This window comes from Bartonella vinsonii subsp. vinsonii (assembly GCF_902825235.1).
GTDB classification, from domain to species: Bacteria; Pseudomonadota; Alphaproteobacteria; order Rhizobiales; family Rhizobiaceae; genus Bartonella; species Bartonella vinsonii.
The window spans coordinates 1-104888 of record NZ_CADEAJ010000008.1 but is presented as its reverse complement, the minus strand read 5'-3'; the positions used below and the strand labels follow the sequence as shown (position 1 = coordinate 104888).

General features: G+C 36.8%; 86 protein-coding genes and 5 tRNA genes. 60 read left to right on the top strand and 31 right to left on the bottom strand.

Annotation, left to right across the window (positions count from 1 at the left end; all coding sequences use genetic code 11):
- Positions 1-437: 437 nt before the first annotated feature.
- A tRNA-Pro gene (locus J7R12_RS06925) sits at positions 438-514 on the bottom strand.
- A gap of 673 nt (positions 515-1187) precedes the next feature.
- On the opposite strand from J7R12_RS06925, the gene J7R12_RS06920 reads away from it, so the two are divergent.
- Positions 1188-1565: an iron-sulfur cluster assembly accessory protein gene (locus J7R12_RS06920; RefSeq protein WP_126603431.1), complete on the top strand. Its 378-nt coding sequence runs from the start codon at positions 1188-1190 to the stop codon at positions 1563-1565.
- A gap of 71 nt (positions 1566-1636) precedes the next feature.
- Here the strand turns inward: J7R12_RS06920 and mazG are convergent, their stop codons facing one another.
- The 8 genes from mazG to J7R12_RS06880 all read right to left on the bottom strand — a co-directional run bounded on the left by mazG (position 1637) and on the right by J7R12_RS06880 (position 15129).
- Complete coding sequence (gene mazG, locus J7R12_RS06915; RefSeq protein ID WP_126603430.1) at positions 1637-2458, bottom strand: nucleoside triphosphate pyrophosphohydrolase; 822 nt, start codon at positions 2456-2458, stop codon at positions 1637-1639.
- A gap of 31 nt (positions 2459-2489) precedes the next feature.
- Positions 2490-3419 carry a lipid A biosynthesis lauroyl acyltransferase gene (locus J7R12_RS06910; RefSeq protein ID WP_126604040.1) on the bottom strand — a complete coding sequence of 310 codons (930 nt, stop codon included), beginning with the start codon at positions 3417-3419 and terminating at the stop codon, positions 2490-2492.
- 6 nt (positions 3420-3425) lie between these two features.
- Complete coding sequence (locus J7R12_RS06905) at positions 3426-4454, bottom strand: zinc-binding dehydrogenase (RefSeq protein ID WP_126603429.1); 1029 nt, start codon at positions 4452-4454, stop codon at positions 3426-3428.
- A 67-nt stretch (positions 4455-4521) separates the two neighbouring features.
- Complete coding sequence (locus J7R12_RS06900; RefSeq protein ID WP_126603428.1) at positions 4522-5796, bottom strand: beta-ketoacyl-ACP synthase; 1275 nt, start codon at positions 5794-5796, stop codon at positions 4522-4524.
- Between the two features lie 14 nt (positions 5797-5810).
- Positions 5811-6986 carry a beta-ketoacyl-ACP synthase gene (locus J7R12_RS06895; protein ID WP_126604039.1) on the bottom strand — a complete coding sequence of 392 codons (1176 nt, stop codon included), beginning with the start codon at positions 6984-6986 and terminating at the stop codon, positions 5811-5813.
- 10 nt (positions 6987-6996) lie between these two features.
- The gene (locus J7R12_RS06890) at positions 6997-7281 is read right to left on the bottom strand and encodes an acyl carrier protein (RefSeq protein ID WP_126603427.1); all 285 of its coding nucleotides are present in this window, start codon (positions 7279-7281) and stop codon (positions 6997-6999) included.
- 193 nt (positions 7282-7474) lie between these two features.
- Entirely contained in the window at positions 7475-9793 is a 2319-nt protein-coding gene (locus J7R12_RS06885) for an NADP-dependent malic enzyme (protein ID WP_126603426.1), read from the bottom strand.
- A gap of 758 nt (positions 9794-10551) precedes the next feature.
- Positions 10552-15129 carry a hypothetical protein gene (locus J7R12_RS06880; RefSeq protein ID WP_126603425.1) on the bottom strand — a complete coding sequence of 1526 codons (4578 nt, stop codon included), beginning with the start codon at positions 15127-15129 and terminating at the stop codon, positions 10552-10554.
- A gap of 566 nt (positions 15130-15695) precedes the next feature.
- On the opposite strand from J7R12_RS06880, the gene hfq reads away from it, so the two are divergent.
- From hfq to J7R12_RS06860, 4 genes are all read left to right on the top strand, one after another.
- Positions 15696-15935: an RNA chaperone Hfq gene (gene hfq / locus J7R12_RS06875; protein ID WP_010705211.1), complete on the top strand. Its 240-nt coding sequence runs from the start codon at positions 15696-15698 to the stop codon at positions 15933-15935.
- Between the two features lie 56 nt (positions 15936-15991).
- The gene (gene hflX / locus J7R12_RS06870; protein ID WP_126603424.1) at positions 15992-17335 is read left to right on the top strand and encodes a GTPase HflX; all 1344 of its coding nucleotides are present in this window, start codon (positions 15992-15994) and stop codon (positions 17333-17335) included.
- A gap of 142 nt (positions 17336-17477) precedes the next feature.
- Positions 17478-19241, top strand: a complete 1764-nt coding sequence (locus J7R12_RS06865) for a hypothetical protein (RefSeq protein ID WP_126603423.1) — start codon at positions 17478-17480, stop codon at positions 19239-19241.
- Positions 19242-19367: 126 nt separating this feature from the next.
- On the top strand, positions 19368-20459 hold the full coding sequence (locus J7R12_RS06860; protein ID WP_126603422.1) for a COX15/CtaA family protein: 1092 nt from the start codon (positions 19368-19370) through the stop codon (positions 20457-20459).
- Between the two features lie 16 nt (positions 20460-20475).
- Here the strand turns inward: J7R12_RS06860 and argC are convergent, their stop codons facing one another.
- Positions 20476-21411, bottom strand: a complete 936-nt coding sequence (argC, locus tag J7R12_RS06855) for an N-acetyl-gamma-glutamyl-phosphate reductase (RefSeq protein WP_126603421.1) — start codon at positions 21409-21411, stop codon at positions 20476-20478.
- Between the two features lie 343 nt (positions 21412-21754).
- On the opposite strand from argC, the gene glyA reads away from it, so the two are divergent.
- The 6 genes from glyA to nusB all read left to right on the top strand — a co-directional run bounded on the left by glyA (position 21755) and on the right by nusB (position 26287).
- Positions 21755-23068: a serine hydroxymethyltransferase gene (gene glyA / locus J7R12_RS06850; protein WP_126603420.1), complete on the top strand. Its 1314-nt coding sequence runs from the start codon at positions 21755-21757 to the stop codon at positions 23066-23068.
- A 13-nt stretch (positions 23069-23081) separates the two neighbouring features.
- Entirely contained in the window at positions 23082-23564 is a 483-nt protein-coding gene (gene nrdR / locus J7R12_RS06845) for a transcriptional regulator NrdR (RefSeq protein ID WP_126603419.1), read from the top strand.
- Positions 23557-24684, top strand: a complete 1128-nt coding sequence (gene ribD, locus J7R12_RS06840; protein ID WP_126603418.1) for a bifunctional diaminohydroxyphosphoribosylaminopyrimidine deaminase/5-amino-6-(5-phosphoribosylamino)uracil reductase RibD — start codon at positions 23557-23559, stop codon at positions 24682-24684. Before nrdR ends, ribD begins: the two co-directional genes overlap by 8 nt.
- Positions 24666-25283, top strand: coding sequence for a riboflavin synthase (locus J7R12_RS06835; RefSeq protein ID WP_126603417.1), 618 nt, complete (start codon positions 24666-24668; stop codon positions 25281-25283). The genes ribD and J7R12_RS06835 overlap by 19 nt, the downstream gene beginning before the upstream one ends.
- Before the next feature lie 78 nt (positions 25284-25361).
- The gene (locus tag J7R12_RS06830) at positions 25362-25814 is read left to right on the top strand and encodes a 6,7-dimethyl-8-ribityllumazine synthase (RefSeq protein WP_126603416.1); all 453 of its coding nucleotides are present in this window, start codon (positions 25362-25364) and stop codon (positions 25812-25814) included.
- 2 nt (positions 25815-25816) lie between these two features.
- Complete coding sequence (gene nusB, locus J7R12_RS06825; protein ID WP_126603415.1) at positions 25817-26287, top strand: transcription antitermination factor NusB; 471 nt, start codon at positions 25817-25819, stop codon at positions 26285-26287.
- An 81-nt stretch (positions 26288-26368) separates the two neighbouring features.
- On the opposite strand, the gene J7R12_RS06820 is transcribed toward nusB, so the two are convergent.
- Positions 26369-26848 (bottom strand): outer membrane protein assembly factor BamE, encoded by a 480-nt coding sequence (locus J7R12_RS06820; RefSeq protein WP_126604038.1) that lies wholly within the window; start codon positions 26846-26848, stop codon positions 26369-26371.
- Between the two features lie 221 nt (positions 26849-27069).
- Between J7R12_RS06820 and J7R12_RS06815 the strand changes: the two genes are divergently transcribed.
- The 5 genes from J7R12_RS06815 to J7R12_RS06795 all read left to right on the top strand — a co-directional run bounded on the left by J7R12_RS06815 (position 27070) and on the right by J7R12_RS06795 (position 30977).
- Positions 27070-27633 carry a YceD family protein gene (locus J7R12_RS06815; RefSeq protein ID WP_126603414.1) on the top strand — a complete coding sequence of 188 codons (564 nt, stop codon included), beginning with the start codon at positions 27070-27072 and terminating at the stop codon, positions 27631-27633.
- A 149-nt stretch (positions 27634-27782) separates the two neighbouring features.
- Positions 27783-28853 carry a phosphate acyltransferase PlsX gene (gene plsX / locus J7R12_RS06810; RefSeq protein ID WP_126603413.1) on the top strand — a complete coding sequence of 357 codons (1071 nt, stop codon included), beginning with the start codon at positions 27783-27785 and terminating at the stop codon, positions 28851-28853.
- Between the two features lie 49 nt (positions 28854-28902).
- Positions 28903-29877 carry a beta-ketoacyl-ACP synthase III gene (locus J7R12_RS06805; RefSeq protein WP_126603412.1) on the top strand — a complete coding sequence of 325 codons (975 nt, stop codon included), beginning with the start codon at positions 28903-28905 and terminating at the stop codon, positions 29875-29877.
- A gap of 78 nt (positions 29878-29955) precedes the next feature.
- Positions 29956-30279 (top strand): integration host factor subunit alpha, encoded by a 324-nt coding sequence (locus tag J7R12_RS06800; protein ID WP_126603411.1) that lies wholly within the window; start codon positions 29956-29958, stop codon positions 30277-30279.
- A 194-nt stretch (positions 30280-30473) separates the two neighbouring features.
- The gene (locus tag J7R12_RS06795) at positions 30474-30977 is read left to right on the top strand and encodes a MerR family transcriptional regulator (protein ID WP_126603410.1); all 504 of its coding nucleotides are present in this window, start codon (positions 30474-30476) and stop codon (positions 30975-30977) included.
- Positions 30978-31009: 32 nt separating this feature from the next.
- Here the strand turns inward: J7R12_RS06795 and thrS are convergent, their stop codons facing one another.
- From thrS to J7R12_RS06780, 3 genes are all read right to left on the bottom strand, one after another.
- Positions 31010-32986, bottom strand: a complete 1977-nt coding sequence (gene thrS / locus J7R12_RS06790) for a threonine--tRNA ligase (protein WP_126603409.1) — start codon at positions 32984-32986, stop codon at positions 31010-31012.
- A 123-nt stretch (positions 32987-33109) separates the two neighbouring features.
- Positions 33110-33463, bottom strand: a complete 354-nt coding sequence (yidD, locus tag J7R12_RS06785) for a membrane protein insertion efficiency factor YidD (RefSeq protein ID WP_126603408.1) — start codon at positions 33461-33463, stop codon at positions 33110-33112.
- Complete coding sequence (locus J7R12_RS06780) at positions 33464-33892, bottom strand: iron-sulfur cluster assembly scaffold protein (RefSeq protein ID WP_126603407.1); 429 nt, start codon at positions 33890-33892, stop codon at positions 33464-33466. It lies immediately after the preceding gene.
- Positions 33893-34018: 126 nt separating this feature from the next.
- On the opposite strand from J7R12_RS06780, the gene folE reads away from it, so the two are divergent.
- The 4 genes from folE (at position 34019) to J7R12_RS06760 (ending at position 36861) form a co-directional block, all read left to right on the top strand.
- Positions 34019-34636, top strand: coding sequence for a GTP cyclohydrolase I FolE (gene folE, locus J7R12_RS06775; RefSeq protein ID WP_126603406.1), 618 nt, complete (start codon positions 34019-34021; stop codon positions 34634-34636).
- Positions 34637-34774: 138 nt separating this feature from the next.
- Positions 34775-34859, top strand: a tRNA-Leu gene (locus J7R12_RS06770).
- Between the two features lie 190 nt (positions 34860-35049).
- Positions 35050-36234 (top strand): alpha/beta hydrolase, encoded by a 1185-nt coding sequence (locus J7R12_RS06765; protein WP_126603405.1) that lies wholly within the window; start codon positions 35050-35052, stop codon positions 36232-36234.
- A 132-nt stretch (positions 36235-36366) separates the two neighbouring features.
- Complete coding sequence (locus J7R12_RS06760; protein ID WP_126603404.1) at positions 36367-36861, top strand: hypothetical protein; 495 nt, start codon at positions 36367-36369, stop codon at positions 36859-36861.
- Positions 36862-37207: 346 nt separating this feature from the next.
- Here the strand turns inward: J7R12_RS06760 and J7R12_RS06755 are convergent.
- A tRNA-Val gene (locus J7R12_RS06755) sits at positions 37208-37283 on the bottom strand.
- Positions 37284-37457: 174 nt separating this feature from the next.
- Here J7R12_RS06755 and J7R12_RS06750 point away from each other — a divergent pair.
- The 24 genes from J7R12_RS06750 to J7R12_RS06635 all read left to right on the top strand — a co-directional run bounded on the left by J7R12_RS06750 (position 37458) and on the right by J7R12_RS06635 (position 65424).
- A tRNA-Asp gene (locus J7R12_RS06750) sits at positions 37458-37534 on the top strand.
- A 259-nt stretch (positions 37535-37793) separates the two neighbouring features.
- A complete protein-coding gene (locus tag J7R12_RS06745; RefSeq protein WP_126603403.1) occupies positions 37794-38159 on the top strand; it encodes an NADH-quinone oxidoreductase subunit A in 366 nt (121 codons plus the stop codon).
- The gene (locus J7R12_RS06740; RefSeq protein ID WP_126603402.1) at positions 38150-38731 is read left to right on the top strand and encodes a NuoB/complex I 20 kDa subunit family protein; all 582 of its coding nucleotides are present in this window, start codon (positions 38150-38152) and stop codon (positions 38729-38731) included. The genes J7R12_RS06745 and J7R12_RS06740 overlap by 10 nt, the downstream gene beginning before the upstream one ends.
- Before the next feature lie 16 nt (positions 38732-38747).
- Entirely contained in the window at positions 38748-39356 is a 609-nt protein-coding gene (locus tag J7R12_RS06735; protein WP_197721531.1) for an NADH-quinone oxidoreductase subunit C, read from the top strand.
- A 115-nt stretch (positions 39357-39471) separates the two neighbouring features.
- A complete protein-coding gene (locus J7R12_RS06730) occupies positions 39472-40662 on the top strand; it encodes an NADH-quinone oxidoreductase subunit D (protein ID WP_126603400.1) in 1191 nt (396 codons plus the stop codon).
- Complete coding sequence (nuoE, locus tag J7R12_RS06725) at positions 40662-41321, top strand: NADH-quinone oxidoreductase subunit NuoE (protein WP_126603399.1); 660 nt, start codon at positions 40662-40664, stop codon at positions 41319-41321. Before J7R12_RS06730 ends, nuoE begins: the two co-directional genes overlap by 1 nt.
- 144 nt (positions 41322-41465) lie before the next feature.
- Complete coding sequence (gene nuoF, locus J7R12_RS06720) at positions 41466-42773, top strand: NADH-quinone oxidoreductase subunit NuoF (protein WP_126603398.1); 1308 nt, start codon at positions 41466-41468, stop codon at positions 42771-42773.
- Between the two features lie 64 nt (positions 42774-42837).
- Entirely contained in the window at positions 42838-44907 is a 2070-nt protein-coding gene (gene nuoG / locus J7R12_RS06715; RefSeq protein ID WP_126603397.1) for an NADH-quinone oxidoreductase subunit NuoG, read from the top strand.
- Between the two features lie 22 nt (positions 44908-44929).
- Entirely contained in the window at positions 44930-45976 is a 1047-nt protein-coding gene (nuoH, locus tag J7R12_RS06710; protein WP_126604037.1) for an NADH-quinone oxidoreductase subunit NuoH, read from the top strand.
- 15 nt (positions 45977-45991) lie between these two features.
- A complete protein-coding gene (nuoI, locus tag J7R12_RS06705; RefSeq protein ID WP_126603396.1) occupies positions 45992-46483 on the top strand; it encodes an NADH-quinone oxidoreductase subunit NuoI in 492 nt (163 codons plus the stop codon).
- A 99-nt stretch (positions 46484-46582) separates the two neighbouring features.
- Entirely contained in the window at positions 46583-47203 is a 621-nt protein-coding gene (locus J7R12_RS06700) for an NADH-quinone oxidoreductase subunit J (RefSeq protein WP_126603395.1), read from the top strand.
- A 9-nt stretch (positions 47204-47212) separates the two neighbouring features.
- On the top strand, positions 47213-47521 hold the full coding sequence (gene nuoK / locus J7R12_RS06695; RefSeq protein ID WP_004860043.1) for an NADH-quinone oxidoreductase subunit NuoK: 309 nt from the start codon (positions 47213-47215) through the stop codon (positions 47519-47521).
- A gap of 6 nt (positions 47522-47527) precedes the next feature.
- Positions 47528-49492, top strand: coding sequence for an NADH-quinone oxidoreductase subunit L (gene nuoL, locus J7R12_RS06690; RefSeq protein ID WP_126603394.1), 1965 nt, complete (start codon positions 47528-47530; stop codon positions 49490-49492).
- The gene (locus J7R12_RS06685; RefSeq protein ID WP_126604036.1) at positions 49492-50961 is read left to right on the top strand and encodes an NADH-quinone oxidoreductase subunit M; all 1470 of its coding nucleotides are present in this window, start codon (positions 49492-49494) and stop codon (positions 50959-50961) included. The genes nuoL and J7R12_RS06685 overlap by 1 nt, the downstream gene beginning before the upstream one ends.
- Positions 50962-50978: 17 nt before the next feature.
- On the top strand, positions 50979-52433 hold the full coding sequence (gene nuoN / locus J7R12_RS06680; RefSeq protein WP_126603393.1) for an NADH-quinone oxidoreductase subunit NuoN: 1455 nt from the start codon (positions 50979-50981) through the stop codon (positions 52431-52433).
- Positions 52433-53242 carry a biotin--[acetyl-CoA-carboxylase] ligase gene (locus tag J7R12_RS06675; protein WP_197721501.1) on the top strand — a complete coding sequence of 270 codons (810 nt, stop codon included), beginning with the start codon at positions 52433-52435 and terminating at the stop codon, positions 53240-53242. Before nuoN ends, J7R12_RS06675 begins: the two co-directional genes overlap by 1 nt.
- Positions 53243-53296: 54 nt before the next feature.
- A complete protein-coding gene (locus J7R12_RS06670; protein ID WP_126603392.1) occupies positions 53297-54973 on the top strand; it encodes a ribonuclease J in 1677 nt (558 codons plus the stop codon).
- A 226-nt stretch (positions 54974-55199) separates the two neighbouring features.
- Positions 55200-56528, top strand: a complete 1329-nt coding sequence (gene proS / locus J7R12_RS06665; protein ID WP_126603391.1) for a proline--tRNA ligase — start codon at positions 55200-55202, stop codon at positions 56526-56528.
- An 8-nt stretch (positions 56529-56536) separates the two neighbouring features.
- A complete protein-coding gene (locus tag J7R12_RS06660; protein ID WP_126603390.1) occupies positions 56537-57805 on the top strand; it encodes a lipoprotein-releasing ABC transporter permease subunit in 1269 nt (422 codons plus the stop codon).
- A complete protein-coding gene (locus tag J7R12_RS06655) occupies positions 57805-58485 on the top strand; it encodes an ABC transporter ATP-binding protein (RefSeq protein ID WP_126603389.1) in 681 nt (226 codons plus the stop codon). Before J7R12_RS06660 ends, J7R12_RS06655 begins: the two co-directional genes overlap by 1 nt.
- Positions 58486-58560: 75 nt before the next feature.
- Positions 58561-58851 (top strand): FAD assembly factor SdhE, encoded by a 291-nt coding sequence (locus J7R12_RS06650; RefSeq protein WP_126603388.1) that lies wholly within the window; start codon positions 58561-58563, stop codon positions 58849-58851.
- 5 nt (positions 58852-58856) lie between these two features.
- The gene (gene mfd / locus J7R12_RS06645) at positions 58857-62357 is read left to right on the top strand and encodes a transcription-repair coupling factor (protein ID WP_126603387.1); all 3501 of its coding nucleotides are present in this window, start codon (positions 58857-58859) and stop codon (positions 62355-62357) included.
- Between the two features lie 196 nt (positions 62358-62553).
- A complete protein-coding gene (locus J7R12_RS06640; protein WP_126603386.1) occupies positions 62554-63435 on the top strand; it encodes a hypothetical protein in 882 nt (293 codons plus the stop codon).
- Between the two features lie 1377 nt (positions 63436-64812).
- Positions 64813-65424 carry an invasion associated locus B family protein gene (locus J7R12_RS06635; RefSeq protein WP_126603385.1) on the top strand — a complete coding sequence of 204 codons (612 nt, stop codon included), beginning with the start codon at positions 64813-64815 and terminating at the stop codon, positions 65422-65424.
- A gap of 69 nt (positions 65425-65493) precedes the next feature.
- Here the strand turns inward: J7R12_RS06635 and J7R12_RS06630 are convergent, their stop codons facing one another.
- Complete coding sequence (locus J7R12_RS06630) at positions 65494-68124, bottom strand: Rne/Rng family ribonuclease (RefSeq protein WP_126603384.1); 2631 nt, start codon at positions 68122-68124, stop codon at positions 65494-65496.
- Between the two features lie 594 nt (positions 68125-68718).
- On the opposite strand from J7R12_RS06630, the gene J7R12_RS06625 reads away from it, so the two are divergent.
- The 3 genes from J7R12_RS06625 (at position 68719) to prfB (ending at position 73879) form a co-directional block, all read left to right on the top strand.
- Positions 68719-69948, top strand: a complete 1230-nt coding sequence (locus J7R12_RS06625) for an N-acetylmuramoyl-L-alanine amidase (protein ID WP_126603383.1) — start codon at positions 68719-68721, stop codon at positions 69946-69948.
- A 156-nt stretch (positions 69949-70104) separates the two neighbouring features.
- Positions 70105-72567: a penicillin-binding protein 1A gene (locus tag J7R12_RS06620; RefSeq protein ID WP_126603382.1), complete on the top strand. Its 2463-nt coding sequence runs from the start codon at positions 70105-70107 to the stop codon at positions 72565-72567.
- A gap of 183 nt (positions 72568-72750) precedes the next feature.
- Positions 72751-73879, top strand: a protein-coding gene (gene prfB, locus J7R12_RS06615) for a peptide chain release factor 2 (protein ID WP_126603380.1) whose coding sequence is annotated in 2 segments (ribosomal slippage) — positions 72751-72819 and positions 72821-73879 — 1128 coding nt in all. Because the reading frame shifts where the segments join, the coding sequence is not laid out codon by codon here.
- A gap of 133 nt (positions 73880-74012) precedes the next feature.
- Here the strand turns inward: prfB and J7R12_RS06610 are convergent.
- From J7R12_RS06610 to J7R12_RS06600, 3 genes are all read right to left on the bottom strand, one after another.
- A complete protein-coding gene (locus tag J7R12_RS06610; protein WP_126603378.1) occupies positions 74013-74492 on the bottom strand; it encodes a peroxiredoxin in 480 nt (159 codons plus the stop codon).
- Positions 74493-74602: 110 nt separating this feature from the next.
- Complete coding sequence (gene tyrS / locus J7R12_RS06605; protein ID WP_126603376.1) at positions 74603-75856, bottom strand: tyrosine--tRNA ligase; 1254 nt, start codon at positions 75854-75856, stop codon at positions 74603-74605.
- A gap of 271 nt (positions 75857-76127) precedes the next feature.
- Positions 76128-76808 carry an alpha/beta hydrolase gene (locus J7R12_RS06600; protein WP_126603374.1) on the bottom strand — a complete coding sequence of 227 codons (681 nt, stop codon included), beginning with the start codon at positions 76806-76808 and terminating at the stop codon, positions 76128-76130.
- 166 nt (positions 76809-76974) lie between these two features.
- On the opposite strand from J7R12_RS06600, the gene J7R12_RS06595 reads away from it, so the two are divergent.
- The 9 genes from J7R12_RS06595 (at position 76975) to J7R12_RS06555 (ending at position 89163) form a co-directional block, all read left to right on the top strand.
- Positions 76975-78120 carry a cysteine desulfurase family protein gene (locus J7R12_RS06595; RefSeq protein ID WP_126603372.1) on the top strand — a complete coding sequence of 382 codons (1146 nt, stop codon included), beginning with the start codon at positions 76975-76977 and terminating at the stop codon, positions 78118-78120.
- 168 nt (positions 78121-78288) lie between these two features.
- Entirely contained in the window at positions 78289-79800 is a 1512-nt protein-coding gene (gene sufB, locus J7R12_RS06590; protein ID WP_126603370.1) for a Fe-S cluster assembly protein SufB, read from the top strand.
- Between the two features lie 54 nt (positions 79801-79854).
- Positions 79855-80610, top strand: a complete 756-nt coding sequence (sufC, locus tag J7R12_RS06585) for a Fe-S cluster assembly ATPase SufC (protein WP_126603368.1) — start codon at positions 79855-79857, stop codon at positions 80608-80610.
- Positions 80611-80621: 11 nt separating this feature from the next.
- A complete protein-coding gene (sufD, locus tag J7R12_RS06580) occupies positions 80622-81884 on the top strand; it encodes a Fe-S cluster assembly protein SufD (protein WP_197721499.1) in 1263 nt (420 codons plus the stop codon).
- A 9-nt stretch (positions 81885-81893) separates the two neighbouring features.
- Complete coding sequence (locus J7R12_RS06575; RefSeq protein ID WP_126603364.1) at positions 81894-83138, top strand: aminotransferase class V-fold PLP-dependent enzyme; 1245 nt, start codon at positions 81894-81896, stop codon at positions 83136-83138.
- The gene (locus J7R12_RS06570) at positions 83131-83532 is read left to right on the top strand and encodes an SUF system Fe-S cluster assembly protein (protein WP_126603362.1); all 402 of its coding nucleotides are present in this window, start codon (positions 83131-83133) and stop codon (positions 83530-83532) included. The genes J7R12_RS06575 and J7R12_RS06570 overlap by 8 nt, the downstream gene beginning before the upstream one ends.
- Positions 83533-83611: 79 nt before the next feature.
- Positions 83612-85231 carry a site-specific DNA-methyltransferase gene (locus J7R12_RS06565; protein WP_126603360.1) on the top strand — a complete coding sequence of 540 codons (1620 nt, stop codon included), beginning with the start codon at positions 83612-83614 and terminating at the stop codon, positions 85229-85231.
- A 22-nt stretch (positions 85232-85253) separates the two neighbouring features.
- Entirely contained in the window at positions 85254-88013 is a 2760-nt protein-coding gene (locus J7R12_RS06560) for a DEAD/DEAH box helicase (protein WP_126603358.1), read from the top strand.
- A gap of 202 nt (positions 88014-88215) precedes the next feature.
- Positions 88216-89163, top strand: coding sequence for a COG2958 family protein (locus tag J7R12_RS06555; RefSeq protein WP_126603356.1), 948 nt, complete (start codon positions 88216-88218; stop codon positions 89161-89163).
- 463 nt (positions 89164-89626) lie between these two features.
- On the opposite strand, the gene sodC is transcribed toward J7R12_RS06555, so the two are convergent.
- The 4 genes from sodC to J7R12_RS06535 form a co-directional block, all read right to left on the bottom strand.
- Entirely contained in the window at positions 89627-90151 is a 525-nt protein-coding gene (sodC, locus tag J7R12_RS06550; RefSeq protein ID WP_126603355.1) for a superoxide dismutase family protein, read from the bottom strand.
- A gap of 298 nt (positions 90152-90449) precedes the next feature.
- A complete protein-coding gene (locus tag J7R12_RS06545; RefSeq protein ID WP_126603353.1) occupies positions 90450-90758 on the bottom strand; it encodes a hypothetical protein in 309 nt (102 codons plus the stop codon).
- Positions 90745-91095 carry a hypothetical protein gene (locus J7R12_RS06540; protein ID WP_126603352.1) on the bottom strand — a complete coding sequence of 117 codons (351 nt, stop codon included), beginning with the start codon at positions 91093-91095 and terminating at the stop codon, positions 90745-90747. Before J7R12_RS06540 ends, J7R12_RS06545 begins: the two co-directional genes overlap by 14 nt.
- A gap of 584 nt (positions 91096-91679) precedes the next feature.
- A complete protein-coding gene (locus J7R12_RS06535) occupies positions 91680-92894 on the bottom strand; it encodes a UbiH/UbiF family hydroxylase (protein WP_126603351.1) in 1215 nt (404 codons plus the stop codon).
- 177 nt (positions 92895-93071) lie between these two features.
- Here J7R12_RS06535 and pcsA point away from each other — a divergent pair, with 177 nt between their 5' ends.
- From pcsA to J7R12_RS06520, 3 genes are read left to right on the top strand one after another with little or no spacing between them, the layout of a single operon-like run.
- A complete protein-coding gene (pcsA, locus tag J7R12_RS06530) occupies positions 93072-93884 on the top strand; it encodes a phosphatidylcholine synthase (RefSeq protein ID WP_208439039.1) in 813 nt (270 codons plus the stop codon).
- A 26-nt stretch (positions 93885-93910) separates the two neighbouring features.
- Positions 93911-94957, top strand: a complete 1047-nt coding sequence (locus J7R12_RS06525) for an enoyl-CoA hydratase/isomerase family protein (protein WP_126603349.1) — start codon at positions 93911-93913, stop codon at positions 94955-94957.
- The gene (locus J7R12_RS06520; protein WP_126603347.1) at positions 94954-95358 is read left to right on the top strand and encodes a DUF6163 family protein; all 405 of its coding nucleotides are present in this window, start codon (positions 94954-94956) and stop codon (positions 95356-95358) included. The genes J7R12_RS06525 and J7R12_RS06520 overlap by 4 nt, the downstream gene beginning before the upstream one ends.
- Before the next feature lie 454 nt (positions 95359-95812).
- Here J7R12_RS06520 and J7R12_RS06515 read toward each other — a convergent pair whose 3' ends face one another.
- From J7R12_RS06515 to J7R12_RS06480, 8 genes are all read right to left on the bottom strand, one after another.
- Positions 95813-96175 carry a hypothetical protein gene (locus tag J7R12_RS06515; RefSeq protein WP_126603345.1) on the bottom strand — a complete coding sequence of 121 codons (363 nt, stop codon included), beginning with the start codon at positions 96173-96175 and terminating at the stop codon, positions 95813-95815.
- Positions 96176-96271: 96 nt separating this feature from the next.
- On the bottom strand, positions 96272-97093 hold the full coding sequence (locus J7R12_RS06510) for an MBL fold metallo-hydrolase (protein ID WP_126603343.1): 822 nt from the start codon (positions 97091-97093) through the stop codon (positions 96272-96274).
- Between the two features lie 11 nt (positions 97094-97104).
- Positions 97105-97878, bottom strand: coding sequence for a TatD family hydrolase (locus J7R12_RS06505; protein WP_126603341.1), 774 nt, complete (start codon positions 97876-97878; stop codon positions 97105-97107).
- Entirely contained in the window at positions 97868-99427 is a 1560-nt protein-coding gene (gene metG, locus J7R12_RS06500; RefSeq protein ID WP_126603339.1) for a methionine--tRNA ligase, read from the bottom strand. The genes J7R12_RS06505 and metG overlap by 11 nt, the downstream gene beginning before the upstream one ends.
- A 61-nt stretch (positions 99428-99488) precedes the next feature.
- The gene (locus J7R12_RS06495) at positions 99489-100544 is read right to left on the bottom strand and encodes a DNA polymerase III subunit delta' (RefSeq protein WP_126603337.1); all 1056 of its coding nucleotides are present in this window, start codon (positions 100542-100544) and stop codon (positions 99489-99491) included.
- A complete protein-coding gene (gene tmk / locus J7R12_RS06490; RefSeq protein WP_126603335.1) occupies positions 100541-101212 on the bottom strand; it encodes a dTMP kinase in 672 nt (223 codons plus the stop codon). The genes J7R12_RS06495 and tmk overlap by 4 nt, the downstream gene beginning before the upstream one ends.
- A 30-nt stretch (positions 101213-101242) precedes the next feature.
- Positions 101243-102406: a D-alanyl-D-alanine carboxypeptidase family protein gene (locus tag J7R12_RS06485; RefSeq protein WP_126603333.1), complete on the bottom strand. Its 1164-nt coding sequence runs from the start codon at positions 102404-102406 to the stop codon at positions 101243-101245.
- A gap of 334 nt (positions 102407-102740) precedes the next feature.
- Positions 102741-103622: a septal ring lytic transglycosylase RlpA family protein gene (locus tag J7R12_RS06480; RefSeq protein ID WP_126603331.1), complete on the bottom strand. Its 882-nt coding sequence runs from the start codon at positions 103620-103622 to the stop codon at positions 102741-102743.
- A gap of 915 nt (positions 103623-104537) precedes the next feature.
- Between J7R12_RS06480 and J7R12_RS06475 the strand changes: the two genes are divergently transcribed.
- Positions 104538-104627, top strand: a tRNA-Ser gene (locus J7R12_RS06475).
- Positions 104628-104888 lie beyond the last annotated feature (261 nt).

The window sequence follows — 104888 nt, the reverse complement described above, 5'->3', positions numbered from 1 at the left end:
CCAATAATGTGATTCCCAGTAAGGAACTGATCATCTCAAATTGCTATCTTTAAGAAAAGAAAAAAAGATTCATGAAAGGGGGCTTTAAATACCCTTTGAAAGGTCTTTGAAGACCCTGTGAGAACCCTTTGAAAAAATGAAAATTCTTTGAAAAGGGGGTATTTTTTACAAAATATGATATAAATTATACAAAATTTTGTGGTGTTCTGCACTCATGTTTTACACATTTTAGGTATCAAATTATGCGCTTACAGCAAAAAACTGACCATTGTAAATTGTGATGTTTAGCAAAGGAAAATAAACCGCACGAAAGCGGCACTCAATAAACCTTAAATCCCTTTTAAAAAAATAAATTGGTACAAAACCTACTGTCAAAATATACAAAACTTGGTGGCAAGCTACAATTGTGTTTACTGATATTTTTTCTAGAAAAGAAGTGGTCGGAGCGGCGGGATTCGAACCCACGACCCCTTGACCCCCAGTCAAGTGCGCTACCAAGCTGCGCTACGCTCCGAACTGTGTAGAACGACTAAACGACTGTTTCTTTAAAGGCAAGAGAAAAATAAAGAGAATAAAATTTAAAATGCTTTTGCATTTTTAAAGAAAACTTATGGAATAAAGAACTTTTCACTCCAATGGTTTTTTATTTAGTGAGAGATAATTAAGATTGTTGAGCTCTTGGTTTTGTTGATTTTATAGTTAGTTCTGTACATATGTTTATTTAATTATTTTATATAGATTGTAAAGTACGAGGTAAGAGCTTTGTGTTGCTAAGTCTGTTTATGTTTTCTTGAAAAATGAGACAAGCCTTTTAAAGCTTTCTATTTGTCTATCGGCAATTGTCCAAAAAGGCGAATATTTTTATCAGCATATGAAGAGATATATGACATTGGAAAATGTTTTTTTAACAGAAATAAGAATGCCACGTATATTTTTTGCATTCGTAGTTGCTTTATTTATGATTTTTGTAAAAATACTTTCTTGCATAATGTCACAAGGACAATGAAAGAGAAATTTTAAGACTGACAGTCATAAATAAAAGTCATTGGATATGAGGATTTGATCTCTATAAGAAAAGATCAAAACATTTTAATCTATATCTTATTATTTTATTTTTAAGCTATCAGATAAAATATCATAAATAGAACACATTTCGAAATGTTTATTGAGCAAGAAAAGAGTAAGTGATGAGCCGTTTTTCGGTAATAAATTTGACGGAATCTGCAGTAGATCGTGTTAAGGCGATTATGGATGCGAAGGGGGCATATGGCATTCTTATTGGTATTAAAAAAGGCGGGTGTGCGGGGATGGAATATACAATTACTCTTGTAAAGGAAGAGGAGTTGGATGCAGATGTTGTGGAAGTTAATGGCGCGCGTGTTTTTATAGCACATGATGCAGTATTATTTTTATTAGGGACACAGGTGGATTACGAAGTAACGACACTTCGTTCCGGTTTTGTCTTTAAAAATCCTAATCAAGTTTCAGCATGTGGATGTGGTGAATCGGTAGAACTCCGTCCTGCCTCACAAAATCAGTCAAATAAAACAGATAAAGCCAATTGAGTTTAATAGGATTCTATTGAATAATTTGATGATTTCTTGATTTTGGAGGTTGGTGAAATCTGATGTTTGTCCTATTTCTTACTTTCTGCTTTATTCCAAAGAGCTTCCATTTCCTCTAAAGATACATCAGCTAGTGTTTTAGATTGAGTGGAAATACTTTCTTCAATATAGGTAAAACGATTTCGAAATTTTGTGTTTGTTTTTTTTAATGCTTTTTGTGCATCGATATTCAAGTGGCGTGCAAGATTAAGCAAGGTAAAATAAAGGTCACCGAACTCTGCTTCTATATCTGACGTTTTATGATCTTTAATGGCTTCTTTGAGTTCATTGAATTCTTCTTCAATTTTTGTAAAAAATTCATGATTTTCATGCCAATCAAACCCCACTTTAGCTGCTGCTTTTTGTAAAGCGAGTGCTTCTTGTTCTGCTGGCTGGATTTTTTTTACTTTTGCAAGAATGGTTGTTGTGGGATCATCTGGTAAGTTTGCTTCTTTGCAGCATTTTCTCTGTTCAGCCTGTTCTCTTTTTTTGATATTTTCCCATTCTTCCGCTACAAAACCACGTTTTTTTTGCTCTGTATTTCCAAAAACATGAGGATGACGGCGAATCATTTTTGCAGTAATTGCGTAAACAACATCCTCAAAAGAAAAACGACCTTCTTCTTGCGCAATTGTGGCATGATAGACGATTTGTAAAAGAAGATCACCGAGTTCGTCGCAAATATCTGTCCAGTTTTTGCGTTCAATGGCATCGATAACTTCGTAAACTTCTTCAAGCATATAGGGTATGAGAGATTCAAATGTTTGTTTTATATTCCAAACACATCCGCTCTCATGGTTTCGTAATGCTGAAACGATTGCGATAAGATCATTGATCTCTTTTGACGGGTTCATTGATGCCTTTCCTATAAATGTTATGAATATGTCAATTATCCCAACGTCTATGTAACCACGTCCATTGTCCGGGATATTCACGTACCCAACTTTCGACAATATCATTTAATTTTTGTGTGGAAGCAGCTATATCAATCTCATTTTTTTCATCAAGTGGAAGCTTTATAGATTCATACAACTCTAAACGATGACGCCCTCCAGCTAGCCGGATACAGCGTGCTGGATAGATATCACAATTATATTGTCGTGCGAGTTTTATAATTAAAGGATTTGTTTTAAGTGGCCTATTGAAAAATGTTCCTAAAACACCTCGACGAAACTTTTGATCAACGAGCATACCAACATTTTCACCTTCTGCTAACTTGGCTGCTAGTGACCAAGCGGCCCCAGCTTTAGATGGTATGAGATGCCCCATAGAAGTTTGTCTGGCTTTAAGGACTCGTTTTGCTATATAGGGATTATTGGGAGGCCGAAAAAGCACTGTAACATTCAGGCCAAAACTTTGTGCACATATAGGAAGAAGTTCGAAATTTCCAGTATGCGCTGTGAAAAAAATATGTGGTTTCTTTTCATTTTTTAGTCGCTGAAATATCTCAGCACCTTTAACTTCAATAAGACCTTCTTGGTCCGCATGAGGATCAAAATCAAAAATTTTATCAAGAAAAATATATTCGGCTAGGAACAGCCCTATATTCTCCCACATTTCTATTGCAATTGCATGCAGCTCTTCTTCTGTTTTTTCTGGATATGCAGCTTTAAGGTTTGCAAGCGCGATTTGATGACGATGGACAAGAGGACCAAATGTCTTTGCTAACCAAGAAAAGAAAGAAAATCCAATGTTGGTAGGAAAATATTTTAAAATGAATAAAGAACCAATGAGAAAATATCCCCATAACAAATAAAATAATTTTTTTGCTATAATTTTAATACGATACATAAAAATTTTAATATAAAACTTCATCATAAATTAATCGATTTTAAGAATAATTTTACCGAAAATATCTCGGCTTTCCATGCGTTTTAAAGCTGTATCAATTTCATCAAATCCAACAATTGTATCAATGATAGGATGAACAAAACCTTTTGCCATTTTCCACATGGCGTTTTGCATATTTTCTATACGACAGCCAAATGAACCAAATATCTTAAGTTGTTGTTGGAATAACTGCATAAGATTTAATGGTGCTGTCACTCCAGAAGTTGAACCACAAGTTACTAAGCGTGCCCCTCGTTTCATACACAACAAAGAACCGCTCCATGTGTCGGCTCCTACGTGCTCAAAGACAACATCAACACCTTTTTTTTGCGTTAATTTGCGGACAACGCCTTCAAACCGGTCTTTGCGGTAATTAATAACATGATCTGCCCCAAGAGATTGTGCTTTTGCAATTTTTTCATCTGAGCCTACAGTTGTAATAACTGTGCATCCCATGTGTTTGGCGAGTTGAATGGCTGCTGAACCGATACCAGAACCACCTGCCTGTATCAGTATTGTTTCTCCTGCTTGTAGTTTTGCATTATCAAAAAGCATATGTTCTACAGTGCCGAAAGTAATGGGAGCAACAGCTGCTTGCAGTTCATCACATTCTGGTGGAGCAGGGACCAAGAGGCGTGCTGGTAAATTGACAAGTTCACAGGCAAATCCATCAAGGTGAAAACCGTAGACGCCTTTTACTTGACTGCAGAGATTATCACGCCCTTCACGACAAGCTTGGCATATTCCACAGGTTTGCGCACCGTAAATGGAAACAATTTGTCCGAGGTATAAATTTTTAACATGATTCCCTAATTGTATAACTTCACCGGAAGCTTCTGCGCCAATGATGAGTGGCATTTTTCTTTTAGCAAAGGCCATACCACGCCAGCCCCATACATCAATATGATTGAGAGCGACGGCTTTTATACGTACCGTTACTTCATCGGGATTAGGTGGTGGTGGTGTGGCAATATCAGTGATTTTAAGTTGGCGGTCATTTAATAGTTGCAGAGCACGCATTATTATCCCCCTTGATGTATATGGCCGTTAAGTTAAATGTTACAAAGTTTGATCAATATAAAAAGGATTATCTTTTATATGCAGTGATAACAAGACTTGTATTTTGACCTCCAAATCCAAATGAGTTTGACAAAACCGCATTGACATGTGCTTTACGGCTATGGTTAGGAACAACGTCTAAAGGGATAGCAGGATCAGGATCATCATAATTGATGGTAGGGGGAAGTATCCCCGATTGGATAGTTAAAAGCGAAAAAACAGCCTCAATGGCGCCAGCAGCAGTTAATGTGTGTCCAATCATTGATTTATTAGAAGAAACAGGAATATGTTCTAAAATATTACCGAAGACTGTTGATAATGCGAGATATTCCATCTTTTCATTTTCAGGTGTTGAGGTTCCATGGGCATTAATGTAGTCAATTTCATTGATGGTTATTTTTGCGTCATCTAGGGCTTTGCGGACTGATCCAATTGCTGGGGATGCATCGGGCTTTGAACGTGTACGATGAAAATCATCGGCTGTCTCTCCACAGCCAGCCAAAATTCCTAAAACTATGGCATTACGATCTAATGCGCTTTTAAGAGATTCAAGAACAAGAGCACCTGATCCTTCTGCCATAACAAAACCATCTCTATCACGGCTAAAGGGTTTGGCTGCTTTTTCTGCAGGATCATTATGGGTTGAAAGAGCAGATAATAACGAAAAGCGGATGAGAGATTCTGCCGAAACAGAACCATCTGTAGCAACTGTGAGTGCACGATTTGTTTCTCCCCGTCGGATAGCTTCAACACCTAATTGAATTGCTGTTGCACCAGATGCGCAAGCGGTTGAAAGTGTAATTGGAAGTCCCTTTGTCCCAATTTTTCTTTGAAGATTTGCTGCGATTGCACCAAATTGTGTGCTTTCAAAGAATGTTTCGTGAAGATTATGGCTGCAGATTTCAAGAAGACGCGCATAGGAAGGCTCACTAATACATGTCTCCTTTTGATCAAGAGTAAAACGTGCTGCCCACTCTAGCTCAACAGGAGGAGCTGCTAAAAAGAGTGGTCCATTAAAATTCGTTTTATCAAGAGCTGCTTGCGCTAAAGCTTCTTCTGCCGCGAGATCTGCAAGTTTTTCAGAAAGAGCTGAAGCACCAAGCGTGCTTTCTTTTAGAAAATCAACGGTTCCAGCGATACGTGTATTTAATCCTTCAACAGGAAAGCGTGTGATTTTATGAATGCCGCTCACACCACTTGTTAATTTTTGCCAATTTTCATTTTTCCCTTTTCCCAGTGATGTCACAATTCCTGCTCCAGTTATTGCGACAAGTGGACGCCCAAGATGATCATGATATTTCACTATGGCAATCTCCCTTAAACAGCAGTTAGGCGGACCACACCTTCAGCTCTTTTTATACCAATGGTTGTAACAAATGCTTCACGTATTTCTTTTAGAAAAGGCTTTTCAGGAGCACTTAATGCTGGGAAACAGTGTTTTTTTTCAATAGCAAGAGCAGCAAGTGCAAGTGCTAAAGGAAGTTGGGCTTCTCGCATATAACCAAATAATGTTGTAATTCCACGGTAAAAAATATCAGAATCTTCAAGAGCGTTTTGTTCTGCTTTTGTCACCTCATGAAACCCTGAAGCAGCTGAAATAGCTAAAGCAGATTTTGCTTTGATTGTTTTCAACATTGATACAATTGATTCTTGAAGTGAAATTTTTGTTCTGTCTGTTTGATCTGTGATAATCTGCTTAATTTCAGCATAAGCACGTGCATTACGTTTTTTTGCATGTGCTTCACTTTCAAGAACTAGAAAGACACCACCAGAGCCAGTTATAACACCGCCACCAGGATAATTTTTACGTTCCCACACTGGCGCCCACCCACCTCGTGTTAAGAGGTTTCCAAGTTCATGGGCTAACAACATATCATAGCCCTGTGCATTATAAGAGCCTCCTATCAATACATGTGTACTTTGCCCTGATCGAATACGCGCTGCAGCAATTTGCAGTGCAGAAAGTCCACTGCCTTCTTCGCCCATAAAGGTGCGAGAAGAGCCGGTAACTTTATGAACAATTGAAATATTGCCAGCTAAAAGATTTGACAGTTGTGCTAAAAACAAAGTGGGACGAAGTTCAGTCGAAAGGACCGAATTTAACATGGAAGCAGGATCAGCTGCTGTACGTGCTTTAGAAAGAATTTGTGTATCAACGACAATATCGCGCTCTCCGCCACTTGCTGCGACAATCATATCCATTGTTGATGTTAATTGTTCATTGTTTTTCATGCCTGCATCATCAAGAGCAAGGCCTGCTGCATAGGTACCAAGGCGTTGCCACGTGCCCATTTGCCGTTGATCACTTTTTTTGGGAATTTGTAAACTCCAATCAACTTCAGGCAATTTATGGACAGTGTAGGGTAGAAAAGTTGTACTATCAAGATTTGGTGTAACTGTGGAATTATTCAAAAGATCCCAATGATGACCTGCGCCTTCACCAAGAGAGCTTATGAGTCCTATACCAGTAATGAAGACAGCGTGATCATGCATGGTCAAAAAATTATTCCGCCTGTTTTATGGCGACAAGTTCATCAATTTTTGCACAAAGATTTTTTAGAACAAAATATTCTTCAGTAGCAATTGCACCTTCGTTGACTTCTTGTGTCCACTGCTCTAGTGGAACTTTAATCCCAAAAGCTTTATCAATAGCGAAAACAATATCAAGAAAATCAAGGCTATCGATTCCCAAATCATCAATTGTATGGCTTTCAGGTGTGATTGTGCTGCGGTCAATTTCACTGATTTCTGCGATAATATCAGCAACTTTATCAAACGTAGAGGACAATGTACGATTCCTTATTATAGAGTTGATAAATTCAAATATATTTATTGTTCTTTTTTAGTCTTTTTTCCGTTTGAAAAAAAGACTTAGAATATAATTATCTTTCTATAGAGTAAACAAATTTACAGTTCATGAAATGATATGTTTAAAGGCTGTAAAAAAATTAAAATTTTATTTTGAGTTTACTTGTTTTTATTTATCTTATTATGGATTTTTTCCTATTGGCTGCGAGGACTGCAAGAGCTGTCATATTCACGACTCCTCGTGAAGTGACTGAAGGTGTCAGGATATGTACAGGACGTGAGGCGCCGATTAAAATAGGTCCAACATGAAGTGCATTGGTAAGATTTTTTACGAGATTGAGTGTTATATTCGCCGCATCAAGTGTTGGAAAGACAAGCAAATTAGCTTCGCCTGTGAGGCGTGAATCAGGAAAAACACGATCACGAAAAACTTTAGAAAGTGCTGCATCACCGTGCATTTCTCCATCAGCTTCTAAATTTGGATATAGTTTAGCAAGAATTTCGGTTGCGCGGCGCATTTTACGCGCACTTTCTGTATTTTTTGAGCCAAAGTTTGAGTGTGATAATAATGCTGCTTTTGGAGTTATACCAAACGCTTCAATTTCTTGTGCTGCCAGTACCGTCATTTCTACTATTTCTTCTGCAGAAGGATCTTCATTAACGTAAGTATCTGTTAGAAAAAGAGTACGACGTGAAGAAATAAGCAAACTCACAGCAGAAAAATGACGAACATTTGAATCAAGTCCAATAATTTGGTCAATCAATTCAAGATGACGTTCAAAACGTCCTTCTAAGCCGCAAATCATTGCATCAGCTTCTTCACGCATTACGGCGAGGGCTGCAATTGCTGTTGTTGATGTTCTTACAATTGTTTTTGCAACATCGGGTGAAACACCACGTCTTCCTGTGTAACGAAGAAATAAGTTAACATAATCACGAAAACGTGGATCATCTTCTGGATTTGTAAGTTCAAAATCTATGCCGGGGCGAATTCTTAAACCAAAGCGCTTTAGTCTTGCTTCCACGACATGGGGACGGCCAATGAGGATAGGTATTGCAGTTTGTTCTTCAAGAACAATTTGTGCTGCACGAAGTACGCGTTCATCTTCACCATTCGCATAAATCACACGTTTACGTTTTGCTGTTTTTGCAGCAGCAAAAACGGGTTTCATCATTAAACCAGAACGGAACACAAATCGGTTAAGAATATCATGATAGGCTTCCATATCTTCAATGGGACGAACTGCAACACCAGTCTCCATTGCTGCTTTCGCAACAGCAGGAGCAATGCGCAGTATTAAACGTGGATCAAAGGGAGATGGAATCAGATAGTCTGGACCAAAACTGGGTGGTTTTTTGGAGTATGCACGTGCTGCAATATCTGAAGTTTCTTCGCGGGCGAGAGCTGCAATCGCATGAACTGCAGCCATTTTCATTTCTTCATTAATTGCGGTAGCACCAACATCTAATGCACCACGAAAGATATAGGGAAAACAAAGAACATTATTGACCTGATTGGGATAATCAGAGCGTCCTGTGCAAATCATTGCATCTGGCCGCACGGAATGTGCTTCTTCTGGCATAATTTCTGGTGTTGGATTAGCGAGTGCTAAAATTAATGGATTTGAAGCCATTTTTTTCAGATATTCAGGTTTTAAAACACCCCCTGCTGAAACGCCTAAAAAAACATCTGCATTATCAATAATTTCGGATAAAGTGCGTGCTTCAGTTTCTTGTGCGTAATTGATTTTCCAACGATCCATAAGGGTTGTGCGACCTTTATAAACCACTCCCTCTAAGTCGCTAAGCCAAATATTTTCAACTTTTGCTCCAAGGCGAACTAAAAGGTTAATACAAGCTAAAGCTGCGGCACCCGCACCTGAGGTAACTATTTTTGCATTTTCAATTTTTTTCCCAGCAAGATTTAAAGCATTTAGTACGGCTGCAGAAACAATAATAGCAGTTCCATGTTGGTCATCATGGAAAACTGGAATATTCATTCGAGAGCGAAGTCTTTCTTCGATTTCGAAACATTCAGGAGCCTTAATATCTTCAAGATTAATACCACCAAATGTAGGTTCTAAGGCAGATACAGTTTCTACCATTTGCTCAATATTGGGGGCATCAATTTCAATATCAAAAACATCAATATTCGCAAATTTTTTAAATAAAACGGCTTTTCCTTCCATAACGGGCTTTGAGGCGAGGGGACCAATATTTCCTAGTCCAAGAACAGCAGTTCCATTTGATATAACAGCGACTAAATTAGAACGAGAAGTATATTGCGCAGCAAGATTTGGATCTTTATGAATTGCAAGACATGGTGCAGCGACACCTGGAGAATAAGCAAGAGCTAGGTCACGCTGATTATCAAGAGGTGTTGTCGCTTGTATTTCCAACTTTCCGGGTTTTGGATGTTGGTGATAAAAAAGTGCGGCACTGTCAAGTTCAACTTTTTGTGAACTGAAATTACTCTTTCGTTCTATAGACATTTTTATGATATCCAAGTTAGTATATGTTTATGTGAGATTTTCCATCTATGACAAATTTCATCCACTGGTAGCTCTCTTTTCTCTGAATAAAAAATGCACGAGAAAACTTTTCTGGAGCATTAAATCAGTTTGATATTTCTTTTTATTTGCGCCCCTTAACAATTGCATTGATAACAGCACGATTAATTTTTTTTCTTAACAGAAATTTGCGGAAGTGCGTTATTTAAAAAGACAAGTATAATATTATTGATGCTTACATTACCAAGCAGTTATTTTTTTTGCAATGCTGGCAAAAAAAGCAGAAGAGAAAATTTATTCATTTAACCTAGTTTTTATAAACTCCAGCTTTATACATACTTATAGTCAGTGTGTGTTTCATAAACCATTATTTTAAAATTCTAAACTGCTTGTATCATTTTAATAAGCACTGATGGAATGAATCTATGCATGTAGATAGATATGTGTATTTTAATGAATAAAGTTTTGGCTAGAAAATCCATAAATTGAGCGTTTTATAGAGAGTTTGTTTCTACAATAGGTTTAAATTTGTATAAGAGGCGTAAAGCAGGGGAAATACTTATCCTTATTTCGAGGGTACGTTAGTGGTAATTAATATTGTTTAGAATATCAAAGAAAACAGAATGCCAATCATCTATCAAACTTCTACACAATGCTACATTTGCAAGCAGTGCATTCCATGATGATAAGTTTATAAATACAAAAAGTGGAAAAAATATTTTCTCCACTTTTATTGTTGTCTATTGAATGCGACCACTCGCATGAGCAAGCATAGTGTAAACTTTTCCAGTATCCGATATCAGATATTTTCGAACTGAGTTGGAAGAACCAGAGCCGTGGGATACATCATGTAGTAGTTTTTCAAAATCTGCAACATATTGATTCACTGAGCGTTTAAAATCAACATCGTTCATATATTTTTTCTTAATCATTTCAAATATGGTTTTTCCATTTAAAGTATAAAGGCGTTCCGTCACGATGTTTTTTTGTCCACGTCGAAAATGATCCCATAGCTCAACAACAGCATTGTGATTAATAGCCCGCACTATACCTGCTGCTAATGTGTTAAGAGACTCATTTGCAGGACGCGATTTTGTTTGTACTGGGGCAAACACCGCATTATCAGGGCTTTCATCATACCAAGTTTCTTCACGCGAAGCTCGTTCTAAAAGGTTTGATACCCATTTATTTTGCCTTTTTTTGCTTTGGTCTTGTTGTAAAATAGGCTTAGGGGGTATTATCTTCTTAATGAATTCAGGGGAATTCCTATCCCTTCTTGGAAGTGTTGAAGATGTAGGAATTGTCGATATTAGCTGCTCATTTGCATTACTTTGTGCATTATTTTGATCCGTTTTTTGTATAACACTTGCTAAGTCCTTTAAGGCTGTAATTTGTTCATTGAGAGCGGTGCGAATTGTTTGCGTTGTTTCTTTTGTCGTTGCAGGTAGTTTTTGAACACTCTCATGAATATCATGATTAATTTTTGAAAGTTCTAAACGAACTTCATCAGCTGAGCGACGTATATCTTCTGTTGCTCCTGAAAAACGCGTTGAAGCTTCATTAATGAGTTGATTAAGTGATTGTTGGAGTGAATGTGTGGAATTCCGCGCATTTTTGTCAGTGCGTTCAAGCGCTGAGCTGAGAACATTTTCATAATGTTCAATCAATTGATTGATTTCATTAGATTTTGAAACAAGAGCATTGCTTAATGCAGAGAGCGTGTTGTGTTTTTCTTCAAGTGTTGCATTAAGCGAATTTTCGGACTGTTCTAAAACTTGAATAGCTTCAGAAAGTGTTTCAGCATGTTTACTGAAACTACTTGTTATGTGACCAATTTGTTCAAATGTGTTTTGTGAAAGTCCTTGCAAAATCTCAATATTGCTATTGAGCGCTTGATTTGAGGCTGATAAATGCTCTGCTACTTGGTTAGTGTTGCGGAAAAAGTTATTTGCAGTCTCGCTAAATTGACCGTCAATATTTTGAACTGCTGATAATAAAACATTGCTATTTTCATGAAAGCTGTAAATCGACTGATTCAATTGCGCAATGATAGATGAGACATTATTGACAAGGTCTTCCTTCATAGCAGTTACTGTTTGAAGTGTTTCAGAGTTGGTTTGTGCCAAACTATTTACGAGAGATTCACTGTGTGCATAAATCCTTTGTTCGGCATCTTGTGTTGAGAGGGAGAGTTGTTCACCAATATGCTGCGTTAAAGAACCAATTGACTCCGTTGTACTTTGCGCAGCTTGGTTTAAATGGTTTGTTAACTCTGTGATTTTTCCAACATGTTCTGAAATTTGAGTAGCTGTTTGATTCTTTGCTTCTTCCAGACGGCTGCTTACATCAGAAAGCTGATATCCTAAATTATTTTTAAGATTCTGCATGGAGTGATGAAGAACATTGCACCGTTCGTTAAGGACTTGTTCAATTGTGATTGTTGAAGTGTGAATTGTTTCATTCAATAATGCTTGTGCATTATGACTGGCTGTTGCGAAGGCTTCGACAGTATGGGCTGTTTGCTCAGAAAAAACAGACAAAACTTTTTCACTGGTATCATAAACTGTTTGTTTAACGTTTGATACAATGCGATCTCCAGATTCCGAGAGAATATTTTCTGCTTGTACAGCGACATTTGTAACAGATGAAAGAATTTGTTCACCTGTAGAAGAAAGAATATCAGAGGCCTTTATAATCTTGTTATGCAAGTTATCTGTGACTGTATTTACGGAATCTTCTAATGTGATGCGCATATTATCAATGTTTGTTTCCAGCGCTTGTTGAATGATCTGACTTTGTTCATTATTAAGCATGATAGATGTTTTTAATGTGTCAGAGCGTTCTTCAAAAGCGGATGTTTGCATCTCAATAGTTTCACATACTTGACCAAGCTTTTCGGACAATGTTTCTTCTAATGTTGTTGCACGTTCAAAAATTTTATGTGCACGAACTTCCAGTTTTGTATCAAACGATTCCATGCTTGTTTCAAGGGTTTCAAAGAATGTACCACTCGATTGAGAGAGGGTATTCTTTAAAATTTCGGCATGGTTTTCGAGGTTTTTAATATGACCTTGAACAGTTTCTGTAATGTTCTTGTTATTGGCAGCAATCGCATTCTCAACTAAATCTATCTGTTGTTTTAATGCAATATCCACATGTATATCACTTTTTGTAATGAGATTATGGATTGTTTCCATCCGCTGCTCGAGTGCACGTGCTTGATCTGCAAGAACTTCATTAAGAGAAAAACTATTAATCGCTAAAGAGTCACGCAGAGCGTCAGCACGGATGTCAATATTTCTGGCTTGTGCTTCTAAGGCCTCTTTTGTTGTATGGCTACTTTGTACAATGACTTCTTGTAGTTTTTCTGTGCATTGAACTATATTTGCAACGTGATTTTCAGCATACTGATCAACGATTTGAACATTATCAACCAAAATCTGTTCAAGATTTGAGGTGTTTTGAGCTAAAACATCAATTTGATTTTTTAGTGTCTCAGCGATTTTATTCTTTTCGTTATCGAGCATATCTGCCATAAGAGCTCTTTGATCAGAAAGTTGTAATTTGAAGTCCTGCGAACGCTCTTGTATGATATCAATAATAGCATTATCAATATGCTGAACTTCTTCTCTTAGCTTTTCTTTGCTTTTGTCGATTGCAGAAAGGATAGATTCGTGTCCATTTGTAAACGCTTCGGTAATACCAGCTGTTTTTTCTTGGAGATTTACATTAATTTGTGAAACGTGGGCTTCTAAGAAATTACCAAGCTTTTCAGCATTATCTTCTAGAGTTTGACTGCGAGCAATGAAGGATTCAATTATGGAATTGCTGTGTTCTTTAAGAGAAAGATCAACCGTTGCTAAACGGTTTTCAAAAGCTTCAATCGCTTCTGAAGTCACGTTATCAAACTTGGAAGAGAGTTTATACGCTTTTTCATCGAGTTGAATGATTTTCTCATCAAAGCTCTGTAGAAATTGATGATTGCGATCAATAATGGATTCATCCAGCGTTCTAAACTTTTCATCAACATTTTGTAAAGTCTGGTCTGTTGCTGTTTGTATATGGGTTGCAATTTTAGCGATATGCATTTCAGCTTTAGCTGCTGTTTCATTAAAGGCTTTTTCTATTTGTTTTTCATTATTATCAAAACGTTCTGAAAAACCATCAAAGTTTTTCCCTAATTCATGAAAGAATGCTGTGTTTTTTTGCTGAATCTGGGTTGTGGTTTCATTAAATTTTTTAACAAGCTGATTTGTTACACCATCACCTGCATAGGAAAGTTTTGCAACAAGATCTTCCCCTTGTTTTTGTAAGGTCTGTGAAAGAGTTTGTGCAAGCTTTTCAACATTGGTAACAATTTTGGAAGTCACTAAGCCAAATTCATCACTCAGTTGTTCCTGTGTTCCTTTAATTGTTGACTGTACGCGATCAGCATGATTCAAAATGGCTATGCGTTCATTGCTTAATTCTTTGATTAATGTGTGTATGCGTGATTCGTTTTCAGCATAGGCTTGTTCCAGATTATGGACTTCCCCTTGTATGATTGCTTCAAGTTCAACAGCACGCCCAAGAGTGCGTTCAATTCCCTCGTTCATAGCTGCAACTTCTTCACGAATGGTTTGCCCTATAGCGATAGCTTGCTTTTCAGATATATGTTGTGGCTCACTGAGGCGCTGTGCGGCATTTGTCATAAGAAGAGCAATATTATGCAATTCGTTTGAACGCTTTGTTAATTGAGCAAATCCCCAAGAGAGAAGAATAGGGATTGCTGTTCCAGCTGCTACCGCCAATCCCGCTGGAGTTGTAACAAAGGTAGTGATATTTGATAAGGAATTGAGACCAGCAGGAGCAAGCTTATGCGCAATAAAAGCACCCCCTGTTGCCCATAGAGCACTAAGCGCTGTTGTACACCAATAGATTCGTGAAGTAGAACGCTGCTTTAATAAGCCAAAATTTAAAGGGGTTGTTATATCATCATTGGCGGGAAGAAGTTGTGTAGACAACAATGTATTATGAACAGTTCCACCTGAAAGGTCAGAACTAGGTTTTGAAGCGAAAAGCTGTTCAACAACCGATTCATCAATAACAGCATTATCATGAATATTTGAGACAAGCGTTGAAGTATCATTTTCAGCAAAAATTTCTTCTTCTGCCATTGCAATCTTTTGAATTAATTCGTCCACATTAATGACGTTTTCAGAATTATTAGATGATACTGTTTCCATTGCCGCATCATTATTAAAATCAAAGTTCATAGCTTCTGAAAGAGCTTCTTCAACTTCAATTTCAAATGTTTGTAACTTAGTTCTGCGTGCCATACTCGCCTCGTACTCTTACAGATGGAAAAGGGATACGTCCTCCTCCAGATATTCCGATATACTAGCTGTTAATTATTTAGAAAGGAATATGCTTTGGAAAAAAAATTAAAAACTTATCAAGATAAAGTTAACGCGGTTCTTTTAACCTGTTCATAAATGATATAAAATATAATAAAAACAATATAGTATATGATTGCAATGAAGATAAAAATACTGTTTACAATTTTCATTTATAGGTAGAATGATGTGCCTACTACATTCATTTTTATTGATTCTAAATGAGAGAAATTAGCCATATGCCTCTAAAATGTTATAATTTTTAAAGGTATCCACATTATAAAAGGGTATTTTTCATAGCAGCTCGTAAAAAATGAAGGTGCTGAGTTTTTTTACATTTGATGATGGTTTTTTAAGCGTTATGATATTCATCATTGTAGAGGGCCTTTTTCTTGATATAAAGCTGTCTTTTGCTAATTTTTGAAGCTCCTACGTTGACAATTGGATATTTTTCAGTCGATATGCGTGCACGAGTATTTTATGCAATTTGAGATAAAGGTGTAAGAATAATGGCAGAACGATCACAGCACCTGCAAGATGTATTTCTGAATACAGTGCGCAAGCAAAAAATTTCTCTTACAATTTTTCTTGTAAATGGCGTTAAACTAACGGGTATTGTAACCTCATTTGACAGTTTTTGTGTCCTTTTGCGTCGTGATGGACATGCACAATTGGTTTATAAACATGCTATTTCTACAATTATGCCTGGGCAACCTGTACAGATGTTTGAAGGTGAAAGTTCTGAATAAACAAGATATTTTACTGTAGATCTCTTATCCCATTTTATAAAGTGTTTTAGATTACCATGTTAAATGAAAATGAGAGATTTGGGGAACTTCCTTCACAAGTTGTACAACAGGTGCCCACTGTTGTTTTGGTACCAATTTGTCAAGAAAAAAAAAGTGAAAATGCCTCAGGTAGTTGTTCAGTATCTTCTCGAATTCAAGAGGCGTTAGGGTTAGCGCGTGCTATAAGGTTGGATGTTGTTTATTATGAAGCAATTAGTATGGCCACTCTCCGTCCTGCAACTTTGTTTGGAAAAGGGAAAGTAGATGCACTTGCTCATTATATAAGTGAATATTACGTTGAGCTTGTCATTGTAGATTATTTTTTAACCCCAGTGCAGCAGCGTAATTTAGAGAAATTATGGAAGTGTAAAGTTATCGATAGAACGGCTTTAATTCTTGAAATTTTTGGGGATCGTGCGCGTACAAAAGAAGGGGTTTTGCAAGTCGAATTAGCGCATCTATCTTATCAAAAAAGCAGACTTGTGCGTAGTTGGACACATTTGGAAAGACAACGTGGAGGCTATGGTTTTTTAGGAGGGCCTGGTGAAACTCAGGTTGAAGCGGACAGGCGTCTTTTGCAAGAGAAAATCACTCGTATCCGACGCGAATTGGAAACAGTTATAAAAACACGTGCTCTTCATAGAGCTAAAAGAAAAAAAACATCCCATCCTGTTGTTGCTTTAGTAGGATATACCAATACAGGAAAGTCAACTCTTTTTAACCGTTTAAGTGGTGCGGATGTTTTTGCTAAAGATATGTTGTTTGCAACGCTTGATCCGACTTTACGCAAAGTTATTCTGCCCCATGGGAAAACTATTTTTTTATCTGATACTGTAGGTTTTATCTCTAACTTACCAACGCATTTGATTGCAGCTTTTAGAGCAACTCTTGAAGAAGTGGTTGAAGCTGATCTCATTCTCCATGTGAGAGATATGTCAGATTTTGATCATCGTGCGCATGCCAAAGATGTTTTAGAAGTTCTTTCAAGTCTTGGTATTGATATTGATGATACAGAACATATCATAGAAGTTTGGAATAAGATTGATCTCTTAGATGAGCATGCATTGAATGTTTTACAAACAAGTGCCAAAACACGGTTAAATCCTGCGGTTATGGTATCAGCACTCATGAATGATGGACTTGATCAATTATTAACAGCTATTGAAAAGAGAATTTTTGGAGAAATGCAAAACGTTGAATGTCTTTTAAGACCTCATGAAATGCCACTTATTGATTGGTTTTATAAAAATTCTGGTGAAATAATGCAGGAAGGGCATGAGGATGGTTCTGTTACCATTAAAGCCGTACTTACCTCTGAAGCAAAAAAACAACTCGATTATATCAAGAAAAATATGAATTAAAGTTTTTTAAGATATTTCTGTACTTTATTTCTTGCATTTTTACATTTTTCTTCTCTCAAAATAATATGACTTCAAGTTAAGAGGATAGTTACTACTTTCTCTTAATAAAAAAATATGAAGTATTTTACTGGTTGAAATAAAGATGAGTCTTAAATGTAACAAAAGGCTGTTTGTACGCACGGTCCCGCGAAATATTTTGATTGTTTTGCTGCTCGCAGTTCTGTGTGCATTTTCGATTTGGTTATTATATGACTTTAGTCAGCCGCGGATATATAGAGCAACTTTGACATTTTCCTTGTCTGACTCTGCAGGAAAGCCATTACCAATTCATAAACAAAATAATATTCTTGCATCTTTATTTTTACAGCCTGTACCTCTGAATGATCCACTCTTACAGAGTTTTTCTTCAAATGCTTCTCAGAAAAAAGATTTTCATGAAAATATTCGTTTGTCTCGTAATGGTGATTTCATTGATCTTACTTTTGAAGCAGGAAGCTTTGAAGCTGCTCGACGTGGATTAGAAACTTGGTTTTCCGCATTTTCACAAGCAATCATAAAACAGAAAAAAAAATTATTGTTAACAGAGCAGCAGGTTGGTCAACAATATGATAAGACTGAGATACTCAATATCGTGCAAGGATTTCGTTCATCTGTTAATTCTTTCATTTATCACAATGTAAAACAATCAGAACTTAATGACCTTTCTGTGCAATTAACACAAGCAACTTTAAAGCGCATTCATTTAGCGAGTTTGAATTCCACGATTAACATGATACGGGAAAATGGGCAGTCTTTATTGTCTCTGTCCTTTATTGCAAACAATCCAATGATTTCTGCACTAGAATCTAAACGTGATCTTTTAGAGACACAAAGAGCGCATATGGTTGCACAATTGGGATGGACACATCCTCAAATTAAAGCAATGACTGCCGAATTAGAGGTGATTTCTCATCAATTAGAGAAGAAAATTTTGCAAATGATTGATCAAGTTCATTCAGATGAGGCTCTTGCAACGGAATTTGAACAACAACTCAAAAAAAGGATTAGCTTTTTTGTAAAAGAACAGTCCCAGTCTTTGAAACAAATGTTTAACGAGCTTGAGAATAAAATAAGAACAGTGGTGGATACACAAAATAAAGAGATGAGTAAGGATTCTCTTCTGTTGCAAAATACAAAAATTCATGTGGTTGTGCCAACAACATTAGTGCCTCTTATGGCCCTTTACGGAAAAAATGTTATTATCAGTGTGTTTGCAGGCTTAATTGCTCTTTTGGTAGCACTGTTCTTATTTTACCAATGCTCTGAAATAAAAAAAGATCAACGGAAAGAAGATGACTTTAAAAATGATGAGAGCACTTTAGACTCTAGCGGAATAAAAAGTCATGAATCTTTTATGACAATAGGGGAATTATCCGATTTTTTGAAATGTCGTGCTTCAACGATTGTTTCAATAATTGGGCCAGAGGCTGCAAGAACGGCCGCAAAACTCTCTTTGCTTCTTATAAAAGAGCATAAAACAATTCTTTTGGTGGATATTTCTGGTCAACAAATAGAGAAAGTCATTGGTCCACATAGAGGGATGAGTGATATTTTGACGGGTAATGCTCAGTTTCAAGATGTTATTTATCGTGATTATGATACGGGAGTTGATATTCTTCCTCAAGGGTTAACAAGTGCTGTTTGTGCGCAAGATTTTTCAAATGATATCCCGAATCTCTTACAAGAATTTAAAAAGGATTATGATTTTATCATTTTAGAAATGGCGAGCGAACCCAAATATGGATTTGACCAATTTGCAAAGCTCACAGACTATTATATTTGTAGTACTGCTTTTCATGAACAAAACTGGATGATGAAAATGGTGAATAGGTTTCCGAAGACTATTTACCGTGTGGTTGCATCATAAATATCGTAGAAAGCTCATGACATATGATAGTACGCTGCTTGTCTTCTAATAAAATTGTAGTACATATTTAAAAGAGCTAAGATTTATAAGTTTAGGTTTTAAAATAAATTGTGGTTGGAAAATGACGTGGGGCAATTAGAAATGACAGTAAAGAGATTGAATTATACCGTTTTAACACCATTGCAAAAGAAAAATCGAAAACAAATTCAAGTGTGGCTTTATTCTATTTTATTGCTTTGTTTGGCAATAGTTTTGGTGGGGGGAGCTACCCGCTTGACGGGATCAGGATTGTCGATAACTGAATGGAAGCCAATTCATGGTGTTATTCCACCGATTGGTGTGGATCAATGGCAGGAAGAATTTTTAAAATATCAACAGATAGCGCAATATAAGCTGCTTAATCGTGATATGACGTTAAGCGCGTTTAAGGTTATTTTCTGGTGGGAATGGGCGCACCGTATTCTCGGTCGTCTTGTCGGTCTTGTCGCCTTAATAGGTCTCATTTGGTTTTGGGCGACAAAACGTATTGAAAAAAGTATTTTGCTTCAGCTTACCGTTGTACCAATCCTTATTGCCTTTCAAGGGTTTATTGGTTGGTGGATGGTGGCTTCTGGTATTGGTCAAAGTGATTTGACAAGTGTGAGCCAATATCGTTTAGCTTTTCATCTTGTCACAGCATGTTTTGTTATTATTTTTGTTACTTATTTATCTCGAGGGCTCACAGAATATTCAGAAAAACCAGCGAATCGCAAGATTCAGTATTTTGCAGGATGGTTTGTCGTTTTTATTTTGATTGAGATTTATTTGGGCGCTTTGGTTGCAGGTCTTCATGCTGGAAAAGTTTATAATACATGGCCACTTATGGATGGTCAGATCATACCCGATGGATTATTGCAGCATAATCCTGTTTGGCTTAATTTGTTTGAGAATCCTTTAACTGTTCAATTTATCCATCGTTTTTTTGCTTACTTTTTATTTATTGCAGCAGTTGTTCATGCTTTATATGTACGAAGTAATATTCCACACTCAACGCATTCTCGTCGTGCATTTTTTATGTGTATTATGATCATTCTTCAAGCAATCTTAGGTATTCTCACATTGTTACATGAGGTCCCTATCAGTTTGGGGCTTATTCATCAAATTGTTGCATTAGTCACATTGTGCTTTTCGGTTGCGCATTGGCGAGCAACAAAGGGGGCATATCATGTCGTTAAATAATATTTATACAGAGAAGTTAATTTCCTGAAAGCATTAAGTCGAGATTTTGAATAACAGCTGCGGATGCCCCTTTTCCTAAATTATCTAATAGAGCACAGAGATTGAAAATCCCTTCGCGCTCGTTGCCAAAGACGAATAGCTTTATTCCATCTTTGTGTGCGAAGCATTCTGGATTGAGTTTAGTAAGAGCATCTGTTTCGTCTTGTGATGCAACTGATATGATATTCTGTCCTTTATAATGGTTTTCAAGAATTTCACGTAGATCAGAACAGTTCGCTGATTTTGTAAATAAGTAGCGATGGAGTGGAATATTTACAATCATTCCTTGAGGGAAACGACCAACACTTGGTACAAAAACAGGTGTTTGGTTGATTTGCCCATAGATTTTAATTTCTGGCACATGTTTATGTTCAAGATTAAGACCATAGATAAAATAATTTTCCCGCACGTCATTCTCTTGAAATTGGTTTTCCATTTGTGCAATCAATTGTTTTCCCCCTCCCGTATAGCCAGATATTGCATTAATTGATATTGGATAATGAGCGTCAAGCAGACCTGCTTCACGGAGTGGACGAATCAAGCTAACTGCACCGGTAGGATAACATCCAGGATTGGATACGTAATGAGCTGCTTGGATACGTTTTTTTTGTCCTGCTGTCATTTCAGGAAAACCGTAGACCCAGTCTGGTGCCACACGGTGGGCTGTTGAGCTATCAATAATTCTAATTTTTTTATTATTTTTAAGCCAGTTAACTGTTTTGCGTGCAGCATCATCTGGAAGACATAAAATAGCAATGTCAGTTTGGCTAAGACAGTCTCGTCGCATATCAATATTATGTCTCTCTGTATGAGAAAGAGAGAGTAATTGAAAATCCGAACGTTCGGCTAGTCGTTTTTGTATTTGTAATCCGGTTGTTCCGTGTTCACCATCAATAAAAACTTTCGTTGTCATTCTCTTGGCCTTGAATTAATTTTTTCTACCGTATTGAGCTTGTCATGTTAAAATTATTTTAAGTTATTAGCAATTTTAATGGTAGTTATTAAATGATTGAATTTCTTAAGGTTATAGATCTTTCTATTTGCAGAAAGTGTGACAAATAGAAGTGCGGAAAGAGAAACTTCATACTTATTTTACTTCATTTTTATGAGGGAAGAGTTTCCTATTTTATATGGTAAAGAAATAAGATAAATGTTTGTACCATTTTTGAGTGAAAGTGGTTTAAAATGTTTGGTTTGCACAGTTTGCTGTGTTATCGTCCCATTACTTTATTTTTTATATGTTAGGAATGTGTTTTATGACTCAGCAAGATAATGACATACAAAAGCGCTTTTTTAATGATAGTTTACAAACCGTTGATAGGGAAATTTTTGATGCAATTAAGGGAGAGTTTGAGCGTCAACAACAAGAAATTGAGCTGATTGCGTCAGAGAATATTGTTTCAAGAGCAGTTCTTGAAGCACAGGGATCGGTTTTAACCAATAAATATGCAGAAGGTTATCCAAGAAAGCGTTATTATGGGGGATGTCAGTTTGTTGATGTTGTTGAGGATTTAGCAATTGAACGCGCAAAACAGCTTTTTGGTGCTGCTTTTGCAAATGTTCAGTCTCATTCTGGTAGCCAAATGAATCAAGCTGTCTTTTTAGCTTTACTGCAGCCTGGTGATACATTTATGGGACTGGATTTAAATGCTGGTGGTCATCTTACACACGGTTCATCTGTCAACATGTCTGGAAAATGGTTTGATGTTGTTAGCTATGGTGTGCGTCAAGAAGATCAGATTCTTGATATGGAGGAAGTTGAACGGCTTGCAAAAGAACATAAGCCAAAGCTTATTATAGCAGGTGGCTCGTCTTATCCTCGCCTATGGGATTGGAAAAAGTTCCGTGAAATTGCAGATGAGATTGGTGCTTATTTTCTCGTTGATATGTCTCATATTGCTGGCTTGGTTGCTGGCGGCGTTCATCCTTCACCGGTTCCACATGCGCATATTGTGACAACGACAACGCATAAATCGTTGCGCGGTCCTCGTGGTGGATTGATATTGACAAATGATGAAGTTTTAGCCAAAAAAATTAACTCAGCAATTTTCCCTGGTCTTCAAGGTGGTCCTTTAATGCATGTGATTGCGGCTAAGGCTGTTGCATTTGAGGAGGCTTTACAGCCTTCTTTCAAGAGCTACAGCGCTCATGTTGTTGCTCATGCAAAAATTTTGGCAAAAACATTACAGAGTAATGGTTTTGATATTGTTTCTGGTGGTACAGATAACCACTTGTTGTTGGTTGATTTGCGTTCCAAAAATGTGACAGGAAAACGCGCTGAGTTGGCTTTGGGACGAGCAAATATTACCTGTAATAAAAATGGTATTCCTTTTGATCCTGAAACACCATCTATAACATCGGGAATTCGTTTGGGATCACCTGCTGCAACAACGCGTGGTTTTACAGAAAAAGAATTTATTCAAATTGGGGAGCTGATTTCAGAAGTTCTTGATGGTCTTAAAGCAGCAAAAAGCAATGAGGACAATAATGCCGTTGAAATGGCTGTTAAGAAAAAGGTAAAAGATATAACGGATAAGTTTCCTCTTTACTCTTATCTTAGCACTTGTTAGAGGTGCAAAAGAGATGCGTTGTCCTTACTGCCAGTATGAGGATACACAGGTTAAAGATTCGCGTCCTGCAGAGGAGGGGGCGGTTATTCGCCGCCGCCGTGTCTGTGCTGTTTGTGGTGGTCGTTTTACAACTTTTGAACGTGTTCAGCTGCGTGAGCTATTGGTCTCTAAAAAAAGTGGTCGAAGTGAACTCTTTGATCGTGATAAGTTAATGCGATCAGTTGATATAGCTGTGCGTAAACGCAATATTGATCCAGACTATATTGAACGGGCAATTTCTGGCATTGTACGACAACTCGAAAGTTTAGGAGAACCAGAGATTTCTTCGGAAAAAATTGGTTGTCTTGTGATGGAAGCATTGAAAAGTATTGATGATATTGCCTATATCCGTTTTGCTTCTGTTTATCGGGATTTTCGTAATGCAAGCGATTTTCATGACGTTATCGACGAGTTGTCAAAAGGTATAGCGGATACAGAATCTCATTTTGATGAATAAAAAAATGCAAGATAAGCGGTTTATGGCTGCAGCTATCCGTTTAGCAGAACGTCATGTTGGTCTTACTGGTGAGAATCCTTCAGTTGGTGCGTTAATTGTGCAAAACGATGAGGGTGCAGGGACATCTATTGTGGGGTATGGTGTAACAGCCATTCACGGTAGACCTCATGCTGAAGTGCAAGCGTTACAAATGGCTGGAACTCTAGCTCATGGTGCGACAGCTTATGTGACTTTAGAGCCTTGTTCACATTATGGAAAAACTTCGCCATGTGTGAATGCTCTTATTGATTCAGGTGTTTCGCGGGTTGTTATTGCTCTTACTGATTTAGATAAACGGGTTGATGGCCGAGGTATTTCTCTTTTACGTGCTGCTGGTATTGAAGTGGTTGAGGGCATTCTTGCTGAAGAAGCTTTTGAAGCATTGTGTACACATTGGTGCATAAGGAAATTGCAACGTTGTGCGGTTACTTTAAAAATGGCAATTTCTGCTGATAATGGTGTGGGAAAAAAAGGGCAGGGGGGAATAAAAATTAGTGGAATGACTTCTCATACCTATACGCATATTTTACGCGCTCAAAATAATGCTATTCTCGTTGGTATTGGCACTATATTAGCGGATGATCCACAATTGGATTGTCGTTTGCCAGGGATGGAAATGCGTTCGCCAATACGTGTCATTTTGGATGCAGATTTATGCATCCCACTTGATGCAAAAGTTGTTCAGACAGCAACAAGAATTCCTACATGGATTATTTGTAATGGGAATCCTTCAAAGAAAAGCAAAAAAAGTGCGTTGGAAAAGTGTGGTGTGTCTGTGTATTCAGTAAAAATAAAGAATGGCTGCATGCAGCCCCTTGCTATTTTACAGCTGCTTTATCAATGTGGAATCAATAGTGTTTTACTTGAGGGAGGAGTGAAGACAGGAGAAAAGTTTTTAAATTCTGGTTGTGTAGATCATTTGATATGCTTTTATGCTCCCATTATTTTAGGCAAAAACCGTATTGAAGCTCCTAATTTTGAAAATTATCTCTCACAATTTCATAAAGTTGAAGCAAGAATGTTTGGAAATGACCGTTTTTATAAATGGAGGCGTAAGACGTTATGTTCACAGGGATTATAACGGATATCGGTTGTATTGAAGATATTCAATCTTTAAAAAAAGGGGTGCGTTTCAATGTCTCTACGCGTTATGCTGTTGAAAGCTTAGAGATTGGTTCGTCTATTGCGTGTTCAGGAATTTGTTTGACAATCGTTGGACGAGGATCAAAACAGGCAAATATGAGTTGGTTTGCTGTAGAGGCGTGGGAAGAGGCATTACGTTTGACTAATCTTGCCCAATGGACAAAAGGAACGTGTATTAACTTAGAGCGTTCTCTCCGATTGGGTGATGAAATGGGGGGGCATTTGGTTTCTGGTCATATTGATGGTTTAGCTGAGATCATTGATCAAAAAAATGAAGGTGATGCAGTTCGTTTTTTTCTACAGGTTCCAACACAATTTACGCCCTTTATTGTAAATAAAGGTTCTATTGCACTTAATGGGACGTCTTTGACCGTGAATTGTGTTGAGGGCTGTATTTTTGATATTCTTATTATTCGTCATACACTTGAAATGACAACTTGGGGACAAGCTAAAATTGGAGACCAAGTCAATTTAGAGATCGATCCGTTGGCTCGTTATGTTGCAAAGTTTTCTGGTTTTAAAATGACAGATGTGTGAGTTGAAAGTTATTGTAATTTTCAAAATTTTGTACTCTATAAGCCTAATTTTTTTGGTTAATTTTTATGGGATCTTGTTATGATAAAAGAGGAGCATAAAAAGTTGCATCTATTGATCGTTGAAGCACGTTTTTATGAGGGGATTTCTGATGCTCTTCTTGCAGGCGCAGTAAATGCTTTGCAGAAAGCTGAAGTAAGCTATGATATCGTGACAGTTCCAGGGGCATTAGAAATACCAGCTGCAATAGCTTTTGCTGAAAAAAAGAGTAAGTATGATGGTTATGTCGCACTTGGCTGTGTTATTCGAGGTGAAACATATCATTTTGAAATTGTTGCGAATGATTCTTGTCGTGCATTGATGGATTTAACTGTTCATAAACACTTGGCTATCGGAAATGGTATTTTGACTGTTGAAGATGAAAAACAAGCATGGGAGCGTGCAAAACAGGATCAAAAAAATAAAGGTGGTTTTGCTGCTAAAGCTGCTTTATGTATGATCGCTCTAAAAAAGAGATTTGGAGATAATCATTAAATATGGCTGATATAAAAGGAAAACATTCTCCGCGTTCAGCCAATAAACGTGGAGCAGCAAGACTTGCTGCAGTTCAAGCCCTCTATCAAATGGATATAGTTGGTTCTGGTGTAATGGAAACGGCAGCTGAATATGAGGCTTACCGTTTAGGAAAAAATATTGATGGAGATCAGTATCTTGATGCTGATTTTCAATGGTTTTTAGCTATTATCACGGGTGTTGTAAAGAATCAAAAACAGCTTGATCCTATGCTTCATCAACAACTTTCTACAGAGTGGTCACTTTCACGTCTTGATTCCATATTACGAGCAATTTTGCGTGCAGGTTTATGGGAATTGATGAACCGCCAAGATGTACCTGTTGCTGTTGTCATGAATGAATATGTGGATATAGCAAAAGCATTTTTTGATGGTGATGAACCAAAGCTCGTTAATGCCATTCTTGACAGTATGGCAAAAAAAATCCGCCTCTAAGAATATTTCCTTAATCTCAACATTGTCGGGACTGACAGTTATCAGTCCCGAGATTATCAGGCTTATACAGATTGTTATAATCTAGTTATGTGTTGGCAAATTCGCAGGACCTTTAATAATCTGGATTAAGAAAGGCTGTTCTTTTGTAGCGGTTGGAGTTGTTTGTGTGATGAAATCGAATACTTGTCCATTTTGTAGACCATAATGCGCTACTTTAGCAACTTGGTTGTTTTTATTGAAATAAATAGCCAAAACTTTACGATCAATAATTTTTGTTTTCATAAATTGCATCGCACGATAGCGCGTTTGTGAGATATAATAGAAGACCTCATTATCATATTTTGTTTTAAGTGAGGGGGTTCCTAAACTTAAAATAACTTGCTCCTGACTTGATCCAACAGAAACAGAACTAAGAGCATTTTTATCAAGAACATAACCTTCTTGATATATTTGGCTTGAACCTGAAGAATCAAGAATACTACAACCAGAAACTGCTACCATGCTTGCTATTGACAGACCAATCAATGACTTACGTTTGATTAAGGCTGTTATGTGAGGCATTTGAAACAATGATATCTCCCTTTATATACTTAAATACACGACAAGAAGGTAACCTCAAGTTTTTTATCATTTTAGCTTAATCTACCATAGCTTACATTGAGCTTCCCTGTTATAAAGTAGTTATGCCATATAGAATTTCTTTAGAAAAGAAAAAAATGAGTGAAATGTACTTTGGCTAAACAAAAGTGCAATACATTACATCCTATATTCGGGAGTCGTTAATGAATCTTCAAAATGTTTCTCAAATGACATTTGCTTTGGCTTATCCCATATCAGTACGTTCTCTACCAGCTAAGGGCATAAAGGTTTCTATTTATGCAAACCATAAAGAGTGCGCTCACTTGGCTCAGAATCATGATTTGGTTGAAGTAAAATCTTGTGAAGGAAAATTCCATATTTTCCCGTGGAAAAAACGCGGAGTACGTGTAAAAGGTCTATTGCGGGCACGTATAATACAGTTATGTGTTGTTACACTAGAACCGATAGAAAATATTCTCCGTGAAAATATTGAGGTTGTTTTGGTCTCTGAAGACTCAAATTTAATAAAGCCCAAAACAGTGGAAGATACAGGAGAATTATTTTTAGATGTGGAGGGACTAGATACACCAGAAGTATTTTATGGCGATAAAATTGATATTGGTGCAATTATGGAAGAATTCTTTGAGTTGTCCATTAATCATTATCCGCGCAAAGAGGGGGTAAAGGCGTGTGTGATTGAAAATTTAGAAGAAACCGAGCAAAAATCATCGCCATTTTCTGTTTTGGAAAGTTGGAAGCGGCTGTAAAAACATAAAAAATTATCTATTGTGCTGCATTATAAAAACAGTATTTTCTGCGGAGCTATTTTCGCTGAAGGTGTTTTGTGGTTATTCAGTAGCAAAAAATCGTAATATGCTTTTAAAAGAGTAAATGAAAAGATGTGGGATATGCAAACGTGATTAGAATTTCTGTGGATGTCATGGGCGGTGATTATGGTCCAGAAGCAACTATTGCAGGAGCAGCAATTGTACAAAAATATTTGTCAAATATTTATTTTCTGTTTTATGGGATAGAGGAAGCTGTTACGCCGGTTTTAAAAAAATATCCTTGTTTGGCTTCTGTATCGCGCTTTTATCCTACAGAAAGCTACACGCGTATGGATGAAAAGCCAAGCCAAGCCCTTCGCAATGGGCGTGGTAAATCATCTATGTGGTATGCAATTGAAGCGGTAAAAAATGGAGAAGCTGATGCTTGCATTTCTGCGGGCAATACGGGTGCACTCATGGCGATGTCTTATTTTTGTTTAAAAATGATGGCAGAGGCTGAACGCCCTGGAATTGCAGGTATTTGGCCAACGCTTCGCAGTGAAAGCATTGTTTTGGATATTGGAGCAACGATTGGTGCATCTGCGAGCCAATTGGTTGATTTGGCTGTTATGGGGGCGGGCATGTTTCGCGCTTTATATCACACTGAAAAACCAAGTGTTGGGCTTTTAAATGTGGGGGTTGAAGAGGTTAAAGGCCTTTATGAAATTAAAAAGGCGGGAATGATATTGCGTGAAGTGCAATTAGAAGGATTAGAATATAAGGGATTTGTTGAAGGCAATGACATTGGAAAGGGAACCGTAGATGTTGTTGTAACGGAGGGTTTTTCTGGTAATATTGCTTTAAAAACCGCAGAGGGTACTGCGCGGCAGATGGCGGAGATTCTAAACTCCGCTATGCGCAGTTCTTTTTTAACATCTCTTGGTTATTTTTTATCACGGAGCGCTTTTCGTGCACTGAAACACAAAATGGATCCTGATAGGGTGAATGGGGGGGTGCTTTTAGGTTTAAACGGTGTTGTCATAAAAAGCCATGGAAGTGCTAATGCTAATGGCTTTGCTTCTGCTATCCGCGTTGGTTATGAGATGGTTAACAATGGACTTTTGAAAAAAATAACTGCTGATTTGCGGTGGTTTCATGAAAATAAAGAAACACTTTTTAATCAAGAAGATGAAGCGATAATAAATGAGAAGAACTTATGATAAGTTTTTGTAATATAATTAAAAAATCTGAAGAAAAGGTTAGGGCTTAATGATTCGATCCGTTATACGTGGTGTAGGAAGTGCTCTGCCTCAAAAAAGCTTATCGAATGATGAGATTGCAGCATTTGTTGAAACATCGGATTCATGGATTGTTCAACGTACAGGAATACGTCAGCGTTATATTGCCAATAAAAATGAAACAACGGTTTCTTTAGGAGTTGAAGCTGCACAAAAAGCACTTATAAATGCTGGTTTAACAATAAAAGATATTGATTGTATTATTTTAGCAACTTCAACACCAAACCGTACTTTTCCTGCTTCTGCTGTTGAAATTCAGCATGCTTTGGGAATGGCTCATGGCTTTGCTTTTGATATTCAAGCTGTTTGCTCTGGTTTTATTTTTGCTTTAGCAACAGGAGATGCCTATTTACGCTGTGGAACAGCTAAAAGAATTTTAGTTATTGGGTCTGACACATTTTCTCGAATTTTGGATTGGAAAGATCGCACGACATGTGTTTTATTTGGCGATGGTGCGGGTGCTGCTGTTTTGGAAGCACAGGAGTGTGAAAGCAATCTTGCTTTCGATCGTGGTATATTGGCTACAAAATTGCGCTCCAATGGCGCATATATGGATAAGCTGTATGTTGATGGCGGTCCTTCGACAACGCAAACAACGGGCTATTTACGCATGGAAGGACGAGAAGTTTTTAAATATGCTGTCGGTATGATAACGGATGTCGTCGATGATTGTTTTGCGGCTGCTGGTATGAATTCTTCTCAGTTAGATTGGTTTGTGCCTCATCAGGCCAATAAACGTATTATTGAAGCATCAGCTAAAAAATTGGGAATTGCCATAGACAAAGTTGTCATTACTGTTGATCAGCATGGTAATACGTCTGCAGCATCGGTGCCATTGGCTTTAACAACAGCTGTTTGCCAAGAGAAAATTAAAAAAGGAGATCTCATTATGTTAGAAGCTATGGGAGGTGGGTTTACGTGGGGAGCAATTCTTATTCGTTGGTAAATTATAGTCCCTTGACCATATTTGAATAAAACGTATAAGTCATTTTATAATTTTTAATGTTTTAAATAGGTGGTTATAATGACAAGTAAAACAGTGACGCGTGCAGATTTAGCGAGCGTAGTTTGTAGAAGGGTAGGCTTGTCACACACTGAATCAGCAGCTTTGGTTGAATTGGTTTTGGATGAAATTTGCAATTCACTTGTGAGAGGTGAAGCAGTTAAGTTATCTTCTTTTGCAACTTTTCAAGTTCGTAGTAAAAATGAACGCGTTGGACGGAATCCAAAAACCGGCATTGAAGCGCCTATTCCGCCGCGACGTGTCGTGACATTTAAGGCTGCAAATATCCTTAAACAAAGAATCTTAGATTCGCATCGTGCAAGACAAAAAAATAATATCACATAAATAAATACTGTTACGATATTTGGTATTTGTTAAAAAATTGTATTATAGATTGGATTTTGCATTTTGTTTCAAAAAAAAGGTTTTTGGGGTTAATTATAGTCAAGTATGGTCCTATTTTTGACTAATCTTATTGAGAAATTGAAACTTTATGAGTCGTTGTGTAACCAAAAGTGTTTTAAATAAGGTGTTACAAAATGGATAAGAGCTCTGATGCTTTTCGCACAATTAGCGAAGTAGCCGAGTTATTGGAGCTTCCGCAGCATGTGTTAAGATTCTGGGAAACACGTTTTAGGCAAATTAAGCCAATGAAGCGTGGGGGGGGAAGGCGCTACTATCGCCCAGCCGATATTGAGTTGCTCAATGGCATTAAGCAGTTGCTGTATGATCAGGGGTATACAATAAAGGGTGTGCAACGCCTTTTGAAAGAGAATGGTATTGCTTTTGTTACTGCATTTGGCAATGGTGATCTTGAAGCTATGAATGTCGTAATAGAAAAGAAACATGCAGGACAAACTTTTGAAACTTCCAGCAGTAAACCTAAAAAGTCTTCTTTTGGGCTTTTGAGTTTCATGAGGAGCGAAGGGGAGGTGTCTATTGGTTCTGTTAATATTCACAAAGATAAAACCGATAAAGCATTGTTACAAGAAACGCTTTTTGAACTCATTGAATGTAAACGTGTACTTGATAGAGCACGATAATTTTATCGCTCCTTTTATCTTTTAGTATGTTTTTAAGCATTTATTAAACGGCGTAAATCTGGTGGTGTTGCTTCATCGATAAGTTGTTTAATAGCTTCTTCTATAGACAAGGAGAGCTGATCTGTGCTTCCTAAGCGGCGCATGCTCACGCTATTCGTTTCAGATTCACGTTTGCCACATACCAAAATTACCGGAACTTTTTGTAAAGAATGTTCACGTATTTTATAATTAATTTTTTCATTACGAAGATCTGATGTTGCAGAAAGTCCAGCAGCTTTAAATTTTGCCGTTATTTTTTTTGCATATTCATTTGCTTCAGATGTAATGGTTGCTACAACGATTTGTTCAGGTGCAAGCCAAAGGGGCATATGTCCAGCAAAATTTTCGATTAAAATGCCAAGAAAACGTTCCATTGATCCAAAAATGGCGCGATGTATCATGACTGGTTGACGTTTTTCTGAATCTTTATCAATATAAAATGCACCAAAACGCTCAGGGAGATTAAAGTCTATTTGTGTTGTTCCACATTGCCATTCACGACCGATAGCATCTTTCAATGTATATTCAAATTTGGGACCATAAAATGCACCTTCACCTGGGAGGATACTTGTTTTGATTTGTCCTGAAAATTTTGTCTCAATAATTTTAAGAACGGATTCCATGATATTTTCCGCGTGATCCCATAATGCATCAGTTCCGACACGTTTTTCTGGACGTGTTGAAAGCTTAAGGCTGATTTCTTTAAAACCAAAGTCAGCATAAGTTGATAAGATTAAATCATTAATCTTGAGGCATTCATCAGCTAACTGCTCATCTGTACAAAAAATATGCGCATCATCTTGTGTAAAGCTTCGCACACGCATAAGACCATGGAGAGAGCCTGAAGGTTCATAACGATGGACAAGACCAAATTCAGCAAGTCTTATAGGCAAATCGCGGTAAGATTTTAAACCATGTTTAAAAATTTGCACGTGACCAGGACAATTCATTGGTTTAAGGGCAAAAACATTTTCATGATCCCAATCCTCCGCCGCAGGAATTGCTTTGAACATGTTTTCTTTATACCATCCCCAATGGCCAGATATTTCCCAAAGTGATCTATCGAGAACTTGCGGTGCATTCACTTCCGCATATTGATGATCATCGAGACGTCTACGCATATAGTTGATCAAATTTTGGAACATTTTCCAGCCTTTTTTGTGCCAAAAAATCATTCCTGGTCCTTCTTCTTGAAAATGAAATAAATCCATTTCACGTCCCAAGCGGCGATGATCACGTTTTTCAGCTTCTTCTAGCGTGTTTAGATAAGTTTTTAAGTCATTTTCGTTCGCAAATGCTGTGCCATAAATTCTCGTTAGCATTGGATTATTGGAGTCGCCACGCCAATAAGCTCCTGCGACTTTCATCAGTTTAAAGGCACTTCCAATTTGTCCAGTAGATTGCATGTGTGGTCCGCGACAAAGATCAAACCAATCACCTTGATAATAGATTTTTAAATCTTGATTTTCGGGAATGCTCTCAATAAGCTCAACCTTATAAAGTTCGCCTTTTTCAGAAAAAATCTCTTTCGCTTTTTCACGAGACCAAATCTCTTTTTTGAAGGGGTTATTGCGTTGAATAATTTCACGCATTTTCCTTTCAATAATAGTGAGATCATCTAATGTAAAAGGCTGTTGGCGCGCAAAATCATAATAGAAACCATTTTCGATCACAGGGCCAATTGTTACTTGCGTTTCAGGAAAGAGCTCTTGTACTGCTTCAGCTAGGACATGTGCACAATCATGGCGTATGAGCTCAAGAGCACGTGGATCTTCTCGAGTAATAATTTCTATTTGACCCGATTCTTCTAATGGATCTGACAGGTCTCGAATGCTTCCATTAAGGCTGTAGGCAACAGCTTTTTTTGCAAGTGATTTAGAAATGGATGCTGCCAATTCTAAACCAGTCATTTCAGTGGGATAATCACGTTTTGAACCATCAGGAAATGAAAGAGAAACAGAGCAAGACATAAAACACCCCTTTAATCCAATTCCGCCAACGATTGCGGATGGGTTTCTTAAAAAACTGAGTTATAATTAATTTAAAGTCTAGAAACTCATTTTTCTATCAATACGCATAAAAAAAAGAAAGAACTATTTATTGTGTTTCGTAGAAATTTTCCAATAACGCCAAGGTTTATAAAAACAACAACTCTTTTCGAGAGAGGGAGGTACTGGATCAAATCCATATGTTCCAAATGGACCACAACGTATGATACGAAAAAGTCCCATCCATGCACCAGCCCATAATCCATGGCGTGCGATTGCTTCATAAGTATATTCTGAACAGGTTGGTGCATGACGACACTGATTTCCTATCAAGCTAGAAAGCGTTATTTGATAAAAACGTATCAAGAAAATGCCAAGTAATCGTCCAGGTGTTTTTCGCCAAGGTCCCACATAATTTCGGGTTTGTCTGTTTTTTTGAGAGGGTGGTAATTTGAGCATTTATTTGTTTTCAATTTGCTTGATACACTCTATGATTGCATCAAAAGGAAGTATTGTTGATGCATGACGCGTTTTATAGTCTTTAATGGGCTGCAAACAAGAAAACGCTTCAAACGGAGCTTGGGGAGGCGGACCATCTTTTGTGAGCATGTAATAGATAGTTTCACGTAACATTTTAAGATTTTGTGTTGTTTGTCCTATAATATGAGATGCTAAAAGCGAAGCTGCAGCCTGTCCTAGCACACATGCTTGCACTTCATGAGCGAAATCTATAACGATGTTATTTTTTACTTTGAGATCTACAGTGATTGTTGAACCACAAAGACGTGCATGTTTTTTTGACGTTGCATCTGGATTATTAAGACGTCCGATTCTACTTATATGTGAAGCATATTCAAGTATTTTATCACTATAGATATTATCAACCATGAGCGCTTGCCTGAAATTTCGAGAATCGCGATTGTTTAAGCTTTTAATTCGCTTATATAGAGATTATACAAAACAAAATATGTATGTAGCAAATGCTTTATAGAGCGTGAAACTGGAGTTTTTTTAATGCGTGATGTTATTAAAGGAGGTTCAAGAGATCCATTTTTATCTGAGAAACGTCCTAGTGTTGAAGAAGTAGAGGCGGCGATTCGTACATTGCTCTTATGGGTGGGAGAAAATCCGAATCGAGAGGGGCTTGTAGATACTCCTAAACGTGTAGCGAAAGCATATCGCGATCTTTTTACTGGTTATAGCAAATCGGTTGAAGAGATTTTAGATACGGTTTTTGAAGAAGCTTCAGGGTATCATGAAGCGATAATAGTAAAAAATATTCCTTTTTATTCACATTGTGAACATCATATGATTCCGATTGTTGGTAAAGCGCATATCGGGTATTTTCCTGATACTAAGATTGTTGGACTTTCAAAAATTGCGCGTGTTGTGGATGTTTTTGCTCGTCGTTTACAAACACAAGAGGCAATGACAGCTCAAATAGCTCACGCTTTGGGAGTGCATCTGAAACCTCGTGGTGTTGCGGTGTTGATTGAGGCTGAGCACATGTGCATGGCTATGAGAGGAGTTCAAAAGCAGGGAGCTACAACAATTACAACAAGTTTTCAGGGGTGTTATGAAAAAGATCAAGGTTTACAGGCTAACTTTATGAGGATGGTTCAAAGATCATAGTAGAGCTTATATTCTGGTGACTTCGTATTGGGCTATAAGTTCTTCAGGTAAAATAAATCGTAGGAAAGCGAAAATAGGCTTGTACCTTGCTTTACGATTTGTTAAAGCCAGAAATTAATGTATTTCACTTCACCATGTGCGGTCGTGGCGGAATTGGTAGACGCGCAGCGTTGAGGTCGCTGTGGGGCAACCCGTGGAAGTTCGAGTCTTCTCGACCGCACCATTTGATTTCTCTTGTGGGTTGTATTATATTCAACAGGGATGCTGTTTTATGCATTGTAGCGGGGTTTTTCTTTGTGTATTATTTGATTTAGTGCATTCCCAGTAATGCTTGCATTTTAGGTCAGTAGAAGTTTTGTTCTTTTATCTGTAGATCTGAGGTGTTAAATCTTTTTAGAGGGTTGGGTGTTGTTGTGAAAAATACAATATTTCTAAAGTCTTTAACATTCTTTATTTGTATTTCTTTATTGATGGCCTGTAGCAGATCGCGTGCTGTGCTTTGGCACGGGGTCCATGCAACACCGTCTATGATTGCAGTGCAAAGGGAAGTTGAAGGTAGCCCCATTCTTCCGAAAACTGTTGTTCCAGTATATGTTGCAACAAGCCGAATGATGCAAGACAACTATTCTCAGCCTTATGGAGCAGAGCGGTCAAATAAAGTACATTATAATCGCGTTGATGTGGGAATTCCTCAACAACATGTGAAGGGGGTTGTTGAAATAAACGCTTATAAACCTACCCATGATAAATATTTTGCCGCGGTGGCCTTGCAAAAATATGATAATAAAGAACAATTTAAGCAGCAACTAAATGCCGCTTTAGCAAAAAAGCCAAAAGGAAAGAGAGAGATTTTTCTTTTTATTCATGGCTATAACAATAATTTTGCAGATGGCACATTTCGTACAGCTCAGTTTACACACGATTATTCTTTAGATGTTGTCGCTGTACACTATTCATGGCCTTCTGCTGGATCAGTACCTCTTTATATTTATGACCGTGATAGTGCAAATTTTGCGCGTGACGGACTCATAGAGCTTTTGAAACTTGTTAGTGAAACCCATGCTGATCAGATTTCAGTTATTGCGCATTCTATGGGTAATTTTGTTATAATGGAGGCCTTTAGAACTTTAGCATTACAGGGGAACTATAAACCTATTCGTCGTATTACAAGTTTCTTAATGGCGGCGCCGGACATTGATGTCGATGTTTTTGAACGTCAGCTTAATGATATTAAAAAATTGCCTCAACCAACAGCTATTTTAGTATCTCGTGCGGATAAAGCACTTGCTGTTTCGGGGCGCCTTACGGGTGGACATCATCGTGTGGGGGATGGTTCAGATATTGCAATGTTGCGTAGAAATGGAATAACGGTTCTTGATTTCTCTACTGTTGATGGTGGAGCACATAATGTCTTTGCATCTTCACCAACGTTAATGGCTCTTTCTCGAGAAGGTTCTTTGGCTTCTACAATTATGCAGGGTACAGAATTATCACCTAGTCAGGCGCTTCTTGCTGATAGTAGTACTGTGTTGGAAAAAACAACGCATCTTATTCTTTATACACCTGTGCGTTTTTTAACCCCATTGGCTTCGCATTAATGTAAAAAATCCGGAATTTTCTATCAAATATAAATGAATTACAACGCATGTTTTTTAGCACTTTCTTTAGAATAGCTTTGTAAAATAAAAAAATAGCGGAATGAATGTAAACAATTATGAGGTGCGTTCATAATGGTTGCACGAAAGCGCTCTGTCGATACACCTACATTAGTTGATTATTTATCTCATTCTGCAGTTAAATTATTAGATATTCATACTATGCTTTTGAGGGCGAGAGAAGTTAATATGGGGGAAAAAGCAAATTTATTGCGTCAAATTGATTCTACAAAAAAACAGCTGGATGAAATAAGTCATGCTCTTGTTTTAGAATATCGTAAACGTCAAGAAAATGAACGTTTCTTAAAACAAGTTCTGCTATCAATTTCCGATCAACTGTTTTCTCTTAATAATGGTTTTAAAGAAACGGGACGCCTTTTCTTTCAAGAGATGAGAATACTGCAGTCTCAGATGCAATGTTTTTATGAGGGAATGGAAAGACAACATTTATTAGAGAGCCAAGAATCTTGTTATACTCCGTCAAAAATTGATGAAGTGATTAAACAATTACAAAAAGCACGAGAAAAGCTTATTGTTGAAAGCCCACATCTCTTTGAAAAAGAATATTAGTGAAAGATAAAAGATTTCAACTTTTTAGAAAATAGAGTGATTCAAAGGCTATAGCCATTTTAAGAAAAGAAGCTGATGTTTGTCGTCATAGTTTTACGATCAAGCTTTCTGATCAGTTGAGTCGCAAAATCGTCAGCATGTCTGTGAGAACGTTGAATAGCTTAACACCACTTGAATTAGAATCCGTCAAAGAATTTTTAGCACAATTAGAAAAAGAAAAAGCGAAAAAAATGCCCCCGTTGTAGAGGCGTGATTTGAAATCCTATTTCCTAACCTTTATTTACACCCCCCCCGCACCTAAAAAACATGTGAAGTATCAACAAGTTACATGAAACTTAAAAGCGTATGGTGGGCGATGAGAGACTCGAACTCCCGACATCCTCGGTGTAAACGAGGCGCTCTACCAGCTGAGCTAATCGCCCAATGCAATGACCAGCAATTGGATAGGCATTCTTTACGGAAAAAAAAATCTAAACGCAAGAATAAAGATAGTGTTTTACAATTTTTTTAAAAAAATGCATAAGCCCGCTTGACATGAACGCATGAACCCCTTACACGACCGCTTATACCAATGTGAATTGGTTTGAAAAAAGTGCGCGGGTGTAGCTCAGTTGGTTAGAGTGCTGGCCTGTCACGCCGGAGGTCGCGGGTTCGAGCCCCGTCACTCGCGCCATTTTCGTCATTTCTTTATAAGTTTTTATTTTTTTGAGTATAAATATCCTTAATTTAGATTTTCTTCCTTTTTACGTAGTTTATGAGAATAGGGCTTGCGTCTTGCTTTTCTCTGCGTTACCTATGCCGATAAGAAAAGCACGCTCAATACGTCCTTGAAGCAGTACGAGCGGAAATGAACAGAGATAATTTACCTGTTTGATTTAACAATATGGAATGATTGCTTTAATCCGGTCATTTCATTAAGGTGGAAGAGGATTATGACTCATTTATTGGGCTCTTATTTGCCGGTGTTAATCTTTATCATTGTTTCGGCAGTTATTGCTGGGGTTCTTTTGATTATGCCTTATATCGTGGCTTATCGTTCTCCTGATCCTGAGAAATTATCGGCTTATGAATGTGGGTTTAATTCATTTGATGATGCACGTATGAAGTTCGATATTCGTTTTTATTTAGTGTCGATTTTGTTTATTATTTTTGATCTTGAAGTTGCTTTCCTGTTTCCTTGGGCAGTTTCATTTAACTCGATCGGTATGTTTGGTTTTTGGTCGATGATTGTGTTTTTAACACTTTTGACCATCGGGTTTATATATGAATGGAAAAAAGGAGCTCTTGAATGGGATTGATGTCTAACAATTCAACAATGATTGCTCCAAAGCCAAAAGGAATTATTGATCCGAATACAGGCGAATTGATAGGTTCTGATGATAATTTCTTTCGTGATATTCATGCTGAATTATCTGATAAAGGTTTTTTAGTTACTTCGGCGGATGCTTTGATTACTTGGGCGCGTACCGGCTCTTTAATGTGGATGAGTTTTGGTTTGGCTTGTTGTGCTATTGAAATGATGCAATGTTCAATGCCTCATTATGATAACGAGCGTTTTGGATATGCGCCACGCGCTTCACCCCGTCAGTCAGATGTGATGGTGGTCGCGGGTACTCTAACAAATAAGATGGCACCTGCTTTAAGAAAAGTGTACGATCAAATGCCGGAACCACGTTATGTGATTTCTATGGGATCGTGTGCCAATGGTGGTGGGTATTACCATTATTCTTATTCAGTTGTTCGTGGTTGCGATCGTATTGTGCCTGTGGATATTTATGTTCCAGGGTGTCCTCCTACGGCAGAGGCATTACTGTACGGTATATTATTGCTACAGAAAAAAATTCGTCGTACTGGGTCTATAGAGCGATAGGGGCTTTATTGTTATGGTGAATGAATCATTGGTTGAACTTGCTGCCTATTTGAAAAACAAATTGGGAGATAAACTTGAAGAAACCATTCTTGCATTTGGTGAACTGACTGTAATATCACGGCTCTCTGCAATTACGGACGTATTAATGTTTGTTCGCGATGATTCTCGTTGTCAATTTATTAATCTTACAGACATTAGTGGTGTTGATTATCCATCTCGCGATAAACGTTTTGATGTTTCTTACCAACTCTTATCCCCTCGTGAGAATTTACGCTTACGTGTTAAGGTGCATACTGATGAAAATACGCCTGTTGCTTCTGCTTGCTCGGTTTATCCTGGGGCAGAGTGGTATGAGCGGGAGGCGTACGATATGTATGGAATTTTATTTTCAGGGCATCCAGATTTAAGGCGGATTTTAACCGATTATGGATTTGAAGGGCACCCTTTACGTAAAGATTTTCCTGTGACAGGGTTTGTTGAATGTCGTTATGATAATGAAGCAAAAAGGGTGGTTTATGAGCCTGTTGTTCTGCGGCAAGAAATGCGCAATTTTGATTTCCTTTCTCCTTGGGAAGGGGGGCAATATGTTTTGCCATGTGATGAAAAAACAGATGTCAAAAAATAATATTCGAGCGAATAAAATTAGAATTTAAAGTTCAAAATAATTAAATGTTTTTCGTATGATAAAAGGTTTTATTAATATTTAATATGAAGTTTTTAGATGAAGCAAGGGGTTGAGTGTGGCTGAAGTTAATGTTCGGAACTTTAATATCAATTTTGGACCGCAGCATCCTGCAGCGCATGGGGTTTTGCGCATGGTTCTGGAATTGGACGGTGAAGTTGTTGAGCGTGTAGATCCACATATTGGATTATTGCATCGTGGTACCGAAAAATTAATGGAAACCAAAACTTATCTGCAAGCTGGCCCTTACTTAGATCGTTTGGATTATGTTGCTCCTATGAATCAGGAGCATGCTTTTGTGCTTGCTGTTGAAAAATTATTGGGTGTTGAGGTTCCCAAACGAGGGCAGTTAATACGTGTTTTGTTTTCTGAAATTGGACGTATTCTTAATCATTTGCTTAATGTAACAACGCAAGCAATGGATGTTGGTGCTTTGACACCACCGCTTTGGGGATTTGAACAACGTGAAAGATTGATGATTTTTTATGAGCGTGCGTGTGGAGCACGTCTTCATGCAAATTATTTTCGTCCTGGTGGTGTGCATCAGGACTTACCGGAATCTTTAATTGAGGATATTGGTAATTTTATTGATCCCTTTCTTATTGCTCTTGGTAAACTTGATGCGCTTGTAACGCCAAATCGGATTTTTAAGCAGCGTAATGTTGATATTGGCGTAGTAAATATTGATGAAGCTTGGGCTCGTGGTTTTTCTGGTGTCATGATTCGTGGAGCTGGTGTGCCATGGGATTTGCGTAAAAGCCAACCTTATGAATGTTATGATGAAATGGAATTTGATATTCCTGTAGGTAAGAATAGCGATTGTTACGATCGTTACCTGATTCGTATGGAAGAGATGCGTCAATCAGCGAAAATTATGCGCCAATGTGTGGAGCGTTTACTGAGTACTGAAAAAAGCGGACCTGTTTCGAGTTTAGATCGCAAAATCGTTCCTCCAAAGCGGAGCGAAATGAAAAGTTCAATGGAAGCGCTTATTCACCATTTTAAGCTTTATACGGAAGGTTTTCATACTCCTCCTGGTGAAGTATATGTTGCTGTGGAAGCTCCGAAGGGTGAGTTTGGAGTTTATCTTATTTCTGATGGAACGAATAAGCCTTATCGTGTTAAATTACGTGCTCCTGGTTTTGCTCATCTTCAAGCTATGGATTTTTTAACACGAGGTCATATGTTGGCGGATGCTACAGCTATTTTGGGTTCGATTGATATTGTTTTTGGGGAGGTTGATCGCTAATGTCCGTGCGCCGTCTTGCAGATGATATTTACCAACCCGCAGAGTTTTCTTTTACAAAGGAAAATCAGATATGGGTAAAAAATACTATAGAAAAATATCCTGTAGGGCGTGAGCAGTCTGCTGTAATTCCATTATTAATGCGTGCTCAAGAGCAAGATGGTTGGGTAACGCGCGCTGCGATTGAGCATATCGCACAGCTTCTTTCCATGGCGTATATTCGTGTTCTAGAGGTTGCAACCTTTTATACTCAGTTTCAGCTTCGTCCAGTTGGAACAAAGGCACATATTCAGGTTTGTGGTACAACCCCTTGTATGTTACGTGGATCCGGTGAATTAATCAAAGTTTGTAAGAAAAAAATTCATCATGAACCTTTTGTTACCAATCAAGAGGGAACATTATCATGGGAAGAGGTAGAATGTCTTGGAGCCTGTGTGAATGCTCCCATGATTATGATTTTTAAAGATACTTATGAAGATCTTACAGTTGAACGTCTTGAAGAAATTATTGATGCATTTGAAGCAGGTAAAGGTTCTGAGATAGCAGTTGGTCCGCAAAATAGTCGTAAATCATCGGAGCCGGTTAGTGGTTTAACTTCACTTATTGAGCAAGAAGAAAAGAAGTCACTTAAATCGTTAAAGAAAAAAGGTAAAGGGGAATGAGGGACATAGTATTTTTCTGGAAAAGATATTTTATTATTCCATCCGTTGTGGCAGTATTTGACTAAAAGTTAATTGAAAAGATGTTTAAGAATTGCATTTGAGGAAAAACTAAGAATGCTACGGGCAATAGAAAAGAGGGGGGGAATGCTGGCTGATAAGGATCGCATTTTCACCAATATTTATGGTTTAAAAGAGAGATCATTAAAAGCTGCAATATCACGTGGTCATTGGGATGGTACCAAGGCGATTATCGAAAAAGGTCGTGACTGGATCATTGAAGAGGTAAAAGCATCAGGTTTGCGTGGGCGAGGAGGGGCTGGTTTCCCTACTGGGATGAAGTGGTCTTTTATGCCAAAGCAAAGTGATGGTCGTCCTCATTATTTGGTTGTGAATGCAGATGAATCAGAACCGGGAACATGTAAAGATCGCGATGTCTTACGGCATGATCCTCATACTTTAATTGAAGGATGTGTATTTGCAACTTTTGCTATGGGGGCGAATGTTGCTTTTATCTATATTCGTGGTGAATATATTCGTGAGCGTGAAGCGCTTCAGGCGGCTGTTGATGAGTGTTACGATGCGGGTTTACTTGGCAAAAAAACAAAATATGGACATGCTTGCGATATTATTCTTCATCATGGTGCTGGTGCTTATATTTGTGGAGAAGAAACAGCCCTTCTCGAAAGTCTTGAAGGAAAAAAGGGGCAACCTCGGCTTAAACCACCATTCCCTGCAAATATGGGAATTTATGGCTGTCCAACGACAGTAAACAATGTCGAATCTATAGCCGTTGTTCCAACGATTTTGCGTCGAGGAGCTTCGTGGTTTTCATCGATTGGGCGTGCCAATAATGTTGGAACAAAATTATTTATGGTTTCTGGACATGTAAATGCCCCTTGTACATTTGAAGATGCTCTTGGTGTTTCTTTTCGTGAGTTAATTGAAAAACATGCGGGCGGTATTCGTGGCGGATGGAATAATCTTTTAGCAGTCATTCCAGGTGGAGCTTCTTGTCCAGTCGTTCGTGGTGAGGATATGGTTGATGCAATCATGGACTTTGATGGGATGCGAGATGTCGGATCTTCTTTCGGCACTGGTGGTATGATCGTGATGGATAAATCAACGGATATTATCAAGGCAATTTGGCGTATAGCAGCTTTTTTTAAACATGAAAGTTGTGGTCAATGTACACCGTGTCGTGAAGGAACGGGATGGATGATGCGCCTTTTAGGACGCATGGTTGAGGGGCGAGCACAAAAACGCGAGATTGACCTTTTGTTTGAAGTGTCTAAACAGGTTGAAGGGCACACTATTTGTGCACTTGGTGATGCCGCGGCATGGCCTATACAAGGGTTGATACGTAATTTTCGTCCAGAAATCGAGCGTAGAATTGATGAATATACGCGAAATGTCGTTCAAAGAAAAAATATTGCTTTGGAAGCAGTTGGATAGAGAATTTTTTTAAAAAGCAATAAATTGCGAGTTTTAAGTGGGTTATCCGCAGGCTGGATGAGTGATGATAAATATTAAAGTTGATGGTAAAGAGATTGAAGTCCCTGATTACTATACGTTACTTCAGGCAGCAGAAGCAGCTGGTGCTGAGGTGCCACGTTTTTGTTTTCATGAATCTTTATCAATTGCTGGAAATTGTCGCATGTGCTTGGTTGAGGTCAAGGGAGCAGCTCCGAAACCTCAGGCTTCTTGTGCGATGGGGGTTCGCGATTTACGGTTAGGACCTAATGGAGAAGTGCCAGAAATCTTTACCAATACAGAGATGGTTAAAAAAGCACGTGAAGGTGTTATGGAGTTTCTCCTCATCAACCATCCTTTAGATTGTCCTGTCTGTGATCAAGGAGGAGAATGTGATCTTCAAGATCAAGCAATGCTCTATGGACGTGATTGTTCTCGGTATACAGAAAATAAGCGAGCTGTAGAAGATAAATATATTGGGCCACTTGTAAAAACTGTTATGACACGGTGCATCCATTGCACGCGGTGTGTTCGTTTTACGACGGAAGTTGCAGGTATTTCTGAACTTGGTTTAATCGGTCGTGGTGAAGATGCTGAAATTACAACATATCTTGAAAAAGCAATGACATCTGAATTGCAGGGAAATGTTATTGATCTTTGTCCAGTAGGGGCTTTAACTTCAAAACCTTATGCATTTCATGCCCGTCCATGGGAATTAGTTAAGACGGAGTCGATTGATGTAATGGATGCGCTTGGTAGTGCTATTCGCATTGATAGCCGTGGTCGTGAAGTTATGCGGATTATGCCGCGTACAAACGAAGATGTAAATGAGGAGTGGATTTCTGATAAGACGCGTTTTATTTGGGATGGATTACGCACGCAACGGCTTGATAAACCATATGTACGCAAAGATGGGAAGCTTCAACCTGTAAGTTGGACGGAAGCTTTTGCAAAGATTAAAATGGTGATTTCTAAAACCTTACCAGAAAAAATTGGGGCGATTGCTGGAGATCTTACTTCTGTTGAGGAAATGTATGCACTTAAAACATTGCTGCTTTCATTGAATTCAAAATTATTTGATTGCCGTCAAAGAGGCATGGCTTTATCTCCTGAATTGGGACGTTCAAGTTATATTTTTAATCCGACAATTGCAGGTATTGAGCAGGCTGATGCATTGCTTATCGTGGGTTCTAATCCGCGCTATGAAGCAGCTGTTTTGAATGCACGTATTCTAAAACGCCAACGGATGGGGCGTTTCCCCATTGCTCTCATTGGAGAGAAGGTGGATTTACGTTATCCGTATTCATATCTTGGAGCCGGTACGGATATATTGAGTGCACTTGTTCGTGGAGAGGATGCCTTTTTTAATGTGTTGAAAGAAGCCAAGAGTCCACTTATTCTTATCGGAGAAGGTGCTGTTTCAGGTGAAGAAGGTTTATCTGTTTTAAAAAGTCTTGCAAAATTAGCTGATAGTGTTGGAGCTCTTAGTGAGGAATGGAATGGGTTTGGTATTCTTCACAATGCAGCGTCGGCTGTTGGAGGATTGGACATTGGTTTTACTTCTAAACTTGGGGTTGCAAATATCATTAAAACTTGTGAGGTTTTATTTTTGCTTGGTGCTGATGAAGTAAAATTAGCCAATACAAAAGCTTTTATAATTTATATTGGTAGCCATGGTGATAATGGTGCACATGCTGCTGATGTTATTTTGCCTGCGTCGGCTTACACTGAAAAATCAGGACTTTATGTGAATACAGAAGGACGTGTTCAAATGACAAATCGGGCGGGGTTTGCCCCAGGTGAAGCAAAGGAGGATTGGGCTATTTTACGTGCTTTATCGGATGTTTTGGGGCGTAAGCTTCCTTTTGATTCGCTTTCTCAATTAAGACAGCGCCTGTTTAAGGATTATCCACATCTTTGTGCCATTGATGATATAGTACCTTCCTGTATAGATAATCTTAAGGCTCTTGGTTCACAAATGATTGCTCTGGAGAGGCAAACATTTACTTCTATGGTTAAAGACTTTTATTTGACAAATCCAATAGCACGTGCTTCTGCAGTTATGGCAGAATGTTCATGTCTTGCAAAAGGCCGTGCTATACAAGCTGTAGAGTAAAGGCAGAGGAAAAGGAATAATGATGTATGATTTCTTTATGACTTGGCTATTGCCATTACTCATTATAGTTGGGAAAACTCTTCTGCTTTTAGTTGTTCTCCTTGTCTTGGTTGCTTATCTTCTTTACGCAGATAGAAAAATTTGGGCAGCAGTACAATTGCGGCGTGGTCCAAATGTCGTTGGTCCGTGGGGATTGTTACAGTCTTTTGCAGATTTAATTAAATTTGTTGTTAAGGAGCCTATTATCCCCGCTGGTGCTAATAAGGGTGTTTTTCTTTTAGCACCTTTTATTTCCGCTACACTTGCCCTATCAACTTGGGCTGTTATCCCCGTTAATGAAGGCTGGGAAGTCGCAAAGATTAATGTTGGTTTGCTTTATATTTTAGCTATTTCATCTTTGGAAGTTTATGGCGTTATTATGGGAGGGTGGGCATCGAATTCAAAATATCCTTTTTTAGGAGCTCTTCGTTCAGCGGCACAGATGGTCTCTTATGAAGTGTCCATTGGGTTTGTGCTTGTAACTGTCATTTTAATAAGTGGTTCATTGGATCTCACAACAATTGTACAGAAACAAAGTCATGGGTTTGGAACGACTCTTGGTCTTCCTTTTAGCAGCTTTCTTGATTGGAATTGGTTCGTTCTTTTTCCAATGTTTATTATATTTTTTATTTCTGCACTTGCAGAGACAAATCGGCCACCCTTTGACTTAGTGGAAGCAGAATCTGAACTTGTTGCTGGTCATATGGTTGAATACTCTTCAACGCCTTATATGCTTTTCTTCCTTGGTGAGTATGTTGCTATTGTTTTAATGTGTGCTTTGACAACTATTTTGTTTTTAGGTGGTTGGTTACCTCCCTTGGATGTTTCGTGGCTCAATTGGGTTCCCGGAGTCATTTGGTTTGTTCTAAAAGTTTGCTTTGTATTTTTTTGGTTTGCTATGGTTAAAGCATTTGTTCCACGTTATCGCTATGATCAGCTTATGCGGCTTGGTTGGAAAGTCTTTCTTCCACTTTCATTAGCAATGGTTGTCATAACCGCTGCGTTTTTAAAGTATACTGGTTTTGTTTAAGAGGAGGTTTTACTGATGTCAGGTCTTATTCAGGCAGCAAAGTCACTCCTTCTCTTGGAATTTGTGAGCGCTTTTTTCTTAGCAATGCGTCAATTTTTTGCACCAAAGCCTACGATTAATTACCCTTATGAGAAAGGCTTTGTTTCTCAACGTTTCCGCGGTGAACATGCGCTACGTCGCTATCCAAATGGTGAAGAGCGCTGTATTGCCTGTAAATTATGTGAAGCGATTTGTCCTGCACAAGCTATTACAATTGAAGCAGGGCCAAGGCGTAATGATGGTACACGGAGAACTGTCCGTTATGATATAGATATGGTTAAGTGTATTTATTGTGGTTTTTGTCAAGAAGCTTGTCCGGTTGAAGCTATTGTAGAAGGACCAAATTTTGAGTTTGCAACAGAAACACGTGAAGAACTTTATTATGATAAAGAAAAACTTTTAATGAATGGAGATCGTTGGGAGCGAGAAATTGCTCGAAATATATTGATGGACGCACCTTATCGTTAAGTGTATCCTCGAGTGAGGTATCGGATAATTTTTTCCGATAAATTTTAATCTGGTATGAAGTTTTGTACCAATTGTTTGATTATAATTGAGGAGAAGCCTGTGCTAACAGATCTAGCGGCGGCATTTTTCTATTTATTCGCTTTTATTATGCTTTTAAGTGCATTGATTGTTATTACAGCACGCAATCCTGTGCATTCAGTTTTGTTTTTAATATTGGCATTTTTTAATGCTGCGGCTTTATTTTTGCTTGCAGGGGCAGAATTTTTGGGGCTTATTCTGCTTGTTGTTTATGTTGGTGCTGTGGCAGTTTTATTTTTGTTTGTGGTTATGATGCTTGATGTTGATTTTGCTGAGTTAAAAAGTGGTGCACTTCGATATGCTCCTATTGGAGCTCTTGTTGGGGGCATTGTTGCTGTGGAATTGATTGTTGTTTTTGTGAGTGGTCGTTTTTCTCCAGTTCTTAGAACACATATTACGCAACCAATGCCAGATTTAGTGCAGCGAACAAATACACAAGCATTAGGCGATATTCTTTATACGGATTATGTTTTCTATTTTCAAATTGCTGGAATAATTTTATTGGTTGCAATGATTGGCGCGATTGTTTTGACACTTCGTCATAAGTCAGATGTTAAGAGACAATCTATTGCCGCGCAAGTTTCTCGATCGGTAGAAAATGCAATTGAAATCAAACACGTTGAATCAGGCAAGGGCATTTAAGGGGGGGCTATGCATATTGACATTACACATTATCTCATTGTTTCTGCTTTGATGTTTACGATTGGTATTGCTGGCATTTTTCTCAATAGAAAGAATGTAATTATTATCTTGATGTCCATTGAGCTTATATTGCTTTCAGTTAATCTCAATTTTGTTGCGTTTTCAGCATTTCTTCATGATCTTGTTGGTCAGATATTTGCTTTATTTATCTTAACGGTAGCAGCTGCTGAAGCTGCCATTGGTCTAGCAATTCTTGTCGTTTTTTTCCGTAATCGTGGTTCTATTGCGGTTGAAGATGTTAATGTAATGAAAGGCTAACCGATAATGTATTACACGATTGTCTTTCTTCCACTTTTGGGCTTTTTAATTGCTGCACTAGGTGGGAAAACTATAGGAGATCGCGTTAATGAGTTGGTAACATGTAGTTTTATGGTGATTGTTGCCATATTATCGTGGGTAGCCTTTTTTAAGGTTGCACTTGGTCATGTTCCAGTAAGTGATGTCTTGGTATTACATTGGCTGTCTGTTGGTGGTTTAACTTTTGATTGGGCTTTACATATTGATACATTAACAGCTGTCATGCTTGTTGTTGTGAATAGTGTTTCGGCATTAGTGCATATTTATTCAATTGGTTATATGCATCATGATCCTTCAAGATCTCGTTTTTTTTCTTATCTTTCTCTCTTTACATTTATGATGCTTATGTTGGTGACATCCAATAACTTGATACAGATGTTTTTTGGATGGGAAGGTGTGGGGCTCGCTTCTTATTTGCTCATTGGTTTTTGGTTTCAGCGAGATTCTGCCAATAAGGCTGCAATAAAAGCTTTTGTGGTTAATCGTGTTGGAGACTTTGGTTTTCTTTTAGGAATCTTTAGCATTTTTGTTTTGTTTCAATCGGTTGATTTTGCCTCTATTTTTGCAAAAGCTGCAGACAAAAGCTTTATACAAAATATAACATTTTTAGGTTGGCAACTTAATGGACAAACGGCAATTACTGTTACGTGTCTTTTGTTGTTTATTGGTGCGATGGGAAAATCGGCACAATTTCTTTTACATACATGGCTTCCTGATGCCATGGAGGGGCCAACTCCTGTATCTGCGCTTATTCATGCAGCAACAATGGTAACTGCTGGCGTTTTTATGGTTGCGCGTATGTCGCCAATTTTTGAACTTTCTTCGACTGCTTTGACTGTGATTATTATTGTTGGAGCAACAACAGCATTTTTTGCAGCAACTGTGGGGTTAGTGCAGAATGATATTAAGCGTGTTATTGCTTATTCTACATGCTCTCAACTTGGTTATATGTTTGTGGCATTAGGTGTTGGAGCTTATGGCGCCGCTGTCTTTCATCTTTTTACGCATGCTTTTTTTAAAGCCTTATTGTTTCTTGGTGCAGGTTCTGTCATTCATGCTGTATCTGATGAACAAGATATGCGAAAAATGGGGGGGTTACGCAAACATATACAAGCAACTTATTGGATGATGATTATAGGAACTGTTGCCTTGACCGGTGTTGGAATTCCAGGAACACTTTTCGGGACTGCAGGTTTTTTCTCAAAAGATGCAATTATAGAGTCTGCTTTTGCATCTCATAATATTGCTTCAGGATATGCTTCCTATCTTCTTGTTTTTGCTGCCTTATTGACAAGTTTTTATTCATGGCGACTTATATTTATGACATTTCACGGCAAACCACGAGCGACGGTCGATGTGATGCACCATGTTCATGAATCGCCCCCAGTTATGTTGATTCCACTCTTTATTTTATCTATTGGAGCAATATTTGCTGGCATTGTTTTTCAACCTTATTTTTTTGGTGACCTGTATGATGCTTTTTGGAAGGGAGCATTGTTTACAAACCACCATAATCACATTCTTCATGAGGCCCATAATGTGTCCAATTTGGTAAAATGGTCGCCATTTATAGCGATGGTTCTTGGATTTATAGTCGCCTATTTATTCTATATTTCTTTTCCTTCTCTTCCTAAAAAATTGGCTGGAGTTATGCCAAGAATGTATAATTTTCTTTACCAAAAATGGTATTTTGATCAATTATATCACTTTTTATTTGTTCGTTCTGCTTTCAAAGTGAGTTTCTTTCTTTGGAAAGTGGGAGACGGTAAGATTATTGATGGTCTAGGTCCGAATGGTATTGCAGCGCGTGTTGTTGATATTACAAATAGAGTTGTTCGGATGCAGACAGGCTATCTTTATCACTATGCATTTGCGATGCTTATAGGTATTGCATTGCTGATCACATGGATGATGATCGGGGGCGTAAGCTGATGACCGATTGGCCTATTCTTTCTACGGTTACATTTTTGCCGCTTGTTGGTGTGCTTCTGATTTTGTTTATCAAAGACGATAGCGAGGCAGCACGACGTAATATACGCAATGTCGCATTTTTTACGACTCTATTTGTTTTTATTATTTCTTTAATTATTTGGATAGGATTTGATTCTAGCAACCCAAATTTTCAAATGGTTGAAAAATCCAGTTGGTTAGGGAATGGCATTAGCTATCATATGGGGGTTGATGGTATCTCTATCCTTTTTGTCGTTCTCTCAGCATTTCTTTTGCCTTTCTGTATTTTAGCAAGTTGGGAGAATGTTAAAGATATATTAAAAGCCTATATGATTGCTTTTCTTCTTCTTGAAGTCGCAATTATTGGAGTTTTTTGCGCTCTTGATGCAATGTTGTTTTATGTTTTTTTTGAGGGCAGCCTTATTCCAATGTTTATTATTATAGGTGTTTGGGGAGGAGCACGTCGTGTTTACGCAAGTATAAAGTTTTTCCTTTACACTTTACTTGGTTCAGTACTTATGCTGGTTGCCCTTATGGCTATGTATTGGAAAGCTGGAACACTTGATATACCAACTTTACTCAATTACCAGTTTCCTGCTCATATGCAAATATGGTTGTGGTTTGCTTTTTTTGCTTCTTTTGCGGTTAAAATGCCAATGTGGCCGGTCCATACATGGCTCCCTGATGCTCACGTAGAAGCGCCCACAGCTGGTTCGGTTATTTTAGCTGGTGTCTTACTCAAATTAGGTGGATATGGTTTTCTTCGTTTTTCTTTACCGATGTTTCCTATTGCCTCAGCTGATCTTGCTCCGCTGGTGTTCATATTATCGCTTATCGCTATTATTTATACATCATTGGTTGCGCTTGTTCAAAATGACATAAAAAAACTGATTGCCTATTCCTCAATAGCACATATGGGATATGTAACGATGGGTATTTTTGCAGCCAATGAACAGGGTATTCAAGGTGCTATTTATCAGATGCTCTCGCATGGAATTGTTTCAGCAGCTCTATTTCTTTGTGTTGGGGTTATCTACGACCGTCTACATACACGCGAAATTTCAGCTTTTGGCGGTTTAGTGAATAACATGCCTAAATATGCTGTTGTTTTCTTAATTTTCACTATGGCAAATGTTGGCTTACCGGGGAGTTCAGGATTTTTGGGGGAATTTTTAACCTTAATAGGCGTTTTTCAAGTCAATAAATTGATTGTTGTTTTTGCTACAACTGGCGTTATTTTATCAGCTGCCTATGCACTCTACCTTTATCGGCGCGTAGTTTTTGGTTCCTTGGATAAAGAGAATTTAAAGGTTCTTATGGATCTTTCTGTAAGAGAAAAATTTATTCTTTACCCGATGGTTGTTCTTACAATATTTTTTGGTATCTATCCAACGCCTATACTTAAAGCAACGGCGTTTTCCGTAGAAGCCCTCATCAATAAACTGCACTAGATAAGGGAAGAATGCTCATGCAAACTGAAATCATAGCTCAATTGGTATTAATTCTTCCCGAGATTTTAATAGCATTAGGGGCGGTAATCTTACTTTTGATTGGTGTTTATTCTAATGCACGTTCCTTTTTAACTGTAACGGGGCTAACCATTGCACTCCTTGTTGCAACCATTGTGATTATCGCCGTTTTTCCGAAAAGTGGCTTATTTCAAACGAATGCGCTCATTATTGATTCTTTTGGTCGTTATATGAAAATTTTAACGCTTATTGGTGCACTTTTTGCTCTTATTATGTCTGTTAGTTTTACCAGTTCACAAAAGTTCGATATATTTGAATTTCCAGTGCTCGTTCTTTTAGCAACTCTTGGCATGATGCTGATGATTTCAGCTGGTAATATGTTATCGCTTTATATGGGATTAGAATTACAATCTTTAGCTTTATATGTTTTAGCTGCAATCAATCGTGATAATGTAAAATCTTCTGAAGCCGGTATAAAGTACTTTGTTTTAGGGGCATTGTCTTCAGGATTATTGCTCTATGGTATTTCTTTGCTTTATGGTTTTACTGGTCAAATTGGTTTTCACGAGATCGCTCTTGCTTTAAAAGGTGAAAGTTTACAATTAGGAGTTATTTTTGGAATTGTTTTTATTTTAGCCGGTTTGGCTTTCAAAATTTCCGCAGTTCCTTTTCATATGTGGACACCTGATGTTTATGAAGGAGCACCAACACCTATTACAGCATTTTTTGCTGGTGCTCCTAAAGTTGCTGCGATGGCATTAATTATTCGTGTTATTGTTATGACTTTTATGCCACTCAGTAATTCTGATGGTTCTATGCCTGCATGGCAGCAAATTTTGGTATTTATGGCGATTGCATCGATGATACTTGGTGCGTTCGCTGCAATTGGCCAGAATAATATTAAACGTTTAATGGCTTATTCATCAATCGGTCATATGGGATATGCACTTGTGGGTTTAGCTGCTGGAGATATGCTGGGGATAAAAAGTGTTATTCTTTATATGACTATTTATCTTGGCATGACGCTTGGCTCATTTGCTTTTATTCTTGGGATGCGCTCTAGTGGTGGAAATGTCGAAAATATTTATGACCTTTCAGGATTAGTCAAAACTCATCCGTTTATGGCGGTTGTCATGACTATACAACTTTTTTCGTTAGCTAGTATTCCGCCTATGGCCGGTTTTTTTGGAAAATGGTATACATTTTCTGCTGCTGTTCATGCTGGACTTACCCCACTTGCGGTTGTTGGGATGATAGCCTCTGTTGTTGGAGCTTTTTACTATTTGCGAGTCATTAAAATTATGTGGTTCGATGAAGCAAAAGCGCGTTTTGTTGTTTTATCGAATGAACTTCAATTTTGTCTCGGTCTTTCTGCATTATTCATTTTATTTTATACGCTTTTTGGAGTCTGGTTTGTTGAGTTAGCTGAAAAAGCAGCGGTCGCATTGTTTTAATGAATATGGTTTATATTTTATCAGATTTTGCACAAAAACAAGGATACACTGTTGAATCATACGGAAGTGTTGATTCAACAAATCTTATTGCACAACAAAAAGCGCAAGCTGGTCATCGGGGTTATCTCTGGGTTGTTGCGCAAGAACAATCACAGGGAAGAGCGAGAAGAGCTAGGACATGGTCTAGTCCAAGAGGGAACCTTTATTCTAGTCTTTTGTTAATTGATGATATTGTTCATCAAACAGCTGCTCAACTTGGTTTTGTTGCTGGAGTAAGTGTGGTAGAAGCAGTAAAACAATTTGTAAAAGAGGGAAATCACATAAACAGTATCGTTAGCTTAAAATGGCCAAATGATATTTTGCTAGGAGGAGCTAAAAGCTCTGGAGTCTTGCTCGAGATTTTTAAATTGCCATCACAACAATATGCATTGGTTATTGGTATTGGAATAAATGTGAAATATCATTATGAAGATGCGCCATATCCTACTTCAAGTTTAAATAATATTGGTTTGTCTGTTAAATCAGAGCAGTTATTTACGGTTTTGACGGAGTGTTTTTCTAAAAATTACCTTCTTTGGAAACAACCAAGAGGAGGTGACATCATCCGCGAAAAATGGCTTTCTTATTCTGCTCATCTTGGACAGCATGTAAAAATAGTCAATGATGAAAAAATCATTGAAGGTATTTTTGATGGTCTTGATAGTGATTTTAACTGTGTCATAAAACAAACAAATGGTCAGCAAGCCATTATAACAGCTGGAGATATTCATTTTGGTTTAGCTGCTTGTGTTCATGCAGGTCGTTATTAATTTATGAAAATTTTATTTCACCATCAGATTGTCTTAATGATTTAGGAGATGTTTATGGTTGCGGCCAATGAGAATGAGTTGGTTTTTTTACCTTTGGGAGGGGTAGGTGAGATAGGGATGAATCTGGCTGCTTATGGATTTGGACCGCAGAATTCTCGTGAATGGCTCATTGTTGATATGGGAGTGAGTTTTGCAGGTCCTGAATTACCGGGGGCAGATCTTGTCTTACCGGATATTCGTTTTTTGGAAAGTGAAAAACATAATGTGCGTGGTCTTATTTTGACACATGCTCACGAAGATCATTATGGCGCTGTTCTTGATTTATGGCCAAAGCTTAAAGTTCCACTTTACTGCACTCCTTTTACGGCAGGCCTATTGGAAAGCAAAAAGCAGTCAGATTTTGAATCTTATAAAATACCACTCAATATTTTTCAATCTGGTGATTGTTTTCAGGTGGGAGCTTTTGCTATCGAAGCTGTTGCTGTTAACCATTCAATTCCAGAATCTGTATCTTTGGCAATTACAACGTCTTTAGGCACTATAATCCATACTGGTGATTGGAAAATTGATCATACGCCTTCGCTTGGAGCTATAACGGATGAAAAACGGTTTCGCACTTTAGGCAATAAAGGCGTATTAGCATTGCTTTGTGATTCCACGAATGCATGTCGGGAAGGTATAACACCATCGGAACAGCAAGTTCAGACAACTCTTTCTGAAATTTTTTCGAAAGCAGAGGGGCGGGTTGCGATAGTGACCTTTTCTTCTAATGTTGGTCGGATACGTTCAATCGCTCTTGCTGCCGAATCTGTTGGGCGCAAAGTTCTTATCGTTGGGCGTTCTCTTAAGCGGAGTATTCTGGTTGCGCAAGAGCTTGGTTATATGAATGGTTTAGCCCCTTTTGTTACAGAAGATGATTATGGATATATTTCACGAAAAGATATTGTTTTAATTGTGACAGGTAGCCAAGGAGAACCATGTGCTGCCTTAGCAAAATTATCACGCAATGAAATGAGGAATATGGCACTTTCTGCTGGTGATACTGTTGTATATTCGTCTCGTAGTATACTAGGAAATGAGAAAGCTATTATTGAGATACAAAATCGTTTTATCGATATGGGAATTAAAGTTATTACGAATGAGCATGCTCTTGTTCATGTTTCAGGTCATCCCCGTCGTTCAGAACTTTTACAGATGTATGATTGGTTAAAGCCACAGATACTTGTTCCTGTACATGGAGAGGCAATCCATCTTACCGCTCAGGCGACTTTAGCGCGTCAAGCAGGTATTAAAATTGTTGCTGAGATTAGAAATGGTAATGTGTTACGTCTTGCACCAGAGCCAGTAGAAATCATTGATCAAGCCCCTGTTGGTCGCATCTATAAAGATGGTTGTCTTATTGGGGATGAGGACGAATTAGGGATTCGTGAACGTCGCAAATTAAGTTATGCTGGTTATGTTGCTGTTTCTCTTCATATGAATAGCAAACATGAATTGCTTGATGATATAGGTTTAAGCACACTTGGGCTCCCTGAAAGTAATGGAAAAGGGGAAAGTTTTAAAAATATGCTTTTAGATGTTGTGGAAAATACGATTTATAGTATTCCACGTATTAAACGAAAAAATAATGAACTTATTCGGGAAGCAACGCGGCGTGCAGTTAGAGCGGCTGTTAATGAGGTTTGGCAAAAAAAGCCTGTCTGTACAGTTTTTTTACATCGGTCAAAATAAAGCATTTTAGTGTCACGTTATTTTCATTTTTAATGAAAGAAAGAGAGAAAAGAATTATACAATTATTTTATTGTAAAAAAATAAGCCCAATAAGGAATAGAATATATAAATTTTTCAACAATATGATTGTTATGATTGCAAGCATTCGGAATAGAGCTATAGATGAGCATATACACTATTTAAATTTTTTTAATATGATGGGTCTGGTTAGGAGTTAATTGTTTCAATGCGTCTTTCTCAATATTTTCTTCCACTTTTAAAAGAGAATCCTAAGGAAGCAGAGATTGTTTCTCATCGATTTATGTTGCGTGCAGGTATGATTCGTCAACAAACATCAGGAATTTATTCTTGGCTGCCTTTAGGTAAAAAAGTACTTGATAAAGTTTGTAAAATTATTCGAGAAGAGCAAGAACGTGCTGGTGCTGTAGAAATATTAATGCCTACAATTCAATCTGCAGATCTTTGGCGTGAGAGTGGTCGTTATGATGATTATGGTTTGGAAATGCTCCGTATTAAAGATCGTCAAAAGCGTGATTTACTTTATGGTCCGACAAATGAAGAGATGGTAACAGATATTTTTCGTTCCTATATTCGTTCTTACAAAGATCTTCCGCTCAACTTATACCATATTCAATGGAAATTTCGTGATGAAATCCGTCCTCGTTTTGGGGTGATGCGTTCGCGAGAGTTTTTAATGAAAGATGCTTATTCTTTTGATCTTGATTATGAAGGTTCTCAAACATCTTATAATCGTATGTTTATTGCTTATTTACGTACTTTTTCTCGTCTTGGCTTAAGAGCAATTCCCATGCGTGCAGATACAGGCCCGATTGGTGGTGAACTCAGTCATGAATTTATTATTTTGGCGGAAACAGGGGAGAGTGCTATATTCTGTGATAAACAATTTCTTGAACTTTCAGTTCCACACAGTTCAATCGATTTTAATGATAAAGCTGTTTTAACTGATATTGTTAAACAGTGGACATCTTTTTATGCAGCGACAGAGGAAATGCATAATGAAGAGGAGTGGGCTAAAATTCCTGAACAGAATCGTCTTTCAGCACGTGGTATTGAAGTAGGGCATATTTTCCACTTTGGCACTAAATATTCTGCTCCAATGGGAGCAAAAGTTATGGGACAAGATGGAAAAGAGCATGTTGTCTCTATGGGATCTTATGGCATTGGGCCTTCGCGTCTTGTTGCAGCTGCTATTGAAGCTTCTCATGATGAAAATGGTATTATTTGGCCAAAGTCTATGGCACCATTCGATTTTGGCATTATCAACATGAAACCAGATGATGAAAAATGTACGCATGCATGTGAGACTCTCTATCAGGGATTAACATGTGCTGGTTTTGATCCATTATTAGATGACAGAAATGAACGTCCTGGATCAAAATTTGCAACAATGGATTTAATTGGTTTGCCAACACAAATCATTGTTGGACCTAAAAGCATCGCACAAAATGAAGTTGAAATTAAAGATCGAAAAACAGGTGTTAAAAAATCTCTAACGGTTGAAAATATACTCAAACAATTTTCTGTCAGTTTATAGGCAATGTTATGAAGAGGTTGAGCAGCAAATGGTTTTCGTCTTATGAGTGGATGATTGCTTTTCGTTATATGATTCCCAATAAAAAACACGTCGTTGCCTCTGTTATTTCGATCATTTCTCTCATTGGAATTATGTTAGGGGTCTTTGCTCTCGTTGTCGTTATGGCAGTAATGAATGGTTTCCGAACAGAGCTTCTCAATCGTATTCTTGGTATGAATGGGCACCTTATAGTTCAGGCAGCTCATTCTGGTTTTTCTGATTATAAGACTCTTATTTCTTCTCTAGAATCTGTGAATGGTGTGAAGTTTTCTTTGCCTGTTGTTGAGGGGCAAGCGCTTGTTCAAGGTGAACTTGAAGGAGGATCTGGTGCGTTAGTTCGCGGGATGCGTAAACAAGATTTAGAAAAGCTTAAAACAGTATCTCAAAATATTAAGTTAGGTTCGCTTGCTCAATTTGATAAAGAAGAAGGTGTTGCAATTGGAAGTGGTTTGGCAACAAAACTGGGGCTTACCGTTGGGCGTTATCTTCGTGTTATTACTCCAGATGGTGATGCGACTCCTTTTGGGGTTACACCACGTGTTAAGGCCTATAAAGTAAGCGCTATTTTTGAAGTTGGTATGTCTGAATATGATTCAATATTTGTGTTTATGCCTCTTCATGAAGCACAAATGTTTTTTAATTTAGGAGATAAGGTTCAGTCTTTAGAATTGTTTCTCAATAATCCTGATGCTGTTGATCAGATAAAACCAATTGTAAAGAAAGCGGTTGATCAACAGATCTATTTAATTGATTGGCGCGAGCGCAATCAGGCTTTTTTTTCAGCCTTGCAGATTGAACGGAATGTTATGTTTTTTATTCTTTCTCTTATTGTTCTCGTTGCTGCTTTAAATATTATTTCAGGATTGATTATGCTTGTAAAAGATAAAAGCCATGATATTGCAATTTTACGCACGATGGGTGCACAAAAAAGTGCGGTTATGCGTATCTTTATTGTCACTGGTATGATGATTGGGTTTATTGGAACAATGTTGGGCTTAATTTTTGGTGTCATAGCCAGTGCGAATATCAATCATATTCAAGATTTTGTCTCTTGGTTATTTAATGTTGATGTTTTTAATCCTCAGCTTTACTTTTTAACAAAATTGCCTGCACAAATTGATTGGAGTCAGACAGTCTTAGTTGCTGTTATGGCTTTATTTTTGTCATTTCTCGCTGCACTCATTCCAGCATGGCGCGCTGCTAAGCTAGATCCTGTAGAAGCTTTAAGGTATGAATAATGACAGCTATTTTAGAGCTTGTAGAAATTGAGCAACATTTTTTTGAGAGTCATAAACCGCTTATTATTTTAGATAAAGCAAATTTTATTCTTAACCGTGGAGAACTTGTAGCTCTTGTTGCACCATCTGGTGCTGGAAAATCAACACTTCTTCATATTGCTGGATTATTGGAAAAACCAACGGCTGGTGATGTGAGATTACGAGGAGTTTCTTGTGCAAAGCGTTCTGATAGTGAGCGAACAGCTATAAGGCGACATGATATCGGTTTTGTCTATCAATTTCATCATTTGCTTCCAGAATTTACGGCTTTAGAAAATGTTATGATACCGCAAATGATAGCAGGATTTAAAAAATCTGTAGCAGAAGATCGTGCTCTTAAATTGTTAACATATCTGCGTATTTCTCATCGTGCAAACCATCGCCCATCGGAACTCTCCGGTGGGGAACAACAACGTGTTGCTATTGCACGGGCAGTTGCAAATGGTCCTTCGGTTCTTTTGGCAGATGAGCCTACAGGAAATCTTGATCCTGTAACTTCAGCTTATGTCTTTCAAGCTTTATCAGTGCTTGTTCGACAATCTGGTCTTTCTGCTCTTATTGCAACACATAATTACGCTTTGGCGAAACAAATGCATCGCCGAATTACGCTTAAAGACAAAAAGATTATTGAACTTCCTTAAGTTAAGGTACAAAATTTATTCTACAAATTGAAAACTTCATCTATATCACTGTTTACTTAATTCAAGGAGACTTTTATGACAGTTTTTGTCGTTGACAAAAATCAACTGGATGTACGTCGTCGCCGGTTGGTTTTTCGTGCATGGCACCGTGGTATTCGTGAAATGGATCTCATTTTGGGACATTATGTGGATGCCCATATTGCTGAGATGACTGATAAAATGGTTTCTGAACTTGAGTATATTATGTCTTTTGATGATCGCGATTTATTGACATGGATTACGGGAGAGATTTTACCTCCCTCTGAAGTAGATAGTCCGCTTTTTCGTGACATTGTAAATTATCATCTTTACATAAAATTAAATTGATCCAAATGCCAGTATTTAAAAAAATTGTTATTCCCCAACATATTTCCACTCCCATGATTTTTGATGGAATTACTGATGGATTTGAAGCTTTTGCGCTTGTTAAATTGCGTTCAGAAATTGCACAAAATAAACCACTTATCTATGTTGTCCGTGATGGAACAAGAATTGCTCATTTACAGCAAGTTTTAAATTTTATTGAACCAAATCTTTCTGTACTTCAATTTCCTGCATGGGATTGTTTACCCTATGATCGTGTATCTCCTAGAATTTCTATCACAGCACATCGACTATCAACATTAACACATATAGCGAATTTGCGTCAGAATCCACGTCCTGCAATTATACTAACAACAGCAAATGCAATTATGCAAAAATTACCTCCACGTGAAATGATTGAGAATCAGATAATTCACGCATGTGTTGGACAATCTATGAATATGGGGCATTTAATTCAATCTCTCGAATGCAATGGTTTTGAGCGTGTTACAGTTATTCGAGATGTTGGTGAATTTGCTGTAAGAGGAGGAATACTTGATATTTTTTCTCCCGTTAATGTTGAGCCTTTGCGGCTTGATTTTTTTGGCGATACCCTAGAAACCATACGTGTATTTGATTCAGAAACACAAAGAACAACAAATAAAAAAACTGAATTTTTGCTACACCCGATGAGTGAAGTTGTTCTGACCCCTGAGTGCATAAACCGCTTTAAAAGCAATTATGTCCGTACATTTGGTGTCTCACAAAAAAACAACATGCTTTATGAAGCTCTTTCTCAAGGGCGGCGCTTTGCTGGTATGGAACATTGGTTACCATTTTTTTATGAAAATCTTGACACCTTTTTTGACCATTGTGGTGATTTACCTATTGTTTTTGAACATCTCATAGAAGAAGTGCTCACTGAGCGTTATCGTCTTATTGAAGATTATTATAATGCGCGCAAAGAACGTGAAAATGATAAAGAAACTTCTACTTCTTATCATCCGATAGAGCCTCATCTTCTCTATTTAACACCAGAGCGTGTTTTAGAACGTGCACAACAATCTGGCCAGCGTGTTGATTTTACGCCTTTTAATATTCCACAAACTTTTGGACAAACTGTTATTCATGCAAATGTTAAACTGGGGTATGATTTTGTAAAGGAACGTAATGCGCAAGAGAAAAATGTTTTTTCAAGTGTTGTTCATCATATTGCTTCATTGCGCACTGCTGGCAAGAAGGTGCTTTTAGCTTGCTGGAGTGAGGGATCTCTCAATCGTTTAGTGCAAGTTCTTGAAGAGCATGGATTGAAAAAAATAGATGTTGTAAAATCATTACAAGCTGTTAGAGCAACACCGCGTGATCGTATATTAGCAGCTGTCATAATGATAGAACACGGTTTTGAAACCGAAGATTTGGCTATCATAACAGAGCAAGATATTCTTGGTGATCGATTAATAAGATCACCAAAACGGCGTAAACACAATACAAATTTTATTGCTGAAATTGCGACTTTAAATTCTGGTGATATGGTTGTGCATATTGATCATGGTATTGGGCAATTTGTAGGTCTTAAAACCATCACAACGACTGGAATTTTACGAGACTGTCTTGAAATTAAATATGCTGGCGGTGATCGACTCTTTTTACCTGTTGAAAATATCGAACTTCTTTCACGTTATGGATCGGAGGGAACAGATGTCACATTAGACAAATTAGGTGGAGTTGCTTGGCAAGCACGAAAAACACGGCTAAAAAAACATTTATTGGAAATGGCTGGTCAGTTAATTCGTATAGCTGCAGAGCGCGCTATGCGTTCGGCACCTGCTTTGGTTCCACCAATTGGACCATTTGATGAGTTTGTTGCATGTTTTCCTTATGAAGAAACAGAAGATCAGATGGATGCGATTGATGCCGTTCTAGACGATTTAGCTTCAGGAAAACCAATGGATCGCTTGATCTGTGGCGACGTTGGTTTTGGAAAAACAGAAGTTGCTATTCGAAGTGCTTTTGTCGCAGCTTTAAATGGTTATCAGGTTGCTGTTGTTGTACCAACAACTCTGCTTTCACGGCAGCATTACAAAACTTTTATTTCACGTTTTCAAGGTTTACCCATTAAAATTGGTCATGCTTCAAGACTGGTAAAAGCTAAAGAACTTGCACAAGTCAAAAAGGGTATTTCAGATGGTACGATCGATATTGTCATTGGAACACACGCCTTATTAAGCGGTGCAGTTAATTTTTTACGGCTAGGGCTTCTCATCATTGATGAGGAACAACATTTTGGCGTAAAGCACAAAGAGCGCTTAAAAGAGCTTAAAAGTGATATTCATGTCCTTACACTTTCAGCAACTCCTATACCACGAACTTTAGGGTTAGCTCTATCAGGGGTACGTGAACTTTCATTGATAACAACACCTCCCATTGATAGGATGGCGGTACGTACTTTTATTACCCCCTTTGATTCACTTGTTATACGCGAAACATTGCTTCGAGAATATTATCGTGGTGGACAAAGTTTTTATGTTTGTCCTCGTATTTCTGATCTTAGCTTTGTGGAAGAATATTTCAAAACACACGTTCCCGAACTCAAATTCGTGGTTGCTCATGGGCAAATGCCTGCTGGCCAACTTGATGATATTATGAACGCATTTTATGATGGACAATATGATGTCCTGTTGTCAACAACCATTATTGAATCAGGTCTTGATATTCCAACAGCCAATACATTAATTGTACATCGCGCTGAGATGTTTGGTCTTGCTGCTCTCTATCAATTACGAGGGAGGGTAGGGCGTTCAAAACAACGTGCTTATGCACTTTTTACATTTCCTTCTGGAAAAGTTTTAACTACTGCGGCTGATCGTCGTTTTAAAGTTTTACAGTCTCTTGATACGTTGGGGGCTGGTTTTCAATTGGCAAGTCATGACATGGATATACGCGGTTCAGGTAATTTTTTAGGAGAAGAGCAATCGGGGCATATCAAAGAAGTTGGATTTGAGTTGTATCAAAAAATGCTTGAAGAAGCTGTTACTGAGTTAAAAGATGGAGAACAAAGTGAAGATAAACAATGGTCTCCTCAAATTTCACTTGGTACAACTGTTATGATACCAGAAGATTTTGTACCAGATTTGTCACTGCGTATGGGGCTTTATCGTCGTTTGACAGAATTTGATAATTTAGAAAAAATTGATGAGTTTGCAGCTGAGTTAATTGATCGTTTTGGTCCTTTACCCCTTGAAGTTCAACATCTTCTTAAAGTCTTTTATATCAAAATATTGTGTCGAAAAGCTCATGTAGAAAAAGTAGATTCTGGACCAAAAGGGATGGTTATACAATTTCGCAATAATTATTTTGCGAATAGTGTTGCTCTTGTTCAGTGGATTGGAAAACAAGGCGCGATGGCAAAAATTCGACCAGATCAGAGCATTGTTCTGATTCGTGATTGGGCTACAGTGGATGAGAGACTTGTTGGAGCAGCAACTATTATGACACAACTTGTAGAAATGGTAGAGAAACATTCTGTTTAGAGTTTCTTTTTATAATTTAAAATGATTACTCACTTTATTAAAGCATATTCATTTTAAACTTTATAATATAATACATATTGATATAATTAAAGAAATAAATTAAACAGCACAGTCATCAATGATGAGATTTCAATATAGAATGAAATGGCTTTTTATAAATCTTACTCAAGAGTACAAGAGAAAAAAGTAGAGTAATATGATTTTTTCATCACACAAATTTCTAACTATAACCTTTTTATTATTAATTTCAATCTGTGGATTTAAAAACGCACATGCTGAGTTTAGTTTAACAGAGTTATCTCTTTCTGGTTTAACTTTTAATGAAAAGTACAAGCGTATTAAAGAAAGATTGCAAGTTGTTAAGAAGAGAATAAAGTTTATTAAAAACACATTTGCTGATTGGACGCTTTCACAAATTCGAGTTCCTAAGACAGAATATCATAAACTTATACAGGAACAAAGAGATCTCATTAGCGAGAGTGATAATCTTAATTCGAAATTACGTGCTTTAGTTGAAGAACAAAAGGATTTAATATCCAGAGCACATAGGGCAAGAGCTTATGAAGCAGGGGAGTATGAAAAGAAGTTAGTTAAAGCACAGGAACATCTGAGATCACAAGGTTTGTATGCACTCGGATTGGATAAGGAGGGATATTTGGAGGAAGAAGAGATTAATGAGATATTAAAAATTTATCCACAGTTTATTTTTATGTGTAAAATTCATGAAAATATGTTGTACACGGACGTAGGTCCTTTGTTACGTAAAGATTTTGGTTGGAAAAAAGAAAATTTTAGCTGGGTGAACGATGCAATTAAATTCATAGATCAAGAGTTTATCGAGGGCATGAAAGAAGTTATGGTGTTAGATGGTTCTAAGCATGAAAATTTTTCTGATTTTGAAAAAGACGTAATGAATAGTATGAGGGATGAGATAATACGTAATCCTTCAGATGTGGAAAAGATTCCTTCAATGTGTAAAGCTGTCAAAAAACTACATGATATAATGCTTCCCAATAGAAGAAAAAATATTATAAACCGCATAGGTTCTCATATTGAAGAGTGGCTCCACCAAAGGTAAGCTCATTTATTCATCTCACCAAGTTGGAAGACGATGCCTATAGGGTGTGTATAATATGTGGGATGTCTAATATATGACTAATGTGCTATCCATTGTTCAGTACGTGATAGAGTATATTGGCTATCATCAACGATTCTTATTTCAAAATGAAAAGGTAAAATCGAATAAAGCTTGTCCTCCTCTTTCATCTTTTAAAATAGCCCGTCTCGTTATTAAAAACAAACCCTAAGAGATTAGAAGGAGTTCCTTTTAAAAGATTCAAAGCATAGCTGTATCATTACGAAAATATTCGATTTTGGTGGTATCAAAATTAATTAACCCTTTATTAACGGGAAGATTCTGCCCCCAATAATGAGAATTGCATTTATAGATAATTCGTTCACATGGATTAACATGCTCAATAATAGAGAGACCACTCCTTGGAATTTTATTCACCCCCATTTTTTTTCAAAATCATCAATATTAACAGCATGTTAGGGTAGTTAATCATTACGCCCGCCAAAAGAAGTGAAATTTCACAATCTTTTGAGTGTAAAAATGCATTTTAATACCATAATTTTCAACTTTTTCAGCGGTTTCTATCTGTATATGGGAGCTTCCTTTATCTTTAAGAGGCTTTATTGTGAATAAAACGTCTTAAATATTATAGGTTTTCCATCTAAAAAGCACGCTTTTGGATTATGAAAAAAGGTAATTTCAATGCGCTCATTGTTTAATTCAACTTTTTCTGCCAAGAGGCTATAAATGTAAAAGCTTCATCACGAGAACATACTACCATTGTTTCGTAAACAAGACTAAAAAATTTTTCATCAGAGAAAAATCCCTTTGTGATTGTTCTAAAACTGCAGATGACAAATGGATTTAATCCATCAAATGTTCCAACAACACCATAAGTAACTTAACCTTTTTGATTTGCATCAGGAGGATACATAAGATACATAAGATACATAAGGGAAATATTTCATAATTTGAGAGTTCCATGCATTGCAATGCCTGCTGCTAGATCTCTATAGCTTAAAAGAAAAATTATAAATATAACGAAAGTTAAAGTAACTAAGAGCTGTAAAATAACATAGGAGTTTACTTTAATTATATTGCAATATTGATTTTTTTATGCGATCTTATCTTATTCCTTAAAGTATTTTATGGATAAAATTTGTAAAAGATTAATACCATAAAAGGGGGGATGCTGTATGTGAGTGCATAAGAGTTTCATTTGCTATTTGTAACTTTTTTCTACAGATTTGACTTTTTTCTTTATCTTGCAGTAAAAAGCATAAAGTGGGTGTCATTTCATTGGTTTAATTTAATACACTTGATTAAAATTTATATTTAATATTCCTATTGTACAAGCGCGTTGAAAGGACTAACTTAATCATGTCGCATAAAAATATTTGTTCTGTTGTTTCAGTATTAGCTGGAGCTGCTGCTCTTTTTCTTACAATTCATACTTCTGCGGGTGCACAAATTTTATCTCAAGGTTGGTATAAGGTTTGTAGTAAGCAGCATGATGTTAATGTTTGTAATACAATGAATACTGTTTTATCAGATACTGGACAGCCTTTGACGGCTTTTAATCTCGTTGAAATAAAAGGAAAACAAAATGAAAAACGTATAGGTATTCAAGTGCCTACAGGTCGTTTTTTGCCAGAAGGTGTTCATATTCAAATAGGAGATAATTTCTCTAAAAAAATTCCTTATGTTATTTGCAACGGGCCAAGCTGTATTGCCAATGATGTCTTAGATGATAAGCTTATTACTGCTATGAAAAGCGGTTCGAAAATGGTTGTAACCACAATTAATTACCGAGGTTCAGCTAATCCTATTGAATTTTCTCTTAGCGGATTCACAGCCGCATACACAGGTCCTGGTATGGAAGAAAAAGATTTTCAACAAGAACAAATAAAATTGCAGCAAGCTATTCAATCAAATCAAAAAGAAATTGAAGATCGTATGCGCGCCGAGCAGGAAAAAGCTAAACAAAAATAATAAACGTAAAATTTTCTATATTTACTTATCAAAACCGCCACAAATATTTTGTGGCGGTTTTCTTATACCTTAACTTTTAGAAGGATTTCTGCGTTTCCACCACCCAATACGCCCAGTTTTAGGAGCATCGTCAGGAACTGATGATATAACAACAGGATGACTAGCTTTCTCTTCAATCTTAGAGGAATCTATTTTAACAGATTCCTCTTCTAGAGTTTTGTGTTCTGGTGTTTCTTCTGTTGGTGTTGATTTTTGAGAAAGTGACTTTTTGCGCGTTTTACGTGTTGTAGATTTTTTAGCTTCTGTGGAATTTTTTTTCATAACCTCATCAGCAGATTTATCTATTTTTTTTGTCTTAGTTTTATGTATCGAGCTTTCTGTAGATTTTTCTTCTAAAGGTTCTGGCGTTGCTGCATTCTGCTCATTTTCAAGGGTTTGTTGATTTTGTAATACTTTTGAAGAACGTGTTTTACGTTTTCTAGGTTTGACAACCGTATCAATTTTTACAGCTTCATCTTGTTCTATATTTAAGTGCTGTATATCGTCTTTAGCTTCTTCAAATTGAACAGATTTAGTAGCTGAAGCGCGGCGTTTACGATGTGCTGTTTTAATTTCTTCTAACGCTTGCTTAGCAAAATCTCCTACTGGTTCTGCATAAGGAATACGAAGCCGATAAAAACCATTCTCTTGATTCCGGCGACCGCCGCGACGTCCGCGACGACGTCCGCGACGACGAGAATCATCATTTAGCGTATTGTCTTTTTTGTGAATGTTGGTAGGAGAATTGTCATTAATCTCATCTTGATGCTTTTTATGCCGATGTTTCTGGTTCATTTCAACAGGGATTTTATCTTCAATAGATGCGCTGTCTATTAAAACTGTATCCTTAGCTTCCTCTTTATCATCATCTTCAACAATTAACGGTGGTTGAGAAACTGCCTCCGCTATTGTACCCTTGGAAATAATGAGATGTTGCGTTCCAATGCTATCATCTGCCTCAATACTGATATTCAGTTTAAAGCGCGCTTCTAAATTAACAAGAATATTACGTTTGTGGTTTAATACATAGAGCGCTGTTGTGACAGGTGTACGTACAGTAATATTATGCTGCGGATTACGAAGAAGATATTCTTCAATTGAGCGCATGACATGTAAAGCAATCGATGATTCAGAACGCACATTTCCTGTTCCCGCGCAATGTGGGCAAGGTTGTGTTGTACTTTCTAAAACCGATACGCGAATACGTTGACGACTCATTTCTAAAAGACCGAAGTGTGAAATGTGACCAACTTGAATACGGGCACGATCGCTTTTTAAGCACTCTTTCAACTTTTTTTCGACCAGTCTTACATTGCGCTCTTCAAGCATATCAATGAAATCAATAACAATCAAACCAGCAAGATCACGTAAACGTAATTGACGCGCTATTTCTTCTGCAGCTTCAAGATTAGTTTGTAATGCTGTTTTTTCGACAGACAATTCTTTGGTGGAGCGACCAGAGTTTACATCAATAGCAACAAGCGCTTCTGTTTGATTAATAACAAGATAACCACCAGATTTTAAAGAAACTTGCGGGTGTAACATCTTATCAAGTTGTATTTCGATATTGTTGCGTGCAAAAATAGGGATAGGATCGCGATAGGGTTGCACAACTTTTGCATGACTTGGCATGAGCATACGCATGAAGTCTTTCGCTTCACGATATCCTTGGTCACCAGAAACAAGAATTTCATTGATATTCTTATTGTAAAGATCGCGTATAGAGCGCTTTATGAGATTGCTTTCTTCATGGACAAGGCATGGTGCTGTGGATTTTAATGTCAATGTGCGAACGGTATCCCATAATCGCGTGAGATACTCATAATCGCGTTTTATCTCAGCTTTTGTTCTATTTGCTCCAGCAGTTCGTAGGATGACACCCATACCCTTAGGAACGGCTAATTCTTTTACAATTTCTTTAAGACGTTTGCGATCTTGTATATTCGTGATTTTTCGTGAAATACCACCACCACGTGCTGTGTTAGGCATTAAAACAGAGTAACGACCGGCTAAAGATAAATATGTTGTGAGTGCAGCACCTTTGTTACCGCGTTCTTCTTTGATAACTTGCACCAACAAAATTTGACGTCGTTTAATCACTTCTTGAATTTTATACTGACGCCCTTGTTTTCGCTGATAGGTAGGGAGTTCTTCACGTACATCTTCTGCACCAACCATTTCGATCTCATCATGAGAAACACTTGCATTGAATGCTTCTTCTACATCATCAAGTGTTATTGCTTCAGATGTCATGTCATTTTCAACATCTGCTGCTATGCTAGCGTTACGCTCATCTTTTTTTGTTTTTCTGGAGCGTTTTTTACTTTTGTTTGTTTCTTCAGGAAGATTCTCTGCATAATTTTCTCCTACAGCAGCTTTTTCTTCTTCTTCAAGAAGAGCGAGACGATCAGCAATAGGAATTTGATAATAATCGGGATGAATTTCAGAAAATGTCAAAAAACCGTGGCGATTGCCGCCATATTCGACAAAAGCTGCTTGAAGAGACGGCTCTACACGCGTAATACGTGCTAGATAAATATTTCCCTTGAGCTGCTTTTTATGTTCTGATTCAAAATCAAGTTCTTCAATTTTGTTGCCGTGAACAACAACAACACGAGTTTCCTCCGGATGGGAGGCATCTATAAGCATTTTGTTTGACATAAGTTAAAATCCTAAAGGCGACATACACAACTTTATTCAAACGAACAGTATAATTGTTCGCAAAGGTAAAGGGTTGTCTGCCATAAAAGGGAGGTACCAGAAAAACAGGATGGGATATTAGATGCAAATGCGTAACTGCATTTACAGCATTTTTCAACATCATCTCCATCTGTTTTGTATGACTCATAATTTTGTAAGTCTCCGGCAAAACAATCTTTAAAAAGTTCGGATATCCGAACCAGCGAATCTTAAATAACGCAATTCTAGCTTTTGTGACATAAAGAATTTTTATCCATAAAAAGCCTAAATGTGTAATATGCAATAAATCTTCTAAAGACAACTTAATATGGACAACAGATAATTTAGATGGTCTATCAGCTAGAAAGCATAAGTGTTCTTTTATGTTGATATCATGGTTTTGGCAAGTAACAATATAATGCATCCTATTATAATGTCTTTGAATTGCTTTAATTTAGTTTTTTAGAGGTATAAAAATTCAAAGATTTATCATTTATTGAAAAATATGGAGTAAATTTAAACTATTGCTTTTATGCGGTTGAGATCAATTGTGACTAATGTAGAGTATTTCACTTAATGATAAAAAAGATTTTTATCCCAAAGCTAAAAACAACCTATTGGGATGTTATTTTGTACGTCCCATATTTTTTATTGTTTTTTTTAGTGTTCCAAACAAATATCCAAGCTGCTGATTCCTTGAAACTTGTCAATTTGCGAACTATTGGTGATAATACACACACGCGTATTATTGCAGTTTTTAATGCTAAGCCAAATGTTCGTTTGCAGATTTTGGATAAACCTGCACGTTTAGTTATCAATTTACCTATCGTGGATTTTTCCGTGCAAAATACATCTTTAAAGAAACAGAATGCATTATCAAGTATGTTATCAGATGTGCGTTACAGTTTTTCTGATATACAGACTTCACGCATTATTTTGACAAGCAAAGTCACTTTTATTGTTGAAAAAACTACAGTACAAAAATTAGACAATGGTTTATGGCAACTGTTGGTTGATATTAGCAAAAGCACACAAGAAAAATTTAATGAAATATTTGAAAAACAACAAAAAACGCATCTCAATGCACAACCCCACTTAATGCCAACACGTAATTTCCGTGTCATTCTTGATCCTGGTCATGGTGGAATTGATGGTGGTGCGCGAGGTATTACTGGAATTTTAGAAAAAGATGTGACATTAGCTTTTGCACGTGTATTGCGAGATGAATTAAAAAAAGATTCTCACATTACTGTTGCTTTAACACGTGATTCCGATGTCTTTTTAAGATTAAGTGAAAGAGTTAAAAAAGCACAAGAATTTGGTGCTGATCTTTTTATATCTATTCATGCAGATACCATTAATACGCATTCTCTTCGTGGTGCTACAGTATATACGATATCAGATAAAGCATCTGATGCAATTGCAAAATCCTTAGCTGAAAATGAAAACAAAGTTGATCTTCTTGATGGTTTGCCTGCAGATGAATCGCATGAAGTTACAGATATTTTGATTGATCTTACCCGACGTGAAACGCATGCTTTTTCGGTAAATTTTGCAAATAGTGTTGTCTCAAGCTTATCAAAGAATAATATCAATCTTATAAATAATCCTCATCGATATGCTGATTTTCAAGTTTTAAAAGCTTCAGATATACCCTCTGTCTTGATAGAGATAGGTTATTTGTCCAATAAAGAGGATGAAAAATTATTAAACAATCCCCAATGGAGACAACAAATGGCTCACTCTATTACTCATTCTATTCGGCAATTTGCCGAGTATAGGCAGAAAGTTATGCAGCCTCTTTAAATTTGTGATAAAATAGAGTATCAATGTGTGCTTCTATGAAAAAGACGGAAAATATTTTTCTTTATCTCAGTTTAGTGGTGATATCCTTGTGGTATTGGTGATGAGATAACATATTTTATTTGATCAATTCTAAAGAAAGCGATAGCCATCTTGATAATGATTTTTTTTAGATATCTTCTTAGTCTTGTTATGACTATTGGTTTGGGAGTGACAGTAATACAGGGGGTGATAGCAAAGGAGCCAACCAGTGCACTTCCTGATTATGAAGTTCTTTCGCTCTATGAACCGCCTGTGATGACTCGTGTTCACGCTTCTGATGGTAGCCTTATGGCAGAATTTGCCACAAAACGTCGCCTTTATTTACCAATTCAGTCAATACCAAAGCTTCTTAAAGACGCTTTTGTTTCAGCTGAAGACAAGAATTTTTATCATCATTTTGGTTTAGATCCTGAAGGCCTTTCTAGAGCTTTGATCAATAATATCCGTAATATTGGTTCTGGAAAACGTCCAGAGGGAGCATCAACCATTACACAACAAGTTGCTAAAAATTTTCTTTTAAGTTCAGACGCAACGTTAGAACGTAAATTTAAAGAAGCTATTCTAGCAATGCGTATTGAGAAGACCTATTCAAAGGATCATATTCTTGAGCTTTATCTCAATGAAATTTACCTTGGCCGTAGCACTTATGGTATCGCAGCAGCATCTTTAACTTATTTTAATAAATCTGTTAATGATCTTACTTTAGAGCAATGTGCTTATTTGGCTGCTCTTCCCAAAGGACCAGCGAATTATGACCCTTTCAAAAATACGCAACGCGCTCTTAATCGACGCAATTGGGTTATAGATCGGATGGTTGCAAATGGATATGTAACGCATGAACAAGGTGAAAAGGCTAAAGAAAAACCCTTAGGAGCGACAATGCGCGGTAGCGATAGCTATGTTTTTGCTGCTGACTATTTTACTGAAGAAGTGCGTCGCCGCTTAATGCATCGCTATGGAGCAAAAACGCTTTACGAAGGCGGACTTTCAATTCGCACAACGCTTGATCCATCTTTACAGCTTATTGCTCGGCGCGCTTTGCACAATGGATTAATTAAATTTGATCATTCGCAAGGATGGCGCGGTGCTTATAAACATATTGATAAGAGTGATGATTGGGGCATAGAACTTGCGAATATTACGGGATTAAGTGATGTTCCTGAATGGCGTTTAGCTGTGGTTCTTTCGACTAACGCTAATAAAATAGAAATTGGTTTACAACCACAACATGAAGATTCAGGTTTATTGTCAACGAAGCGGGAAACGGCCATTTTGTCTGAAGCTGATTCAAAATGGGCATTAAATGTTGTCAAAGAAAATGGCTATCGAAAAACGGTTCGGGATTTATCTCATGTCCTGCAAGTTGGAGATGTCATTTTCGTCGAAAAAGCATCAAATACAGATAATATTTATCGTTTACAACAAATTCCAAAGGTTGAAGGTGCGATTGTTGCTATGGAACCTCATACAGGACGTGTTCTTGCTATGGTGGGAGGATTTTCTTTTGCAGCTTCTGAATTCAATCGTGCAACTCAAGCTTATCGTCAACCCGGTTCTGCTTTTAAGCCTTTTGTATATGCCGCAGCACTTGATAATGGATATACACCAGCATCGGTTGTTTTAGATGGTCCTATCGAAATTCGCCAATATAACGGTGAAATTTGGCAACCTAAGAATTATGGTGGTACATTTGCAGGGCCTTCAACACTGCGCTATGGCATTGAATATTCTCGCAATCTTATGACAATACGGCTCGCCTATGATATGGGAATGCCTCTTGTCGCCGAATATGCAGAGCGTTTTGGTATTGTAGATAAATTACAGCCTTATCTTCCCATGGCTTTAGGAGCCGGGGAAACAACGGTTTTACGAATGGTTACAGCTTATTCAGTCATTGCCAATGGAGGACGCTCTATTCATCCTTCTTTGATAGACAGAATTCAAGATCGTTATGGAAAAACAATTTACCGCCATGATGATCGTCTCTGTGAAAATTGTAATGCTCAGTCTTGGGACAATCAAAATGAACCCACATTAATTGATGAGAGAGATCAAGTCCTTGATCCTATGACAGCTTATCAAATTACATCAATGATGGAAGGCGTTGTTCAACGCGGTACAGCCGCGCGTTTGCACTATCTTAATCGACATATCGCTGCAAAAACAGGAACAACCAATGATTCTAAAGATGTGTGGTTTATGGGATTTACTCCTGACCTTGTCGTTGGTATTTTCCTTGGTTACGATCAACCAGCACCATTGGGATACAATGGAACGGGAAGTTCATTGGCAGCACCTATTTTTGGTGAATTTATGGCAAAAGCTCTGAAAGGGAAGCCAGATGTACCATTTAAGATGCCAGAGGGGATGATTTTGATGCCGATTAATCGTAAGACAGGCATGCTTGCTGAAGCAGGAGATCATGATGTCATTATAGAAGCATTTAAACCAGGAACTGGACCTGCTGATATATATCAGGTCATTGGTGGTACCAATTCTTTTCAAGAAGGGATTCCTGCAACAACCACTTCTCCACAAGTCAACAAGGCTCTTGAAAGTGGTACAGGTGGACTGTATTAGTCGGTTAAATCTTCTTTGATATGATTTAGCAGAGTAAAATAATTTTTATCTGTTTTTTACAGTATAGCTACAGTAAATAGGTTGATGAAGTCATGCCTTTCCTTTACGACAAGCATTGAATTTATGTAAATATTAAAAAAAAGTATAACCAGAAAGAATCAATAAAGACTACGGTGTTCAATTATGCGCGCAGAAATAGAAACATTAGTTGATGAAATCCAAAAGGCAATTACGTTGCTAAGGGGGCATCTTTGACTGGGATCAATCACTAAAACGTCTCGAATATCTCAATCAAAAAGCAGAAGATCCAACGCTTTGGGATAATGCACAACAAGCGCAAGAGATGATGCGCGAACGTCAGCGTCTTGATGATTCAATCAATGGTATTCGGTCATTTACAAAAACACTTGAAGAATGCATTGAATTAATTGAGATGGGCGAAGAAGAAAGTGATGTTGAAATTATCACCGATGCAGAAAACTCAATACGTAATCTTAAAAGTGAGATAGATAAGAGACAAATTGATGTACTTCTTTCAGGAGAAGCAGATCAGAATGATACTTATTTAGAAGTTCATGCTGGTGCAGGAGGAACTGAAAGCCAAGATTGGGCTTCTATGCTGTTACGCATGTATACGCGCTGGGCTGAACAGCATAAAATGAAAGTTGACCTATTAGAAATTCACGATGGAGAAGAGGCTGGAATAAAATCAGCGACTATTCTTGTAAAAGGACATAACGCTTATGGTATGTTAAAAACAGAATCAGGTGTTCATCGTTTGGTGCGTATTTCACCGTTTGATTCAAATGCGAAGCGTCATACTTCTTTTGCAAGCATTTGGGTTTACCCTGTCATTGATGATAATATTGAAGTTGATGTTTCAGAAGCAGATGTTCGTATTGATACATATCGTGCCTCAGGAGCTGGAGGGCAACATGTCAACACGACAGATTCCGCTGTTCGCATCACACATATAAAAACAGGTATTGTTGTTCAATGTCAAACAGAGCGTTCTCAGCATAAAAATCGAGCAACTGCATGGTCTATGTTACGCGCAAGACTTTATGAAGAAGAACTCAAAAAGAGAGAAGAGGAAACAAATGCCGTTGAAGCTTCTAAAACAGAAATTGGATGGGGACATCAAATCAGATCTTATGTTCTTCAACCTTATCAACTTGTCAAAGATTTACGCACAGGCATTGAAAATACTGATCCACAATCCGTACTTAATGGCAATTTAGACGCATTTATAGAGGCAGCACTTGCTCAGCGTATTTATGGAAAAGTTCAAGAAATTGAAGATATTAATTAATAAGATGCAATCTTTTTCGAGAATTTTTTAGGTTTATTGTTTGCTCCGTTTATTTCAGATCGTATACCCTAATTTACTAAACCCCAACGCAGAGTGTAATCTCTCCATCTTATAAATGCTTCAACAAAGAAACTTATAAAGCATTATTATATACAAGTGCCGCAGAAAATACCTCATCGGCATGTCCAGGAACGCTAACTTTGCGCCATTCTTCTACTATTTTCCCACTTGCATCAATCAAAAAAGTGCTTCGTTCAACCCCCATATATTTTCGCCCATACATGCTTTTTTCAACCCAAACACCGTAAGCCTCAAGCGTTGTTTTTTCTTCATCTGAAACAAGGATGATATCAAGTCCATGTTTTGTTTTGAATTTATCATGTTTTTTAACATTGTCTGGAGATATTCCAATAATAACAACCCCGATTTCATCGAATTTTGTCTTCAACCGCGTAAAATCAATCGCTTCATTCGTACATCCACTGGTGTCATCTTTGGGATAAAAATATAAGACAACAGCTTTCCCTTGAAGAGCAGAAAGACGTAAATTCCCTCCACCATCACGTGGTAAATCAAAATCTGGAGCAAGAGTGCCTTTCATCGGTCTTGTCATTGGTTTTTGTCTTTCTTTCTGATGTAGCAAGTGTAAAGCAAAAGATCTTTTATTTCTCTTACACGGCGCATTATATCATAAGGATTGAATTGAGAAAACAAGAGTAAAAATTATAGTGGTTTTATTAAAACATGTTTTTTCTTACCGAAGGAAAGTTTAATGATTCCTTCCGCATCAATATCTTTTTCAATAATAAGGCGCGTTTCATTTTCAATGATTTGATCATTGATACGCACACCTCCACCTTGAATATGGCGACGTGCTTCACTGTTAGATTTAGCTAGCCCTGCTTGTACTAAAAGAGTGAGTATTCCAACACCTGTTTTTAACTTTGTGGCATCAATCTCAACAGTTGGAAGGTTTTTCCCGAGTGTTTTTTCTTCAAAAGTTTTACGAGCAGTTTCGGCTGCTTCATCGGCAAGATTGCGGCCATGTAACATTGCGGTAACTTCTGTTGCAAGAATTTTCTTTGCTTCGTTAATTTCAGTTCCTTGCAATGCAGAAAGTTTTCGAATTTCATCCATCGGCAATGTGGTATAAAGCTTCAAAAACCGTGTAACATCAGCATCTTCTGTATTACGCCAATATTGCCAAAATTGATAAGGTGAGAGCATATCTGCATTAAGCCATACAGCACCGTTCAATGATTTACCCATTTTTGCACCAGAAGACGTTGTCAGTAATGGGGAAGTTAATGCATATAACTGTACTTTTTCTAAGCGATGCCCTAATTCAATTCCGTTAACAATATTGCCCCATTGATCAGAACCACCTATTTGCACACGCAATCCATAACGCTTGTAAAGTTCAACAAAGTCATAAGCTTGTAGGATCATATAATTAAACTCAAGAAATGACAAAGAATGTTCACGCTCAAGTCTCAATCTCACAGAATCAAATGACAACATACGGTTGACAGAAAAATGTTTTCCTATGTCACGCAAAAATTCTAAATAGTTCAAATTGCATAACCATTCAGCATTATTAACAATGCATGCATCGTTTTTATTATCACCAAATGTTAAATAGTTTGCAAATACCTTTTTAATACCAGCTATGTTCGCAGCAATATCATCTCGTGTCAGAAGGCGTCGTGCCTCATCTTTGAAGGAGGGATCACCGATCAATCCTGTCCCTCCACCCATCAAAGCAATGGGACGATGACCGGTCTTTTGCAACCAGTAAAGCATCATAATTTGAAGAAGACTTCCAGCATGCAAACTTGATGCTGTAGGATCAAAGCCAATATAAGCACTTACAACTTCTTTTGAAAAAAGATCATCTAAGCCTTTTTCATCCGAAATTTGGTGAATAAAACCACGTTCACTCATAATGTGTAAAAAATCAGATTTAAAGGCAAGCACAGTTTTGTATCCTAATTAAATTATATTCGTTTATACAATGGATTATTCATGCACTTTCCCTACCATAAATAACACCGTTCTCACAAGAGAATGAGAAATTTAGTCATAAAAATAAAGTTATTATACTTTAGGAAAAAGTGCTTTTCATTGAGAGAGAAGATTATTTTTATCTTTAAACGCAAGTGGATGTAAGAGAGCTAGAAAATGGTATAAAATGAGCTTTCTTGTTATGATCAGAATAACTTTTTCATTTTTGCAAATTCTAGCTCTTTTAGGCAAGTGAAAGTATTTCAGGGGGAGGAGAGAGAAATTCACCTGTAATATGATTATCCAAATATTGTGCACATCGTTCAATAAGCTCTTTATTGCATCCACTAAAAAAGTGGTTAGCACCTTCCATTATTTCTTGTGTAATGGTGATACCTTTTTGTGTTTTTAGTTTATCTACAAGTGTTTGTACATCTTTTGGGGGAGCAACTTTGTCGATACCGCCGTGAATTATCAGCCCAGAGGAGGGGCAAGGAGCAAGGAATGAGAAATCATAAACATTGGGTTGAGGAGCAACGGATATAAAGCCCTCAATTTCTGGTCGGCGCATTAGAAGCTGCATACCAATCCAAGCACCAAATGAATATCCAGCCACCCAGCAGTTTTTAGAATCAGGATGTTGTGTTTGCACCCAATCGAGTGCAGCTGCAGCATCTGAAAGTTCTCCTATTCCATAATCAAATTCACCTTGGCTGCGGCCTATACCACGAAAATTAAAACGTAATGTAGTAAAACCGCGTTGTTGGAACATGTAGAAGAGATCATAAACAATTTTATTGTTCATTGTGCCACCAAATTGAGGATGAGGATGTAAAATAATCGCAATTGGTGCATTTCTTTGTTGTGAAGGTTGATAACGCCCTTCAAGTCGGCCTGCGGGACCATTAAAAATAACTTCTGGCATTAAATGCTCCTTAAATGCTTGTAAAGGACCTCATTGACCTTTGCCGACTTTTACCATAGAATCTTTCAACTTATTAATAGATATCCTTTTTTAAGTGCATTTTTCAAGAAAATTGCACTATTTTTTTTAAAAATCAATTGATATTGCTTAATGATTGCGATGTAAAATGGCTATAAAACGTCGATATTTTGATCATAATGCGACAACACCACTCAAAAAAATGGCGCGCGTAGCATTACTGGACGCTTTAGAGATATTTGGTAATCCATCATCCGTTCATACGGAAGGTCGTGCTGCTAAGGCTTTATTGCAAAAAGCGCGCCGACAAATCGCTGAAAATCTCAATACACATCCAGATCATGTTGTCTTTACATCTGGTGCGACTGAAGCAGCAATGACTTTATTAACGCCCTTTTATAATATGGGAAGCTCTACAGTTCAATTCTCTCATCTTTACATTGGAGCTACTGAACATCCATCTGTTGCAGAAGGGGGCCGTTTTTCTAAAGAATTTATCAGTACTGTTGCTGTTGATCAGGATGGTCTCATTCAACAAAATAATTTAATTTCTCTCTTAGCGATTCACGATAAAACAAAAGGGCTCCCTCTTGTTGCAATTCAAGCTGCTAATAGTGAAACTGGGGTTATTCAACAAATAAAAGAAATAGCTGCTATCGTTAGGGATTTTGGAGGCATTCTTATTGTTGATTTAACACAATATATAGACAAAAATTTTGTTAACATTCATCAGATGGGAGGAGATTTTTTTATACTGTCTGCACATAAAATTGGTGGGCCAAAAGGAATTGGTGCTTTTGTTTCATGTGGGAACCTTTTGATGCCATATCCTCTTATTGTAGGAGGAGGACAAGAAAAAGGGTTTCGTGGAGGAACAGAAGCATTGCCGCTTATTGCTGCTTTTGGAGCAGCGATGGCTGATTGTTTCACACAAGAAGAGAGAGAACAGTTAATGTTTTTACGTAATAAATTAGAAGATGGAATACAGAAACTGTCTCATGATGTTGAAATTTTTGGCAAACGGGTTCGGCGTTTGCCAAACACAACTTATTTTGCTGTGCGCAATATAAAAGCTGAAACTATGCAAATTGGTTTTGATTTGGCAGGTTTTTCTGTATCAGCAGGTTCTGCTTGTTCTTCGGGAAAAGTAAAGCAAAATAAAGTTTTAAAAGCAATGGGCTATGATATCCCTCATGGAGCAATTCGCATTTCAATAGGACGCGGCACAACATCTCAAGATATTGATGATTTTTTATTGTTTTTTTCTCAAATAATCAGTAATAAAAAAAAGTAACATTTGCCATTTAATCCTTATTAAATTAGCATTATAAAAATCAAATAAGCTTGATTGAAATTTTCCCACTTTGCATATAGCTTAGAAAATGAATTGCTTGCTTTAATTTTATGAAGAAAGCAGGACTTTTAGTCACTGGTTCTTGATGCCAAAAAATGGAGAAAGTTTATGCCGGCAGTGCAAGAAACAATACGCCAAGTACGTGAAATAGATGTTGATCAATATAAATATGGGTTTGAAACCAATATTGAAACAGATAAAGCTCCAAAGGGTTTAAATGAAGATATCATCAGATTTATTTCTGCTAAAAAACACGAACCTGAATGGATGCTAACATGGCGTTTAAAAGCCTACCACCGTTGGTTGACAATGCAAGAGCCTCATTGGGCACGTCTTGAATATCCTAAAATTGATTTTCAGGAGCTTTATTATTATGCTGCTCCCAAAAATCATACAGGACCGAAATCTTTGGATGAAGTGGATCCTGAGTTATTAGCAATGTACGAAAAACTTGGCATTCCCCTTAAAGAACAAGAGATTTTGGCAGGAGTAAGAAAACAGTCTGATCCCTCTACTTTTGATGACAGTATGTCTGTATCGGGGCAGGTGGCTGTTGATGCAGTCTTTGATTCTGTTTCTGTTGTAACAACATTCAAAAAAGAGCTGGCACGTGCTGGTGTGATTTTTTGTTCTATTTCAGAGGCGATTATTGAACATTCTGAGCTTATTAAGGAATATTTAGGAACAGTTGTACCCATAAGTGATAATTATTATGCGTCCTTAAATGCAGCTGTCTTTACAGATGGTTCATTTGTTTATATTCCCAAAGGGGTTCGTTGTCCTATGGAGCTTTCAACTTATTTTAGGATTAATGAACGCAACACTGGCCAATTTGAACGAACATTGATTATCGCCGCTGAAGATTCCTATGTTTCTTATCTTGAAGGGTGTACAGCACCCCAACGTGATGAAAACCAACTTCATGCTGCTGTCGTTGAGCTTATTGCCCTAAAAAATGCAGAGATTAAATATTCTACAGTACAGAATTGGTATCCTGGCGATAAAAATGGTAAAGGCGGTATTTATAATTTTGTGACAAAGCGTGGAGATTGTCGGGGTGATAATGCTAAAATTTCATGGACACAGATTGAAACTGGTTCCGCGATTACTTGGAAATATCCATCTTGCCTACTGCGTGGCGATAATTCACGTGGGGAGTTTTATTCTATTGCTGTTGCAAATGGTCACCAACAAATCGATTCCGGAACAAAAATGATTCATTTGGGGAAAAATACATCAAGTCGGATTGTTTCCAAAGGCATCTCTGCTGGTTTTTCAAATAACACATATCGGGGGCAAGTGACAGCACATAGAAAAGCGCAGAATGCACGCAATTTTACGCAATGTGATAGTTTATTAATTGGTAATGATTGTGGTGCTCATACAGTTCCTTATATTGAAGCAAAAAATGCAACAGCTCAGTTTGAACACGAGGCAACAACATCAAAAATTTCGGATGATCAACTTTTTTATGTTATGCAGCGAGGAATTCCTGAAGAAGAAGCTATCGCACTCATTGTGAATGGTTTTGTAAAAGAAGTGATTCAAAAACTTCCGATGGAATTTGCTGTTGAAGCACAGAAACTCATTGGTATCAGCCTTGAAGGTAGTGTGGGATAATCGTTTAGATAAAGAGCACACTTGAAGTAAAAGAGCCGGAACAGGATTAAATTAATGTTAGAGATAAAAAATTTGCGCGCCCGTATTGCTGGGACCGATACAGAAGTTATTCGCGGTTTAAACTTGACTGTTCAAGATGGTGAAGTTGCTGCTATTATGGGACAAAATGGAGCTGGAAAATCAACTTTGTCTTATTTACTTGCTGGTCGTGATGATTATGAAGTGATAGAAGGTGATATTCTTTATAATGGACAATCCCTTTTAGACATGGATCCAGCAGCACGTGCTACATATGGTATTTTTCTTGCATTTCAATATCCAATGGAAATCCCTGGAGTGGCAACAATGGAATTTTTAAAAGTTGCCATGAATTCTCAACGCAAAGCACGTGGTGATGAAGAGCTTAAAATTCCTGAATTTATTAAATATGTTAAAGAAACCTCTTCAAAACTTGAAATAGATATGAACATGCTAAAACGTCCACTAAATGTGGGATTTTCAGGTGGAGAGAAAAAACGCGCTGAAATTTTACAAATGGCACTTCTTGAACCAAAACTTTGTATTTTAGATGAAACAGATTCCGGTTTAGATATTGATGCATTAAAAATTGTTGCAGATGGTGTTAATAAACTTCGGGATTCAAAGCGTTCATTTTTGGTTATTACTCATTATCAACGTCTGCTTAATTATATTGTTCCTGATACGGTACATGTCCTTTATAAAGGACGCATTATTAAAAGCGGAGATAAATCGTTAGCGCTTTATTTAGAAAAAAATGGATATGCTGATCTGATCAGTGAAGCGGCTTGAGATCATTGAATATGAATACACAGCAAGAATTGTTAGCGGTTGAAAAAGATATAATTAATCATTTCAACCAATGTATAGGCAATTTACCTGGTGATAGTAGTGTGCGGGCGGTCCGTAAAAAAGCTATTAAACTGTTTAAAACAACACGGCTTCCTTCACGTAAAATTGAAAGTTGGCATTATACAAATCTGCGTACGTTGTTGAAATCCATTAGTAATTTTTCAGAAGTACATGATGAACAATTCATTGATGCACTACTTTCAAAGAGCGCTGTTTTTTCTATTAAAAATGGAAAAACAGCTACGCAGTCAAAGATAACAAATATCACAGTAAAACGTCTTACAGATGCCTTAAAAGAAAATTCTGTAAAGATAGATCAAGTTGTTTCTAATGACGATTTTATTGGACAGTTAAATACAGCTTTTGTTACAGATGGTTGGCTTTTTCACATCCCTGAAAATACAAAATTAAACGTTCCCATTGAATTACAAAATATACAAATGGGGGGACAATCTCATATTTTTTCGGATATAAAAATTGAGAAAAATAGTCAAGTTATGTTTATTGAACATCAGATGGGCAATGATAAAGATACCTTTATCAGTTCGATATCTTCATTACATGTTGCCCCTTATAGTGATGTTACATGGATCATTGTTCAAAATCGTGGTTTTAATTCCACACAGTTTGGCCGATTTCGTGCTGTTCTTGGTCAAGGAGCAAAATTATCACTTTATGTCATCAATATAGGGAGTGAACTCAATCGTCAAGAAATTGATGTTGAGTTACAAGGTAAGGAAGCTGATTTTCAATTACGAGCCATAAATTTATTATCAGGACAAACGCATAGCGATCTTACAATGACTGTTCGTCACGTAGAAGAAAAATCAACATCAAGCGAAATTATACGCAATGTGGTTACAGATAAGGCTGTTGGTGTTTTCCAAGGAATAATAGCTGTTGCTCAAAAAGCGCAAAAAACAGATGCACGCATGGCCTGTAATAGCCTCATACTTTCAGATGACGCGGAATTTAATGCAAAGCCTGAATTGGAAATTTTTGCTGATGATGTTGCGTGTGGTCATGGTGCGACAGTTGCTAATATTAATCATGATCATCTTTTTTATCTTATGGCACGTGGTATTCCTTTTAAAGCCGCTCGTGGACTTTTAATTAAAGGATTTGTCTTTGAACTTATTGAAGATATCAAACAAGATGATATGCGAGCTATTTTGGAAAATATTATTAGCAAATGGTTAGAAAAAAATGTTTAGGGTAAAAAAATGGGAAATGATATACAAACATTAGGGTATGATGTAGAAGAAATACGACGTGATTTCCCTCTTTTACACCATGATGTTTATGGAAAGCGATTAATCTACCTTGATAATGGCGCCTCTGCTCAAAAACCACAATCAGTGCTCAATGCAATGGATAATTTCTATCAAAATAACTATGCGAATGTGCATAGGGGAATGTATTTTTTAGCTAATGCGGCAACGCAGTCTTATGAAAATGCTCGTGAAACAGTCCGTGCTTTTTTAAACGCTCAAACTTTCGAGGAAATTATTTTTACAAAAAATGCAACAGAAGCCGTTAATACTGTTGCTTATGGCTGGGCTATGCCTCAGTTAAAAGAAGGTGATGAAATTGTTCTCACCATAATGGAACATCATTCAAATATTATTCCTTGGCATTTTCTTCGTGAACAAAAAGGTATAAAACTCGTTTTTGTCCCTGTCGATGAAAAAGGTATTTTACATATTGAAGATTTCCAAAAGGCTTTAAGTAATCGAACAAAACTGATTGCTGTCACGCATATGTCTAATATACTAGGGACTGTGCCTCCTGTTAAAGAGATTGTTCAGTTAGCACATCAAAATGCCATTCCTGTTCTTGTTGATGGTTCTCAAGGTGCTGTGCACTTAACAGTTGACGTACAAAGTCTTGATTGTGACTGGTATGTTTTTACGGGTCATAAGCTTTATGGTCCCACAGGTATTGGTGTTCTTTATGGTAAAAAACATCGACTAGAAGAAATGCTTCCTTTTCAAGGAGGAGGGGAAATGGTCGAGTATGTGACAACTGATAAGGTTTCTTATAATGCTCCTCCCTACCGCTTTGAAGCGGGAACACCTCCCATAGTTCAAGCTGTTGGATTGGCTGCAGCCATTCATTATATACAAGAAAAAGATAGGAATGCTATTTATGCACATGAAAAAGCACTGTTAGCCTATGCACATGAAAAGCTTGAAACGGTTGAATCATTACGGATTTATGGTCACTCTCCTAATAAAGGGGCTATTCTATCATTTACAATTGAAGGTATTCATGCACATGATATTGCTATGTTTATTGATAGAAAAGGCGTTGCTATACGTGCGGGAACACATTGTGCGCAGCCTCTATTACAACGCTTTGGTTTAACATCTATTTGTCGTGCATCGCTTGCTATGTATAATACTTATGAGGATATTGATCAGTTAGTGGAAGCATTGAGAGAAACAAGGACATTTTTTAATGGCTGAATCAATAGAAGAGCGTCATTCTACGGAATCTGCTGAGACTGTAAAAGAGAATAAAAAATCTCATATATCAGCAATTCCAGAAGACGAAATTGATCGTATGACGAATGATATTATTGCTGCTCTCAAAACAGTTTATGATCCAGAGATTCCTGCTGATATTTATGAGCTAGGGTTGATTTATCGTATTGATATTGAAGATGATCGTTCAGTAAAAATTGAAATGACACTTACAGCACCAGGATGTCCCGTTGCCGGTGAAATGCCAGGTTGGGTAGAAAATGCTGTAAGCGCAGTTGAAGGTGTTTCACATGTTGAAGTTACCATGACTTTTGATCCACCATGGTCACCTGATTGTATGTCAGAAGAAGCGCAAATTGCTGTTGGATGGTACTAAAAACTTTAAAGAAGTTTATTTAGCTCACTCATAAGTGAGCTTGTTTACTTTTTGCAAGCATTTTAATTGAGGACATCAAATGGGGTATCATAAACAAAAATTAGAACTTACTTGGATTGGAAAAGAAAGACGCCCCAAACTCGAACCCCGTATTTTACTGGAAGATCTTGAAAAATCTTATCATGCGGCACATCAAGTGTCCGCTCAAGATATTTTTGATAATAAACTTATTTTTGGTGATAATTTGCTCGCTCTCAAAGCGCTTGAACAAGAATATACAGGTAAGGTGAAATGTATCTATATCGATCCACCTTATAATACAGGCAACGCATTCAAACATTATGAAGATGGTTTAGAACATTCCATATGGCTAAGCCTTATGAGAGATAGGCTGATATTATTACACATGTTATTGGCTGAGAATGGCGTGCTTTTTATGCAGTTGGATGATAATGAAATACATTATGCGAAAGTATTATGTGATGAGTTGTTTGGGCGTGATAATTTTGTTGCTAATCTTATATGGCATAAAAAAAGAGGAAAGGATAATTCTTCTCGTTACTTTAGTATAACCCACGACCATATTTTAGTTTATGCAAAAAACTCCTCAAAGTTTCATATCAATCGAGTTGAATTAGATGATACAACAAAAAAAGCATATTCAAATCCTGATAATGATCCAAGAGGCGCATATCGTGTTCTTGGGTTGTGGGCGAGACAGCAAGGGGGATCGGAATTTGAATATACCACTAAAACAGGAAAATTTTTTTCTAAGCGCCTTTGGCTTGTTAATTTAGAAAGCATGCAACAATTAGATAAAGAAGACCGTCTTATCATCAAAGGTGATAATTTATACCGTAAGTTTTTCCTTTCAGAAAACAAAGGAAGTATCCCAGAAACTATCTGGATAGGTCTTTCCAATAATGCAAATGCCAAAGATGAATTGAAAAGAATATTTACTGATCATATAGTAGAATTATTTAATACTCCAAAACCTGAACATCTTCTTCACAGAATTATTAGCATTGCCACCAATCCTGGTGATCTTGTTTTAGATTCCTTTGCAGGTTCTGGTACAACCGGAGCGGTTGCCCATAAAATGGGGCGCAAGTGGATTATGATTGAACTTGGGGAACATTGTCATACCCATATCATTCCTCGTTTGAAACAAGTGATCGATGGCACCGATCAAGGTGGTATTTCAAAAAATGTAAATTGGCAAGGTGGTGGGGGATTCCGCTATTACCGTCTTGCACCTTCTCTGTTGCAAAAAGATCCTTGGGGACAGTGGATTATTAGTCGTGAATATAATGCTGCTATGCTTTCAGAAGCTATGTGCAAACATATGGGATTTACCTATGCCCCTGATGAAAATCATTATTGGATGCAAGGCTACTCAACCGAAACGGATTATATTTATGTCACAACCAATGCTATGACACATGAACAACTACGCGTTATCAGTGAAGATGTTGGTCCTCGTCGCACTCTGCTTATTTGTTGCTCAGCCTTTGATACAAAACCGGAATCTTTTGAAAATCTCACACTTACCAAAATACCTCGTGCTGTATTAGAAAAGTGTGAATGGGGTAGGGATGATTACAGTTTAAATGTAGCAAATCTTGAACCGATGGCTGTCGTAAAAGAACCTCAAAAAGATAAAAAAATTGCACAAGAAGAACTAGATCTATTTGAATAAAGAGTAAAAAGCGGAGTTTCTCATGAACGCTGTTGAAAAAAGGATTTCTGCTCGCTTGTCGTTGCGCTATCCTCAACATGAAGCCTTAAATGTTTTGTCACACGTCTTAGATAACATTGAACTTTCTAAAAATACTGATTTGGCTGCGGATCTAGAAGCAATAAAAAATCTCTATCCTTCTGTACAAGATTTTGAACGCGATTTTCCTTCTTTTTGTTTTGCCTTGGCAACTGGAGTTGGAAAAACACGACTGATGGGTGCTTTTATTAGCTATCTTTATTTAACAGATCGTAGTCGTCACTTCTTTATTTTAGCACCAAATTTAACTATTTATGAAAAATTAAAACAGGATTTCAATCCTCAAAGTTCCAAATATGTATTCAGTGGAATGAATGAATTTGTTGCAAATAGACCCGTAATTGTTACAGGTGAGGATTATGAAAGTGGAAGAGGCATCCACTCTCATGAACAGAAGTTTCGTGGGCAAGGCCGTTTGTTTGAAAATAGCGATACAATCTTTATCAATATTTTTAATATCTCGAAAATTAACACAACGGATAATAAAAAAAGCGCTGCAAAATCAAGTGTTCCACGAATTAAACGCCTACAAGAAACTATTGGCGAAAGTTATTTTGATTATCTCGCAAATCTTCCTGATCTCGTTTTGTTAATGGATGAAGCACATCGTTATCGCGCTTCTGCCGGTGCTTCAGCGATCAATGAGTTAAAACCTGTTTTAGGCATAGAACTTACAGCGACACCGAAAACAATAGGGGCAAAACCGGTGGATTTTAAAAACGTCGTTTATGGCTATTCGCTTGCAGAAGCTATGAGAGATGGATTTGTAAAAGAACCAGCCGTTGCTACACGTAAAGACTTTCAATCCCAAAATTATACGTTGGAACAATTAGAACATATTAAGCTACAAGATGCCATTCATGCACACGAAAAAGTGAAAGCAGATTTAATTGTTTATGCAAAAGATTATAATAAAAAGCTCGTTAAGCCATTTATTTTAGTTGTCGCTCAAGATACAGAGCATGCGCAGAAATTGCGTAATTTATTGGAAGCAGATGATTTTTTTGCCGGTGCTTATAAAGGAAAAGTTATAGAAATTCATTCAAAACAATCAAATACAGAAGAAGATAAAAATATTCAAAAGTTAGTTGCAATTGAAAATCCTAATGAGCCAACGGAAATCGTTATTCATGTTAACAAATTGAAAGAGGGATGGGATGTTACCAATCTCTATACCATCGTGCCATTGCGTGCTTCTGCTTCAGAGATTTTAACGGAGCAAACAATAGGTCGCGGATTACGTTTGCCTTATGGCTGTAAAACAGGCGTAGAAGCCATTGATCGTTTAACAATTATTGCCCATGATCGTTTTCAGGATATTATTGATCGTGCAAATGATCCAAACTCAATTATTAAAAAACATATCGAAATCGGTGGTGGTGGCGATATACCTTGTAAAAAATCAGATATACTTACAGTGCCAAGTCGAGCAGAAACAGAATCTATAAAAACGACAGTAACATATAATTTTGATATAAACGGGGCATCTGATTTACAAGATGTTATGTTACATGACGCGGTTCCATCTCTATTTATTTCTGAAGAGAAAAAAATTGCTGATGTTGCGTGGGATATTATTAAAGGATATGAAAAGTTGCCAAGCTCTCAGTTGTTAAACTCTGTGGCAATACAAGAAAAAATTAGTAATGAAGTTATGGAAAGTATCAATTTATCAAAAGAGTCTCTTGCTTTAGATACTGGAAATACAGAAACTCTTGTAAAAAAAGTGGTTGTAAATCTGACAGAAAAAATAGCAGAATTAACAATAGATATTCCTAATATTATGCTTATTCCTTCTCGTGAGGTTACTTATGGTTTTTCTGACTTTGATTTAGAAAATCTAGAAATTTTAAATTTGCAACCTGTGAGTAAAGAGCTTTTAATTCGAGAATTGCGTACACATAAAAGTATTTTTCTCATTTCTGAAAATAAATATATCAAAGAGCCTTATCTTGAGAATTATATCATTCGTGGTTTAATTGATCATGACTTTATCGATTATGATAGCCATACACCATTATTACGGAAATTGGCTAGTCAAATGGTACAGCATTTTCAATCTTATTTACCCAATGATGCTGCCGTCGAAAATGTATTGATACACTATCAACATAAACTTAATACTTTTATAGTTGATCAATTAAGAGCACATCAATGGGAAACGAAAAAGGATTATGAGGTTAAAGTTACGAGGGGTTTTACAACTTTAACTCCTATTCATTATACATTACCGCAAGGCACATCTCCTCTTGATTTTCGTCGTATTCCTTCCATTAAAAGTGACATTAAAACATTTGTATTCAAGGGATTTGCAAAATGCTGTTATCCTTTACAAAAATTTGATTCAGTAGAGGGGGAATTGCGCTTTTCCCAAATATTAGAGGATGATGTACGAGTGTTAAAATGGATGAAACCCGCACGAGGTTTTTTCAAGATAGAATATGATAAAGGATTTACCTATGAACCGGACTTTGTGGTAGAAACGAAAGATGCTAAATATCTTTGTGAACCTAAAAAAGCGTCTGAAATGCAAAATCCTATTGTTTTGAAAAAAAGAAATGCAGCAGTTCAGTGGTGTTACCATGCAACTCATTATGCTACTACGCATGGTGGAAAGCCATGGTATTATGTTCTTATTCCACATGATGAGATTAAGGCGAATAGCAGTTTTGAAGGTTTGTGCGCAGAGTTCACCATTTCATGAGCTGTACTTAATGGTGAATAGCTCTTTTCTCAACAATAATGATCTTAATGAAAAAAAGAAGTTTATTCAGAAAAAACAGCTGGATTTTATTCAGCAAACCAATGAATGTAAATAAATAAGCGGTTCTTAAAAGAAGCCGTTTATTTTCTCTCTCTTGTAAATTTTAAATATAATAGAGGGTAAGAAATGGATGATGTGACATATGATTCTGGATTTAACAAACACTACTTTCAGCTTTTTAAAGCAAAACCCAACAAAAAAATTTACAGCTCGAGAAATTGCGCAATGGATATTCGAAAACTATCCAGAGGCGTGCCATAAAAAGCAAAAGCGTTCAACTGCAACAATTACTCCTCTTAACAGTGATGCAACTCTTATTCAGCAAATTGTTGCTGAAATAGGGGCGAGTCGTCCTCAATTGCAAAAACGCCATCCAGAAATTAAAACCACCGAAGGACGACCACGGCAGTATTATTTTACACAATTAACAGATAGAGCTGAAATTGATGAAATAGAAAACAGTCCTGATTCTTCGGCTTCCCAGATAGATGATTTTTCTGTTAGAGAGTATGATCTTTATCCGTTATTATCTCAATTTTTATGGTCAGAGCTTGAGGTTTACAGCAAGCGTATCGATGAAAAACGTTCTCGTAACAAGCATGGCACTGGTGGTAATAAATGGCTTTATCCAGATCTGGTAGGACTACAAGATTTAAGTAGCGATTGGAATCGTGAAATCAAAGATTGTGTTGTGCAATATTTTGATAAAAAAACAAAACTTTGGTCTTTTGAAGTAAAAATTCTTATTAATCGTTCAAATTTACGACAAGTCTTTTTTCAAACAGTTAGCAACTCTTCATGGGCTAATTTTAGCTATTTAGTTGCCAGCGAAATTGAAGGTACTGATACATTAAAAGAACTTCGGATGCTTTCAAGTTTACATGGAATTGGATTTATAAGACTTGATAAAGATAATGCATCCGAGAGTCAGATTATGATTCCTGCTAAAGAACGCAATGAAGTTGATTGGAATATTGCTAATAGATTAGTGGAAGAAAACAAGGATTTTTTTCATTATATTAAACTCATTCGTCAATTTTATCAGACTGGTGAGATTCGTCAGTCTGACTGGGATCATATGTGTCCATGAAAGTTCTTTTTTACAATTCCTATTATTATTAAGTTTTTAAACATAGACTGTTGCCTCAAAAAGGATAACATCTACCACGTAATCGTAAGTGGTTCTTTGGAACCTAGTGTATTAACTAGAAATTATGAACAACCAATCTTTTATGTCGTAGAGAGAAAATTAGTAAACAATGAAAAATTTCTATTCTTTTCAGTTATCATAATTACATAACATACATGACTCTTGAAAACACTATAAATAAAAAAATAATCGACAAAAATAACTGATTTGTGGACATCTGTTATACAAGAGAAGGAACAATTTTTTAATTGCTAACATACTAAAAGGGGAGAGGTCTTTTTATAGATTTTTAAAAATTAACATTCTGAAAAAATAATTTTTATAAAATTTTAATGACAAACTATACTTTAAATGAACTATGGAAAAAGGCATATTTCCATAGTTCACCGCGAATTTAAACTTATTATTCAATAATTCCACATGCCAAACGTGCTCCACCTCCACCAAGCGGTAATGGGGTATCTGAATGATTATCTCCTCCTAAATGAATTATTAAGGAGCGCCCTTTAATTTCTGAAAGACTTTTAATTCGTGGGGCAATAACACTCATTGTTGATCGCCCTTTATCATCAACATAAAGTGCTGGTAAATCACCTAAATGTCCATTAACATTATAAGGTCCAAGATGCTTGTTCGTATGACTCGGATCATAATGTCCACCTGCAGCACCACCAATTACACCATCTTTCGTATCACATGAAGGATTTACATGTAGGTGAAAACCATGCAAACCTTCTGGTAAAGTGGATAAATTGGGCACAAAAATCAAACCATATGTGTTTTCTTCAATTTCAATTGTGCCAATGGGCTTTTTTGTGTTGTTAATTTCTAGATCATAAATTTTTACCTGCATAGATTTTGCTAAGACAGCAGATTTATTAGATAAAAATGTTATCGAAGCTAAGAAGAGAAAGAAAATTTTATTCATGTAGCACCTTTTTATACCATGATTTTATGCTTGCCTGAAATTTTGTAAACCATATTTTCTTTGGAAATGATGATTTACTAAAAATTTGATAAGCTCAGAATGAGCTCTTTCGAAAAACTCTCAAAGATAGCTAAGATAATTTTTTCTCTTAAATAAATAATGTAGCTTTGTAGCTTTTATAGATATTTTCCCTACTTTTTTCAATCGATGTTCTTAAAGAGTATTTCATACAAGCAAGATATATAAATTGTTAATTATTTTTTTAAAACAAGAATATACTTATTGTGAGATTTAACTATCAGAATATATATAAATCTTCCATAAAGCTACAAAATAAACCAACTAAAATACCCATTATTAATCCTATCATTGCACCAATTATCATTCCGGTGCAAAGTGCTACCTCTATTCCCATTGCTATAATTGGACCAAATCCTGGTAGGGCAATATAACCATAAGCTGCAAGAATTGCGGCAATAGCTCCTGATACACTACCATTTAGACTCCCAATGAAAGAAGGCCCTTTAAGAGAATAATAGAGTTTTCTGAAAAAAGTTCTCTGAGAGCTGTTAGAACCAATATTGCTATGAGTTTTAAAATGAATCATATTTTTTTCTTTTATTTTGAATGCTCACCGTTCCAGAATAATCAACTGATACGAGAAAATTGTATTTTTTAAATTCTACTAAAGCGCGCCAAATCCCTTTATCATCTAGGCGCAATCGTTTAATATCTGTGAAACCATTTTGCATGAGACAGTTTTTAATTTGCGAAGCAGTAAATGAATTTTGTCCTTGTTTAGTGATATCTTTGGTGAAAGCATACGCAGAAGCTTGACAATAGGGAGCATAAAACATCTTACTTATTGAAGCTGTGACTATAGATGAGAAACATATAATCGCTATAAAAAAAATACTTGATTTCAGAATTTTACTTAATCTCATCTTGTTATCACCTGTTGAAACAATACTTCATGAAACATTTGTATTGCCAACAAGTTCCCAACAATATTTTATTTTCAATGTTATAATTAATGACGTAAATTTTAAAATTTTATGTTGCTTATTAAAACTATTTTTTCTTCTATTCTTTAAAGCAATATGAATATATTTGTGTTTAAAAATTTTCTATCTCTTTAATTTATTCAAATAACCAATTTATATCTCTTCATATTATTAAGTAGCCGATATAATTAAGCTTTATGATGATAAAGCATACACATATTATTTTTTTCATACGGTTTATTTGTTTTCTTCAGTATAGTCCTCTTAAACAAAACTTCGATGAATACTGAAAAGAAATACAAGAGTTTTATTCTGTTAAGGTCAAATATTTTATAAAAATGTCAAAAAAAGAAAATTTTTTCTTAGCAACACAGCTATATTATTAATGCTGTTTTTCTGCATTTGCGGTTCTGTTTTTTATCATCTTATGCGCTATTCATATCTCTTATAATTTTATAATAATTGCTGTATTAACAATCATTTTTTCTGTTATTGTTTTATTTAACTAATATCTTTTTGTTATATTAATGAAGTTTTTGGGAGAATGTTTTCATAATTTCTTTAAATCCGTGACTCGGATACATTCCTTCTCGCATAAATAAATTACGTAACGGTGAGCAATTACGTAATAAACCAAGTCCAACACTTCGCATGATGTGAACAGGTAACATATCAGAAAGTAAAACAGAGTTGAGTGTATGAACAGCACGGCTTCGGATCAATATGTCAGGTTTACGGTATTTATTATAGTTTGCCATAATCATTTCAAATGTAGAATCGGATAGTTGGCTGGGTAAAATATCAATCAAAGTTTGAACATCACGAAATCCTAAATTTAATCCCTGTGCTCCAATAGGAGGAAAGACATGGGCTGCTTCACCCACTAAAATTGTTCGATTGGCAGCAAAACAATGAGAGATAAGTCCAGAAAGCGGCCATACTTGAATTGGTGTTTCTAATGTCAATGATCCAAGCATTGATTGCATCTGATGTTCGATTACTTTTGCAATTGCTTTTGATCCTATATTCAATAATTCCTCAGCACGAGGAGGACTAACAACCCATACAAGACTAGATCTTTCCCCTAGTAGTGGAACTTGTGTAAATGGACCATTTTCTGTATGAAATTCAGTTGATGTATTTTGATGAGGAAGATCATGAGAAAAATTAAGAACAAGTGCTTTTTGCGGATAATTCCATTGTTTGATACCTATACCCGCGGCTACCCGTGTGAGAGAGTTGCGCCCATCAGCAGCAACAACAAGTGAGGTTTGAATAATTCTATCATCTGCAAGAGTAATACATACATGATTTTTTTGGTAAAGAAAAGATTTTGCTAAAGAAACAAATCTTGTAATATTAGGCGTATGCGTAACAGAATCAGCTAGAATATTGTTTAGCTCTACATTAGGTATATTATAACCAAAGGCCTTTTCACCGATTTCAGCAGAAGAGAAATTTACAGTAGGAGCACGCACAATCCTAGAGGTTATATCTATGATTCTAATGAATGATAAAGCTGCTGCATGACGTTTGAGAATATTCCAAATATTGAGTTTTTTGAGCGTACGTATTGCTGGCATCATAAGAGCGGTTGTCCGTAATTCATCTGTATGAGTTGGTGGACCAATAAGACAAACAGAGTAGCCCTTATGTGCAAGTCTAAGTGCTGCTAACATACCGACTGGCCCTGCACCAATGACAGCAATATCTTTATGTTCGTTTTTTTCAAATGTCACAACTGCTTAAGCCTTTTTCCATTTGTTAAATATTTTAACATTTCTAAATGAACAATCTCTTTTTATTATATGAAGTTTTTCTATTATATTATGTAATAAATAGCGATATAAAAAAGTAACCTTTTTATGATTTTTTTACAGTAGATCATACCGTAAGTAGAAATGGCGTATTGGTATATGGATGAAAACTTTAGAAACGAGGATAAGAAAACTTTGAAACGTAAGTTAACAAAAAAAATCAAAACGAATGCCGATCTGTTGCGCCATAAAAAAGTAACAATGCCACAAGCAAAGGCCTTTTCGGTCCATTTACTAATAGCTTCAGGTTCATTTTTAGCATTTCTTTCTCTTATATCCGCATCTCAAAAAGAATGGACTGCTATGTTTTGTTGGCTTGGGCTTGCACTTCTCGTTGATGGTATTGATGGGCCAATTGCACGCAAACTTGATGTTAAATACGTACTTCCAACTTGGTCTGGAGAACTCTTAGATAATATTATTGATTACGTAACTTATGTCCTCATTCCAGCTTTTGCGCTTTATCAAAGTGGTTTAATGGGGGCGGGATTGTCATTTTTATTGAGCGCGATCATTGTTATTTCATCAGCTATTTATTATGCAGATACTGGAATGAAAACCAAAGAAAACTTTTTTAAAGGATTTCCAGTCGTTTGGAATATGATGGTTTTTATGCTTTTTGTCGTAAAGCCAGGGGAGTGGGTTACCTTTACCATTATTGCCTTATCAGCCATCATATCTTTTTTACCAATTTATTTTATTCATCCAGTAAGAGTCATTCGTTTGCGGTGGCTTAATTTTCCAATTTTTCTCTTATGGTGTTCCTTTGGTGTTGCTGCATTTTTTTACCAACTTGATGCTCCCTATTGGGTTAAGATAGGAATTTCAATAACAGGGATTTATATGTATTGCATTGGTGCTATCATGCAACTCTTTCCTCAATTTGGTGCAAAAAATAAGAAAAAACAATAAGATAGATATTTTAGGCAGGGTATAAGATGCAAATTGATTTTGGAGCGGGGGATGACATTTTTTTTACCAAAGAGGGGCATGCTGGTATTATAAAACTCACACGCCCTTTTGCATTAAATGCCCTTAATCAACGCATGGTTTTTGCTTTAAAAAAAGCTCTCAGTACGTGGAAAACAGATGACGATGTTTCTTGCGTTTTAATTGAAGGAGAGGGACGGGCTTTTTGTGCTGGCGGCGATGTGGTAGAAATCTACCATATGGGAAAAAAGGATTCTTCTCACCAATATTTCAGTGACGAATATCGCTTAAATGCTTATATTAAACATTTCCCAAAACCCTACATTTCCTTTTTGAATGGTATTTGGATGGGAGGAGGGGTAGGTATTTCTATATACGGTTCACATAGAATTGTTACAGAAAATGCACTTTTTGCTATGCCAGAAGGGGCTATTGGATTTTTTCCAGATGTTGGTGCAAGCTTTTTCTTACCATCTCTTCCCAATTACTTTGGCATTTATCTTGCGTTGACGGGTGCACGTATAAAATGGGGTGATTGCTTAAATTTAGGGTTAGCAACACATGCTATTCCCGAAATTAAATTAGAGTGCATTAGAAAAGCTATTATTGAGCAAGGAAGCCCTCAGTTAGCTTTAGAAGAACACGCAATTACAAAAGACTATGAAACAAGTCATGAAACACGCACTGTTATCAGTGCGTGTTTTAGTGCCCATACATTGGAGGAATGTATTGAATTGCTCCATAAAAAAAGCAATGAAGGCATCTTATTTGCCAAAGAATGTTATGATATTTTGCAGTTACGTTCTCCCACAAGTTTAAAAATTATCTGGAAACAAATGAAACAAAATCCATCTCAAACTTTGGAAGATTGTATAAAAATTGAAAACCGCATTGCACATCATATGATCAATTCACATGATTTCTATGAAGGTGTGCGTGCAATGTTAATTGATAAGGACAAAGCACCTAAATGGCAACCAAACAAACTTTCATCTGTAACAGATGACATGATAAATGCTTATTTTCAACCTATTGAAAAAGAATTATTATTTTGAAAAATAATCCTCAAAAACAAATTTCAAAAATCAATTTAATTTATAAGTGTTATTTGCGTTTTTTGGCGCTCATTTGCTTAGGTTTAAGTGTTTTTTATTGGGTACGTCTTGTTGGCGTATTTCCAGGCGTTTTATGGCGTTTTGATCTTATGCCATGGCAGTGGCAATTTGTATCAATCACATTGGCCATTGTTTATCCTGTCGCTTTAATTGGACTTTGGATGTATTCATTGTGGGGAATTGTTTTATGGTGCATTGCAGCATTTACCGAAACACTAATAATATATTATTCTGATTATCAGTTATTTGCAGCATTTTATGGAATATTATTTTTAACTTTTATAATAATACAAATTATTATGATGATCTTTTTAAAAAGAAATCATATAAAAGATTACTAAATTAAAAAACTATTGCAATTAAAGTTTTCGGACCAGAATGGACTGGCCCGATTTTTAATTTTTCAATCTTTTTAAGATCTTTAAAGGTCATAAAGAAAAAGGTACCCACCACAAATCCCAAACACTAGTGGCTTTTGTTGAAAATATCCATAATAATGTTGCTATCGTTCCCCAGAGTGCTGCTGCCATAATATACTCCTCTTGTTGTTTTAAAAAAGTTCCATAATATATATTATGCGATAATATGATATGAAAAATAAAGGTCATGCTTTAGACACATTCATCACATTTAAATCGCACTCTTCATCTTTTAAACAAGATTATGGCGAAAATTTGTTGAATATTAAAAAATAACAAGTATTTAAATAATAAGAATTTAAATACTATATTAAAAAACTTGGCTTTAAGTAATATTACTTAAAGCCAAAAACAAATATGCTATAATAATAAAAAATTATTGTTGTAGTAATTTACAACGTTTCATATGTGCGAGATCACTTAAAACAGCATTACGGTTGTTTAAAGCTGAGATTTCGTTGCTCTCGCTTGACTTTACATCTAGAAAAAATAAAGCAGGAACAAACACAACACTTGCCGCTGTTAACGCTACATTTTTGTTTCTTGCCTTAGATCGCTCTACGAGAGTGTCATTAATTTGACGTTTATTAGCGAAAAATTCTCGCTGAATATCAGCGCAACTCATTGCTCCATCGTGTAATGTTGTGACGGAAATGTTCTTTTCTACACGTCCCCCACATGCTGACAAGGAAATTGCTAAAATCATAGTGCATGTTACCCGCTTAAAATACCTATACATAAAAACCTCACTTTAACATAAAAAAGACACAATTAGTACGAAAGTGAAACAAAATAAAGGCTAGAATTTTAAAGAATCTTTTAGTTAACAGAATATTTAGTAGTAGGCTTGTGCTTCTGTTTCAAAAATAAGTCCTTGATATGCAGGCTTAACATGTGATGGGACATAATTTACAACATTATTATAATCAAGCGATCTATCCATATGTGTAAGTATGGCTTGTTTTGGTTTTAAGTATTTTATCCATTGTAATGCTTGATCAACGGAAAGATGACTTGGATGAGATTCAAATTGAAGGGCTTCAATAACCAATACATCTAAATTCATTAATTTCGGCAATGTTTCCTCAGGAAATTTACTAACATCTGTACAGTAAGCAACATTGCCAATACGAAAACCTAAAGAATGGATATTCCCATGACATTGCAAATGCGTATTAACGATTATTGCTCCACCCTGCCCCTGAATGACAAATTGACTATTTTCATTGATGAGATGCTCTTTTAAAATGGGTGAATAAGAAGAACCTTTTGGTTTTTGAAAACAATATCCAAAAGCATTTTTCAAATGTTTTAGCGTGAACGTATCGGCATAAATGTCTATTAAACATCTTTGTGCAAGTGCATAACTGCGCAAATCATCAATACCGTGAATATGATCTGCATGAGAATGTGTATAAAGTGCAGCATCAAGATGGTTCACATGAGCATCAATCATTTGTGATCTAAAATCTGGACCAGTATCAATAACGACTGTTGTTTTCTTTCCTGATGTATGAATGCGTTCGACTAATAAAGAACTTCTATAACGTTTGTTTTTAGGGTTATGAGGATCACAAGCTCCCCAATCGCCATTAGGGCGAGGCACTCCTGGAGAGGGACCACAGCCTAATATTGTAAATCGGTACTTATCACACATAATCTTTTGCCTTATTTCATTTTGCTAAATAAACAAAAAGCATTGTGCGTTGTTATCTGAGCTATTTCTTCAGTACTTAAGCCAACCGTTTCAGCCAAAATAGCTGCTGTATAACGTACAAAAGATGGCTCATTTGTTTTACCTCTATGAGGAATGGGAGCTAAAAATGGTGCATCTGTTTCCACTAATAAATGCTCATGAGGCACAATTTTTGCTATTTCACGGATTTCACGTGCATTTTTAAAAGTAAGAATACCTGAAAAAGAAATATAACCACCAAGTTCAAGTCCGGCACGGGCAAGTCGCATCCCAGACGAATAACAATGAAGGACAAATGGAAAATTACCTTCTTTTATCTGTTCACGTAATATTTTCTCCATATCCAAATCGGCATTGCGTGAATGTATAACAAGAGGAAGCTGTGTTTCTCGAGAAGCAATGATATGTTCTCGAAAAACTTTCTTTTGCTCTTCTGGTGAAGAATAATCATAATGATAATCAAGACCAACTTCCCCAAATGCAACGATTTTGGGATGCTTTGAGAGATGAATAAGCCTTTCAGCTGTAATATTTTGTTCTTCATGAGCATAATTTGGATGTGTACCAACAGAACAAAAGACTTGCTCATAGGTTTGCGCAATTGCTAAAAGCTTATCCAACTTATGAACATGTGTTGAAATTGTTATCATACGTTTAACGTCAGCATCTATAGCTCGTTGGACGACATCATCCAAATCTTTTGAAAAATCTTCAAAATCAAGATGACAATGGGTATCAATCAACATGATCAGTATCGTCTTTCTTAAGAACATAACGAGGGAAAATGGGTTCTGGTGGTGGAAGATCAAGACCTTTTTGAATTTTTGAATGACTGATATGGTGCAATAGCCGGTCCTCTTCAGCAATGGCAAGACTATCAAGAAGCTTAGCCGCTGATTGTGGAATGAAAGGCAAGAGCATAATTCCTATCCGCCGTAGAATTTCTAATGTTATGTAGAGAACTGTAGAAAATCTTTCTGGATTATTTTTCCGTAAACTCCAAGGTTGTTCGTTGGCAAAATAGCGATTAGCTTCTGCCACCACTGAAAAAATAGCTGAAAGTGCTAAATGCATTCCATGAGAAGCCATAGCTTGGCGTACAGTTTTAAGTGCTTGAAGAGATTGTTCTAAAAGCTGTTCATCTTGAACTAAAAATGTAGCTGGTATAGGAACTTTTGCATTGCAATTCTTGGCAATCATAGACAAAGAGCGCTGTGCTAAATTACCCAGATCATTAGCAAGGTCGGCATTAATACGATTCACAAAACTATCATGACTATAACTACCGTCTTGTCCAAAGGGTACTTCACGAAGAAGAAAATAACGAAACTGGTCAAGACCGTAGTGATCGACCATTTCAAAAGGATCAACAACATTTCCAATAGATTTTGACATTTTTGCACCGCGATTGAGTAAAAAACCATGGGCAAAAATATGCTTAGGCAATTCAATTCCAGCAGACATTAAAAATGCTGGCCAATACACTGCATGAAAACGAAGAATATCTTTACCAATGATATGCGTGTTTGCAGGCCAAAAATCACGTTTTTTTGAATTTTCATCGAAAAAGCCAATTGCTGACAAATAATTTGTAAGCGCATCAACCCAGACATACATCACATGCTTTGGATTTCTTGGAACAGTAACTCCCCAATTAAAACTTGCCCGTGAAATAGAAATATCTTTTAAACCCGATTTGATAAAACTTATAACTTCATTACGCCGTTCAGTTGGAGCAATAAAATGAGGATGTTTTTTATAATGTTCAAGAAGGGCTTTTTCATAACGGGAAAGTCTGAAAAAATAACTCTCTTCTTCATTCCATTCAACTGGAGAGCCTAACTCCTTTTCACGACGGACGTTATCTTCTCCAATTTCAGTATCTTTTTCTTCATAATATGCTTCCTGACGAACCGAATACCAACCACTATAACGGCCAAGATAAATATCGCCATTCGCTTCCATTCTTTTCCAAATTTCTTGACAAGCCTGATTATGGCGCTCTTCTGTCGTACGGATGAAATCGTCATTAGAACAATTTAATACTGCAAGCATTTTTTGAAATATTGCACTGTTTTGGTCTGCAAGCTGTTTAGGCGTTATGCCTAATCCTGCTGCGGTTTGTTGCATTTTTAAACCGTGCTCATCCGTACCCGAAAGAAAAAATACATTTTTGCCATCCAACCGTTGAAAACGGGCTAAAACATCGCTTGCAATTGCATTATAGGCATGACCAATATGTGGAGAGCCATTGGGATAAAAAATTGGAGTTGTTATGTAATATGTGTCACGCATGTCATACTCATTGTGAAAGGCAATAAAGGATACACTGACATAACGCCTGTTAATCACATTGTCACGGAAAAAGCGCACCCTCGTGAATGATCTTATGAACTCTAAAAAGTAAGTTAATAATGAATTGCTTCTTATCGAGATTAAATGATTGCGTTTCCCCTATCTCATGATGAATTTCCTGCCATGCTTGCGCACATTGTTTTGAGAGAGCCAACTCCCCTTTTTCGACAAGTATGGTAGCTTTTTTTTGAATTTTATCAAGAATTTCATCACAAAATTGTTGAAATTGAATAGTTGAAGAAAGAGAAGAAAGTGTTTGTGCAAGAGCGTGTACAACTGTTGGATTGCAAACAGACTGTTCCAAGAGAGTATCAATGGTTCTAACGATTTCAAAAGCACTATGGCAAATAAGCAAGGCAGCTTTTCTAGGATTTCCTTTGGATCTTTCTATAACCATTTCAATAGTTTTTTCATCAGGTAAATTTTGATGGGAAAAGATATGTGTAAGAACTTTTTTCATTTCATCATTATGCAATGGTCGCAAAGAAATTTTTTGGCATCGTGAACGAATTGTTGGGAGCAATCTTCCTAGAGAATGGGTAATAAGAATGAATAATGTCTTTTTAGGAGGTTCCTCAAGCGTTTTAAGAATGGCATTAGCAGCGCTTTTATTCATATCATCTGCGGGGTCAATGATAACAATACGCCACCCATTATCTTGTGATGTTTGGCTTAAAAAATGCATAACGTCGCGGATATCTTCAATGAGTACACCTGTTTTGAATTTTTGCGTTTTTAAATCAAAGCGACGTGAAATATGCAAAAGACTAGGATGACTGCCTTTAGTCATTTGGCGCCAAATAATAGAATTATGCTCTGGCTGCAAGAAATTGCCTTTTTGAGAACTTAAAATATTCCAAGCAAGATGAAATGCCAATGTGGCTTTTCCAATCCCCTGCTCTCCTTCGAACAATAACGCATGATGTAAACGCCCTGCTTTATGCATTTGTGCTAAAAAGTGGCGTGCCTCTTCATGACCAAAAATCATATTATTCTGTAAAGGTGATAAAACTGTATCGATATCATCATATTGACGTAAAGTATTTACATCACTCATATAAAATGGTCCATCATTGCTTGATCACAAATACTTTTTATTTGATCTGCAACAACGCGCATTGTATCCGTTGCATCAATCACACGAAACCTATGAGGCTCCTGTTCTGCCAATCGAAGAAAAGCTTTGCGTCTTTGTTCTTGAATTTCCAAATTATCTTTTTCAAAATAATCAATTGTTTCTGCTTTTTTACTTATATAATTTACGCTTTCCAAAGACCTTCGAGTATTTGCACGTTCCATAGCATATTCTGCCGATATATCTAATAAAAATGTTAAATTAGGCATGATTCCATTGAGTGCAACACGTTCTAAAATAGAAAGAGTAGAAGAACTTACTTTATCATTGAGTCCTTGATAAGCACGTGTAGAATCAACAAAGCGATCACATAAGATAACTTTTCCTTCTTGCAAAGCAGGTGCAATTACCTCGGTAACATGATCAATGCGTGCAGCTGTAAACAAGACAGCTTCAATTAAAGGCCCATACTGTTGTGCTTGACCCGACAATAAAATATGGCGGATTGCTTCTGCACCTCGCGTCCCTCCTGGTTCTCGTGTCATAACAACTTCATAGCCCCTGCCCTTAAGATGCTCATAAAGATTATGAACTTGCGCTGATTTTCCTACTCCGTCTCCCCCTTCAAATGTGATAAAATACCCTGACACCTATAAACCTTATCCTTTATTTAGCGCATACTATAAATATTTTCGTAACCATCCGATTGTTATTTCATAGAATGCATCTTTTACTTTTGTAAAGAAACTTCCCTTCTGAACATTAATTCCAGCAAAAACTGGTTTTTCAAGAAAAACTTTTTTATCTTCTAAAATTTGAAGAACACCAATTGGCTGTCCTGAAACGATAGGAGCTTTCAATGGACCATGATATTTAATTTTTGCTTTAATATTCATTTTTTTTTCATTTGAAAGCATAAAGCTTATGGGCTCTTTAACAATAAGTGGAACAGAATTTCGCACCCCACCATAAACAGAAGCGTGACCAATAGCTTCTCCTTTTGTGAAAATCGTTTTAAGATCAAAAGCTGTCATTCCCCATTGAAGAATGTGTTCTACTTCTTTTGTATAGTCTTTCCTCTTTTGCAAACCATTTATTGCTAAAAAAAGACGTCGATGATTTTCATAAACAGTAGCAACTATTGAAAAACCTTCTTCCTTACTATATCCGGAGCTAAATCCTTCTACACCAATTTCTTTAGAAAGAAGAGGATTTTTGTTCTGTTGAAAAATCTTATTCCAGGTAAAATCAGGTTCACGGTAAAGCGCATAATAATCGGGATATTCATGAACAATATGACGCGCTAATATAATCATATCACGCAATGTCACAAACTGGCCCTCTTCAGGAAGTCCCGTTGCGTTAACAAAGTGGCTATGCAACAATCCGAGTGTTTTAGCTCTCTGATTCATGAGTTTTGCAAAATCAACCTCGCTTCCCGCTATTCCTTCAGCAAGGATAATCGCTGCGTCATTCCCATTGACAATAATTAAACCACGCAAAAGATCAGAAACACTCACTTCTGCTTTTACTTCTGCAAACATCGTGGTTGTACCGGAAGGTGCCCCTCCCTTGCGCCAAGCATTTTCACTTACCTTGAACTTTTGTGTACGACTTAACAAACCTTCTTTTAATTGGTGAAATATGACTTCAGCCGTCATTAATTTTGTTAACGAAGCAGGAAAAAAAGCAATATCACTTTTTTTTTCATAAAGTATTGTATCTGTGTTATCATCTAATAGCAGTATTTGAGATGCAGAAATTTGAAAATTTTGTGCTCTTCCCTGCTCCTCCAACGTCAACATACAAAGTAAGGTAAATAAAACCCTTAATGCTATACACATAGCTGATTCTCCCACATCTCAAGAATCAGCATAAAGAAGCGCATTATAAAAGAAAAGATTTGTTTATTTCTGCAAACTGAGAATCACCACAAACTTAGAACAAATTGCTCTTTCAATCAGTCGCCCCAAAACAAACCCACATTTTATGCTCCTTTTTTCATTTCACACATAAAATTTATTTTCAATTTTAGGTAGATAAAGCGTAACAAGCCTTCCATGCACATCTACTTTTAAAATAAAAATCTCAATAAAAATAACCACTTTTACCAAATGTCTGTAATTCGAAAATTATACAGTCCAGAAATAAAATTTCTTTTTCTCACAATAGCTTTAATCAGTTGATTGTTATTTTTTTACTCGGCTTACTCATAAAAGCTACTTGATCAAGTGAAATCGGTTTATCAACCAAAACAGGACCAATCTCCGGTAATCTTATTGAAAGTGTTTTGTTGAATTTCTTTTGTTCAATTGCAATTTCGTCTAACCGTTTTTGACTCACTGCAGCAAATCTTGCTGGCATGACGTTTTCTCTTTCTTTCTGGAGATTTGCCAATACTAATGAAGATGGCGTGTCATTTCCTGATGTATAAGAAGCCATTAAATAAGCAGCATCATAATATCCCACTGGTGCTTCAGAAATATACTCCACTTTAACATTTGCCACACCTGCATTTGCATAACCAAGTATCTCTGCGGCTCGTTTTGATAAATCAATGATTCTTTCTTTCATAAAAGGACCACGATCGTTCACTCTAACAATAATAGAAGATCCATTTTTTAGATTAGTAACACGAGCATAACTGGGTAAAGGCATTGTGGGATGAGCCGCCGTCAAGAGATTCATATCATAGATTTCACCGTTTGCAGTTAAACGTCCATGAAAATCTGAACCATACCATGATGCTTCTCCAATACGTTCATAGGCTGGATCATGTTGGGGATAATACCACTTTCCTTTGATTTGGTAAGGTTTACCGACAATGGAGCGCCCGCTTCTCTTTTCTTTTGATTTGTTTTGCTCACTTGATTTTTTTTTAGAAAGAACAACAGTTTTTACGTCAGTTGGCTTATTATTATGATAAAAACTTTTTACTCCCAAATATGCTGTTTCACTTGCACAGCAAGATACTAATAACTGAGAAATAGCTATTACAGAAACGAATTGAAATGTCGAATTAAGAATGGAAATAAATTTTTCTTTGCTAATTAAAAGCATCTGTCAGCCCGCTTATTTCTATTGAATATATACTGCAAAAAACACACCGCACCTTGCTGTATGCGATAGGGAAATTCATATTTTTAGATGATTCCCCTCGCGCGCCTACACTATCTCGAAAAATTGACCTTAATCAAGAAATTAATACAATATTAACCATTTTATGGTTTTTTGCAACAAAAAAGTACAGTATAAATGAATTAAAAAATAAGAAAATCAACATATTATAAAAGATATGATATCGCAATATAAACTGTGAATAAGTAGGATGATTCTACATTACAAATGTTAAATCACTCTCATTTAATGCGAAAAAAGCATAATGCTCAACAAACGCTCCCAATAATTAGACATCATTTCTAAAATTTTGAGACATTAATACATGAACTATTCTGCTCTAAAATAATGTGAGAAACTGGACTTAAGGTTAGAATGACACGCAGAAATTTCTAAAAATCGCCCTTAATGAAAGATAGTTTTAAAATAAATCAAGTGACAATATTGTATTCATAAGCTGGATTCAATGAAGTTTATAAGAGGCCTGTTTCTTTTGCGTCTACAGGCATTAAAATAGGAATTATACGAATTTATTTCACATTGAATCTTTTTCACATAGTTTTTACAGTGGCATATGAGAGAGCAACAATCAGAATAGAAAAGAAGTAAAATTATTGAATTCTTATAGCTTCTGTAGATAATAAAATGGGAGATTTCATTGGATATTACATCAACTTTTCATTTCTTTCGGAAAAATATTCACTTTAAAATAAGATTACTGGTTTCAGTTCTCTTCTGATAGATGTCGAACTTAAAAATTATTTGATTTGGATTCAAGCAATTTTATTAAAAACGTTTAGAATCCCATTTAAATGATTGACCTTTTGCAAGAACTTTGTAAAAAGGCATACTTAGTTTGGAGGGGTGGCCGAGCGGTTTAAGGCACCGGTCTTGAAAACCGGCGTGCAGGAGACTGTACCGTGGGTTCGAATCCCACCCCCTCCGCCACTTAGTTTTTACCAACCAATAACTTATTGATTTTACATGTGTTTTTTTAAGGTTCGGTGTAGCTTGCCACCAAGTTTTGTATAATTTGACAGTAGGTTTTGTACCAATTTATTTTTTTTCAAAGGGTTTTTAAGGGGTTCTCACAGGGTCTTCAAAGACCTTTCAAAGGGTATTTAAAGCCCCCTTTCATGAATCTTTTTTTCTTTTCTTAAAGATAGCAATTTGAGATGATCAGTTCCTTACTGGGAATCACATTATTGG

Excerpts from the sequence above, each read along its gene's own strand:
- J7R12_RS06660 (WP_126603390.1), top strand. The coding sequence starts at position 56,537 with ATGAAGAGGTTGAGCAGCAAATGGTTTTCGTCTTATGAGTGGATGATT.
- J7R12_RS06830 (WP_126603416.1), top strand. The coding sequence starts at position 25,362 with ATGATAAAAGAGGAGCATAAAAAGTTGCATCTATTGATCGTTGAAGCA.
- nusB (WP_126603415.1), top strand. The coding sequence starts at position 25,817 with ATGGCTGATATAAAAGGAAAACATTCTCCGCGTTCAGCCAATAAACGT.
- J7R12_RS06510 (WP_126603343.1), bottom strand. The coding sequence starts at position 97,093 with ATGTGTGATAAGTACCGATTTACAATATTAGGCTGTGGTCCCTCTCCA.
- J7R12_RS06620 (WP_126603382.1), top strand. The coding sequence starts at position 70,105 with ATGATTTTTTTTAGATATCTTCTTAGTCTTGTTATGACTATTGGTTTG.
- J7R12_RS06485 (WP_126603333.1), bottom strand. The coding sequence starts at position 102,406 with ATGTGTATAGCATTAAGGGTTTTATTTACCTTACTTTGTATGTTGACG.
- J7R12_RS06595 (WP_126603372.1), top strand. The coding sequence starts at position 76,975 with ATGGCTATAAAACGTCGATATTTTGATCATAATGCGACAACACCACTC.
- J7R12_RS06780 (WP_126603407.1), bottom strand. The coding sequence starts at position 33,892 with ATGGTTGATAATATCTATAGTGATAAAATACTTGAATATGCTTCACAT.
- glyA (WP_126603420.1), top strand. The coding sequence starts at position 21,755 with ATGACTCAGCAAGATAATGACATACAAAAGCGCTTTTTTAATGATAGT.
- nuoN (WP_126603393.1), top strand. The coding sequence starts at position 50,979 with ATGCAAACTGAAATCATAGCTCAATTGGTATTAATTCTTCCCGAGATT.
- J7R12_RS06540 (WP_126603352.1), bottom strand. The coding sequence starts at position 91,095 with ATGAGATTAAGTAAAATTCTGAAATCAAGTATTTTTTTTATAGCGATT.
- J7R12_RS06515 (WP_126603345.1), bottom strand. The coding sequence starts at position 96,175 with ATGTATAGGTATTTTAAGCGGGTAACATGCACTATGATTTTAGCAATT.
- sufC (WP_126603368.1), top strand. The coding sequence starts at position 79,855 with ATGTTAGAGATAAAAAATTTGCGCGCCCGTATTGCTGGGACCGATACA.
- J7R12_RS06610 (WP_126603378.1), bottom strand. The coding sequence starts at position 74,492 with ATGACAAGACCGATGAAAGGCACTCTTGCTCCAGATTTTGATTTACCA.
- J7R12_RS06650 (WP_126603388.1), top strand. The coding sequence starts at position 58,561 with ATGACAGTTTTTGTCGTTGACAAAAATCAACTGGATGTACGTCGTCGC.
- sufD (WP_197721499.1), top strand. The coding sequence starts at position 80,622 with ATGAATACACAGCAAGAATTGTTAGCGGTTGAAAAAGATATAATTAAT.
- J7R12_RS06905 (WP_126603429.1), bottom strand. The coding sequence starts at position 4,454 with ATGCGTGCTCTGCAACTATTAAATGACCGCCAACTTAAAATCACTGAT.
- argC (WP_126603421.1), bottom strand. The coding sequence starts at position 21,411 with ATGACAACGAAAGTTTTTATTGATGGTGAACACGGAACAACCGGATTA.
- hflX (WP_126603424.1), top strand. The coding sequence starts at position 15,992 with ATGTTAAATGAAAATGAGAGATTTGGGGAACTTCCTTCACAAGTTGTA.
- J7R12_RS06805 (WP_126603412.1), top strand. The coding sequence starts at position 28,903 with ATGATTCGATCCGTTATACGTGGTGTAGGAAGTGCTCTGCCTCAAAAA.
- J7R12_RS06685 (WP_126604036.1), top strand. The coding sequence starts at position 49,492 with ATGACCGATTGGCCTATTCTTTCTACGGTTACATTTTTGCCGCTTGTT.
- J7R12_RS06525 (WP_126603349.1), top strand. The coding sequence starts at position 93,911 with ATGCAAATTGATTTTGGAGCGGGGGATGACATTTTTTTTACCAAAGAG.
- J7R12_RS06655 (WP_126603389.1), top strand. The coding sequence starts at position 57,805 with ATGACAGCTATTTTAGAGCTTGTAGAAATTGAGCAACATTTTTTTGAG.
- J7R12_RS06800 (WP_126603411.1), top strand. The coding sequence starts at position 29,956 with ATGACAAGTAAAACAGTGACGCGTGCAGATTTAGCGAGCGTAGTTTGT.
- J7R12_RS06745 (WP_126603403.1), top strand. The coding sequence starts at position 37,794 with ATGACTCATTTATTGGGCTCTTATTTGCCGGTGTTAATCTTTATCATT.
- J7R12_RS06560 (WP_126603358.1), top strand. The coding sequence starts at position 85,254 with ATGAACGCTGTTGAAAAAAGGATTTCTGCTCGCTTGTCGTTGCGCTAT.
- J7R12_RS06635 (WP_126603385.1), top strand. The coding sequence starts at position 64,813 with ATGTCGCATAAAAATATTTGTTCTGTTGTTTCAGTATTAGCTGGAGCT.
- J7R12_RS06835 (WP_126603417.1), top strand. The coding sequence starts at position 24,666 with ATGTTCACAGGGATTATAACGGATATCGGTTGTATTGAAGATATTCAA.
- J7R12_RS06495 (WP_126603337.1), bottom strand. The coding sequence starts at position 100,544 with ATGAGTGATGTAAATACTTTACGTCAATATGATGATATCGATACAGTT.
- J7R12_RS06760 (WP_126603404.1), top strand. The coding sequence starts at position 36,367 with ATGGTTGCACGAAAGCGCTCTGTCGATACACCTACATTAGTTGATTAT.
- sodC (WP_126603355.1), bottom strand. The coding sequence starts at position 90,151 with ATGAATAAAATTTTCTTTCTCTTCTTAGCTTCGATAACATTTTTATCT.
- J7R12_RS06670 (WP_126603392.1), top strand. The coding sequence starts at position 53,297 with ATGGTTGCGGCCAATGAGAATGAGTTGGTTTTTTTACCTTTGGGAGGG.
- J7R12_RS06910 (WP_126604040.1), bottom strand. The coding sequence starts at position 3,419 with ATGAAGTTTTATATTAAAATTTTTATGTATCGTATTAAAATTATAGCA.
- J7R12_RS06575 (WP_126603364.1), top strand. The coding sequence starts at position 81,894 with ATGGGAAATGATATACAAACATTAGGGTATGATGTAGAAGAAATACGA.
- metG (WP_126603339.1), bottom strand. The coding sequence starts at position 99,427 with ATGCGTGACACATATTACATAACAACTCCAATTTTTTATCCCAATGGC.
- J7R12_RS06625 (WP_126603383.1), top strand. The coding sequence starts at position 68,719 with ATGATAAAAAAGATTTTTATCCCAAAGCTAAAAACAACCTATTGGGAT.
- proS (WP_126603391.1), top strand. The coding sequence starts at position 55,200 with ATGCGTCTTTCTCAATATTTTCTTCCACTTTTAAAAGAGAATCCTAAG.
- sufB (WP_126603370.1), top strand. The coding sequence starts at position 78,289 with ATGCCGGCAGTGCAAGAAACAATACGCCAAGTACGTGAAATAGATGTT.
- J7R12_RS06920 (WP_126603431.1), top strand. The coding sequence starts at position 1,188 with ATGAGCCGTTTTTCGGTAATAAATTTGACGGAATCTGCAGTAGATCGT.
- thrS (WP_126603409.1), bottom strand. The coding sequence starts at position 32,986 with ATGTCTTGCTCTGTTTCTCTTTCATTTCCTGATGGTTCAAAACGTGAT.
- J7R12_RS06570 (WP_126603362.1), top strand. The coding sequence starts at position 83,131 with ATGGCTGAATCAATAGAAGAGCGTCATTCTACGGAATCTGCTGAGACT.
- J7R12_RS06600 (WP_126603374.1), bottom strand. The coding sequence starts at position 76,808 with ATGCCAGAAGTTATTTTTAATGGTCCCGCAGGCCGACTTGAAGGGCGT.
- nuoG (WP_126603397.1), top strand. The coding sequence starts at position 42,838 with ATGATAAATATTAAAGTTGATGGTAAAGAGATTGAAGTCCCTGATTAC.
- nuoH (WP_126604037.1), top strand. The coding sequence starts at position 44,930 with ATGTATGATTTCTTTATGACTTGGCTATTGCCATTACTCATTATAGTT.
- J7R12_RS06895 (WP_126604039.1), bottom strand. The coding sequence starts at position 6,986 with ATGCATGATCACGCTGTCTTCATTACTGGTATAGGACTCATAAGCTCT.
- J7R12_RS06630 (WP_126603384.1), bottom strand. The coding sequence starts at position 68,124 with ATGTCAAACAAAATGCTTATAGATGCCTCCCATCCGGAGGAAACTCGT.
- J7R12_RS06480 (WP_126603331.1), bottom strand. The coding sequence starts at position 103,622 with ATGCTTTTAATTAGCAAAGAAAAATTTATTTCCATTCTTAATTCGACA.
- J7R12_RS06880 (WP_126603425.1), bottom strand. The coding sequence starts at position 15,129 with ATGGCACGCAGAACTAAGTTACAAACATTTGAAATTGAAGTTGAAGAA.
- J7R12_RS06885 (WP_126603426.1), bottom strand. The coding sequence starts at position 9,793 with ATGTCTATAGAACGAAAGAGTAATTTCAGTTCACAAAAAGTTGAACTT.
- J7R12_RS06795 (WP_126603410.1), top strand. The coding sequence starts at position 30,474 with ATGGATAAGAGCTCTGATGCTTTTCGCACAATTAGCGAAGTAGCCGAG.
- nuoI (WP_126603396.1), top strand. The coding sequence starts at position 45,992 with ATGTCAGGTCTTATTCAGGCAGCAAAGTCACTCCTTCTCTTGGAATTT.
- nuoF (WP_126603398.1), top strand. The coding sequence starts at position 41,466 with ATGCTGGCTGATAAGGATCGCATTTTCACCAATATTTATGGTTTAAAA.
- pcsA (WP_208439039.1), top strand. The coding sequence starts at position 93,072 with ATGGATGAAAACTTTAGAAACGAGGATAAGAAAACTTTGAAACGTAAG.
- mazG (WP_126603430.1), bottom strand. The coding sequence starts at position 2,458 with ATGAACCCGTCAAAAGAGATCAATGATCTTATCGCAATCGTTTCAGCA.
- ribD (WP_126603418.1), top strand. The coding sequence starts at position 23,557 with ATGAATAAAAAAATGCAAGATAAGCGGTTTATGGCTGCAGCTATCCGT.
- hfq (WP_010705211.1), top strand. The coding sequence starts at position 15,696 with ATGGCAGAACGATCACAGCACCTGCAAGATGTATTTCTGAATACAGTG.
- J7R12_RS06545 (WP_126603353.1), bottom strand. The coding sequence starts at position 90,758 with ATGATTCATTTTAAAACTCATAGCAATATTGGTTCTAACAGCTCTCAG.
- J7R12_RS06820 (WP_126604038.1), bottom strand. The coding sequence starts at position 26,848 with ATGCCTCACATAACAGCCTTAATCAAACGTAAGTCATTGATTGGTCTG.
- J7R12_RS06640 (WP_126603386.1), top strand. The coding sequence starts at position 62,554 with ATGATTTTTTCATCACACAAATTTCTAACTATAACCTTTTTATTATTA.
- J7R12_RS06675 (WP_197721501.1), top strand. The coding sequence starts at position 52,433 with ATGAATATGGTTTATATTTTATCAGATTTTGCACAAAAACAAGGATAC.
- J7R12_RS06740 (WP_126603402.1), top strand. The coding sequence starts at position 38,150 with ATGGGATTGATGTCTAACAATTCAACAATGATTGCTCCAAAGCCAAAA.
- nuoK (WP_004860043.1), top strand. The coding sequence starts at position 47,213 with ATGCATATTGACATTACACATTATCTCATTGTTTCTGCTTTGATGTTT.
- J7R12_RS06865 (WP_126603423.1), top strand. The coding sequence starts at position 17,478 with ATGAGTCTTAAATGTAACAAAAGGCTGTTTGTACGCACGGTCCCGCGA.
- nuoE (WP_126603399.1), top strand. The coding sequence starts at position 40,662 with ATGTCCGTGCGCCGTCTTGCAGATGATATTTACCAACCCGCAGAGTTT.
- mfd (WP_126603387.1), top strand. The coding sequence starts at position 58,857 with ATGCCAGTATTTAAAAAAATTGTTATTCCCCAACATATTTCCACTCCC.
- nuoL (WP_126603394.1), top strand. The coding sequence starts at position 47,528 with ATGTATTACACGATTGTCTTTCTTCCACTTTTGGGCTTTTTAATTGCT.
- yidD (WP_126603408.1), bottom strand. The coding sequence starts at position 33,463 with ATGCTCAAATTACCACCCTCTCAAAAAAACAGACAAACCCGAAATTAT.
- nrdR (WP_126603419.1), top strand. The coding sequence starts at position 23,082 with ATGCGTTGTCCTTACTGCCAGTATGAGGATACACAGGTTAAAGATTCG.
- J7R12_RS06505 (WP_126603341.1), bottom strand. The coding sequence starts at position 97,878 with ATGTTGATTGATACCCATTGTCATCTTGATTTTGAAGATTTTTCAAAA.
- J7R12_RS06555 (WP_126603356.1), top strand. The coding sequence starts at position 88,216 with ATGATTCTGGATTTAACAAACACTACTTTCAGCTTTTTAAAGCAAAAC.
- folE (WP_126603406.1), top strand. The coding sequence starts at position 34,019 with ATGCGTGATGTTATTAAAGGAGGTTCAAGAGATCCATTTTTATCTGAG.
- J7R12_RS06565 (WP_126603360.1), top strand. The coding sequence starts at position 83,612 with ATGGGGTATCATAAACAAAAATTAGAACTTACTTGGATTGGAAAAGAA.
- J7R12_RS06815 (WP_126603414.1), top strand. The coding sequence starts at position 27,070 with ATGAATCTTCAAAATGTTTCTCAAATGACATTTGCTTTGGCTTATCCC.